Raw genomic sequence first — 115,343 nt, 5'->3', positions numbered from 1 at the left:
CCGCGGCGATGAGCGCGATGAGGTACGGCCAGGCGCGACGGATGGCGTCGCTCGTGACGGTCCACGAGATGAGGGCGTATCCAGCGGCCGCGGGCAACAGCATGTCCGGAACCGTCGGCGGGTCGATCGCGGCGGCGCAGCTCGCCGCTATCGCAACGAGGCAGGACCCGATCGGCGCAATGCGACGAATTCCGACGGCCACGATCGTCCCTGCGTAGAGAGTCACGACACCGATGCCCAGGTCGATGTCGGCTGCAAAGAGGACGATCCCGCCTAAGACGACGGCCGCGGCGAGTGCCAGCAGCAGATCACCGCGCGGGCGTCGCGTAGCCACCGGCCGATCCTCGACGGGCTCGTCTGACCGCACGGGCGCCGGTTCGCGCAGCAGACCCAGGAACGCACCAAGCTTGGTTACTGCCTCGACGCCGGACGAGTGAACGTTGCGAACGTCAGCGGGCCCGAGATCACCGATCGCGGCATGTGCCGCAGTTCGCATGTCGACGATGGACGCGCGGATAGCGAAGATGGCCTTATCCGCGAGTTGCGACCGTTCCGCTGCCGCGAGTCGCCTGCTTACGACGTCGGGATCTTGCTGTGCGAGTTCAGCCGCCTGCACGCGCGCCCGATGCGCACCGATCGCCCGCCGCCGGACAACGACCCCGAATATCCAGAGCGTGGCGTAGACGGTCGTGATGACCGCGAACTTGCCGACGGTGAGGCCGTCGCGCATTGCCGACGCTAGCGCTCCGAGCAGTACGCCAGTCGCTCCGAGCCACCATTCGCGGTCCAGGCGTCCCAGTGCGAACAGCGCAAGCGCCATAGGAAGGACGAGTTCTACGTTGCCCCACTGCATGCCTGCGATGAGGGTCATGAACCCAGCTGACACCATGAGCGCAGCGCTCCACCGGACATGATCCGGTAGCAGCGCTGCGCCCACGACGACTAACGGTGTCGCGATCAGTGCGGCGTGCGGTTCAGACCAGCCGAAGCCGACGAACCAGATGCCACACACAACAGCGACGACCACGCGGGTGATGGCGCCAAATCGCATAGTCCCGAGCGTAGCGACACCCGGATTGCGAGTTGCCATGACGCCCTCTCCGCGTCGCTGTTGTGGTTACCGCACCTTCTTGGTGAATGCGGTGTAGGCGCTGCCGTTGACGAAGCCCTTACGCTTGGCGATCACCTTGACGCGGATCGCTTTGCCCTTGTCCGCCCGCGTCACCTTGTAGGTGGCTTTCGTTGCGCCCTTGATCTTCTTCTTGCCGCGGTACCACTGATAGGAGTACGTCTTTGGCTTGCCGGCCCACTTGCCCTTGCCGACTTTGAGCTTCTTGCCGACCTTGGCGGACGCTGACTTCAGCTTCGGCTTCTTGGTCGCATAGGCCGCGGCGCCCACGGCGCTCGAGGTCTTCGAGGCCTTCTTATAGCCTGACCGGCTCGCGGTCACCGTTACCGTGATCTTCTTGCCGGCGTCGGCTTTCTTCAGTTTGTATGCCGCCTTGGTCGCGCCCTTGATCGCCTTCCCGTTGCGCTTCCACTGATAGGTGACCTTAGTGGCGGCCGGTAGCCAAGTGCCCTTGCCTGCCTTGAGCGTCTTGCCGACCTTGGCGGTTCCCGAAATCGAGGGCGCCTTGGTCGATTTAAGTGCGCTGCCCGGCGCGGGTGCCGCGGTCGGCGCCTTGTAAGGCGCCTTGGACCAGCGTGGCTCAGATGCTCCGGGGATCACCAGCCGCACATCGTCAGTTCCGCAGTCGTTCAGGTCGTCCTTGACGTAGATGCCTTCGGACATCTGCCAGGCTAGCGCCTTGCTGTTCGGTGCGATCGTGGGGCGATCGAACTCATCGGCACCGTCACCGTCCGCATAGAAACTGCACTTCTCGGTCGGAACGGCCGGGATCGACGTGTGCGCGTTCCCCGTCACCGTGTAGATGACCATCTGCGGGTAATTGGTGGGACCACGCATCGTCACGAGCCGCGAGCCGTCAGCGGAGAGTTCTGGCGCCCACTGCTCCTCGGGAAAGTCGAATAGACCACCACTGCCCGGGTACACCTGCTCATCGTTGAACCACTCCACTGCGCTTTCCTGTCCCACCGTGTGCAGGTAGATGGTGCTATACGACCGGATCAGCACGCGAGTATTGCTGATCCATCTCGGATCACTACGGAAGAGCAGTTGCGGGCCACCGTTCGTATAGCGATCGGAGGCGGAGAATCGGGAGCCGACGTTGACGGAATAGCCCATGCCCTTCCAAGAGGACTGGCTGTACGCCACCTTGGATCCGTCGGGCGAGGCATCCGCGTGAAGCGTAAATTGCATTCCTCCATCGGCGACCGGCAGTAGAGTTCCGGTATCCCACGAGCTCAGGACGGTGCCGTCCGTTTTCAGACGAACGATGTTGCGACCACGCAGCGCAGTGATCACCCCGTTGTCCGACATCGACGGCGAGGCGTAACGAGTAATCGAACCGTTGGTCGTTACCCGGACCTGACCGGTCCCATCCCCCTTTGCCATCCACACGTCGTGATTCTTGATGTACACGATGGTGCCCGGCGCGGTTGCCGCGGTGGCAGCGGGTGCCCCCACCGCTATGGCGCCGCCGAGTGCGAGTGCCGCACTGGCAAGCCCGGCGATCATCCGGTTAGCGAATTTGTTCACAATTTCCCCCTGGACGTTTGACAAAACAAGCCACCCTGTCAGGGTTCCGTTCAATCGCGTGCCTGGGTATCCGCCGGAAGGTGACTCCTATGTCAACTTTGGGATGATTTCCCGATCGGGACTCTCGATGCGATTGCACCGCACTCAGCACGGCACGCTCTCCCACGCTTAGGTGATTTTACCCAAGCCTGCACCCCAGATTGTTATCTCTGGGGTCGATCTTTGTCAGGACTCAGGGTCCGTGCATCATAGGATCTGAGGCGTGTCGCCTGCGTTTCAAGCGGTAGCCAATAGGAGGATTCACATGAAACATCGAAAGTCTCTTGGTCGTTTGAGAAGGAGAATCGCGGCGCTGTCCGCCTTCAGCCTTGTGGTCGGCCTAGTCGCCGCGGCACCCACATCGGCAATTGCCGACGAGGCCGCCAGCACGATCGCCGGCAGCGTCGTCCTGCCATCCGGCGTCGATTTCGACATCGATGACCTTTCCGTGTCGGCGGCTCACCTCGTGACCGAAGACGAAGGTTCCTGGTGGGAGGAGGCATCGTGGACAGGCGTCGCGTCGGACGGCTCGTTCGCGTTTGAGGATCTCGACTCCGGCACTGAGTACCTTTTGCGATTCTGGGACGGGAGCGGCCTCCTGGCGACTGGGTACTACCAGGCCCCCGCAGTACCCGGTGTGGGAAGCCTCGTCCGGGACGACGCAAGCGCGACCCGTGTTACCAGCCCCGCGAGCGGAATCGTCTTCGCGACCGAGAAGTCCACCGCGCTGGCCGGGCCGCTCGACCTGCGGGGCGTCGCCGCCCCGGCGGACCTGGACATCAAGATCACCGCGTACCAGCGGGTGGAATACGAGGACTGGTCTGACTGGGAGAGCATCAGTTCGACATCGGTGACAGATGACGACACCTGGCGTGTTGGGCAACTCACCGCGGGTGACGAGTATGCCCTGTACATCTACGACTACAGCGGGCAACTCGGCGAGGGCGGATACTACGTTGCGCCTTCAACTCCTGGTGCCGTGGGCAGCCTGACGTACGACGCGGAGGATGCGACGCTCTTTACGGCGCCTGGCGAGAACATCACCCTGAGCCTGCAGGGCGTGACCGCCGCGTCTGCAAGCGGAGTCATTCGAGGCGCGAACTCGGCGCCCATCGAAAACGCCTCGGCCTCGGCTCTGAAATGGGATCCCTGGGACGAGGTCTGGGAGAACGTCAACCGCACCGCTGTCACCGAGGCCGACGGCACGTACGTCATCCAGGCGCTGAGCGAGGGCATCTACACCGTCCGCGGAATCGCACCCGGATTCACCGCGGGATATCTCGGCAACGCGGGCCTTCCTGCGGCGCCGACAGCGACGAACTCCTTCGAGGTCACGAGCGCGGACGACGTCATTGCGCTGAGCCCGATTACGCTGCAGCCCCGCGCTTCCGCCCTCGGCACCCGGGCCGGTATTCAGCCGGTGTACGGCGGGGGCGGCGTGCACACGCTGCCGGCGACGGACGATGGCAGTAGCGAAGAAGTTCAGCTGCCGTTCCCCGTCACCTTCTTCGGTCAGAACTACACGTCCCTGTACGTGAACAACAACGGAAACGTGACGTTTGGCGACAGCCAGAGCCAGTACACGCCCGACGATCTGCAGGGACGAGCCGGAAACCCGATCATCGCGCCGTTCTTCGCGGACGTCGACACGCGCGGAGAAGAGTCGGGTTCCGTCACCTACGGAGCATCCGCCGACGGCAAGAAGTTCTACGTGACCTGGGACGGCGTCGGCTTCTACAGCCGGCACGATGAACTGCTCAACACATTCCAGTTGGTGCTCACCTCCGCGGCTGATCAGACGGGACGGTCGCCGGGCGACTTCGACATCACGTTCAACTACGACCGCGTCGAGTGGGAAACGGGTGACGCCTCCGATGGGGAGAACGGGTTCGGCGGCACCTCTGCCGCTGCCGGCTACTCCGCTGGCCTCGAAGGCGTCCCGGGAACCTTTGTTCAGTTGCCGGGTTCCTTCACTAATGGCGCCCTCGTCGATGGCGGCTCGCACGCGCTGACCGGGTCAAGCCAGAACAGCACGCAGGCCGGCCGCTACCAATTCGAGATCCGCAACGCCGACGTCGATATCCGTTACGGGGATGTCACCGGCACGGTCACGAAGCCTGCCGGAAGCGGCACGGCGCCCGCCGTGGGCACCACCGTCCGCCTATCCGGGCCCGGCGGCGCACTGTTCGTCACCACGGACGAGAACGGCGAGTTCAACTTCTCCGCCGTTCGCACCGGCGCCTACCGCCTTTCCGTGATCCCGACGGAGGCGAACCTCGTTGGATCCAGCCAGAGCGTGACCGTCAGGGAAGGTAGCAACGATCCGGTTTCGCTGGCCCTGCGCGGCCCGCACGCGCTGCCATCGGCAGTCTCGCTCGTCTCCGGAGGATCGCCGGTTTCGACGAATTCGGACGGGGTGCCCGTGGTCTACTACGGCGACCCGATCAACTTCGGCGTCAACGGCACCGCTGGCGCGACGAGCGCGACCTACCAGGTCACCCTCAACGGAAACGTCATTCGTAGCGGTGCATTGACCGAGAATCCTGCGGGACGCTACTCGGCCGTGATCCCCGCGCTCTACCCGAACACCGGCGACGGTGAGATCAGCTACACGCTGACGTACCCGGGCGGATCCGTCGTGACTAACAGCTTCGACATCTACATCGATCCGAGCGGCGTTGTGGTCGACCAGTACGGCAACCCCGTAGCGGGCGCCACCGTCACCGTTCTGCGCGCCGAGGCGGCTGATGGCGACTTCGAGGTCATCCCCGATGGCTCCACTCTGCTGGCGCCCGTCAACCGCAATAACCCGTCCGTGACGGGAGCGGATGGCAGGTTCCACTGGGACGTGGTCGCAGGCTGGTACAAGCTCCGCGTGGAGCGGGCGGGATCGGCGACGATCACGACCCCGGCCTGGCAGGTCGCGCCAGAACGCGTCGACCTCGTGCTGGAGCTGAACGTGCCCGCGGCCGTCAAGCCGGTCCCGAGCATCTCCGGTATCGGAGCGCCCGTCGTCGGAGCGACGCTCGACGCCACGCGGGCGAGCTGGCCGAGCGGAATCGGAACGGTCAAGCAAAAGAGCGTGACCTGGTTCGTTGGTGGCGTTCAGGCCGCGACCGGCAACAAGTTCGTGGTGCCGGTCAGTGCGGTGGGCAAGGCCGTCTCAGTCCAGATCGGCGCCGACCGCGTGATCGTGGGCAACGCCGACGGCACACCGGCCACCTCCAAGGACTTCGCGTTCGACGTGTCAACCGGCCAGCTAGCCATCGGAACGGCGTTGAAGGCGGCGGCTCCGCGCAACACCGGTCTGCCGCAGATCTCCGGCGCCGCATCCTTCGGCTCGACGCTGCGGGCCTCGAGCGGAAAGTGGACTGGCGCGGCGATCGCCTACACCTACCAGTGGCAACGCGCTGGCAAGCCAATCGCGGGAGCGGTCGGCATCGCCTACAAGGTCGCGCAGGCGGACATCGGCAAGGCCATCACCGTCAAGGTGACGGCTACGAGCCCTGGTTCCCTATCGGGCACCGCCACCTCCAAGTCGATCACTGCGACGAAGGGGAAGGCGAAGATCACCGTCAAGGCTCCTAAGAAGGTGAAGGCGAAGAAGGGCACCACCGTCGCGGTAAAGATCGCCGTACCGGGGATTGCCAAGCCGACCGGAAGCCTTGTCGTGAAGTGGGGCAACCGCACGATCAAGGCCAAGGTAGCGGCCGGGGCGAAGGGGAGCGTGAAGGTGAAGCTACCCGCGCTCAAGCGCGGCACCGCGAAACTCACCGTGAAGTTCGCCCCCTCCGGCGCGACCAAGGCAGTCGCCGCCGGCGGTAACGCCAAGGCGAAGAAGGTGAAGGTCGGCTAGCGGGCTGACGCTTCACCCTGCATCGACGGGGGGTCTGGACTCGGTTGAACCGGGTCCAGACCCCCCAGTTTTCGTCCTCAGCACGGCATTTCCAGACCGCTGATTCGCGGCTCCGTGGGGGCGTCGCATCGGCGCGAGCCGCACGAGATGCGCCGCGGTGTCCGGTGTGCGAGCAGGGATCACGGTTTCCCACCGGCTACGGGATAGTTCGGCGCTCAGCGGCACGCAGGCTCCATCGGGCGGGACCTAGCGCTACCAGCCCGGTGTCCCCAGAGCCTTGTGTATTCTCTTCTCGCTGACCGGCCCGTCCGTGCCGAGCTGTTGCGCGAACAGCGACACTCTTAGTTCCTCGATCATCCAGCGCACGTGGGCCAGATCTTCCGGGAGTGGCGCGTCATCGCGTAGCCCGTTCTCGAGTCGCCACTTCGCGGCCCGCTCGCGATAGGCGGATTCAACGGCGTGGACGCGCGCCATGGCGTGCTGATCCTTGGCCGCGTCGGTCTCCGCTCGTTCCAGTCGATGCCCCGCCGCCCTGAGGTAGCGCGGCAGGTGCCGAAGTTGCTCGGGCGGCGTGAGGACGAGGAATCCCGGTCGCATCAGAGTCGCAACCTGATGCCGCAGGTCCTGCACGGTGAGCAGCAAGGCAAGACTCGTGGCGCGGCCCAGTGCCGTCTCAACCTGCCGGGCAGCGGTGAGCGTCGCCACCGTGTCGCTGGCCGTGCGGTAGACCTCGTCCTCGAAGACGGGACGCAATCGCGCCAACACGCCGGCGTACGTTCCGGAAGTCAACTCATGTACATCATCGCCCGCGAGGCGGAGGACGGTCGTGCGCTGTAGGTCTCGGACGAGTTCCTCGGTTGATCCGTAACCGCTTTGCGCGAGCGTGAGTGCCTGCTTGGTAGACCACCGAGTGGTGATCCGCTTCGTCGACAACCCCAGATCCACGACCAGATCGTCTACGATCGTTGCCTTCGAGCGATCCTCGCTGCGCGACCGCTGATCCGGAGCCGACTCATCTTCGAGGGAGGTCGCACTGCCCAGGTCCGAGCCAGCGCGACCGACACCGGACCTCATAGTGGCCGCCTCCTGGCCCGATGGCGCGCGCTCGGAATCTCTCCTGCGCCGGTTGGGGGTATCGCGCGCCTCCGCCAACGCGGCAGCCAGCGCCCCGCGCACCGAACCGCGTGCCGCCTGCTGCGAGCTCCGACCGTGCTTCTTCTGCAATTGCTCGAGCGAGGCGGACTCATCCACGACTATGACCGAGCCGGACCGCTGATCCGTGACGCGGTAGGTCATCCTGAGATGCGCGGGCAGGCGCGAACCGTCGATAGATCCTGGTGGGAGGTCGACCCCCTTCACCGCCCGCACGGCGCGAGCGAAGTCGGTCTGGAACGGAGCGGCCATCTCGCCGGCGCGAGCCATGTCCTCCCACGCCGGAGTGTTGGCGCGTAGCCAGTTCGCGACGTCCGCCCCGACGTCGGGTGCTGGCACGAGCTGAACCCGCAGCGCCTTGGGCAACGCCCTGATGCTCGCGACGACCAACTCGTCCAGCAGCCCCGGAACCATCCAGTCAAAACCGTATGGCTCGACGTCCTCGAGTCGAGCGAGGGGTATGTGTACAGTTACCCCATCCGCATCTGTACCAGGGGAGAACTGATAGGTGAGGGCGTACCGCCACTCACCCTGCGGCCACGAGTCCGGGTACTGAGCGGGGTCGAGATCCGCCAGGTCAGGGGCCAGTTGCTCGGCGGAGAAGTTCAGCAGGTCCGATCGCTCGTTTCGCTCCCGCCGCCACCACTTGTCGAAGTCTGCGGCCGAAGTCACGGACTGCGGCACGCGCGCATCGAAGAACGCGAACACCGCATCATCGTCCAGCCAACTCGCCCGCTGCCGCGACCGCGCCTCGACCTGCTCGATCTCGCCACGCACCTCGGCGTTGTGGGCGATGAAGCGGTGGTGCGCCTCCCAATCCCCGTCTACCAGGGCGTGCCTGATGAACATCTCGCGCGCGGCAGGTGCATCGACCCGGCCGTAGGGGATCTTCCGATCGACCACGATGGGAACCCCGTACAGGGTGACTTTCTCGCGCACCAGCGCTGTGCCGCGCCTGCGCGACCAGGCAGGATCCGAATAACTGGACTTCGCGAGCGATCCCGCGAGCTCCTCGGCCCATTCGGGTTCGACCCGCGCAACCTCACGGGCCCAAAGGCGCGACGTCTCCACCAATTCGCCGGCCATGACGAACGACGGCGGCTTCTTGGCGAGCGGCGACCCCGGGAAAATCGCGAAGCGCGCACCACGCGCACCGAGGTACTCGTTCCGGGCCTGCTTCTTCGCCCGTTTCAGCGCCCGCTCGCGCGCTGCGCCACGCAGGTGGGCGACCGCCGAGGCCTTCACCTCGCCCGAATCCTGCATACCCAACTGGGATAGCAGTCCGGCCAGGAGTGATCGGTGGATCAGATCGTCCGGCCACGACCGGCGCAGGTCTATGCCCGGCGCCTCGTCGTGGGCGGTGGCCTGTCCATCGACCCGAGGCGCGGCGTCGCGCGCATACGGCTCCGTGCCGGGATCGACCGGTTCCGGCGTCGTAGCCTGCTTTCCGGCGGCGTCGCCCGCCCGGCGCGAGACGAGCAGGCGACCGTAGGCGGACTCGTCCTTGCCACCCCCGGCGGACGGTGCGCCCGAGCGCACGTTCACGCGCATGTCCAGCCCGCGCGCCAGTTCGCGCAACTGCGAGACGACATCCTGCCACTCGCGGACGCGCAGGTAGTTGATGTACTCGCGCCGGCACATGCGGCGGAAAGCGTTGCCCGAAAGGTCGCGCTGAGCGCCGCGGAGGTACTCCCACAGATTGAGGTAGGTGAGGAAATCGGAGGTGCGATCGGCGAAGCGCGCGTGCAACTGGTCGGCCTGCGCCCGCTCCTCCGAGGGGCGCTCGCGAGGATCCTGGACGGACATCGCGGCGGCGATGATCATCACCTCGCGCACGACGCCGTGACGCGCCGATTCGAGGATCATGCGGCCGAGCCGCGGGTCCATGGGCAGCAGCGCCAGGCGGCGGCCGACGTCGGTGAGTCCGTGACCGCCAGGTGACAGGGCGCCGAGCTCGGTCAACAGCAGTACCCCATCGCGCACCGCGCGCGTGTCCGGCGGTTCGACGAAGGGGAATTCGGCCATGTCGGCGGCGGATTCGACCACGCCGACGGCCATCATTTGCAGCAGAACCGACGCCAGCGACGTGCGCAGGATCTCAGGTTCGGTGAACTCGTCGCGCGACAGGAAGTCGTCCTCGGAGTACAGGCGGATGGCGATGCCGTCGGCGACGCGCCCGCAACGACCCGCGCGCTGATTGGCGCTCGCCTGGCTGATCGGCTCGATGGGCAGCCGCTGCACCTTCGTGGTGCGCGAGTATCGGGAGATGCGGGCAGTCCCCGGGTCGATCACGTAGCGGATGCCCGGAACGGTCAGTGAGGTCTCGGCGACGTTGGTCGCGAGCACGATCCGCCGTCCGGGATGAGGCTGGAAGACGCGGTGCTGCTCGGCCGCAGACAGCCGCGCGTACAGCGGCAGGATCTCGACGTAGTCGGGGCGCCGCGCGTCTTGGGTGCGCGGGCCGAGATGACCCTGCAACGCGTCGGCCGCATCGAGGATCTCGCGCTCACCGGAGAAGAACGCGAGGATGTCGCCCGCGCCCTGCGCGCACAATTCATCCACGGCCTCGATCAGGCCGGTCAGCGGATCCTTATCGCCCTTCCCCGCCTTGCCGGGACCCGCGTTCAGGTCGACGAGAGGCCGGTAGCGGATTTCGACCGGAAAGGTGCGCCCCGATACTTCCACTACGGGGGCGGGTTCGCCGCCGCTCGCACCGTCCCCATCGGCGCGGTCCCCACCGGCACCGTCCCCATCGGCGCGGTCCCCACCGGCGGCAAAGTGCTCCGCGAAGCGCTGGGAGTCGATGGTGGCCGACGTGATGACGAGTTTCAGTTCGGGGCGCCGCGGGAGGAGTCGCGCCAGGTAGCCGAGGATGAAGTCGATGTTGAGGCTGCGCTCGTGTGCCTCGTCGATGATGAGGGTGTCGTAGGCGAGCAGGTCGGGATCTCGCTGGATCTGCGCGAGCAGGATGCCATCGGTCATTACCTTGACGAGCGTGTCGTCGCTGGCCTGGTCCGTGAATCGGACCTGGTAGCCGACTGCCCCGCCGAGGGGCACCCCCAGTTCCTCTGCGATGCGTTCGGCGACGGTTCGCGCGGCGATGCGTCGCGGCTGGGTGTGCCCGATCTGCCCGGCCCGTCCCCGTCCCAGTTCGAGGAGCATCTTGGGGAGTTGCGTGGTCTTGCCCGACCCGGTCTCGCCGGCGACGATCACCACCTGGTGCTTCGCGATGGCATCCATGATCTCGCGCCGGTGAGCGCTGACGGGCAGTTGTTCGGGGTAGGTGATGGCCGGCAGGGAGACGGCTGAGCGCCGCTTGGCCGCGCGCTCCAGTTGCTCTTTGAGGACGAGGGCTCCGTCGCCGGCCGGTCGGCGTCCCGATTTGCCGCGACGGCCTCTCGGCGCCCTGCCCTGTGGCGACTGGGTTCGACGCGCCTGCGCCGGGTCCGGCAGTGAGTGTGTCGCTCTCGGATCTGACTGAGTCTCGCGCGGACGGCCCCCGCCCTGGGCGTTGCGCCGCCGCGGGCTACGGCCGCGGGGAGCGGCGGAGGACTCGTCATTACTCACGGGCAACCATTCTCCCAGGCCCGCCCTGGCGCGTCACCCGGATTTCGCTAACAGCGCGCGAACTGGCGCGCGCTTACGATTTCAGGTCGCGGCGCTTGCGTTTCCGGATGCGAGGCCCTCGCACGCCTCGTCCTGGCAACGCACCAGCCAGGAGCCCTGGCGCTCACCTCCCCACGCATCGTTCGACTCCCACAGGACGAGACCGGTACGCAGAGAGATGGCCTGGAGCGTCATGGTCGAAGACTCGTTCACGATGACGCGGACGCCGTCGGTACCCAGCAGGCGTGCGTCACGATGCCAGAGTTTGAGCCCGTCTTCGAGGTTGTACGCGGTGACCTCGTGTTCCTGAGCAGCATCGATGTCCTCGATCACGCTGCCGACGATGAGGTTCGGGCCGACGATGAAGCCGTCGCTGTAGCCCTGCGTGCCCGTCGGCAGTGCGGCGGTCCATGACGGCTCGCTGAAGTGTCCGGGGGAGTACACCGAAATGGCGTCGTCGTGGAAGAAGGCGAGGTGGTCACCGCTCACCGACACGAGTTCACCCAGCTGCGAGAACCCGGTCTTCGCGACGTCGATGTCACCCAGGGTGGTGCCATCGGGGGCGAGGATCGAGCCATGCAGTGCGTACGACGACGAATACGCCTCGAAGTCGGTGTCGATCCGCTCCTGCGTGACCACGGTGGCCGCCGGGTCCTGTACCAGCAGATTTTCGCCGATCTTCACGATGGGCATCTTGGTGCCCGAGTACACGACTTCACCAGTGGCCGCAGCGATCCCCACGTAGTACGCGTCCGTATCGTCCAGGCAGGCGGGATCATCCGCCGAGCGGTCCTTGTCGATCTCCGTCTCCCCGTAGCATGCCCCTTCCTTGCGGAACTGGACGGCGTAGAGTCCGGAACCGGCGACGGGCTCGCTGATCATGACGGGAGAGACAAAGTCGCCGGTACCGAAGTCGGGACGCGTCAGGAGGCGGGCCTGATCCGCGGGGACGTCAATTTCCGTCTCCCACAGCAATTGGTTCAGCCGTTCCCCGACGACGGTCACGCTTCTGGTACTTCCCTCCGCCCCGGAGTCGGCGGTGCCATTCGCGGTGAAGCGCACGATCGTGTCGCCGACCTGGCGCGACCAGTCGCCGGAGAACACGGTCGGGAAGCCGTTCTCGTTGTCAATGACGGCGATCTTGGTATCGCTCGCGTTGCGGCACCAGACGAACGACGGGACAGGTGTGCAACTCAGATAGTCCTCCCCCGGGGTCACGACGGAGGGGTTGATCGCCCACAGTAACTCGCCGGACGCGAGGTGGATACCGAGATCGACCTCGACCCAAGATCCATCGGGATCATCCGAGTCGCCCGACGTCACCGCGTTCGATGACACCGCGAGCAAGCCTCGATCGCCACTACCGGAGATTCCGAGATTCGCCGTCGCCTGGTCGAGACTCGGCTGTACGGTCCGGGCCAAATCCATGGCCTGTGCCCTATCGACGCGCCATGCCACTTCCGGGGCGGTCGGATAGGGACGTAGCCACCATTTCTGCTCGAGCAGGGGGTCTATTGTGACCGCATCCGGCTGGTTCGCGGATGGAGCGGCGATAGGACCGGGAGGCGTGACGGAATCGCGTGAGTTCCGGTCCCCCAGCCACCACGCGGTGCCAGCGGTGAGGATCAGCACCGCCGCGAGCCCGCCGACCAACGCGCGCGTGTGGCGCCGGCTGCGGCGACCACCGCTGCGCTTACGACCCGCCGAGGCGGCGGTGTCAGCCGACACTCCTGAGGCGTCCCGGGTCGTGCCGTCGTGGGTCGTGACCTCGCGGGGGACGGGCGCTTCCTTGCCATTGCCAGCGAACACCTGGCCACCGGGACGCAACGGGCGACGCCAACCATCGGCCGGCGCCTGGCGCCAAACGAGCACAGAATCGACAGCCCGGTCATCCAGTGCGGTGAGTTCGTGCAGGATCTGGTCGGTCAGGCGGGGGTGGCTGGCGATGGTGAACCCGAGCTGTGGGTGGTTGCTCAGGAGCGCCAGGAGAGTGTCGGGATCGGTCGCCGGGTTCGAGGCGATGTCGTAACTGTCGTCGGTCACGGCGATTTCAGCCCCGAGCAGTTCTTCTGCCAATCGCATTGGATGATCCACTTGCCGGCTCGCGTGATTGTTCCATCCGCCTCGTAGGACCAGGCTTCGAGACCGGTATCGGGGGAGACTGCCTTGATTCCGCGGTCGAGATCGCTCAGCAGGATGACGAGGTTGTCGTCGATTCCCAGCAATCGCGCGTCCTCCCGCCAGCGCTCGGCACCGTTACGGACGTCGTAGCCGACGACGCTGTAAACGTTGTTTCCCGAGTCGTCGTACTTGGTGGTGAAGACGATGACCGTGTCCTGCAATACGGCGCCCGTGTTCTGTCCATACTCGCCCGCGATCGATGAGATGGTCCACGATGGTTGGCCCCACTTGCCGGCCTCGTACAAGGAAACGCTGTCCGTGTCGAACACAGCGACATCGCTACCGTTAACGGCGAACGACCCGCCGATCCAGCCTCCACCGACGCTGTGAACGTTGATGCTACCGGTCTGCTCGCCGTTGGCGTTCAGGACCAGTGCCGTCGACAGCGACATTTCCGGTTCCCCATCGCTCACGGTCGTCTGAGTCTTCGACTCATCTTGTACGATCAGCTCGTTTCCGACATCGAGCAGGGGCAGATACTGGCCCGAGTACCGCACCTTTCCGGTCTTGAGGCTGACCCCGATGTAGTACTGGCCGTCTGATGCCGCGCAGACGGAATCCGCCGTCACGGTATCCCCGGAATAGTCCGTTTGGCAGGTTCCCTCCTTCGCCAGCGCCACCGTCACCAGATCGGAAGATTCGTCATCCGTGGAAGACGTCGAAACGGCACGGGTGAAGTTGGCGAATTCCTCCGGCTTGTGGGTCAGGAGTCGCGAATTCTCGACCGGTACCGACAGTGACAGGTCCCACAATCGCTTGCCGCTCTCCTCCGCCGTGAGTTTGACCTGGCCATCGGAGACGTACTCGGTCTTCAGCACCACTCCCCGTACGACCTCGACCCAGTCCCCATCGAACTGGGTCGGGGTGCCCGTCTTCTGGTCGATCCAGGCGGCCTTCGTCTGATTCGCATCGGTGCAGGTGATGACACCGACCCCGAAGAATCCGCAGTAGACGTCCTTCGAGCCGGGGAGGACCTGGGTGGGGTTCAACGTCCAGATGACCTTCCCCGAAGTCAGGTCCACGGCGATGGTGGCCGAGTCGGCGGACTCATCGTCGCCACTCCAGGAAGTCACGGAGACCAGCGCGAGGTCGCCGTACGCGTCCCAGGAAAGATTGGCGGCCGTAGGATCGACATCCGGATTGACGCTCTGCGCTGCGGCGACGGCGTCCTCGAACTTCAGCGTCCAGGTGGCCTTGGGCTGGGATGGATACGGCTGCAACTCGAGCGTCGTATTCGTCCCGCCCTTGCTGGTCCCGTCCTTGGTGAAATTGTGGACGAGCCATCCGCCAGCCCCCGCGAGCGCGACACAGGCGGCGGTGATGCCCGCAACAAGCGCGGCCTTGCGGCCGCGCCCGGCCTTCTTCGATTCCACCTGGCCGGCGCCTGCGGCATCTCCGCGAACTTCGGGATCTGCGAATACGGCGGAGTTGGAAAGGTCAGGGCGCCCCTCGTATCCGCCGCTTGCGGCCCGCGGCTGTTGCTGCGGCGCGGGCACCGAGGAGGGCGGCTCGGTGACGCGAGGTGAAGGCGTCGTGGCGGGTTCTGGCGATGTTGCTCGCGGCATCGCGTGCACCCCGAGCGCTTCGGGGACGAGGTCTCGGCCCCAGCCGCCGGGCGGCGGCTGCCGCCAAGCGAGGACGGTATCGACTGCTCGATCGTCGAGGGCGACAAGGGCCTGCGCGAGGGGGCCGTCCAGTCGCGGATGCTGGGCTATCACCGGCGCGAGGTCGGGCCGAGCGACGACAATGCGCCGCAGGATTTCCGGGTCGGTGGTCGGATCGGCGCTTAGCCTGGCGGCCTCATCTGTCGTCATTGACATGCCCGTCGTCGAAGAACTGATTCGCTAGGAGTCTAGTCCTAACCTTGGCTGGTCATCTAGACAGGAGAAGAGATCAGCCCCACGTCTTTAGCGATCTTTTGCGAGGCTGGTGGGCTGGCGCCAGGGGATGTCGATGGTGAATAGGTAGCCGACAATCGTCCAGGTCACGCCCGCAGCCATTCCAGACAGGGTGATCGCGTTCGCGCTGATCGCATGTCCCAGAAGCACGACGGCAACACCTCCCAGTGCAGCCGCCGATGCGAGCACTCCGCCGAGAATCGCATGCTCCGTCAGAATCAACCCCGCCAGTGTCCGCCCCGAGGTGCCGGATAGGCGGTAGGCGGCGAATTCGCTGAGCCGCACTCGGTCGATCACGGCCGCCGCGAACCCGCCCAGGAGGCCGATGAGGAACGGCAGAAAGCGCGATACGCGGGACAGGTAGGTGGTGATGGGGTTGATGTTCTCTTGGTATGCCGTGTTCGTTGCGACCGGTGCGGAGCCTTCTACGCGCAGGGACGCCAGGGCACGATCAGCAGCCTCTTTGGTGTCACTATGCGGGTTAAAGATAACGCGGCAGCTGTCCCCGGTCGTGTCGCGGATGTCGAGGGGGACGACGACGGAGGAGTTCGTATCGATGCCCTTGGGCTGTTCCGGCATTGTGATGGCTACGGACACGAAACCATCGGGCAACTGCAGGTTGAAGTCTGGACCTGGGTCGCGTAGCGCAGAGCCGACCAGCGCCCCGGCGTTTCCTAGGTCGGGGAAGAGTGTGGACGAGGCCCGCGAGACCATGACCCCGGTCCCGAGCCCAGGGACGTCGAAGAATCCAGAATTGATGACGAGCCCGGCCCGTTCGACACCTTCCTGCAACGCGAGTGCCTCGCATGATTCGCGGTCGATATGGACCGGAATCTCGGGGTTCTGCGACGTGTAGTTATAAACCAGGCGACCATCTAATTGAAGGTCGGCAAGTTGGGCTTGTAGTCCAGATGCTTCGATGGCGCTGATGGTCGCTAGCCCTGACCCGGCAAGTACGGCGAGCACGAGTGCGGGGAACAACTTCGCGCGGACATCGAACACGTTGCGCACGGCCTCGCGGACGAACGGTCCGAATCTCCATCGATCACGCTGCATAGCGCACATCCTGTCGCAAGTTCACCTCGTGTTCCGCGGCCTCTACGAGCAATGGATCGTGAGTTGCGACGATGATGGTTGCGCGTGAGCGCAGGTCAAAGAGGAGTTCGGCTACCCGCCGGGTGTTCACAGCATCGAGAGACGCGGAGGGCTCGTCCGCAAACACCAGGGGCTTGTGGGTGGTCAGCGCGCGGGCGAAGTTCACCCGCTGCAACTCCCCACCCGATAGCGATCGAGCAACCTTATGGGTCAGGTCACCAAGTCCGACCTGATCGAGCGCCCGCAATGCGTCCCGTTTCGCCTGAGTCCAACTCGCTCCGTCGGCGAGGGACCCGATCATGACGTTCTCAAGCGCGGTCCTGCCGCCCAGCGCGTTCGAGCCTTGTGGCACCCAGGCGACCATCGACGCGTCCAGGGGCACGGAACCGCGTTCATCGTGCCCGGTGATGTTACCGGCCTTGAGGTTGATGTATCCGGCCATCGCGGCGAGCAGCGACGATTTACCCGACCCAGATGGGCCCACCAGGGCGGTCACCTTGCCGTCCGGAAAGTCGGCATCCAGGCCCTCGAAGACAATGCGTTTACCGAAACCCAGGCTTGCGCCTCTCACCTCTACCCGCATGTGGCCAGCACCTGCTCGGTCAGTGCGCTCGGGTCCCGCACCACCTGTTTGCCGATCAGATCCTGCGGCACGCCGATGCTTCCCAGTTCGCCGCGGATCAGGGAGACCGAATCCAATGGGATTGGATCATACGACTCGCCGCCATTCGATGTGAAGACGCACGTCGTTCCATTGAGGCTCGCGTAGATGGCAGTCGCCGGAACTGCACCCGTTTCGACCACCTTTTCAGCACCAATCGAAGCGCCATTGAAATATTCCTGCGACGTCACCTCGCCCGTAGCGCCGCCGCTGCCATCGTCTGCGGGTTGATGGGTGGACATGAGCCCGTCGGTCACTGCCGTCGTCAGGAAGTCATACATCGGAGAAATCTGATCGTCGGGAATCGAAGCACTTGCAACCGCGACACTCTGATCCCCCACCCGCAAGAGGTAACTCTGCGTCTCATCAAGGACCACAGCCTGACCAGTATCTGGTGCCACTAGAGAAATTGCCTCAGGGGGGCCACTGACCGTTGCCACCTCCGCGCCAGGCGCTATCTCTTGGCCAATCACGACAGCCACGGACTTCACGATCGACACGTCTTTGGGGACGAACGCAACGTATTCGAGGGAAAATGCACCCGTGTCCTTGACCCCGAGGATATCCTTTTGGAGTTTCTTCACTCCCGCTTCGATTTGCGTGGTGTACTCCTCAGATACAGCCGAATCCTCCAGCATGCCGCATGCCACCAAATACTTTGCGAGCGCCGACACGTCTGCACCTTTGTCTTTCAGTGCCAAATCACGAAACAGTGGCGAATTCGCGCGATAGGACAGGACAGGGCGCGCGTTGACCTGAAAGAGGGACCTGCACTGTTTGACCTTGTCACCCACCGCCACTTCAACGGAAGTGACCACACCGCTCGCTCGTGTCGTAACCGTGGCAGCACGCCCGTAACTCACCAGGACAGCTACGTCAGAACGCAAGTCATTGGAACGCGAACCGACCGGCACCAGTTCGGGTTGAGAGGCGGCAACACTCCGCTCCTCCGCTTTACCAACAGCAGGGTTAACAAAATAGAGAACGACAAGGGGCACCAACCATGCCACGATCAGCGGCAGCACAAACCACACCGAACGCCACCAACCACGACCCTGCTTCACCGACGATTCATGCTCACTCATCAAGACACCTCCTAGTTCTCGAGGGCGATGCGAACGTCCACATTGACGTCCTGCGACCCCTGCCGTCCACGTTAATACACCCAGAGCAGGCCAACTATTAAACTCGCAATCTCATCGCCCACTTAGAGTGGCGACGCGAAGGGGGTGACCCACGTACGCGCGAGCCACCCCCTTCGACCGAATCAGTAAGTACTGACGGTGTACGTCCCACCGTTCTTCGGGACGCGGTGTTGGGCTTGGTTGATTGTGTAGTTGCTTTGGCTGGTCTGTGAGACAGATAGTGCCGTGAGCGAGCCCGTTTTCCAACTCATCCAGTACAGGGATCCAGCATTGTTCTCGTACCTGATCCTCACCTCGTAGGGCGTACACGTCGGTCCTGTGGTGTGTTGCGTACCGGCCTTGTGTGTGGAGTTGTTGTTCCACGCCTGGAACTGACCGTAGATGCCGGCCGTGCCGCAAAAACTCGTTGATGGTTTGGGTTGCCTGCGCGGGTGCCCCACCCAATGCCGCACCCATCATGACCAGCGCTGCCAGTAGTGTGGCAAGCCTCGTGCGTCGTTGCATCGATTTTCTCCTGATCCTGATCAACACCATCAGGTGTTGAGGTCTACAATCTGTAGAACCGTTTCCACGGTAGCATGGTTCACGGGATTCACTACTCAAGATGAATGGAGTAAATGCCATGGCTCAATCTGTTGCCTACCCTCGCCCCTGCCCATGCCCAGGCAAGTGGCTTGCCGCTGTAGTGCTCTTCCTCGTTGGCCCTTTGATGCTCAGCGCTTGCTCCGCTGGAGGGGGTGCAGGGACCACCTATGCGACGGCCATGCCGACTGCAGCGTCCTCAACAGCCATGACTAAGGGCGGCCTGTACGATCCGATTGAGGTTGCTCACAATTCCCACATCGAGTTATCTGAGCAGCAACTCAACGCATTGGCGGATGGCGAGATTACTTACGACGAATACCAAGAAGCCGCGCAGCGCATGAAGGCATGCGCCGATGCCGCAGGAATCTACTTCGAATTCATGGGCGAAGAAAATCAAATCATCGAGTACAGGACACGCTCAGACAGCGACGCTCTCGACGCAAAATTCAACAACTGCTACGACACCGAATTCAGAGCTCTTGATGTCATGTGGCAAGACTACAGAGCAAACTGGGGTCCCGAAGCAGGCGCCCTCGCAGAATGCCTCCGTGACATGGGTGAGGAGCCGCGATTGCTCTATAGCGAGAAAATAGACCAACTCACGAACCTCGGTATCGACCCGGACGACGAGTGCATAAATCCAAAATTGAACCAAGGACCGAATGCCACCGCTGACCCCTGAGCACGGGCTCCCTTTTCTTCGACATGACGCGGTCCTTTCAACTCAAAAGGAAACGGCATCAAACATGGGACGGTTCAGGATTCACTACTCGCGATGTATGGAGTAAATGCCATGGTCCACTCAGTTACCCACCCCCCCCTCCCAAGCACGCTCAGGCAAGTGGCTTGCCGTCGTATCGCTCTTTCTCGTTGGCCCGTCGATGCTCAGCGCTTGTTCCGCTGGAGGGGGTGCCGAGGCCACCTATGCCACGGCCATGCCGACTGCGGCTGGCACTGTCATTGAGGGCAAGGACAACACCTACGACCCAGTAGCCGCGGCCGAAAATATGGGCGTCCAACTATCCGAACAGCAACTCGAAGCCCTAGCGGATGGCGAAGTCACCTACGACGAATACCAAAAGGCCGCCCAACGCCTGAAGGCCTGTGCCGACGCGGCGGGGGTGAAGTTCGAGTTCACTGGCGAAGAGAACCAAGTCATCCAGTACCGGACCGAGTCTGACGGTGGGCCGCTGGATGCCAAATTTGACGCATGTTATGAAAGTGAATTTGGCGCGCTGAGTATTGTGTGGCAAGGGTATAGAGAGGAATTTGGCCCCCAGGCGGCCGCTCTGGCGGAGTGTATCCGCGAGAAGGGCGAGGAACCGCGGCTCTTGATCTTGGAGAAGATCGATCAGTTGGAGCAACTCGGCGTGGACCCGCAGACCGAATGCATCGACCCCAGACTCAACCAAGGACCGAATGCCACCGCCGATCCCGTCCCCCCACCGACTTCAAACCAATGAGCAACACTGCGAACCAAGCGGAGCAACCGATTCATTCGGCAAGCAGCGAGGAAGTCAACTCCAGGTGCATCATCAGGATGCACCACCCACGCGCATCTCGACGTCCACGGACCTTCAAGAGAGCGCTAGCCTTACTCACCGTCGCAACAGCCGTGGCACTAAGCGCATGCTCATCGAACACAGAACCTGGCCCAACATATGCCACAGCCATGCCGACTGGGGCTGGCACTGTCATTGAGGGCAAGGACAACACCTACGATCCGGTAGCCGTGGCCGACAGCATGGGCGTTCAACTATCCGAACAGCAACTCGAAGCCCTCGCGGATGGCGAGGTCACGTACGACGAATACCAAGAAGCCGCCCAACGTTTGAAGGCCTGCACCGACGCCGCGGAAGTGAAATTCGAGTTCATGGGCGAAGAAAACCAAGTCATCCAATACTGGGTTGAGGCCGGCGACGAAGCCTTCGATAAGAAATTCAACGACTGCTACGACACACAATTCGCGGCACTCGACGACCTGTGGCAGGACTATCGGATGAACTGGGGACCAGAAGCCGCGGCGCTCTCCGAGTGCATCCGCGAAAAGGGCGCGGAACCCCGCCTACTTATCAGCGAGAAATACGAACAGTTGGAACAGCTCGGCATGGACCCACAGAACGAATGCATCGACCCTAGACTCAACCAAGGACCGAACGCCACCGCTGATCCCGTCGCGCCCTAGTTCCGCCCGGGCACCCCCGCGGCTACAGAGTCTCGAGCACTCCCAGCAGGTCGGACAGTTGCTGATCCATCGCGGCCAGCGCGTCAGCGGCGGAGGACTCGTCCACGAACCCGGCTACGTGCCGCACGTGCGCGCGGGCGGCCAGCAAACCGATCTCCGCCTCGCCCACCTCGGTGAGCGCCTGCCAGGTAGGAACGTCGTCGGCCTCCACGGCGGCCAGGACGTTGCACGCCCGGCTGATGGCCGCGTCTGCGTCTGCAGCGGCGGCCTCGTACGCGGTCCTGTGGGCCTCATCGAGCTGGTCGAGGTCGCCCGAGGTGATCCGCGCCTCGGCGATCGTCACACCGCTCGACTGCGCGCGCGGCTGGTCGAAGCGGTAGAGCGGAACTGCTTCCGCGGTCGTCGCCAGAGGCAGGGTGAGGGCGAGTACCCCGGCTGCCGCCAACTTCGTTGTCCGCGTGTTCATGACATCTATGCTGGCACGCATTGCTGAATGCGTTCTGTGACCTGCTGGCGGATACCTGTGAAGTCTCTCGGGTGGAGACCATCGACGATCTTCACAAACATTGCACACTATGTCCCGTCACTCACCTCTCCGAATCGGCGGATTCGCCATAGGCTTCTATGAGCATCGGATTTACGGTGCGCGACCCAGAAGAGCCGCGTGCAGAAGCCTCGCGCATCAAGGAGGAGCAATGAAGATCCCCCGTATCCGCCAGATCGCACTGGTTGCCGCCATGTCGGTAGCATCGCTCGCAGCGGCCGTATCGGTGGCGGTTCCCGCCCACGCTGCTAATGCCGTCGTGACGTTCACCGGAACTGTGTCCATAGAGGGAGTGGGACTTGCGGTGGGCAATTCGGCGGGAGTGGTTGTCCGCGGAACAAGCCAATCGGGCGGAAGCGCATGGGTCAATCCAGGTGCAACTGGATCCTATTCGGCGAGCGTCGCCGTACCAGCGGGCACCAAAATCTTCGTCGATGCTTCACTCAGCCGCGACGACCTGGCATTGACCCACCAATCTCAGTTACACGCGCGTCCAGGGCAAGCGAGCGCACCACTTGAAGCCATGGGCCTGCCTTACGTCTTTGCGGCGGGTGCGCATACGGTAAACCTGGACTTCGCTTTCGGAAAACTCGGCGCGATCGCGGTCACCATCCCCGCATTCGCGACCAACATTGAGCTCCTTACCCGAGGAAACACGCCCGTTCCCGCGAGCGCGACCAGCCAATCCGGCCAAACGAAGACGTTCCGAGGGCTCGTCCCCGGCAACTACCGCGTTGCGGCCACGGGAACTGGTGTCTACGCAGGCGCGCGCATCACCACCGATGTGCTGGTGACCGGCGGGGGCACAACGGTTGCCGCCCTGCCGACACCCGCAAAGGCCTCCGCCGGCTTGGTGCAGGGCACTGTCACCAGCGGCGGCAAGGTCCGCAAGAACGTCACCGTCAACATACTCAAGGCGAATGGCAAGTCCGTGGCCACCACTGTGACGGACAAGAACGGCAAGTACTCAGCGGCCGTCCCCAAGAGCGGCACCTACCGAGTTCGCTTCGATGCCTACACCGCGAAGGGCCTGGCCCGGATCAAGAAGGGCGTGAAAGTTACCGTGGGCAAGGCCACCAGGGTTAACGCAGCCCTGAAAGCGGGGAAGGCTTCGCTCAAGGTCACCTTCCGCGACAAGCCCAAGTACAAGGACCGGTCCTACCTCGTTAAACTGCTGGATTCTAGCGGCACGTTGGTGAAGGAGAAGCAGATCGAGCGAGCGGGCAAGCCGAAAACAGCCAAGACGCTGACGGCCTCGTTCAAGAGCTTGAAAGCCGGCAAGTACAAGGCGATCGTGATCTTCAACCAAAAGAACGACAGCGACCCCACCCGAGCCGATAAGTCACGCGCGGTCTCAGTTAAGCTCCGCAAGAACGCAACGACCAAAATCGGCGTGATCAAGAAGTTCCCCCACACGCAAAAACCTGTCGTATTCGTACTGCCGTGGAAAGTAAGCACCGTCGGATTCCACTGGGATCGCCTGGAGACCCCCGCGAACGAGGCCGTCGCGACCGAGGACCCCGCCTCTGGACGCAAGGTCTGGTACTACTACCCGCCGCAGGCCGGACTCAAACAGCGCCTGACCCTCGAAGTGAACTACGGCAGCAAGGTTTATCGCGCCACCGTGAAACTCACCGAGAAGTCGGCCGGCAAGCGGATCGCGCTGAAAAACACAAAGTTCGCCGTGGTCGGGCAGTCGGTTGCGGCGACCGTGGTGAAGCCCGATGGCACTGCACTCGAACGGCCAGCCATCCACACCGGCTCTCCCGACCTCCAGGTGTCCTGGAACGAGAAGACGTATGGCAAGGGCATCGTGCGATTCAGCGGAACCCTCGGAAGGCCAGTCACTTTGGCCGTGGAGCTTCCGGACAACTACTACACGCCCACGCCGTACTACTATCCGGTTGTTTCACCAGCCAGCGTTTCGCGATTCTCTGACTTGAAGACGATCAAGCTCGGAGCACCGACGGACGCGGCAGCCGGTTAGCATCCGGCCGAGGTGGTGCGCCGCCCGGCGATAGTCTGTGTTCATGAGCGAAGAACGCGTGCGGGCAGCCCTCGACGCTGCGGGCATCGACTACACGATCTCGCGTCACGGTCCGGTGAAGTCTTTGGCGGAGGCGGCTGCGGTTCGCGGCGTCGAGCCCCGGCAGATCGTCAAGACCATCGTGGTGCGCAGGGGTGACGGTGACTATCTCTTCGCCCTCGTCCCGGGCGATCGCACCATCTCGTGGGCGAAGTTGCGCGCGCTGCTCGGCGTCGGCCGCCTCTCGATGCCCGACGCCGACGTCGCATTCGAGGCGACCGGCTACGAGCGAGGCACCATAACGCCCTTCGGATCACTCACTCCTTGGCCGGTTTTCGTGGACGAGTCCATCGCCGGTCAGGAAATCTCGCTCGGGGGCGGAGCCCACGACGTCGCAGTTACCCTGCTGGCCAATGACGCGATTAAAGCCCTCGGCGCGACGGTCGCCGACATTACCTGATGCCCCGCGAACGTCCACTGACGCTGTGGTATTGCGCCGCCCGTGTGGACGGGGACACCTCATCGCGGGCTTCCAATCACGCACCCGTTGAGGGCCGATACTAGCGCCGCTCGCTCCGAGGTGGACACGCTTAAGGCGTAGCGATATTTCACGGTGATCTGCTTGATCGCATACACGCACGCGTAGCCCTTGTTCGGGGGTAACCATTCGTCTGCAGTCGCGGCGCCCTTTGCCTGATTGGCGTATCCGGCCACCGCCAGCAGATTCTCTGGATCATTCGCGAACTGAACTCGCCGCACGGGCTCCCACCGCCAGGCACCGGCACGCCACGCGTCCGCGAGCGCCACGACGTGATCGATCTGCACCTTCGAGCTACCGGCACCACGCTCGAAGGCCATTCGCTCGTCGGTATACGGATCCACGAGTACACCTCTCGTGACCACGCACGAATCGGGACCATCGCGGGCAGCAGGTCGCAGATCGCGCATCAAAATGTCGTTTCGCGTGTCGCAGCCAATGAGGTCTGTGTCCTGCCAGGCAGCGCCGAAGTCGTCCCGGCTGTATTCGGGCACCCCTCCGCGCTCATCGGGAGCGGCGACTAGCGCGGACAACGCCCCCCGCGCGGTGCGCAGCGCCACCTTCGTCACGGGGTACCGGGCCGCCGCACGATGTGTCTGACCAGCCGGCAGTCCCACGCCCGCGATCAGGCATACGAGCAGCGCCGCCACGGCAACCAGCAGCGCGATGACCCCCGCCTCGGGTCGGGGATCCCGTCGCACCCGCACCGCGTGTCGTCGCATGCCTCGATGTTGCGCCTCCCGGATCTCCGGCGTCGCCTGAAAGAGCGCCTGTGGAAAACTTCTGCGACGATGGCGCGATGGGCTTCTTCAACTCCTCCCCCGAATCCGCGCTTGACCACCGAGTTGCCGAACTGGAGCGCCGCGTGCGCGAACTTGAAGTGGTGGTGGCGCAGCTCGGGCGCGCGACGGAGAACTCGTCCATATCCCCTGTGACCAGCCAATACTCGCCCGCTCAGCCGACCTCCCCAGCGGACATCCCGGGGCAGGTCCGCGTGAGCGAGGAGGTCCGGGCGCTCGCGGCGTCAGGCAAGAAGATCAACGCGATCAAGGTGCTGCGCGAACAGAGCGGACTGGGGCTCAAGGAGGCCAAAGAGGTCGTCGATCGCCTGTGATGCTCGCGGTGTCCACAGAGGTGGCTATCGTGTTCAGTACCGACCTCAGGAGGCACGATGCGATTCCTAGCGACCGCCGATTGGCAGTTGGGCATGGCCGCGCGCTACCTCGGCGATGACGCGCGCCCGCGTTACATCCAGGCCCGATTCGACGCGATCTCCCGCATCGCCGAGGTCGCTCGGGAACGCCATGCGCAGTTCGTGGTCGTCGGCGGTGACGTGTTCGAGTCCAATCAACTGGATCGCAGCATCATCGCGCGCGCATTCGAGGCGCTGCGGGCCTTCGATATTCCCGTGGTGCTGGTGCCCGGCAATCACGATCCGCTCGATGCCTCCACCATCTACGATTCCGCGCTGTTCGCCGCACGCAAACCCGAGCACGTGGTCGTGGTCCGCGGCAGCAGCCCGTTCGAGGTCGTGCCAGGCGTCGAGATCGTCGGCGCGCCGTGGTTCTCCAAGCGTCCCGCGGGAGACCTTGTCGCCCGGGCAATCGCCGACCTGGAGGTGCCCGCCTCCGGGGCGGTCCGGATCGTAGTCGGTCACGGTGCGGTCAGCACGCTAGATCCCGACAGGGACTCGGTCGCCACCATCGATGTCCAGGCTCTCCGCCCGGCCCTGGCGCGCGGCCTCGCCCACTTCGTGATCCTGGGCGACCGGCACGGCACATACGAGGTCACCCCGCAGATTTGGTATCCCGGCACACCCGAGGTCACAGACCGCCGCGAGATCGATCCCGGCAACGTGCTCGTGGTCGACATGGACGAGGATTCGGGCGCGTGGTCGGTGGACAAGGTACACGTCGGCTCGTGGCGCTTCCTCACCTTGCGGCGGGAACTCAACTCGCGGGCAGAGGTGACGGCCTTCGGCCGGGAATTGGACGAGTTCTCCGCCAAAGATCGCACGGCGATCTGGCTTGCGCTGTCCGGCACTCTCTCCACCGCAGCGAAGGCCGAATTGGACGAGGTCATCGCGGGGGCGCAGGACGTCTTCGCACGAATCGACCATTGGGAGCGCCACACGGACCTGGCCGTCATCCCCGACGATCACGACTTCGCGGACATGTCCCTCAGCGGATTCGCTCAGCGGGCATTGGACGAGTTGGTCGAGCGCGCCGCCGCAGGGATCGTCACCGACGAACACGCTGGACGCGACAGTGATCCGGCGATTGATCCGGCGGACGATGGCCACCCGATGACGCCGGAACCGGCAACGTCGGATGCGCAATCCGCGCAGGACGCCCTCTCGCTGCTGTATCGCCTGGCGGGGGCGCATCGATGAGACTTCGCAGGATCGAATTGAGGGAGTTTCGAGGAGTAAGGCACTCCGTCGTGGACTTCTCCGAGGGCATCACGATCGTCGAAGGCGAAAACGAGGTCGGCAAATCATCGATCGTCGAAGCGCTGCGCCTGATCCGCACGGCTAAGGCGAGTTCAAGGACATCGGCGATCAGGGCCCTGCAGCCCGCCGGCCGCGATGTGGGCCCGGAGGTCACGCTGACGATCGAGGCAGGCGGTCGTGAACTGACCTACCGAAAGCGCTGGTTGAAGTCCCCGGAGACCTCGCTCACCGTCGAGGGAGAACGGCACGAACAGTTCACGTCGGACACGGCGCATGAACGCTTCCTCGCGATATTGCGCGACACCGTCGACCTGGACCTGCTCGCCGAACTCGATACGCAGCAGGGAGCCTCCCTCGAACAGCCACAACTCGCGCAAATAGCCGCACTGCACCAGGCGCTCGACGAAACGGGCGAGGCCGCAGGTGAACACGACGACCTGCTGGCGCGTGTCGAGGACGAGTACGGACGCTATTACACCGGTACCGGGAAGCCCAACAAGGACTTCGCGAACGCACGGTCCGCGGTCACAGAGGCGCAGGGCCGCGTCACCGAAGCACGAGAACGCATCGTGGACGTTGATCGACTCACGAGCAGCCATCGGCAGCATGCCGAGAAGGCAGCAGAACTCGAGCAGGAACTCGCAAGGTCCAAGAAGAACCTCGCGAGCCTCGATGCGCGGGACAGCGAACTGACTGCGTTGCGGACGGCCCTCACCAACGCCGAGGAGGCGCTGAAGTCCGCTGAACGCCAGCTCGATTCCATGGCCGATGCTCGCAGAACCCGGCAGCAATCGATCGCCGAGGTCGCCGAGCGCAAAGAGCGCGTTGCGGAGTTGTCCCACGCCGAACAGACGACCAGAGAAAGGCTCAAGGACCTCCAGGATCGAACAGAGGCGGCCGCCGACGCGGAGCGGGCCCAAGCGACGGCGGCCCGCCAAGCGCATCGCGTTGCCGCGACCGCAGCCGTCCGTCTTGATCGTCACCGCACCGCAGTTCTGCTCTCGGACCTGGAAGCAAAGTTTGCCCGTGCCACGGCGGCCGATGAGGAACTTCGACGCGCCGAACAAACCGCGGCCGCTAGCACGATCGACGACAAGGTCATCGCGACGCTCATAGAACGCGAAACGCAGGTGCGAGTCGCGCGCGCCGCGCGCGACTCGGCCGCCCCCACTGTTCGCGTCACCCGGCTAGGTGAAACGCCGGTGAGGATCGGGGACGAGCAGCTTGCCGCCGCTGGCGCGCGGGAGATGCCGGTGCTCGATACCGTCGAGATCGAGGCGCCGGGCGTTGTTCGCATCGAGATGGCGCCCGGGCTGGCGCCCGAAGAACTGGACGCCGAGTTGCTTGCAGCCGAACAGTCCCTCATGCAGACCTTGATGAATGCCGGAGTCGAAAGCGTCTCGCAAGCGCGGACGCTGGCGGAACAGCACCGTCTCGCCACCGCGGAGCGGGACGCGGCCAGGGCGGGACTCGCAGGGCTACTGGACGGCACGACCCTTCCAGCCCTCGGCAATGAAGTGGCGGCGTTGCGCGCCAAATTGATCGCTCGCGAAGACGACGGACGCGGTGGTGACGGCGGCGACGGCAGTAGCGACGACGGTGACGGCGGCGACGACGGTGACGGCAGTCGCGGCGACGGCGGTGACGGCAGTCGCGACGACGGCAGTCGCGGCGACGGCAGCAGTCGCGGCGACGGCGGTGACGGCAGTCGCAACCAAGACGCCGGTGACCCTCACGCCGGTGACCATGTGATCGACACGGAAGCCTTGGCCACGACGGCACGAGAAGCCGCGGAGGCCGACGAGGCCGCGCGGAATGCGGCCGAGGAAGCGAGAATCGCGACGACGTCCCTGCGTACTGCCCTCGACACGACCCGGACCGAGCACGTTCGCGCCGAGGCGGGCTTGGAAACCGCTCGGGCGGAACTGAGTATCGCGAAAGAGCGCCTGGCCACCGCCCGCGCGACCCGCCCCGACGATGACCTCGATTCGGCGGTTGCGACCGCGGTCCTCGAGGTCGCGCGAACGCGGGAAGCGCTAGCCGGGGCCAAGGAGGAACTTGCATCGCAGGATGCCGACCTGCTGGCGCTCGAACTCGACAACGCGAGGCGGCTCGTTGACCGGCACGCCAAACACCTCGAACAACAGAGTAAGGAAGTCACCCGGCTGCAGGCCGTCCTCGACGACCGCGCCGAGCAGGGACTCTTCGACGCACTGAGCGAAGCGGAGGCGGACCTGGAACACGCCACAGCGCGCCATGCGCGAATGGCGCGCGCGGCGACGGCCGTCCAGACGCTACGAGATGCGCTGCTTCGGCACCGAGCGGCGGCGCAGCGCCGATACGTCGCGCCCTTCAAGGAACGCATCGAGGCATTGGGGCGCCCCATCTTCGGGCGCGATTTCAGGGTCGACGTGACCACCGACCTACGCATCGCCTCGCGTACCCTGGGCGGAGTTACGGTGCCGTTCGAGTCACTGTCGGCCGGGGCTCGCGAGCAGGTAGCGCTGCTCGGACGGCTCGCCTGCGCGGAACTGGTCGATCCAGGCCGCGGCGGACCGCTGCTACTGGACGACACCTTCGGATTCGCCGACCCCAAACGGCTCCAAGCGATCAACGTGGTCCTCAACGCAACCGGGCGAAACGCCCAGATCGTTCTGCTGACCTGCCAGCCCGACCGCTTCAAGGACCTCGGCGGAGTCGATATCGTCACCCTCTTCGCCGACTAGCGCCCTAGGCTCGCTGCGCGGAACTGCGAGGAACTCCGCCTGCCTCGCCTGCCTCGCCTGCTTCGCCTGCCTCGACACCGGATAGGGTTGCCGGACACCGGATATACCCGGTGCTCCACGACCCCAACCGGTGTCCGGCACATACCCCGCCGCACCCGCGCCCGTGCCTGCCGCAAGTACCTGCTCAAAGGCACCTCGGTGTCGGGCACACGTACCCCGCCGCACCCGCGCCCGTAAGCGCCAGTAAGCGCCCGTACGCACGACCAGCATCCACCGCCACGCGCAAGGCGGCGACCAGGGCAATCGCCCCAGCCGCCGCCTCATACCAGTCCGCGATACCAGCGGCGAGCTACTTCACCCTCAGAGACGTCTTGTACGTCTTCTTCAGGTAGGTGGCGTTACCGGCGTACTTGACCGTGATCTTGCCCTTCTTGGTCAGGCGCTTGGTCTTGACCGTCACGACCGCCTTGCCGCCCTTGGTCTTGACCTTCGCTGAGCCGACGACCTTCTTGCCGACCAGGATCATCACCTTGCCCGTCGCCTTGGCCTTGGCGACCAGGGTGACGGTGACCTTGACGGAAGCCTTCGACCCGCGACTCAGCTTGCCCTTGATCCGCTTGGCTTTGACCTTCGCAGTGACCTTCGCGACCTTGAGGTTCGTCACCTCGAACGAGGGCCGCACCTTGACGTTCGCGGCTGGCGAGTAGGACAGCAGCACCTGGTGCGTGCCGACCGCGAGCGTCTTGGACGTCTTGATCGTCGCTTTGCCGTTCTTGAGCGTCGCCGAACCAATGATTCGGCCCTTGACGAGCGCCGACACAGTACCGGCCGGCACGACCCCAGGAGCACTCACAGTTACCGCCAGCGAACCCGCCTTGCCGAACTTCGTCTTGGCCGCCTTCACCGCAACCGTCGAGTCAACGTAGCCCGCGCCCGAACCATCGCCGGGATCCGTCCCCGGACCGGGATCGTCCTTCGCCAGGACGGAAAGCGGCAGGCTCACCGTCGCCTGGGTGTCGCGCGGATCTGTGACCGTCACCACCGCCTCGCCGCTCACGGGAGCAGCGTAGACGTGCTGAGCAACCACTTGATAGCCGCCGTCGCTCGTCACGATCGAGGCATCCGTCACATCGCCGTCGCCCCACGCGACCGTCGCCGAATAATCGGCGACCTCAGCGCCAGCGCCCCCGGTGAACTTCACCAGCGGACCACCCAGGGTATCCCCAACACGACCGCTGAGCGTCGTTGCATCGCTGAAGATCAGGTCCGGGATCTCGTGGTAGATGGCGAGGTCGTCGATCCAGCCACGCGCGTAGCCGTCACCACTGCCGATGCTTCCGGCACCAGTCCCGAACCGGAACACGACCCGTTGGATGGTCTTGCCGTAGGTGGACTCGGGGAAAGCGACGGCGATGTCGTTCCACTCGTCCTGCGTCAGCACCCCTGCCTGGGCGACGGGGGTGAGAACGGCCCCGTTGGACGCCTCAGGCGCCAACTCGCTGAGGAATGTGCCGTCCGAGAACTGCACATCAACGATCACGTTCCGGCTCGCTGTGTTGGTGCGCGAGAAGTACGACATATAACTCTGCGGATACACCGAGTACGACAGGACGGTACCCGCGCTGATCGGCTCATTGAAGCTCGAGAGCCCCGAAACGAGTTCGTTCGTCGCCACGGCATTCGGCCCGGTTGCCTTCACGGCGTACACCACCGATTGAGTGCCGGTGCGCTCCTCACCGTCCCCAGCGACCTTCGTCTCGAGCGGGTTCGTGGAGCAGCAGTACGTGTCGACCGCGTTCTGCGTCCCCACCGCCAGGCTCTCCGGAACCTGCGTCTGGCCGACCTCGAAACTCGTATCGAGCTTCGCGGAACCGCGTTGCGGACCGCTCAGCACCGTCACGGTGATGGGAATCTCGCGCAGGTTGCGGTTGCCGACCTTAGCCTTCACCACGCCCTTATACGTCCCCGCTGGGGTGCCCCACTTGGGCCGCACCACGAGCGGCGACGTCACCGTGGAGTTGCCGGACACCGCGAGGGTGCCGGCAGTGGTGTCGACGGAGATCTCGTCCTCAAACGACACTGTGAATGTGATCGTCTGCGATGAAGTCACCCACGGCAGGTTGCGGGCGCTGAGCGTGATCGACGCGGGTGAGCCCGGGTACGCCGTGGCGGAGCCGTTGCTGACCCGGAGTTCGGGCAGGTTCTCACCCGTGCGCTCGGACGGCGGCGCGTCCGAGGGGGCGGTACCACGCGAGGTGTTCGCCGTGGTGCTCAGCGCGAAGTCGACCGTGCCGCCACCCGTAACGAGGTCGGCGGGCAGGTAGTTCAGGGTGGAGGCCTGACCGTTGATCGACACCGACTGGATGTACTTATTCGCGACGGAAGCGCCGGGCGCGTTGATCGCCAGTGTCTGCCCGCCGACCGGGCTGACGCGAATCGTCTCGAACAGCGGGGCCGCGATGGCCAGTTCGGCGCGCGCCGGATTCTGCGGGTAGCCGCCGAGCGCGGCGAAGACGAGCCACGAGCTCATCTCACCGAGGTCGTCGTTACCCGGGATGCCCTTGGAACCGCCCGCGTTGTCCGCCGGATCGAGCCACAGTTGCTTGACCGTCTCACGAACCGTTTCCTGCGTCTTCCATGGCTTGCCCAGGTAGTTGTATAGCCACGGCACCGCCACGGACGGTTCGTTGTCCATATTGGCGTGGATGTGGTTGTTCCAGCTACCGGTCAGCACCCAGTTGCCGTTGTCGTCCTTGAAGTAGCCATCCAGGCGCTCGTCTGCGACCTCGTTGCCGCCCATGACCTCGAAGAGGCCGGCGGGATTGTGCTGAACCATCCACACGTACGTGGCGCCGGTGGCCTCGACGAATCCGTCGTCCTTCGACGGATCGAATCCACTGACCCAGGATCCGTCGGCGTTGCGCCGCTGGACGTATCCGGCGGTCGCGGTGGCGTTCGGGTTGTACTGGCTCTGCCAGGACTGCGAGCGCTGGGCGAACGTCTTGTAGTCATCCTCGTGGCCGAGCGATTGCGCGAGCGCCGCGAGGCTGTAGTCGGCGATCGCCATCTCGAGGGTCTCGTTGGGGCAACCCCAGGCGTTGCAGCCCTCCGGGTAGTAGCCGTACTGGAGGAACTTGTCGAGGCTCGGTCGCTGCCCGACGACGCCAATGCTCCGCCCCTGACGCGACAGGTCCTTGTCCGTTGGTACGGTCGCGGCCCGCTTGAGCGACTGATAGGCGCCCTCGACATCGAAGTCGCGTGCGCCGAAGGCGTACATTCCGGCGACGGATACCGCGGACGGGTCACCGACCATGACGTGCGTTGCGCCGGTCACGTGGGTCCAGCGGTCCCATACGCCATCGAACTGCTTCGCCTGGTTGAACAGCGACTGCGCGAGGTCGGATCCCCTCTTGGGGTTGAGCCAGGCCACGAGCTGCATCTGCGAACGGTAGACGTCCCATCCGGAGAACGTCGTGTACTGATGGTCCTGGCTCGCGGGGAGATGCTCGACGGCGACGCTACCATCCGTACCCAGGCCCTCGAAGCGCGGATAGCGCCCGTCAACGTCCTCGATGATGTTCGGGTGCAGCAGCGAGTGGTAGAGCGCCGTGTAGAAGGTGCGCTGCTGGCTCTCGGTGCCGCCGCCGATCTCGATGGTGCGCAGTTCTTCGTTCCAGGCGGCCTTGGTTTCGGCCTTGACCTGCTCGAGTGTCTTTGATGACGAGTTCTCCGCCGCCAGGTTGGCAGCCGCACCCGCGGCGTCGACGTACGAGATGCCGACGCGCACGTTTACCGTGGCGCCCTGGGCGAAGCGGACGAAGCCACCGGAACCGTTCCCGGCCGTCGGGTAGCGGTTCGTGTAGCCGGTGCCCCCGGTGGCCTGCGTGGAGCCGTTGCTGACGGTGCCGTTGGTCCACGTGCCGACCGAGGCGAACGGCTGGTCGAACTCGGCCTGGAAGTAGAGGCGGTAGTAGGAGCGTTGCAGCGATCCGTCGCCGACGAACGAGCCGCAGAAGTTACCCGACTCGACCCAGCCGGACACAGCGCGGCCCGCCTGGTCGATCGAGATCGAGGCGTTGTTCGAGCCGAGCATCGAGTCGGAGGTGCGAATGAGCATCGCCGGGTCGCCGCTGGCCGGGAACGTGAAGCGCCCCGATCCGGTGCGGGTCGTGGCGGCGAGTTCGACGCCTACGCCATTGTTCAGGGTGACCTTGTAGGTGCCGGGGGATGCCGATTCGTTCGCGTGCGCGTAGTCGGCCTTGTAGGTGGTCGCGTTCGTCGTGTCCGCCGCGCTGGGGGACGTGGAGATGGCTCCGACGTACGGGAAGAACGGGATGTCGCCGGACAGGCCGGCGCAGCCAGCACCTGAGACGTGCGTGAGCGAGAAGCCTCGCGTGCGATTGCTGTCGTAGCTGTAGCCGGACGGCGTGGCGGTCCGCATGGTGCCGTTGGAGGTGTTCACGTTGTCCGGGCTCCACGCGAGCATTCCGAACGGAGCCACGGCGCCGGGGTAGGTGTTTCCGGCGTTGGAGGTTCCCACGAACGGATTCACGACGGCCGCGGGATCAGCGACGACTGCGGCCGCGCTGGCTGGCGTGGCCGCAATGGGGACGAGGCCCGCCGCGAGCGAGAGCGTCGCGAGGAAGGCTAAGGGTTTGCGCGTGCGCGCTGGGATATTCATTTGGGTTGTCACCGACCTGCTTCTTCGAAGGTATGTGAAGTTAGCCCCTCGTCTGACTCGCAACCGACAGCGTTGTCAGCCGGGAGTGAGTTAGGGGCGGTCACTCATTTGAGTGATCGCCCCTAACTTACCGCAGTCGCTGCGCGAATGTCTCGACGAGCAGCGTCGTGCGTCTGGGCTACCTGCGCACGCGGACCTTCGCCGTGGCGCTGGCGGCTGGTTTGGCGACCGAGGTGACCCGAATCGAGATCGTGGCCTTCTTCTTGGCTAGCGCGGATTTCCTAACCCGCTTGAGTTTGAGTGACACCGTGATCCTGGTCGAGGAACCCGGCTTCAGGATTGCCGTCCGATACTTTCCTGCGGTGACCTGCTTGGTGATGTTCTTGCCCGCCGCCGAGCGATACACGAACGTGTACCCCCGGGGTGCCTTGGAGGCCTTGATCCGGACGCGACTCGCCGCATTGCCGGCGTTCCTCACCGTGACGATAACCTTCTTCGGCCGCTTAGTCGCCCTCGCCGTCCTCTTACTCGCCTTGACGCTGACCCTGTAGGTTTTCGCGGCCACAGGCGCGGCGGGCTTCACCGGTGGCTGAATCGCCGCGTTCGCCGTGAAGGTTCCGGAAAGCGTGACGAGGTCGTTTGCGCTGCCGGGCATGGTCGCGGAATAGCTCGAAACCAGGATCGAGTAGGTTGTGCCAGCCTGCAGCGCCACGGAACTGAGCGACGAGTACGTGACCGTGGCGACGGCATCATCGTTGCAGGCCACCGTCGAAAGGCTGCCTTCTGTGCCGGTGTAGACGGACAGCAGGGTGTCGGCGAATCGTTCTGTGCTGCCGATCGTGCTCAAATTGAGTTTCCCGTTCGCGGTCGGCGTGTAGCGCCACCACAGTGTGCCGCCGCCCACGCGCGGTCCGAGTCTGGCGCACTGGTGAGCCGGGTCGGAGGAGGCGACGGTCGCGAATCCGGCCGCTATCACGGAGGAGTGGAATCCCGCCCCCGTCAGCACCGTGGCTCCCGCGAAGGTGTCGTTATCGACCGTGCCCACGGGGAGCCACTGGATCGCCAGTTTCTGCACGCTGGCCGAATCACCCGCCACGTCCGCCCAATTCCCGAGCATCACGAAGTAGGTTTGGCCGGCAGTGACGTTCACGGTGACATCGGAATCGAGCGAAGTGCCCGCATCGTCCGAGCACGCGACCTCGTTCGAGGCCCCTGGTGATCCCTCGTACACAGCGAGGACGGGATCGACCTCCGTGCTCGGCTCGCCCGCCGATGTCGTGCGGATGTTGACCCGTCCTTGCGCCGAGGCAGTGAAGGTGTACCACTGAGTGTTCGCCGCGAAGCCCTGGGTGCAGCTGACCACGGGATCGGTCAGGGATGAGGTCGCCCACATCGCGTCCGGTTCCGTGATCTGCTGGGCGGCCTGTCCCGGCGGCGTCTGCGTCAGGACGGTGGCGGCCGCGACCTCATCATTGGCCGGTGCGCAGATGCCGCGCCGCACCACGTCGCTCGCGACCGAGCGATCAGCATTGGCGTCCTGCGCGAAGACCCGGTACTCGACGAGTCCGCATGAGGACACGGCATCGACGTGGCTGACGGCGCTGGTCGGCAGTGTCTGCACGTCCCCCCACTGACCGTGCAGCGAACGACGCTGAAGGACAATGGCGCCGGAGGGCTCGTCCGGAACCGACCAGGAAATCGTGTGACTCTGGTCATCGATGGCCGTGAGCGTCACGTCCTCCACGGCCGCCGGGCAGTTTCGGACGGTCAGGACGAACGGGTCCGACGGCAGCGACGGGATCCCACCGGACGACACGGCCCGCACGGTGATTGCGTGGGGGCCGCAGCCGAGCGGCACAGTCGTCGTGAGACCGCCTACGGTGATCGTCTCGGTATCGCCGGTGATCTCGGAGGTGACATTCACCTGGTAACCGGTCGCGCCCGCTATCGACCCCCAGGACACGGTAGCGGATGTCGTGCCGACGCCGCTGGCCGTAGTGGCAGGCACCTCGAGCTCGAGTGACTGCTTGATGCCCGGCGGGGACACGCGCGGGAACTTGGGAGCAGTCGGCGGATAGCGCGGGTCGGCCACCTGCACGCCGGTCGATTCGAGCAGATCCTCGAGAAGAGCCGGGGTCAGGGTCCGGCCGTTATGCGCCGCGATCTCGGCGGCCAGCGCGCCGACCCCTGCGGCGTAGGGAGTGGCCATTGATGTGCCGCACATGGTCGTATTCGAATTGCCGTTCAGTCCCAGGGAAACGATCTCGCAACCCGGCGCGACAACGTCCACCAGTTCGTCCTTCCCCTGGACGGGCGTCGCGTTGGAGAAACACGAGACCTGACCGATGGGGCTGTGGGTCGCCCCCCAGCAATAGGGGTCGCTCGCCGGATCGGTCGTATCGACCGATCCGACACCGATCGCTCCGTCGACGCAGGCGGGAGCCGCGACCGCGTCGGTGTACTCCTCGTTGCCGGTCGCGACGAACGTGCTCACGCCCTGACCGTTCAGCGTCGCGAATGCCTGCAGGTACGCGGGATTCGCGGCGTTGCAGGATTCCGCCGTTTCGAATGCGCCTCCGCCGAGGCTCATGTTGACCTCGTCGATTGTGCCGGGATGAGCGATGTTGAGTCCGACGACGTGATCCAGCGCCGCCAGAATATCGCCGTCAGTGGTCGGGCACTCGGTGGTCGGACACTCGGCGGTCGGACCATCAGCGAACACTTTGATCGGATACACCTTGGCAGACGGGGCAACTCCATTGGGACCCGTGATGATGCCCGCGACATGGGTTCCGTGGCCGTCTATATCCTTGGCGTCGGTCGCTGAAGCGCAGCCACCGTTTTCGTGGAAGCACGCCTCGCCCACGACGTCGCCCGCGAGACCCGGATGGATTTCGCCATTCGTCTTGTCGACGCCGGTGTCGATGATCGCGACCGTGGTCCCCGTCCCCGTGACGTCTTCGTTCTCGATGACTTGGGTCGCGCCGGTGAGGTTGTTCGCCGTCACCATGGAGAGTTTGACGACCGTGTTGCGCTGGACGGTCAGCACGTCCTCGTGGGCCGCCAAAGCCGCCAGCCCCGTCGCGTCAACATCGAGCGAGATCGCCGGAAGATTGCTGTAGGTCGTGTTGGCGACCGCATGCTTCGAGGGCAAGTCGCCGAGGACGGACGATCGCGCCGCGGCGATACTCCGCTTCGAGGCGGGTCTGCCGTTCGCGGCCGGGACGTCGAGCACGGCGATGACGCCGATCTTCCTGCCCTTGTCCTTACCGTCCAGGTCAGCCGCCTGATCGGCGAGGTCCGCCGTGAGCGTGTCATCGTTGGCGACCGTGCTGACCACGGGCGAAATCGGAGCCGGCGTGAGATCAGCGGCAGCGGCGGGGACCGTGGTCAACGTGGCCGATCCGAGCGCGAACAGGATGGCGGTCAGCGCGGCGACGTGGGCGCGGGTGGGTCTCACGACGAGGTCCCCTCCTCTGTGTGTCAGGAGCGGCATCGAACGGGCCCCTACTGATGAAACTCTACCCGAGCCCACCCACCCTAGGATGATGGGATGACTGCGAAAAGCCGCCCGGCCATCCACCGCGCCCACGCGGGGGCGACGCTGGTCTGGTGCGCTGGTCTATTCGCGTACATCGCGGCTGTCGCGCACCGGGCCTCGTTCGGTGTCGCGTCACTCGACGCCCTGGATCGCTTCCACATCGATGCCACCACGGTCTCTCTGTTCTCAGTCGTTCAGCTCGGTGTATATGCGGCCGCCCAGCTTCCCGTCGGGATGGCGCTTGACCGGTTCGGGCCTCGCCGCGTGATACTCGTCGGCGCTGCCCTGATGACGCTCGGCCAACTCGGCATGGCGCTCGTCCCCGGCGTCGGGCTCGCGATCGGCATGCGCGTCCTGATCGGTCTGGGAGATGCGACCACGTTCGTGGGAGTGGTCCGACTGCTCCCCAACTGGTTTCCGCCACGGCGGGTGCCTCTCCTGACGCAGTTGACGGGCATCGTCGGCCAGTTCGGGCAGGTGGTGGCCGCTTTCCCGTTCGTCGCCTTCCTGCACTCTCGCGGCTGGTCCTTCTCGTTCGTCGCGCTCGCCGTCCTCGGCGGCGTCGCCGCGTGCGCGGTGGCGGTATTCGTACACGATCGCCCCCGTTCCGCGCCCAGGCCGACCGCGCTCGGCGAGGACGAGTTCTCCTTCGCGCCCTCCCCGTTGAGTCCCGTCCCGCGGCCACCGAACACCGCGACCCTCAGGGCAGTGGTCCGTCATCCCGGCACGTGGCTCGGCTTCTGGTCGCACCTGGTGACGGGCTTCTCGCTCAACGCATTCGCCCTCATGTGGGGCTATCCGTTCCTCGTTACGGCGCAGGGGACGACCAGCACTCAGGCGAGCTGGCTGCTCACCTGGTGCGTGCTGATGAGCATCGTCTCCGGCCCGATCATCGGCGAATTCACGGCCCGCCATCCCCTGCGGCGATCGTGGGCGGTACTCGCGATCGCGGTCGGCGTCGCCGTGGGCTGGCTGCTCGTCATCGTTCCGGCCACGCCCCGTCCGATGTGGGTGCTGTTCGTCTTCGTCACCCTGATCTCCGTCGGCGGACCGGGATCGTTGATTGGGTTCGACTACGCACGCACCTTCACCGACCCCGCCCGACTCGGCAGCGCTACCGGACTGGTCAATGTTGGCGGATTCGTGGGCGCGATGATGACGGTGCTCGGCATCGGAGTCGTGCTCGATCTAGCGAAGCGGGGTGCCGGCTACACACTCTCCGACTTCCGGCTCGCGTTCCTGGTCGTGCTTGCCGTGTGGGCGGTAGGCGTGGTCGGCGTCCTCGTCTGCCGCGCCCGCACCCGCTCCACGATGGCCGAGAGCGGCATCATCGTCCCGCCGCTCTCGGAGGCCTGGGCCCGCTGGCGCGGACGCTAGACCGCGCGCAGCACCCGCACCACCTTGGCTTTGGAGGTCTTGGGCTTCACCTTCGCCGATCCTCGGAATCTCACCGTGATCTTCTGCTTCCCGGCCTTCTTCAGTTTGACCTTGACGTTGCGCTTGCCCTTCTTCAACTTGACGACCTTCACGGTCTTCTTGCCGACGCGGATCGCAACCTTGCCGCTGGCGGCCTTGCCGCCGGCGGTGACCTTGACGCGCACCTTCACGGTCGCGCCGGCGCGCACAGACTTCTTCGACACCTTGAGGGTGATCTTCGCGCCCTTCTTGGCGGCTTTTTTCGTCCCGGGCTTGGTGCTGGTCTTGGGCGGTGTGGACGAGCCTCCCGCCGTCACAGTCAGCACGGTCGAGGCGGAGGTGAGCGTCACCGTCGTGGCACCGGCCTGGACGGTGTAGGTGGCGACAACCGAGTGCCTGCCTGCGGCAGCCGTCGCGCTGATCGGTACCTCGACAGACAGATACCCGCTGGCCGCCGAGGTGGCAATCCCGATGTCATCGGCCGCGAGCGCCTTCTGCCCCAGCACCGTCTCGCCGCTGCGGATCTTCACGACCGCGCCGACCACGACAACCGCTCGAGGTACCCGCACTGTCGCGATCACTCCGCCCTTGCCGTAGGCCTGGGTGGCAGCCGACAGCGAGATTCCCAGCCCGGCGGTGGACTCGTCCTCGCCTCCTTGCCCGGCGCCCGCCGACCCGCTGAGCGGAACCACGGTGACCGCGGCGGAGGTCGCCTGCCCCGTTCGGCCGCCCGCTGTCGCGCTGACGCGGACGGAGAGGTCGGCGCGTTCGTCCTGCGCGGCGACCGGGTAGGTCGGGCCGGTCGCGCCGCCGATCGCCTGCCCGCCCCGCAGCCACTGGTAGGCGAACGTCGCCCCGTCGGCGTCGAGCCAGGTGCCGGGCGTGGCCGCTAGCGTCGCCCCAGCGACAGGGAGGCCCGAGATCGCGGGAGGGACGGTGGCGACTGGCGAGCCGTCGTGCACGGTGACGCTCGCCGAGGTTGCGGTACCTGATTTGGTGCCGCGCGTGGCGGTGACGCGCACAGAGAAGGCCTTGCCCTCGTCCCCGGCCGCGACCGTATAGGACGAACCGGTCGCTCCGCCGATCGCCTGCCCGCCCCGCAGCCACTGGTAGGCGAAGCCGAAGGTGGCCGCACCTGTCCACTGGCCCGGCGTGGCGGTCAGCGTCTGGCCGACGCGCGGCAGTCCGGTGATCACCGGCGGGCTCGACGAGGTCACCGTGTCCGGCGGAACATCCAGCACCTGCGTGCGCGTCCCACTCACGTTGTGCATATGGACGAGCAGCACCTTGGCATTGGTGTCCTGGCTCTTGCGGTGGATGACCAGGTTGGTGCCGGCGACGGACCTCACGAAGTGGGAGTTCCACGACGCGGGTCGCTCGAACCAGAGGTCGGGGTTGTAGACGTCGTAGGTGATCGTCCCGGTGTCGTCGTTCAGGCTGTCCGCGATCAGGCGCGCCTTGTATTCGATCTCGGTGCTGCCGGTGTGCCCGGCGGCGAATCCGATGTTCTTGAGATTGACGGTGAGGATCCAGACGTTGCTGTCGAACGCGTTGGTGTCTAGTCCCGCGTCGTAGCCGTTGACGCTCTGCGTCTCCACGACGGCGTTGTCGCTCAGTCGGATGGTGCGCACCACGTAGCGATCGTCCTTCTTGGACGACCCCTGGTTCTTCGGCTGGACGAGCTCGAGCCGGTACTTGGCGTTGTTGAACTTAGTGGTGAGCTCGATGGTCGCCGAGACCGAGTCCATGCCAGTCACAGGGCGCGCGCGATTGCCTCGCCCGGCGATCGCGAAGTAGAGGGTTCCGTTTGATTTCTCCGCGAGTTCGGGGGCGTTTGTGGCGGCACCGACGACATCGGTGTCGGCCGATCGGCGGGTATAGTCCCGCTCATCCACATTGTTGTTGTCGTCCGTGATGCCCCACTGGAAGCCCATGCTGAGCGGCTGGGCGGCTTCGGCGAAGCTGGTGGCGCCGAAGTCGAGGCCCGTACCGCCGAACGTGAGGGTGCCCTTGAGCGGATCCGAACCGGCGAAGACGGGCGCCTGACCCACGATCTTGGTGGCGGGCTTGGGGGCCGCGAAGACTCCGAGGCGCAACCAGGGCACGTTTGCCGGATCGGTTGACTGGAGATCGAGGATGCCCGAGGCCTCGGTGACGTATTGGCGTGCCTTACCGTCCGAGGTGGTGGACGACATGGTCGGGTCGATGGTGCGCCGTAGCGCGAGCGGGTCGGGAATCGACAGCGTTACCGTCACCTTCGCCGCGGCGCCCGCCGCGATCGATATCTGGGCGGGAGAGGCGGTGAAGTTGACGCCGGGCACGGCGGTGAACGGCACGTAGCCGGTGTTGAAGGTGACCTGCGACGCGCCATCGTTGTGCACCGTCACGGTGCGCGTCAGCGTGGTTGGTCCCGACGCCTCGACGACCCCGAAGGACGCGGTCACGAGGTGATCGTTCTGGTCGGAGGCGAGCCACACCTTGGACTTCGCGGCATCGGCGGTATTGACCAGGCCCGTGCCCGTTCGCGTGAGCGAGTACTTCCTTCCCGCGGCGTCCGCCACGCCGGACGAGGCCGTGTTCATCATCAGCGCCTTGAATCGCAAGGCGGCGTTGTCGTTGTTGGCCTTCCACCCCGGGTGGGCACCGATCGCGACGGCCGCCGCTCCCGCGGTCATGGGCGAGGACATGGAGGTGCCCGACGCCGGGGTGCTGTTCGACCCAGTGCCGCTGTAGGCTGATACCACGCTGCCGCCGATGGCGGTGAGGTCGGGCTTCACGCGGCCATCGTACGAACCGTGCGCCCCGCGGGAACTGAAGCTGGAGATTGGCACGGAGCCGTTCGTCACGGTATTGTCGGCCGACGCAACCGTGAGTGCCCGCTCCTGAACCCCGGGCGATCCGCCGATGTCGACGTAGTCGCCACCGTTGCCCTCGGAGATCACTGCGATGATGCCGTACTGGTTCAGGACCTGGAGCGCGTTCTCCTTGTAGGTGTTGTTGACCTGCCCCCAGTCCGATCCGATGGACTGGTTGATTACATCGATCTTGTTCCCCTGCCCGGCCTGCTGTGCCACGTACTCGAGGGACGCGACGCCGAGCGACGTGCCCCCGCTGCTGCCGTCGGCGAAGATCTTGATGGGCCACAGTTTGGCATTGGGTGCCATCCCGGGTCCGATCTTGAGTGCCTTGACCTGCGCGGCGCTCACGGACGAGTAGCTCGACGGCGCGAAGCGGGTTCCGTTGGTGTTGACGCCCCACCCCGCGACGATGCCGGCTACGTGAGTACCGTGGTCGAAACCGCTGACGGTCGGAATCGGGTTGCCATCGGGGTTCTGCCCAGTGCCCGTCGCCCCGGCCAGGTCGATCATGCCCTTGACCTTCGTGGAATCGAACCAGCCCGACTGGGGCGTGGCCGCCGGGTTTGACTTGGCCGTGTTGTAGGCGGCGGTCGTACCGGGACCGCCGAAGTCGGAATGCGTGTAGTCGAAGCCGGAATCGGCCACGGCAACCACGACGTCCTGCCCCGTGTGACCGGCCTGCCAGGCGGCAATCGCCCTAATGAGGTCTGCCCCGTCGGCGGTCTGGGTGGAAATCGAGCCGCCCGTGGCCGTCTCCAGCGCGGGGCGCTCGTAGTACGGCAGTTCCACGATGGTGACGACGTTGTCGAAGTTGAGGGCCTTGCGCAGGGCCACCGCTGAGGCCTCCATCGCCACTCCGGGGACCGTGTACTGCGAGCCGTACATCTCGAAGGCGGCGGGGTCGAGTTGCTTGACGGCGTCCACAATGACGTTCGTCTTGGCGATGGTCGCGTCGGCGATGGTGCGCGCGCTGCGCCGAGCTGCCGCGGCGCTGATGCCCTTCTTCTCGGCCTTTGACAGCGCCATCAACGCGGATGTACCTCGCGTCTGGATGAACACCCGTTTGCGCCCGGTCGCATCCGCCAGCCAGTCAGCGGAACCCACCGATTCGCTGCCATCGACGTAGTTGTCGTTCTGCGCAGCGGCGATGGCCGCGTTGTCGGTGGCGACGGCGCTCGGCGGTCCCCCCGTACCGTCCTCGTTCTGGGCTGCGGCTGGGACGGATGCGCAGGTAACCGCAAGGGCGAGCGCCGTCAGACCTGCGGACAGGCGGTATGTGGTGAGCGTTGACCGCACTGGGATCTCCCGGAATTGCGTACTGAACTGGATTATGCGGCGCTCCTGCGCACCGCGGGCCAGGCACGACGTCGTGTTCGGCTTCCGTTTGCTCACGCTACTACCGACCGACAGCGTTGTCACTCCCGGCGCCGGCTTGTATCCTCGCTGAGCACTGCAGAGACCGCCTAGCGACCGGATGGGCGCATATTGCGAAGTCCTGGAAGTCCGTTATCAGAGCGGATGGCACGCTCGCAGCCGACGCGTCCACGAGTCTTCTGTGAGATGGAAGACCGCGCGATGCGAATCGCGTCGAGGACGATCGCCGGAATTACATCTGGCCTCATATACCCCTGGGGGTATATACTTGTGGCATGGCAACCATTGAAATCACCGCCGGCAACGCGCGTGACGTTATCCTCGGCAACCGCATTGTCATCCTCGACTTCTGGGCTGACTGGTGTGCCCCCTGCCGCCAGTTCGCACCCACATTCGAGGACGCCAGCGAACAGCACCCGGCCATCGTCTTCGGAAAAGTCGACACGGAAGCCGAACGTGCCCTGGCCGCCGACTTCGGTATCACCGGCATTCCGACCCTCATTGCGTTCCGAGACGGCATAGGCGTCTACCACGAGGCAGGAGCACTGCCCGCTAGCGCACTGGAATCCCTGCTCGATCGGGTCGAGACTCTCGACATGGACGAGGTACGTGCTCGCCTCGCAGAAGACACGCCATCTCAGACCGGTTCGGCCCCCACCGGGAGCGACCAGTGAGACTTGTCATCGTCGGCGGCGTCGCTGGTGGAATGAGCGCCGCAGCCCGCGCTCGTCGGCTCGACGAATCCGCCGAGATCATCGTGCTCGAAAAAGGCCCCTGGGTCTCCTTCGCGAACTGCGGGCTACCCTACTTCGTATCGGGTGAAATCGAGGATCGTAACGCGCTCATCGTCCAAACGCCCGGCCAGCTCCGCGCTTCGCTCAACCTCGACGTGCGCACCAACCACGAGGTAGTCGGCCTTGATGCGAGCACCCGCACCGTGCACGTCCGCACCGCCGAGGGGACCCGGGAAATCGGCTACGACGCACTCGTCCTCGCGCCGGGTGCCGAAGCCCGCCGTCCGGACATCCCCGGCCTTGACTCATCGCGCGTTCGCACACTGCGGACCGTGGACGACGCCGTGGCACTTCGGGACGAGGCGAATCGGGCCACCACCGCCGTGGTTCTTGGCGCGGGCTTCATCGGGCTCGAGGCCGCCGAGGCGCTGGTCCGCCGCGGTCTCGACGTGACCGTCGTCGAACTTGCACCGCAGATACTCCCACCGCTCGACGCGCCCATGGCGAACCTGGCTCTTGCCGCGCTCAGCCGACTCGGCATCACAGTTCGCACCGGCGTGTCCGCTACTGCCATCCGGCCGGGGACGGACGAGGACTCCGTCGCCCTCAGCGACGGCAACGAACTCCGCGCAGGCTTGATCGTGCTCTCGGCGGGCGTTCAGCCCGCAACGGCCGTCTTCGAACGCGACGGCGTGTACTGCGAACACGGCGCGATCCTCGTCGATGGTCGCGGTCGCACGAACCTGCCAGGCGTGTGGGCCGTCGGCGACGCCACCGCCGCCAGCGATCCCCTCACCGGCGCACGCCGACCAGTCGCCCTCGCGGGTCCGGCGAACAGGGCAGGACGACTCGTCGCCGACGACATCTTCGGGCTGCCAGCGGCACGACCGCAACCCGCTCCGCTGGGCACGGCCATCGTCCGGCTGGGTGACACGACCGCCGCCATGACAGGCGCGAACAAGCGCACCCTCATGGAGGCGGCTATCGACCACCACACCATCGACCTCCACCCCACGCAGTACGCCGGATACTTCCCCGGTGCCGTGCCCTTCGCGTTGCGCGTCCACTTCGCGGCCAACGACGGACGACTGCTCGGCGCCCAGGCCGTCGGCACGGATGGCGTCGACAAGAGGATCGACGTGCTCGCCACCGCCGTGCGCGCTGGGCTCACCATAGGCGACCTGATCGACGTCGATCTCGCCTACTCGCCGCCCTATGGCAACGCCAAAGACCCGGTCAATCTCGCCGGAATGCTGGGGCAGAACGTGCTTGACGGGATAACGCGACTCTGGCACGCAGAGAATCTTGAAGCCGAAACCGAGCGCGCGCTCATCCTCGACACCCGAAACGCCGACGAGTTCGCCTCCGGCCACGTTCCCGGTTCACTCAACGTGCCGCACACGGAACTGCGCGCACGCCTCGATGAGGTTCACCGCGCCGCCGCCGGGCGACCGGTACGCGTGCTGTGCGCCTCCGGCATGCGGTCCTACCTGGCGCACCGGGTTCTAGTGGCCGGCGGATTCGACTCGGCGACCTTGTCCGGCGGGATGCGCTCACTGCGCGCGACGCTCGGCGAGCAGGCCAGCGCGTACCTCGTCCACCTGCCGCCTGACGGCGCGCGCATTCCTCCCGCCAGCACCACAACCGAACGCCAGACCGTAAGGAGTGAACCATGACCGCGGACCAGTCCACCGCCGAGGCTCAGAAGAAGGTACTCAACCGACTGCGGCGCGCCCGTGGCCAACTGGATGCCGTGATCCGCACTGTCGAAGTCGGCGGACCATGCAAGGACGTGATCACCCAATTATCGGCGGTAACGTCCGCGCTCGACCGGGCAGGCTTCACCATCGTGTCGACCGCGATGCGAGACTGCATCGCGCAAGACACCGGCCCGAACGGCGACGAACAACGCGGCGACAACGGGCATGACGAGGACGGCTCCAGCGCCGGGGGGCCGAAGAGCGCCGACCAATTAGCACCCACGGTGAATGGTCCCTCGATCGAGGAATTGGAACGGCTTTTCCTCATGCTCGCCTAGGACGTACGAACCTGGCCGGGCGCGAATGCCTGCACTAACCCTGATTCGACCACTCAACCTCAGGAGGAACCCGTGTGTCACCCCGCTACCTGCCGCACCTGCGGCAAAACAACCTGGAGCGGTTGCGGCCAACACGTCGATTCGGTCATGCGCGACGTACCCAAGGACCAACGTTGCTCCGGGCACGACACCCCCACCCGGAGCCGCTTTTTCGCCCGCATCCTCGGGGCGAGGTAGCGGCGACTCGACCGGAGCTCCCATGACGAGTGGGCTCGACGCACCCAAGCTCACTCGATAGTGAACTGTTAAGCGATCGGCAGGCGCTCGCCCGAACCGCGCGGGATCAGGCGCGTCTTGATGACCAGTTCTTGCGAAATCGCCTCCTGGCGGACCGCGGAACGCTCTAGTACCTGCAGTGCGGCGCGCCGGCCCATGTCGGTCGGGTCGTGGCTGACGGTCGTCACGCCGAGCAGTTCAGCCAAGGCGAAATCGTCGAACCCCACCAGGGCGGTATTCGGAGCCACGTTCGCGATGGCCTGCAGGGCACCAATGGTGATCTGGTTGTTTCCGGCGAAGATCGCCGTTGGAGGCTCGTCGTCCAGCAGCATCTCCTCGGCCACGAGGCGCGCCGATTCCACGTCGTGGGCGCTATCGCGCACCCAGCGGGTCGTGTCCTCGATCCCCGCCTGCTTGAGCGCGTCGGCGTAGCCGTCGTACCGGAGTTTGCGGGTTTGAAGTCGCGGGTAGTCGCCCAGGTAGCCGATTCGGCGGTGACCGTGTTCGATCAGGTGCGTCGTCCCGGAGTACGCGCCCGCGTAGTTGTCGAGCACCAGAGAGTCGGCATCCAGACCCACCGCGGGGCGGTCGAGGAAGACGAGTGGGACGCCACGGGCCTGGTATTCGGCGTACTCGGAATGGTCGTCGAGGGTGGAGACGATCAGCAGGCCGCGAACCCGCTGGTTCACGAACTCCTCTACGAGTGCCCGCTCGGCGGCGGGGTTCTCGTCCGAACTGGCGATCGTCAACTGCATCCCGTGGCTACGGATCTGCTGCTCGACGCCCTTGGCGACCATTGAGTAGAACGGGTTCGACAGGTCGCCCGTGATGAGGGAGACAACCGGCGTTGTCACGCCCCGCTTGAGGAGGCTTGCCATCGCGTTGATGCGGAAGCCCACCTCATCGGCCGCTTTCAGCACCCTCTCCCTGGTCGCCTCGGCCACGTGCTTCTCGCCGTTGATGGCGCGCGAGGCCGTCTTGAGGCTCACTCCTGCCATCTTCGCGACTAGCGCCAGCGTCGGTGTGCGCCCCTCCTGCAGGTATCCGGGCTCGACCGCCGTGTCGGCTTCAGGGGAAAGCACGGTACTGTTTGTCATCGCTCTCAATCGCCTTCCGGCCCGGCTTGTTTACCGGGAATTCTACTCATATTTCCGTGCGAACCTGTCGATTAACGTCAACTTTTGCACGCTTTTGGCAGCTTTTTGTACGAGAACGCCGACGCTCCCACCCCTACCGCATTTAGGCGGTCGGTGAGCGGAAGCGCCGGCGTTCCGTATCAGCTCGTCAGTCAGCTAGCGGAGCTTGACCTTGAGCGTCTTCGAGGACTTCGAAGCGGTGGTCTTCGAAGACTTGGGCACGAACTTCGCCTTCGCCTTGATCGCGGACCTGTACGCCTTCTTCAGCGTCACTGTGACCTTGCCCTTGCGCTTGGCAGTGAGCTTTGCCGTGCCGACAACCTTGCCCTTGACACGGATCTGCACCTTGCCCGTCGCGTAGCGGCCGTTCGACAACTTGGCCACCTTCACCGTCACCTTCGGCTTGGCGCCCGCCTTGAACTTCTTCGCGGACAACTTAACCGTCTTCGCCTTGGCCTTGACGACCTTGAAGGCCGCCGTCTTGGCCGAACTTGCCGACTTGGCACCCGAGGTCACCGTCGCGGTCACGTTCTTGTACGTGCCCACTGGCGTCTTCGCTGCCACCTTGCCGGTTGCGACCAGGGTCGCGCCCTGCTTTGCGACCTTGGCGGTGGCCAGGGTCTTCGACCCGCTGCGGAAGACGACCTGGTCGCCGACCTTCGCGCCCGTCACGACAGCCGATACCGTGACCCGCTTCTTGGCGACCGGGTTGTAGGGCTGGCTCTTCTTCGCGAAGGCGGGAGCACTGACGGCGAGGCTGCCAGCGCTCGTGTCGACGTTGACCGTGACAGTCACGACGTTCGACACGCCCGCCGCATAGCGGCTGTCACCGGCGTATTGCGCCGTCAGTTCATGTGCTCCGACGGGCAGGGTCACCGATGCGGTGGCCACGCCATTGGCGATGGCTCCCGTTCCAACCTGGTTCGCACCCTCGTGGAAGGTCACCGTCCCGGTGGCATCTGCTGGTACCGCTGCGGACAGTGATACTGCCGAACCCTCGATGACCGACGTGCTGGAAGTCGCGAGCGTCACCGTGGGCACTAGCTTGCCGACCGACACCGTCACCGGTGCGGACGTCGAGCTCGCGTAGGTGCCGTCGCCGCTGAACTCGGCAGTGACCGTCAGATCGCCTGCTGCCAGATCCGTGAGTTCGATCTGAGCCGTCCCTGCGGTGACCGCCTGGCTACCGAGCACCGTGGCCCCGGACTTGAACGTAACCGTTCCCGTCGCGGCCGGCGGCGCAACCGTTGCCGTCAGCGTGACCGAGCCACCCACGTTGACCCCCGTGGCGGAGGCCGCGACGCTGACGGTGGAAGCGGCCTTGGAGACGGTGACCGAAACCGAGTCAACGTCGCCGCTGCGATACTTCGCGTCACCGCTGTAGGTTGCCTTGAACTCGTACGAGCCGGCTTCTTGCGCCGGGATCGTCAGGCTCGCTACACCGCTCGAGACCTGGCTGGTTCCGAGGACAGTCGACCCGCTGGTGAACGTGACCTCGCCGTTGGCGTCGCTCGGAAGCGTCGCGTCGAGGGTGATCTCGTCCAGTGTGGTCGGGTCCTCCGGGCTCGCCGTGAGGCTGACCGTGGCCGCGTCGTTCCCCGGCACCACGAGCGTGCGAGTCAGTGCCGATGTCGACACGCCGTCATCGACCACCACGGTCACGTTGTAGACGCCCGGCTGCGTGAACGTGTGCGTGCCGGAGATCTTCCCGCTCGCGATGTTCGCGTTCGCGACGGCACTGCCGTCACCCCAGTTGATCGTGGCCGACTCGCCACCGAAGCCACCCGCGATATCCGCGAGCACTGCTGTGAAAGCATTGCCAGCGGTTGCCGTGGGCAACGCCTCATCCGGAACCTCGAGAGCGAGCGGAGCCTTCCGCGTTGACGTTGTGCCGTCATCCGCGACTGCGAAGTAGTGCTGCTTGCCCGAGCCGAGCGCCCCGACCTTGTTCGGAAGGTCGAACCACACCGGCGTCTTACCTGCCGGAATGTCGATCGCAGCCGTGGAGTACAGTGCGGTCGTCTTGTTGGTCGACTCCTTGCCGAGGCCGGAGAGCCGCGTCTGGATCAGACCGACCACGATGTTGCCGGCCGTGGGGTTCGTTGCCTTGCCCACCCAGTCTCCGAACGTGATGGTCACCGTGTCGGTCGTGTTGTCCGAGTAGTGCACGGTGCCTGTTCCGGTCTGGTCATTCTCGTTCGCAGTACCGATGAACGAGTACTTCGTCGCGTCCGCCGAGAGGTTCAGGCGGATGCGCTGACCCTCGCCGAGAGCATTGTCGAACTTGCCGTTCTCGATCTCGGGCAGCGTGAACTTCAGCGACGTGCCAGTGACCGTCTTCTCGGTGCCCTGTACGAGGGCACCATTGGCCGGAAGCGCGAGCTGAGCTTTGTCGTAGGCATATCCGAGGCTGTCGCAGTTCGCGCCGACGCCCTCGATGGAGAGGCAGGCGTTGTTGAACTGAGCCTCGAGCGTGCCCCGACGATCCACCAGGACGGTCGAGCGGATCGACTTGGTGTCCCCGTTGTTGGTCACCGACACGGTCACGTTGCGCAGGCCGGTAGCCGTGAACGTATTCGTGGCGCGGACCGACAGCCCGAAGTCAGTCTGCACGACCGTTGCCGCCTGAGGCCCGCTGCCGAAGTCGGCGGTGGCGGTGTAGTCGGCCGGGTTGAGCGAGGAACCGCCCACGATCTCCGCGACCGTGTTCGTGGCGGACGAGTCCACCGTCGCACTTCCCTGAGTGGCCTTCAGTGCGAGTTCAGCCGGGAGATCGGGTCCGGCGAGCAGCTCCACTTCTGCAATCGTGGCGCCGGCACCCGTAGTCGAACCGAGGATCTTTAGCCGGTACTTGGTGTATGACTGGCTCGCGGTCACGTGGAAGGGCTTCGTCTGCGTGTTCCACGCGAACTCGACGTCCTCCTGCGCATCCAGCTCCGTCCAGGTCTCATCGTCGTTGCTGGCCTCGAGTACCCAGTCGGAGGGTGCCGCGGTACCTGCGGGTCCGTTGGTGATCGTGTACGACTTCACTACCGAGCCAGGCGCATTCACGTTGTAGGTGATCGTCGCCTCCTCGTTCGGCAATGTCGAAACGGTTGCCGAGTTGTCGTCGCGAAGGCCGGAGATTCCAGCGCCGCCCGCCTCGCTCGCGGTGCCGAACTTGGCACCGGAGATGTCCTGCAGCGGCACACGCGGTGCCTCGTTCGAGGTACGCGACCCCCACGTCTGCGGCGTGCCGGCCATCGTGAAGTTGAGCTCGCTAGCGTCCCGCAGGTCTTCCTGGTTCAGCTGAGTCGACGTGAGCGGAGTTCCATCGAGGTTGGCGTTCGCGATGTATACGTTGTCACGCGAGTTGTTCGCCGCGTTGATGGTGAGGTCACCACCGTGAGCAGCGCCACGCTTGACCGTGACGGTGTCGAACAGCGGCGAACCGATCGTGTATTCGCCGGAGCCGAGCGCGAGCGGGTAGAAACCGAGTGCCGAGAACAGATGCCACGACGAGAATTCGCCGTTGTCCTCGTCACCGGGGAAGCCCTGACCGATTTCGGAACCGACGAACAGGCGCTGCATGACCTCGCGGATGATCTCCTGCGTGGTCGTCGGGTCTCCCGCCGCAGAGGCGATGTAGCCGATGTGGTGCCCGACCTGGTTCGACATGCCCCAGGTACCGATGCGCACGTCACGCTGCTCATAGGCCTCGTGGATGCTTGAGGTCATGGACGGTTCGGGGGTCGTGAAGAACTCGTGCAGTTTGTCCTTCAGGCCATTTGAACCGCCGTACAGCGCAGCGAGCCCATCGACATCGAACGGCACGTGGAAGGCGAAGTTCCAGCCGTTCGTCTCGGTGTAGGAGTGGTTGCCCCAGTTCATCGGGTCGTACGTGCCCGGTGCAAGTTCCCACGTGCCGTTCGCGTTGCGGCCCTGGAAGAACCCGACGTTCGGGTCGAACGCGTGCACGTAGTTGCTCGCGCGCTCGGTCAGGTACTCGGCCTCGTCGGCATAGCGCGCGCGCTTGTCGGCAGAGATCGACGTGTCCTCGGACAGCTTCTTGGCCATCTGGCCCAGCCCGTAGTCGTTGATGTAACCCTCGAGAGCCCACGACGTCGACTGGTTCTGGCTGGCCGGGATGTAGCCGAGGAAGATGGACTGGTTGAGCCCCTTGCGACCGATCTGGTTCGAGGAGGATCCAGCGGGCGTGTTGGACGCCGGCAGAGCCGTCGCGTTCTTCAGTCCTGCCGCGTATGCTTCCTCGGCCAGTTCGGTCGAGATCGCGCCAGAGGTGTATGCCTCGGCGAATGCGACGTCGGAACTCGTTCCCGTCATCAGGTCGGCGTAGCCCGGCGAGCTCCACCGCGAGATCCAGCCCGCGTCGCGGTACTGCTGGACGAAGCCGCTCACCAATTCCTCGGCGATATCCGGGTACAGGAACGAGTACAGGGGCCAGGCCGTGCGGTACGTGTCCCAGAATCCGTTGTTGACGTAGATCTTGCCGTCCTTGATGGCCGCGTTCGTCTGGGTCGTCGTTGCCGAACCGGTCTGCGCCGAAACGGGGGAGGCGTACTTGTAGACGGGAGTGGTCGAACCCAGCTCGCTCGTGTCCTCGAACTGCGAGTTCGGGTACAGGTTGAGGCGGTACAGGTCCGAGTAGATCTGCAGCTTCTGCGCATCCGTAGCGGTGCTCGAAGCCGACAGGTCGATCACGCTCAGGCGGTCGAGCCAGGCGTTGGCTGCGGCGGTGCGAACGTCCTCGAACGTCTCGCCTGCGACCTCACGAGCCAGGTTCTTATCCGCCTGGTCCTGTGAGATGAACGACGTTGCCCAGCGCAGTTCGACGGTCTTGTCGCCCGAGGTGATCGGGAACGAACCGTAGGAGCTTCCGGTGCGGTTGGTTCCGGCGCCGATCGCCGTCGGCGTCTTGGAGAAGGTACCTGACACGAACATGCGGCTGCGGCCGACCGAGAGACCCGAGCCCTGATCGATCCAGCCGGTCAGCTTTCCGGTGGCGTCGATCGAGAGTGCTCCGTCCCCGGTCACCTTGTCCGCGAGGACGCGCAGCGAGGTCTCGCCGCTACGGTTGTTCGTGAAGCGGAAGACACCACCGTGGTCCGAGGCAGTTGCCTCGACGACAGTGCTGTTGTCGAGTTCGACCTTGTAGTAGTCCGGCTTCGCAACCTCTTGGTCGTGCGTGAACGTCTGCGCACGCGTGCTCGGAGTTGCGTTCGGCGCCGCCGTCGATGAGCCGTCGATCGGCATCAGCGTGAACTGGTTGCGGTCACCCATCCACGGGCTGGTGACGTGCGAGATCCCGATGCCCTGGAGCGTGAGCTTGTTCGCGGAGTTGTTGTCCCGGTGGTAGGAGTACGGCTGCGACTGCGAGGTTGCGTTGGTGTAGGGAACAACGAAGTTGAAGCCGTTCGGCACGGCGGTGAGCGGCTGCGTCAGACCGCGCGAGAACGACGTGGTGCCGTTCGAGCCGCGGCGGGTGTCGACGTAGTTCAGCAGGTTCGAGCCGTCGATGGGCTGGGCGGCCGCGATCTTGAGATCGTCGATCCAGCCGGTGAACATCGTGCCCTTCTTACCCGTCGGGTTGTCGTAGGTGAGGAGGATCTTGGTGATCGTCTTCCCCTCGAGCCCGCTCAGGTCGACCTGCACATTGTTCCACTGGCTACCGTAGAACGCCTTCTGGTCGCCGTATGCCTGGGCGCCGAAGTCGAAGCCGTAGCTGTCGACCAGGTTCTCCTCGGAGGCGAGCGAAGTCGTCGAACCATCCGATAGTTCGAGATCGATCGCTGCGTAAGTGGCCGGGTAAGTCAGATCCGTGTCGATCAATTGCGGGAAGATCTTGTAGGACAGCTCTGTGTCGTCGCCGATGGCGAGATTCAGGCCGTCGTAGACGACGTTGGTCGCCTTGGCGTCGCCGTTCTCCAGGTGCTGGCCGCGGTAGCGCAGTGCCTTAACGCCGGTCCAGCCGGCGTTCAGTTTGGCGGTGCGTCCGCTTCCGGGACCCGTGGTGGCCTCAACGGACATCGGCTGCTCGGGAACCGGCATACTGGTGTCACTGAAGAGCTCCCAGTCGGCCAGCTGGATGAGGCTGTTGCCGTTGTTGGCGGTGATGTTGAGTCGGTAGAACTTGTAGGGGGTCGTGTTGGATGCCAGACCGGTGTATTCGACGCGGGTGAACGGGGCCGTCGTCGTGGGCAACTGGTTCGTCTGGGATTCCAGGTCGGTCCAAGTGCTGCCGTCGCTCGATCCTTGGACCGTCCAGTTCTTCGGATTGCGGTCGGACGAGTCGTTGGCCGTCACCATCACGTATTTCTTGAGGACGACAGGGTTCTGCATCTCGAACCGGAGCCAGGCGGTTGTCGCGTTGGCGAGCCACTTGGTGGTCGGGTCTCCATCGGCCGCCTTCGGGGCGTTCTCGTTCGTGCCGTTCTCGGCCGAAGCAGTCGCCGCGATGACGTCGGGAAGGAGCGTACCGGGCACGTACGAGTATCCCGTGACGTTGTCCGGAGCCTCATAGTTCGTGTTCGCGAGCGGGGCCGCCTCTCCCGTCTCGAACGAGTTGCCCCACGTGTCTCCCGGAGCCGCGGAAGCGACTGGGGTCGTGATGCCCATCATGGACACCCCGAGGATGAAAGTTGAGATAGCGGCGATACTCCGCTTACCTCTGCGCGATATGCGCATTCGACTCTGGCGAGATTGTTGCATTATTCGCTCCCGGATCACCTTTGACTGACAGCAATGACTGACTGGCGGGGTCCCCCTGCGTGTATCCGATCTACGTCGAACGGACTGAGTACGACAGCGTTGTCACCCACGTCTGATCCTACGCGTTCGAGCGCGCGTATCCAAGCCAAGTGTCTAGTAATTGGGCCGATCCGAGGCGATTTCTATGAAAATTCCATGTGGGTTCGCCGTCTCAGATTGGCAATCCTCAATCCACCCGCGACAAGTCGTAGCGAGGACTCAAGTTCCGAAACGCTTCAGTTCGATTGCCGCCCCGCGGGCGTCCTTCGTGTGCGTGCTTTTCGTGCGGATGCGCGTCTTCTACCCGCGCACGCGAATCAAACTCGCGCAAGCGATGGCGGCCTCGTTGCGATAAAGGCGAGGGCGGACGATCCGCGGTGATGTTTGGCGGAGCGACGAACCGTCCTTAATGACGGTGGGGTGGTCACGCTACATGCGTGACCACCCCACCAGGTGTTGGCCGCGAACTCAGTCTGACTGTATGCCGGACGCAGCACCGCAGCTGTTAGCGGCGGCAATCGGTCCGGTCAAGCGCGTCAGCCAGCCCCGTCAGCGGATCTTGACCTTGACGGTCTTGGAGGACTTACCCGCAACAGTCTTGGTCGACTGGGGCACGAACTTCGCCTTCACCTTGATCGCCTTGGCGTAGCGCTTCTTCAAGGTGATCTTGACCTTGCCCTTCGCCTTGACAGACAGTTTCGCTTTGCCGACGACCTTCTTGCCGACAAGAACTCGGACGGTACCGCTTGCCCACTGTCCGCTGGACAGCTTCGCGACCTTGACCGACACCTTAGGCTTGCTGCCCTTCTTGAACTTCTTGCCCTTCAGCGTCACCTTAGACGTGGTGGCCTTGACCACCTTGAACACCTGGACGGACTTGGCAGAAACGGTGGTCTCACCACCCGCGACGAGCGTGGCCGTGACTCCGGCATACGAGCCCACGGCAAGTGCGGCAGGCAGGGTCAACGTCGCCACGTAAGCCGATCCGGACTTCGCCAACGGGGCAGTGCCCAGCGACTTGGCACCGGCCTTGAAAGTCACCGTTCCGGCAGTCGCCCCCGAGACGACAACCGAGACCCGCGCGCGCTTAGCCGTCACGGAACCGTAGGCCTGGCTCGTCTTGCTGAACCGCGGCGCCGAAACTGACGCAACGACAGGGGGAACCTGCTTCTGGGCCACTGTCACAGTCACTTCACCCGAAACGGATGGAGCATGGCCTGCATCGCCCAGGTACCTCGCGGTGAACGTGTAGACCCCAGGAACCAGCCCGGAGACCGACTTGGTGGCGACACCATCAGTAACCTGCGCCGAACCGATTGATGCGTCGGAGGAGAAGAACTCCACCGACCCAGTCCCACCGGCACTGACCTGCGCACTCAGAGCCACGCTGCCACCCTCAACCAGGGTCGCGACATCGCTCGTGAGCGTCGTCGACGTCACCGCACGCGCCGCCACGCTGATCTGTCGGGTCACGTTCTTACTGGTCACGCCATCGTCAACCGTGATGGTGATCGTGTAGTTGCCCGCCTCCGTGTAGGGGAGCGGGGACGAGATCGTTCCGTCACCGGCCACGGTGACCGTGGTCGCTGGCGATCCGTCGCCCCAGTTGATGACCGCCGACTTGCCCGCGAAGGACTCACCGCCGGAGGTAGTGGCCAGCTGAACCGGCACGGTTGAACCCTCGGTTACCGACAGGGTGCTTCCGCCAGTGACCGCGATCGGTGCGGTCGCCGCCTGGTTTCCGTCGGTGGCCACGGCGAAGAGGTGAATCTGCGCCTTGCCCGAGCCGGCAGCGGGAATTTCGAGCCAGACGACCTCGCCGTGACCCGTCTGCAGGTCGGTGGGGGGCGTGGCCCAGATTTTCGGGCGCAGGCTGGAGTCGACTAGCGACCCGGAACCGTTGATGCGACCGATGCTGGATCCGACGGGGATGTTACCGAAGCCGGTTGCCGCGTCCCAGTTGTTGTAGCTGATGCCGATGTTCTGCGTAGCGCCATCGGCGTATGTCAGCGTCACCTGCTTGGACAGGTCACTCTCGTTCGCGCTACCGATGAAGGAGACCTTCGTAGCGTTCGCGCCGAGGTTGACCCGGACCTTGCGGACGCCCTTGCCAGTGAGGTTGTCCTTCTGACCGTTCGCGATGATCGGCAGGGTGAACTTCAGCGACGTGTTGCCCGGAACCGTGTGCTCGGTGCCCTGAATCAGCGCCGGGTAGGTTTCGTGGGCCGTGGCCAGGCTCGTCTTGTCATAGGCGTAGCCGTTTCCGTCGCAGTTGGCGGGAACACCGGCGACCGTGAGGCAAGCGGTGTCGAAGTTGCTGGCGAAGCGCAGGTCCCGAGCGAACGTGATGGTGGTCTCGCCCGTCTTGGTCTCACTGCCCTTGGTCACCGTGATCTTCACCGGATACGTCCCGGAGTTCGCGTAGGTGTGCGCGGCCGAGACGGTCGCGCCGCCGAGCCCGCCCACGGCAACCGTTCCGGTCACCGGAGCCGAGCCGTCGCCGAAGTCGACCGTGGCCGTAGCACCGGCCACGTCTCCGCTGAGCACCGCCACGGTGCCATTGAACGCGCCCGAGCTGCTTGCCTGCAGGTTGGCCGAGCCATTGACCGCGAGCTCGCTCGAACCACTTCCCTGCGGGTCGACCAGGAGCTCAACCTCTGCAACGGACGTTCCGTTGTTGAACGTCAGGCGGTATTCGCCGTACGAGCCGCGCGTTGCAACCTGGTAGGGCTGCGTCTGCTTGTCGAAGGCGAACACCTGGCCCGTGCGCTCATCGAGCGTCGTCCATGCTCCGCCACCCGTGCGGCCTTCCAGCTTCCAGGACGAGGGCGCGGCGGCCTTCGCCGCGCTCGTGATCGTATAGGTCTTCACCTCGACCGGTCCCACGGTGGAGGTCGTCGTCACCGTCGAGCCCGAGGTGATGGTCGCCGAGGTATCCGACGTGTCGTCGCTCAGGTTACCGGCGTTCGTGACTCCGGTGCCCACGCTCGATGAGTACGAGGCCTTCGTGAGGTCCGCCAGCGGGGACGGCGCCTTGACCTGGCGGTTCAGGTCCTTGCCCCAGTTGGAAGGCGCACCCGACATCGTGAAGTTCAGCGTGTTCGCCGCTCGCAGATCGGAGAGTTCGATCTTGGGCTGCGTCAGCGTCTTGGAGCCGACCGTGACGCCGGAGACATAGACGTTGTCGCGCGAGTTGTTCGCGGCGTTGATCGTCAGATCTCCGCCCTGCGACGCGGCGCGGTGGACCACGACCTTGTCGAACAGCGGCGAACCCACGGTGTACTCACCAGAGGCGAGCGCGAGCGGGTAGAATCCGAGCGCCGAGAAGAGGTACCAGGACGACATTTCGCCGTTGTCCTCGTCACCGAGGTAGCCCTGACCGATGTCGGCTCCGACGAACAGTCGCTGCAGTGATTCGCGCACGACCTCCTGCGTCCGGGTCGGGTCGCCGGTGGCGGCCGAGATGTACGGAATGTGGTGCGAGACCTGGTTGGACATACCCAGTTGGCCGAGTCGGACGGCCGAGGCCTCCAACTCCTCGTGAATCGTGCCCGAACTCTTCTCGGGAGTCGCGTAGAACTCGTCCAGCTTGGCCTTGATGCCAGCGGTGGTCTCACCGTAGAGGCCGGCGAGGCCGTCCGGGTCGAACGGCGCGTGGAAGGCGAAGTTCCAGCCGTTGGTCTCGGTGTAGGGACCCCACCACGTCTTCGGGTTGAAGTTCGAGGGGTTCGGCGAGAACGTGCCGTCCGCATTGCGCGTGGTGAAGAAGTTCACGCTCGAGTTGAACATGTTGACGTAGTTCTTAGCGCGATCGGCGTAGTACTCGGCCTGCTCGGCGTACCGAGCGCGCTTGGCCGCGGACAGCGACGTCTCCTGGGACAGCTTCTCCGCCATCTTGGCGATCCCGTCGTCGTTGATGAAGCCTTCCAAGCCCCACGAAACCGTCTCGTGCGTGGGATCGGTCGTGTAGCCAAGGAAGATCGACTGGAACAGGCCCTTGCGGCCAGTGGATTCACTCGGCGAAACGACGGTGGCGTTCTTCGCGGCCGCCTCGAAGGCGCGCTCGGCCTGGGCCAGGACGGTTGTGGACGAGTCCTTAACCGTGGTCGCGCCCGGAAGTCCGGAAGAGATGTAGACGTCCGCGAAGGAGACGTCAGAACTCGTTCCCGTCATGATGTTCGAGTAGCCCGGCGAAGTCCAGCGCGAGACCCATCCGCCGTCGTCGTATTGCTTCAGGAAGCCCTCTTCCAGCTCAGCTGCGAACTCCGGGTACAGGAAGGTGTACAGGGGCCACGCGGTCCGGTAGGTGTCCCAGAAGCCATTGTTCACATAGTTCTTGCCGGACTTGACCGGGACGTTCTGATCCGTGTTCTCGGCGGAGGTGCCCCCCACCGCGGACGCGTACTTGTACACCGGGCTGCCCGCGGTACCGGTGTTCTCCCACCGGGCGTTGGGGTACATGTTCAGGCGGTACAGGTTCGAGTAGACGTTGACTCGGTCCGTGTCGTTCGCCAGCGTCGACTGGCTGAGGTCGATGACCGACAGCCGGTCCTGCCACAGGCTGGCCGCGGCGTCGCGAACCGTCTCGAGCGACGCCCCGTCGATCTCAAGCTGGAGGTTCTTCTGTGCCTGCGCGGCCGAGATGAACGAGGTGGCGACGCGCAAAGTCACCGTCTTGTTGGTGGAGGTGTCGAAGCGGGCGTAGCGGGCGCCGTTGCCGTTCGTTGCCGCCCCCTGCGCGGTGGAGGTGCGGTCGAACTCGCCATAGACGTACATGCGGGTCGATCCGGCACCGGAGCCGCCTCGCTTGGTTCCCTGGACGTAGCCCTCCAGCTTGTTGCCCGTGACCGTGAGGCCGACGCTGTTGGAGACACCGCCGTCGATGAACACGGTGCCCGTGGTCTGCGACGCGGGGTAGGTAAAGCGGACCACGCCAGCGTGGCTGCTGGGCGCCATCTCGATCTTCAGTCCGCTCTTGATCCCCTGGTTGGCGGGGTCGCGGAACTCGACCGAGTAGTAGTCGGGCCGCCCGATCTCGTCGTCGTGGCTGAACGGAACCGCCCGCGTGCCGAATGCCGCGTCAGTTGCCGACGCGGAAGTCGAGGGCATGAACACGAGCTGGTTGGAGTCGCCCATCCAGATCGAGGTTTCGTGGGAGATTCCCACACCCTGCAGGCTCGGGAGGTTCTCCGAGTTGTTGGCCCGGTGGTATTCATACAGCGTGTTCGAATCGGCGTTGGTGAACGGTGTCCAGAAGTTGAAGCCGTTCGGGACCGTGGTCGCCGGGATGTTGGTGCCGCGCGAGAACGCGCCGTTCGACTGGGTTCCGCGGCGGGTTTCGACATAGTTGACGAGCTTGGCGCCGTTGATCGGCGCTACGTCCTTGATCGAGACGTCATCGACATACCCGCGGATGACGGTGTCCGCGACGCCCGCCGGGTTGTCGTAGGTGAGCGCGATCTGCGTGATGGTCTTGCCCGCGTAGGACCCGAGGGGCACCTTGACGGAGTTCCACTGGTTGGCGAACAGTGCCTTTTCCGCTCCCTGATCGCGGGCCGTCATGCGGAAGCCGTTCTGGTCGCGGACGGAGTTGTTCGCGGAAAGCCAGGTGCCATCGGAGAACTTCAGGTCGAGAGCGACGTAGGTGGCCGAGTACTCCCAATCGGCGTTGAGTACCGGGTACACCTTGTAGGAGAACTCCGTGTTGGTGTCCACGGCGATGTTCAGACCCGAGTTGACCGCGACGGTCGTCTTCACCGCCCCAGCCGCGAGGTGCTTGCCCCAGTAGTAGGCGGAACGCTTGCCGGTGAAGCCAGCGCCCTGCTTCTGGCTCCAGCCGCCCGTCGGCCCGGACGACGTCACGAGCGAGATCGGTCCAGGGGCCGGGGTGCCCGTGGAGATCTGCGGAGTCCAATCGGCCAGCTGAGTGCCGCTCGCGCCATTGTTTGCCGTGATGCGAAGCCGGTAGTAGCGGTAGGAGCCCGTCGTCGTGAGGTTGTAGGTCTGGGACTTGAACCGGGTGTCGAAGCTCTGGCCCGTGACCGTTTCCAGGGTGGTCCAGGTCGAGCCGTCGTTCGAGCCGGCGACCGTCCAGTCCTTCGGGTCTCGACCCGACTCGTCGTTCGCGGAGGTCACCGTGTAAGTCGAGAAGGTCCGCGCGGTGCCGTAGTCGTAGATGGCGGCGAGCGGCGATCCCGTCGAAGGCGACACTCCGGCGAACCACTTCGTCGCAGAGTTGCCGTCGGCGATCATCTCGACCGACTCGCCACCAGGGTTCGCCTGGGAGGATGGCTCCGCCGAAATGGCGAGCACGCCCGTATTGGTGCCCGTGAAGGTGGCCGGCGTCGCGCCGAGGTTCGCGCCATCGATATTCGGGTCACTAGTCTCGAACGACGAGGACCACGTGCCTCCTGCGGCTAGCGCGGCGGGTGCCGCAGCAAGGCCGGCGGCGGCGAGGCTCGCAGCCGTCGCGAAGGCGATGATCGCGGAACGGCGACCGCGCCGAGTGTGCGCTGGCATGTGTGAACTGGGCGATTTCACGGCAACTCCTGTGTCAGACGGATATCCGTTTGACCGTTCCTGCTCCGCCGCTTCTATGCAGCGCAACTGACAACGTTGTCAAACTCGTCCAATGGTAGTCCCACTTTCGGACGATTCGCAACGGACTGCACAGGATCTCCGCAAACGCCTCGCGGCCGGGTAGTTCCGGGCGGCGTCCCATGGGCTTGAGAGCGCGCAACCACGTGCGGATGTATCAAGGGAGTGCGGCGATGAGGCGACTTCGATATTCGATCAATGTCACGTTGGACGGCTGCTGTCACCACGAGGCCGGGCTTCCCCCGAACGACGAATCGATGCGCTACTGGACCGCCGAGATGCTGCGCGCCGATGCCCTGCTACTGGGCCGGGTGACCTACGAAATGATGGAATCGGCGTGGCGTCGTCCGGCCGCGGGCGAATGGCCGGGCTGGATGGAAGAGTGGGAGATTCCGTTTGCGAGGCCATCGACGGGGCGCAGAAGTACGTGGTGTCGAGCACGCTTAGCCAGGTTGATTGGAACGCCGAACTCGTGCGCGGCGACGTCGCGAAGGCGGTATTGCGCCTCAAGCAGCAACCGGGAGAGACCCTGTGGGTGGGGGGAGTCACGCTGCCGGCGTCGCTGGCGGGCTGGAACTGATCGACGAGTACGAGTTCCTAGTACAGCCCGTCCTCGCCGGACATGGGCCGACGCTACTCGCTGGCCTGCGCGAGCGCATCCAACCCGAACTCATGGCTCGCCAGGAGTTCCGCTCCGGGGCGATCGCGATGCGCTACCGGCCCAAGCACACCGCGGCTTGATTCGATACGGCCTAGCCGGGCGGCCCGCAGCGCGGCGAACTGGGATCAACGCACCTTGACCCTGATGGCCTTCGATGTCTTCGCGGCGACGGTCTTAACCGATTTCGGCACGAACTTCGCCTTTACCTTGACCGCCGTGGAATAACGCTTCTTCAGGGTGACCGTCACTTTGCCCTTGGCCCCAGCCGTCAGCTTTGCCTTACCCGCCACCTTCTTGCCCACGAGGATCCGCACCGTGCCCGTTGGCCACTGGCCGTTGGACAGTTTGGCCACCTTAACCTTGATCTTGGGCTTCGTGCCCTTCTTGAACTTCTTGCCCGTCACCTTCACCGCCGAAGGGCCAGCCTTCGTCACCGTGAAGACCGATGTGGAGACGGGTGAGGTTACGCTCACGGAGCCGGCGACCAGCGAAGCCGTTACGCCACGGTACGTTCCGACCGGAAGCCCCGCGGGCAGCGCTGCCGAGGCCCCATAGACGGAGCCGGACTTGACGACCTTGGCGGAACCCAGGGTGCGGCTACCGGCCTTGAACGTGACCACACCTGAGGTCGAGCCAACCACGGCGACCGAAATGCGCGCCCGCTTGGACGCGATCGAACCGTATGCCTGGGACGGCTTGGAATAGGTGGGAACGCCGACCCGCGTGGCGATCGGCACCACGGGCGGGTTATCGCCACCACCCGGGTTGTCCCCGCCACCGGGGTTGTCGCCACCGCCCGGGTTGTCCCCGCCGCCCGGGTTGTCCCCGCCGCCAGGGTTGTCCCCGCCACCGCTGGGAGCAGTGACCGTGACGACGGTTGTCCCCGTCGCGGAGCGGAAGCCGTCCTCGACCACGGTCGTCACCAGATAGGTGCCGCTTGCCGCGTAGGTATGCGCGGCGGCGATCACCCCAGTTTGGTTGGACACGCTGCTCACGGCGGAGCCATCGCCCCAGTTCACGGTCGCTGAATAGCGGGCGGCCGAACCCGCGGCACCGGATGCTTGGCCAAGCGCGATCGTGCTCGCCTGCGTCGCCACCGCTGTCGCCGAGTTCACGGCGGAGTAGGCCAGAGAGCTCTGCGATGCGGTCGAGCCGTTGGACGCGATTCCGAATATGTGCAACTGGCCAGCCGCGACTCCCGTGGAGATGTTCGGCAGCGTCAGCGCTATCGGCGTCTTACCCGACTGCAGGGTATGGACGGCGGTCGCGAAAATCCCGGCCGTGTTGTTGTCTCCGGTCCCCGTTCCCAGCAGGCGACGGTTGGAGCGCGCCACGACCGTGCCACCGTACGGCGGACTGGCCACACCGCCCACCCAGTCCCCGAAGCCGATCGCGATTGCCTGGCTGGTGCCGTCGGAATAGTGCAACGTCCCGTTGGCCGTGCGCGCCGTCTCGTTCGCCGTGCCCAGCACGGATATCTTGGTTGCGCCGGCGCCGAGATTGAGCGCGATGGTCTGGCCAAGAGCCACGAGGTTGTCGGGCTGACCCGGGGCCGTGGTGGGAACCACGAACTTGACCGAGGAATCGGACGGGTGGCTCACGGTCTTGCCATTGCCGTATCCGTCGGTGTTCAGGCGGTCCTTGTCGAACGCGTACCCGAGACCGTCGCAGTCCGCGGCCGTGCCGACGGTCGTGAGGCAGGAGCTGTTGTAGTAAGTCGAGATCGAGGCGTCACGCGTCACAGTCAGCTGCGTCCGCTTGGTCACGGTGCGGCCGCCCTGGGTCGCTGTGATGGCGACGTCGTACAGACCAGGAGCCGAGTAGGTGTGGTTCGCCCGGAGCGCTATCTCGCCCAGCGCGTTCGACTCGACCGCGAGCGCGCGCGACGGCGTGCCGTCCCCGTAGTTGACCTGCGCGCTCAGGCCGGACGAGGAACCCAGGCCCGACACGGTCGCCAGCACACCGGTGAAGGGCAGGCCGGACTCGAGGGCGCCGGGATTGCGCGGCTGAATGCCGAAGGCTCCCCCGACCGATATCGGGGTGGTGAGGAACTGCACCTCGGACAGGGCGATGTTCCCGCTGTTCGTCTCCGTGATCAGCAGCCGATAGCGCGAGTATTCGCCGGGATCGCTGACCGTGAAGGCGCGAGTCTGCCGGTGCCACTTGAACGATTCCCCCGTGCGGCTATCGAGCGTGTGCCACCCTGTGTCGAAGTCGAATCCCTGGAATACCCACGACTTGGGTGAACCGGAGTTCATATCGGTGGGACTCGACAGCGTGTAGCCGTAGACGGAGGCCGTACCCGAGTTCGCCGTCCACGTGATCGTGCCCGCGGAACTCGCGAACGTGGCGTCGGTCAGTCCCGAGTTATCCGTGAGATTCGCGGTATTCGTCGTGTTCGGCGCGGACGTCGCGCCGAGCGCGGATCCCAGCAGGTCCCGCTGCACCCGTGGCGCGTCGGCCTCGATCTCCACGGCGCCCCAGGTAGAGGGTGTCGCCGACATCGTGAAGGTCAGTTCGGACGAGTTCCTCAGCGCAGACTGGGACAGTGACGCCGTGGTGAGCGGCGTCGTCGTGGAACCCGACTTGAGCGACACCCCAGAGACGTACTTCTTGGACCAGTCGTTACCCGGCGCGCTGATCAGGAGGTTGCCGCCGTGCGCTGCGCCTCGCTTGATCACCACGCGGTCGAGCAGCGGCGTGCCGATGGTGTACTCACCGGACCCGAGCGCGAGCGGGTAGAAGCCCAACGCGGAGAACACGTACCACGAGGACATCTCGCCGTTGTCCTCGTCGCCCGGGTAGCCCTGCCCGATGTCGGAGCCGACGAACAGGCGCTGCATGACCTCGGAGACGACCTCCTGCGTCGTCGTGGGGTCGCCTGCGGCGGCGGAGATGTAGGGGATGTGGTGAGAGACCTGGTTGGACATGCCGAACTGGCCGATGCGCACGTCCCGCGCCTCGAACACCTCGTGAATGCTGCGACTCCACGCACGTTCGGGCGTGGTGTAGAACGCGCGGAGCTTGTTGACCAGCCCAGCCTTGCCGCCGTACAGCCCGGCGAGCCCGTCGACGTCGAACGGCGCGTGGAAGGCGAAGTTCCAGCCGTCGGTTTCGGTGTACACGTGCTTGTCGCCCGAGATGTATCCCTTGCCCAGGTCCCAGTCCTCGGGGTTGTAGATGCCCTGACTGCGGGCGGTGGAGTCGGTGTAGGTTCCGGGCTTGAACACCCAGTCGCCGGCTACTGTCTTGCCCTGGAAAAATCCCTTGGAACTGGTGCCGATCGAGGGATCGAACATGTTCGCATAGTCCTGAGCGCGCGTCTCGAAGTAGCGTGCCTCGTCCTTGTAGCGCCTGCGTTCGGCCTCGGTAACCCCGCTGGTCGCCTGCGACAGTTTGTCGGCCATCTTCGCCAGGCCGAAGTCGTTGATGTACCCCTCGAGTCCCCAGGAGACCGATTCGCCCTGGATCTCGGGGGTGTATCCGAGGAACTGGGAGTTGTCGATCGACTTGCGCCCCACTTGATTGGTGCCGGTTCCCGATGGGGTGTTGCTCTGCGGCGTGGTGGTGGCGTTCTTGACGCCGGCCTCGTATGCCTCCTTGGCGACGGCGGTGCTGATCGCACCCGAGGTGTAGGCCTCGGCGAAGGCCACGTCGGAACTCGTCCCCGTCATGAGGTCGGCGTAACCCGGCGAGCTCCACCGCGAAATCCAGCCGGAGTCGCGGTACTGCTGGACGAACCCGTCGACCAGCTCGTTCGTGAGGTCCGGGTAGAGGAACGAGTACAGCGGCCAGGCGGTGCGGTATGTGTCCCAGAAGCCATTGTTGACGTAGAGCTTGCCGGACTTGATAACCGCGTTCGTCGCCGTCGCTGACGCGCTGCCCTGCTTCGCGGCGAACGGCGAAGCGTACTGCCACGTGGGGTTCGATGAACCGAGCGCCGATGTGTCCTCGAAGTGCTTGTTGGGGTAGAGGTTGAGGCGGTACAGATCGGAGTAGAGATTGCGCTTCTCGACGTCCGTCGCATTGGACCCGGTCAGGTCGATCACGCCCAGGCGGTCGTTCCACGCGGACTTCGCCGCGTCGCGAACCTGCTGGAACGACTTGCCGGTCACCTCGCGCGCCAGGTTCTTGCCCGCCTGGTCCTGGGAGATGAACGATGTCGCCCAGCGAAGCTCCAGCACCTTGTCGCTGGCGCTGATGGGGAATGATCCGTAGGCGCTTCCGCCGCGTTCTGACGCCGCCCCCGTGATCGTCGGGGACTTGGACAACGTGCCGGCGAGGAACATCCGGCTGTTGCCGGTGGAGAGGCCGCTCCCGCCGTCCACCCAACCGGTCACGGACGTGCCGCTGATGTTCAGCTGACCATCGCCGGTGACCTTGTCCAGCAGCAGGCGCATGGACGATTCGTTCGCGTTGTCGGTGAACCTGAAGATTCCGCCGTGGTCGGTGGGCGTCGCTTCGATGGTCAGGCCGCCACTGATGTCGACCTTGTAGTAATCCGGCCGGGCGATCTCGTCGTCGTGGCTGAATGCCTTGGCCCGTGCCTCGAGCCCACCAGTAGGAACGCCTCCGCCGTTGTCGGGCATGACGGACAGCGATGCGCGGTCGCCCATCCACGGGCTGGTCTCATGGGAGATCCCGAGTCCCTGGAGGGTGGGCAGGTTGGACGAGTTGTTCTGGTGCTGGTACGCATAGAGCCACGTGCGCGAACCGGCATCGGTCATCGGCGTGATGAAGTTGAAGCCGTTGGGGGTGGCGGTGGCGGGGATGTTGTTGCCGCGCGAGAAGCTCCCAGTCGAGTTGGTGCCGCGACGGGTGTCGACGTAGTTGGTCAGCGAGGACGAGTCGATCACTGCCGCGTCCTGGATTCGAATGTCGTCGATCCAGCCCGTGAATGCGGCGCTCTGCTCGCCATTCGGGTTGTCGTAGTTCAGGAGGATCTTGGAGATCGTCTTGCCCGCGGCCGCCTTCAGGCTAACCGCGACGTGATTCCACTGGTTGGCGTACAGGACCTTGCCGAGTCCCTGGCCGCGACCGGTGGCGGGGTACCCGTATTGGTCGGTCGTCGCGAGGGACGAGGCCCGTGTTCCGTCGCTGAACTCCACGTCGAGGGCGACGTACGTGGCGGGATACTTCTTGCTGGCGTCATCGGTGACGGGATAGTTGCTGTCGGCGCCACGCAGATTGGGCATGACCATGTAGCTGAGTTCGGTGGACGAGCCGACCGCGACGTTCACGCCCTGATAGAGCACCGAGGTTGCGGCGGCCCGGGCCGTCGACGCGATCGTTCCGGCGTATTTGAGGGCACGGGTTCCACTCCAGCCCGCCCCGCTCTTGATCGTGGTACCGCCCGTGATGCCGCTGGCTGCCGACAGCGATAGACCGCCGCCCACCGACGTTGAGGATCCGTCGGACAGATCCCACTCGGCGAGCTGGGTCGCCGTTTGGCCGTTGTTCTCCGTGATGGATAGGCGGTAGCGCGTGTAGGACGTCGAGTTGGAGATCGAGAAGTCCCGGACCTGCCCACGAGACGAGAACGTCTGACCGGTCTTCGTGTCCAGCGTGGTCCACGAGCTGCCGTCGTTGCTGCCCTGCAGAGTCCAGGCCTTCGGATCGCGCTCGGGGACGTCGTTCGCCGAGACCATGCGGTAACTCTTGACGACCTTGCCCGAATTCAAGGTGTAGGTCAAGGTCAGCGGGCTCCCCGCCGAGGGTTGCGCGAAGGCGAGCCACTTGGTGGCGGCGCTGCCGTCCCGCAGTTGCGCGATGCCCTCGCCCCCGGCCGTGTTCTCCGAGCTGGCCGTCGCGCTCGATATGGACTGGGTGATGCTACCTGGCAGATACGTCGAGCCGAGATTCGTTGACTCGACAACCGTGTCGGTCTGGGGAGCCGGCTGGCCTGACTCGAATGACGTCGACCACTGGGTGGCAGCGAGCGCCGGCGGTGCACCGACCAGGCCGACCAGGACGAGCGCTCCGGCGGATCCGAGGGCCAGTAGCGCGCGGGCCCGCGCGTGCGCCGCATTCCTCTTGCGACGGTCAGTCGATCCAGGCTCCGACGAGCGCTTCCGATTCGCGAACTCGGCCATGGCCACGTACTCCTCAGTTCTGCGCGCTACGGCTGCGCGCCAGGCAAGATTCCGCCCAGCCCGGATTCTTCCGGAGAACGCGAGCAAGGAGGAACGACGACAACGTTGTCAGCAAAGTGCACGTTATCGGACTCGAGGTATCGCGTCAACCGGAAGCGACCCGCGCACCGGCGGGAAGTAACGTTTCGGCGGGGATTGCGATTGGTTGACACTCATGGAGGGCAAACGTAGGGTGGATGCAAACATGACAGCGTTGTCACAAAGGTCTTTGAGTACTGTTTGACCTCGACACGGAAAAGGCCACGGCGCATTCATCCCGAGTAAACCGGATCGACACTCCCTGCGAGATCTTTCGTGAGAACGTCTGTTGGGCTACTCGTCCAAAAACCGAGCAGCCCGAACAGCGCGCCGACCCATCCGGCGCGCAAACCGGAAAGGAAAGTGCATGTCAACAAAGCCCCGCAAGCGCGGGCTCCGCGCATCCTGCGCGAGCGTCGCCGCGGCCGGACTGATGCTCACCGGGGCGCTGGTCGCCCCGGCGGCAGCGAACGCAGCCGACGTGAGCGCGTTCGATTCCGTAAATCCCTGGATCGGTACCGCGAAGGACAACGCCCAGAACAAGGCGAACGACGCGTTCGGCAACACGTGGCCGGGCGCCGCGCTGCCGTTCGGCATGGTCCAGTTCTCGCCGACCACGACCGCTTCCAGCAACACCACCTGGAAGAACGAATACGGAGTCGACGGCGCATACATGACGTCGCCCACGGACATCTACATCCGCGGATTCGGCATGACGCGACTCTCCGGAACGGGCTGCAACGACCGCTTCTCCGGCTTCGACTTGCCGTTCCTGCCCTACACGGGCAACGTGAGCGGCACGGGCACGCTGGACCCGGCCAAGGGCACGCCGGGGACGAGTGACGGAAACTTCCGCGATTACTTCGCGAGCCGCTTCCTCCACTCCGATGAGGAGGGCGAGCCCGGCTACTACAAGGTCAAGCTCGACACCGACGGCGGCGATTCGGCCACGGACAACAGCGGCGCCAAAGACACGACGGTGGAGATGACCGCGACCACCCGCACCGGCATCGCGAAGATCGCCTTCCCGGCTGGCAAGAACGCAGCGGTCCTGTTCAACGCCTCGGGCTCGAACAACAATAACGGCCTATCGCAGGTGACGATCAACCCGGCGACGAACACCATCTCGGGCTTCACCACCGCCAAGACCGTGTGCAACGAGGGCTCTTACCGGATCTTCTTCTCCACCACGTTCGACCAGCCCTTCACGGCGGTCGGCAAGTGGCAGGGCGGCACCTCGTCGGCCGCCGGGACGGGCACGCAGACCATTAGTTCCGCGGTCACCACCACGACCACGGACTCCAAGAACGGCCGCAACGCATTCGGCGTCGTGCTGAAGTTCGCCGATGGCGCAAACGTCGAGATGCGGACCGGAATCAGTTACGTATCCGACACGAACGCCGAGCTGAACCGCACCCAGGAGGCGCCGGCTGCCACGAGCTTCGCTACCCTGCGCGCGGCCGCCAAGACCACGTGGGAGAACGCCCTCGGCACCCTCAACGTCACGGGTGGCAGCGACAAGGAGCGCACCAAGTTCTACACCGCGCTGTACCACTCGCTGCTGCACCCGAATATCTACGAGGATGTCAACGGCCAGTACCGCGGGTACTACAAGGACGCCAAGGCCAAGAACGACTGGCCCACATCCGGCACGGAGATCAAAACCCTCGCCGCCGGGCAGCAGCACGAGTACGTGACTTACTCCTCGTGGGACTCGCTGCGCGGCCAGATGCAGTTGATCGCCATGCTCTTCCCGAAGGTCGGCTCCGACATGGCCGCCTCCATCTACAATATGAGCGACCAGGTCGGCACCTGGTACAACTGGCCCCACCTCGGTTCGGCGCAGAAAAAGATGGAAGGCGACGGCATGCAGTCCATCGTCGCGTCACTGTACGCATTCGGCTCGACCGACTTTGACGCATCGGCCGCGGTCGATTCGATGGTGAGCGCCACCTCGCTCGGCAAGAGCAGCTACTTCCGTGCCAACTTCGTGCAGTACGCGGGGACGAGTTTCATCGAGGACCGCTGGACCACTGCCGCATCGACCACGATGGACTACGCCATGGCGGACTTCGGCGTGGCGCAACTCGCCGAGCGCGTCGGCAAGACCGGCGTCCACGACGACTACATGGTCCGGGCCCAGTCCTGGCGCAGCCTGGTGAGCCAGGACGCCGCCTACCCGAACCGGATCGTGCCACGCGACCGCAAGGGGTTCTGGGCATCGTTCGAACTGAACAACCGCTCCAATTCCTCGGGGGCGCCGGACTCGGGCGCTCAGAACCGCGACCTGTTCGACCAGTCGACCGGTCTGCAGTACCAGTGGTACATGACGCAGAACATTGCCGGCGTCATCGATGCGCTCGGTGGGAAGGCAGCCGCCGAGACGAAGCTCGACGGCATGTTCAACTACCCGACCCTCGACCGGCTGGACGTCTCCGGCTCCTCGAGCAACGGCGCATACATGTCCAACCAGCCGTCCATGCACAGCCCCTGGGTCTACAGCTGGCTGGGAAAGCCGGTCAAGACGACGCAGGTGCTCGACAAGGCACGTAGCACCATGTACTTCGCCGACGCCATCGACACCTCCGTCCCGGCTCCCGCCAACCCCGGCTTCGCCGGCTCCGTCGCCGTCGGCCTGCCCGGCAACGACGACCTCGGTTCGTTGTCCTCCTGGTACGTCTGGTCGAGCATCGGGCTCTACCCGGCCATCTTCGGCCGCGCCGAGTTGCTCGTATCCTCCCCGGCATTCGACGCGGTGACCATCACGTCGCATCAACTCGACGGCACGAACACTCCGGTAGCGAACGGCGGGCGCACGATCTCGATCAGCGCCCCGGGCCAGGCGGCCAACCGCTACATCTCGGCGATCAGCGTCAACGGGCAGAACTCCACCAAGTCGTACCTCCCCGAGACTTTCACCCGCTCGGGCGGAACGCTGAACCTGACGATGACCAGCGCGACGAACTCGTCCTGGGGCACCGGAACCGGTGACGTCCCGCCATCGTTCAACGACCAGCGCAACGCGTACAACGCGGTGGGCACGGGCCAGATCGGCACGGCGAACGCTGGCTCGCTCGACGTCGGGGGCGTGACGCTGCCGCGATCGACCCTCGCCTCCGCGGGAGCAACGCCTGGGGCTGCCCTCCAGTACGGTGGCGTGACCTACCCATGGCCAAACTCAGCCCCACTCAAGCCGGATCACTGGGTGCCCAACGGCCAGGCCGTGACCATCAACGCCCGGGCGACGAAGGTCGGCTTCCTCGGGGTTGCCACCAACGGCCCATCCTCCGGCACCGCGAAGATCGTCTTCACGGACGGCACTTCGCAGAACGCCGCGATCACCTTCCCTGACTGGACAAGCGGCGTCACCGAGGGTGCAGTCATCACGGGAACCGGGCGCCTGAGTTCCGGCGGAACGCTGGACTCCTCGACCTGGCGTCTGTACACGGCGGGCGTCGTGTCCGTGCCGGCGGACAAGCGAATCTCCCAGATCGTGCTTCCGTCGGACGTCACGAGCGGGCTGATGCACATCTTCGCGGTGGGCACCAACGCCTCCGAGACCCCGCAGGAGTCGATTGAGCTCGGCAACACCGAAGTCGGTGGCGGAGAGCCTGTCGCCGTCACGGGCGCCGGACTGGAACAGGGTGACGTCGTGACCATCTCGGTGAGCACGACGCCGGCCACCACGAAGTCCGTGACGGTTGGCGCGAACGGCGAGTTTTCGCTCGCGGTGACCCTCGGCGCCGTTCCGGCGGGGACCTACCAGGTGGTCGCCACCGTGCAACGGACCGGACAGACACCTAGTGTCTTCCCGCTGGGCTCGGTCCACGTGACCTACGCCCCGGCACTCACCAGCGTGACCCGCGCGGTTGCCGGATCACCGGTCGCCTTCTCGGGAACGGGCTACGCGCCCGGCGAGGTCGTCACGGTCTCGCTCGGCTCCGCCCAAGCGCAGGTGACCGCCGGCATCACCGGTTCAATCTCTGGTTCCATCACGGCTCCGTTGACCATCGGCATCGCGACGCTCACGGCGACCGGTGCGGTCTCGCAGGCTCCCGTAACGCATTCGCTGGCGGTCGTTTACCCCGCTCCCGGTGACGACCCGATCGGGCCGGGCGGCGGGAATGGTGCCGTGGCGACGAACGTCACGCTCACCTCGAGCGCTGCGTCCGTCGTATACGGCAAAGCGGTCACGTTGACCGCCAGCGTCTCCGACGGGGCCGCGGGTTCGGTCGTGTTCCTCGCAAACGGGATCTTCCTCGGCGAAGCGACGATCTCGGGCGGTAAGGCAACCACTTCCGTGAAGCTGCCCGCGGGCACCTACCGGCCGATCGCGACTTACCTCGGCTCGCCGACCCACCTCGCAGCCACCGGCACCGCCGGGGCGATCCAGGTGGCGAAGGCGAAGACCTCGTCCATCTCTGTCAGCGCGAAGAAGTACAAGCGCAAGAAGGCGGCGAAGGTCACGGTCTCCGTGGGCAAGCTCAGCAACGGCTCCTACCCGGCTGGCACCGTCTCGGTGCTCGTGGGCAAGAAGACGGTTGCCGCCAAGACGCTTTCCGTGTCCAAGAAGGGCAAGGTCACCGTCAAGATCCCCGCGAAGTACACCAAGAAGAAGTCGCTGAAGGTCAAGGCGAAGTTCGCGCCGTCCGACTCGGCGAACATCACCGGCAAGACGTCGAAGGTTCGCACCGTCAAGGCGAAGTGACGACTAAGTAGCAAGTGGGGGTGGCCGCGTATTCGCGCGGCCACCCCCACTTCCGTCTCAGCGGACGTGCGAATGATCGTCGACTTTCAGTTCGCGTGGCGGCGAACCGCTTCGTCCCATTGGTGTTCGTAGCACGGCCTGCTAGCGTATTATGACAACGCTGTCAGGCGCGCATCGGGGCGGGCCTGAGGAACAGTCCGCCACTCTCAATGGAGAAGATGTGAATTCGCCCAAGGTTTCTAGGCGCACGCGACAAGGGTCGTTACTGCGCAAGACGCTTGTTCTCGCCTCCGCCGGCGCAGTTGCGCTCGGACTCGGCGCGGTGGCCACAGCGCCGGCGCAAGCCGCCACGGCACCGCCCGTAACGGCAAACTGGCTCGACTACTACTTCAACAACAAGGGAATCGGCGGCGACGCCGCCGGTGACGCCCCACACTTCGAAGGCGGTAAGGGCTTCCACCGCAGCAATCTCGTGACGGGAGGCCTCGGCTTCGGCTCCGAGCAAAGCCACCCAAGCGATTCGACGCTGAAATACTGGATGGGCGGCGAGAACGTCGGGCCGTTCCTCGACAACATCGAGTCGGCCGGCCAAACCATCGACACCTCAGCGGCCCTCGGTTCCGGTGCCGTCATCTCGGCAACCAAGATTGCCTTCGTCTGGAGCGCCCACAATGCGAGCGACATCGGCGGACCCGTTTCGTTCACGCTCAAGTACGCGAACAATACCCAGCAGACTGTTCAGCGCACGGCCCCGGACTGGTGCTCCGATGGCAACGCCGACAACGTCCAGGTTGCTTCCCGCCAGCCGCGATACGGCGACAACGTAAACTGCACCATTTTCGCCACAACCCCGATTGCACTGACTGGCACGCTGGACTCGATCGTGCTGCCCTCAAGCGATCGGGTTCACGTCTTCGCGATCGCCTCGAACGCCGATACCTCCAACGCGAAGTTCACGATCGACTCGTCCCTGACACTCCCGGCGTCGGTGCACTATGGAGACACCATCCAACCGACCATCGATTGGGGGGCCGAAATCCCTCCATCAATCTCCGGCGCGTGGTACCTGAACGGCGCGGTATTGAGCGAATCCCGCGCGCAATTGGTCGTGCCGAGCAGCTGGGTCGGCAAGACAGTCAGTTACGCCGTGACCATCAAGAAACCCGGTCTCCGCTCTCGTGCCTTCATCTCCAACGAGGTATTGGTCGAACCGGGTGCTCTGAGCACCACTGTGGCGCCCACGCTCACGGGCCTGCCCCGTGTGGGCGACACCCTGGTGGTCGATGCGGGACAGTACGCCGCTCCGTCTCAGGATCCCGCGGTCGTCGGCATCGCAATTCAGTGGCTCGCAGATTCAGTGCCTATCCCCGGCGCTACGTCGGCGCAATACATTCCCGTTGCTGCGGACACCGGTAAGAAGATCTCTGCGCGAATCACCGCCAGCAAGCTCGGATTCAACGACGTCGTAACGACTACGGCGCAGACCACGGCTGTGATAGCCGCCAACGTGAACCCGTTCCCGACTGAACCCGGGCAGCCAACCGAGCCCACGCCGCAACCCGCGCTCATAGCGATCCGTACGCCCGCCTCAACTGGCGGAACGGTTCGTGTTGGTGCCACCGTGAAAGCCTCTGCGGGTACGTACGAACCTGCAGGCGCCGCCATCTCCTACCGCTGGCTCCGTGGCGCAAGCGTCATCCCCGGCGCCGCCAAGGCAACCTACACGATTCAGCCCGCCGACCTCGGAAAGGTGATCTCAGTCGAGATCCACGCGACGGCCAGCGGACGACAGCCGATCACCCAGGTCAAGACCCTGGGCGTTACCGCGTCGGGCGTCATCTCGGCGAGCAAGTCGAAGGTAGTGATCGGCAAGAAGACCGTGAAGAGTGCCACGAAGCCGCGCGTGGGCCAGAAGATGACAGTCAGGATCGCAAAGGCCCAGACACCCGGCGCCAAGGCAACCACCTCGATCCAGTGGTACGCGAACGGAAAGAAGGTCTCCGGCAAAGCAGGCAAGAAGGCGACGCTCAAGGTCAGCAAGAAGCTCCGCGGCAAGCGTCTGCAGGCGCGCGTCACCTACAAGGCGACCGGCTACACCGCCAAGACGGTCAAGACCGTCGTGTCGGGGAAGGTCCGCTGATCATGTCCCTGAAACTCCGCACATTCGCCCAGTCCTCGTCCCCTAGGGGTAATTCCGTGAATCGTTCTCGCCGTTCCTGGCTCTCGCGAGCGCTCCCCGTGGCCGCGGCCACTGGCGCGCTCGTGGCAGGGCTCGTCCCCGCCCCCGCTGCGAACGCCGCGGGCTTCGTCAGCGACCCCGCCAGCTACGTCAACACGCTCGCCGGCACCGGGTCCGGTGGCGCGGTCGTAGGGTCCATCAACAACTTCCCCGGGCCTGCGGCACCATTCGGAATGATGCAGTTCTCGCCCGACAATAACAACGGCGCGGGCTACTACTACACCAACAAAGACCTGCGAGGGTTCAGCCTGAATCACGCTTCTCAGGGCTGCGGCGCGTTTGGTGATTTCCCGATTCTGCCAACAACGATCGACACGACCACGGGGAAGCCGTGGGAGAAGCAGAACACCATGACGCATGCGGGTGAAATCGGCGACGTGGGCTATTACAAGCTCTACAGCACCGACGCGAACGGCAGCACTATCGCGAGCGAATTGACCGCAACAGACCGATCGGGCATGGCCGTTTTCACCTTCCCGGCGGGAACCACCCCCAGCGTGCAGATTCGTGCGGGAATCTCAAACGGCAGCACCAAGCAGGGTGCGATCACCGTGAACCCCAACAATGGCACGATCACGGGTTGGACGATCAACAGCGGCTTCTGTGGCCAGAAAAACCAGTACAAGGTCTACTTCACCGCCAAGTTCGAACAGGCATTCACCCAGTACGGTACGTGGAATGAAAGCACGTCGAGCATCACGACCAAGACCGTCGGCGTAGACACCTCTGATGCCGTCGCTGACTACATCGCCAAGCCGGGTGGGTTCGTCCGCTTCGCGAACGGCACCACCAAGGTCCGCATGAAGATCTCGATGTCGTACGTCCGCAACGGTGACCTCGCTCTCGGACAGGCCAACCCAACCGGCCCACTGCAGGGCGGCTCGGCCTTTAACTTGGCGAGCGAGATCCCCACACCGGACTACGCTGTCGCGGGCGCGGATAGTTACGCCACCTATGCCGAGGCATTCGATGCCGTTCGCCAAGACACGTACAGCCGCTGGAACGACCTTCTCGGGAAGGTAAAGGTTTCCGACACGGCCTCGCAGCGCGACTTGAAGACGTTCTACCACTCCCTGTACCGCACGTTCTTGCACCCGAACGTCTTCGAGGACACGAACGGTGACTATGTGGGGTTCGAGGCGTTCAACTTCACAGCCGTCAATTCCAGCAAACCTGCCGTGAACCCCACCGTTCACAACATCAGCACGTCGAACGCAACGTACGGATTGCAGCAAGAGCACGTCTATGCGAACTTCTCCGACTGGGACACCTACCGGTCGTGGGCCCCATTCGCGGCCCTGCTCGAACCCAAGATCCTCAGCGATATCGCTCAGACCTATGTCAACGCCGCGGACCAGTCCGGCCAGTTGTCACGCTGGGCGCTAGCGAATGCCTCGACCGACCAGATGTCCGGCGACAACGCGTCGGCGCTCATCTCTCAGCTTTACGCCTACGGCGCGCGTGACTTCGCAGTGGGCAAGGCCTTGCATTACATGTACGAGAGCGCACTCGGGGAGACCGCGGGTGAATACACGGGCGGACAGAACCCGGACCAGATCAATCGACCTGGTGCCAAGCAATACGAAGAAGTGGGCTACGCCGCACAGATTCGGGAACACCAGACCGATCATGCCGTTACCGGCGCCTCGGTCGCGCAGGAATGGGCGATCGACGACTTCGCCATCGCGAAGTTCGCGGAAGGAATCGGCGCAGCGCAGTACCCCTCGACGGTCCCCGCGAACGTCGCCGAGCTCTTCCTGAAGCGAAGCAACAACTGGGAGAACCACATCAACCCGCTGACGGGCTGCCTGTCGGCGCGCGACTATGCCGGTCGTTACCCCGTAGGTACCGACTGCAACGTCACGCCGGGCGATTTCGGCTACCGCGGTCACATCACTGGCTATGGCCAGGTCGGTTTCGACGAGGCCGTCTCGGAGCAGTACCTCTGGATGGCGCCGCAGAACATGGCGGGCTTGTCCGCAGTTCTTGGCGGGAACGACATCGCGGCCGAACGCCTTGACTCGTTCATGACCGGCGGGTACAACGTCGGCGCGAACATCCCGAAGATGTGGGCCGGGAACGAGCCCAACTTCGCAACTCCGTGGGCGTACAACTACCTGGGCCGCCCGTGGCGCACCCAGGAGGTCGTCGACGACATCCGCAACCAGCTGTTCGGCTACAACCCCGACGGCGCGGAGCCCGGCAACGACGACCTCGGGGCCATGTCTGCCTGGTATGTCTGGGCAGCCCTGGGTGTCTATCCCGCGACGCCGGGAACTGACATTCTCACTGTGAATTCGCCCAACTTCGACAAGACAGTGATCACGCTCGGCAACGGCAAGACCTTGACCATCAACGCGCCCGGAGCCACGAGCAAGCGATACATCGGCGGCCTGAGCGTCAACGGGGTAGCGCAGACGAGCCTTGAAGTTCCTGGCGATTGGCAGAGCGAGAACACGACGCTCGATTTCACGATGTCGGCCACAGCGACGACCTGGGGAACGGGAGCGGACGATGCCCCGCAGTCGTTTGCCGACGGGTCCAACTCAGTCATCGCCTACGGTGATCCGATCACGGTGGCGCCGGGTGACGCGGGCACATTCGATCTCGCGATCCAGCGCGCGGCAACGTCCGCATCCACCTACCGGCTGGATCTGACTGGGGTTCCCGCTGGCTTCAGCGTCACCGCTACGAGCAGCCAGAGCTTCGACAGCACCGGTCATTCGGTTCAGGCGCTCAAGGTGGTCGTCGGGGCCGGAGTTGCAGACGGGGATTACACGCTGCCCGTCACCGTGCTGACCGGTGAGTCGGGCAAGTACACCGCCGATCTGACTGTCCGAGTGGCGCGGTCCGGGGGATTCCTGGCCGCAACCAACCTGCAGGCCCGTTCACTTAGCGACGCGGACGCCGGTCACTTCGATGGCAAGAACAGCTACCAGAGTGACACCATGGCGGCAAAGGGACTCGTCCCCGGGCAGGTCCTCGATCTCCAGACTGTCTCGGGTAGCAGCACCCTGTCGGACCTGAAGGTGAAGTTCCCGATCCTGTCCGAGGGCCTGAACGATACGGTCGTGCCGAACGGGCAGACCATCACCTTGAGCGGATCGCCCACGAAGGTCTCCTTCCTCGGGGCGGCCAAGGCTGCCAATACCGCGGGGACAGCCACGGTCACGCTCGACGACAACTCCACCCAGACGGCAAACCTCGATTTCGGCGACTGGGTTAAGCCGTCGAACACGGGGACAGCGTCGAATGGAACGCTCACTCCGTACTCCACCAATGTCAAGGTGATCTGGGTTCCAACCCGCAACCTGGATGGCGGAACCAGTGGCGATCCGGGCTCGTACGTGTACGCCACGGCTCCGTACACCGCACCAGTCGGCCGAACGATCAAGTCCGTCACTCTCACCGGATCCAGCGGCGACAACCGGCGCATCTTCGCGATCGCTCAGAACTCACTGACCGGTACCAGCGTGGTTCCGACGCAGTCGGTCGGATCAAGCACCGCCACGGCGGGTGGCACCATCACGCTGTCGGGTTCCGGATTCGCACCGGGCGAGTCGGTGAGCGTAACGCTGGGCGATTCCGCTATCGCGTCGGGTACGGCAGATGCCTCCGGTGCCGTGACGATCACTGCGACCGTGCCGCCTCTGACGTCCGCTGGGACTCAGCGTATCCGCCTCAACGGCGCAACGTCGGGTGGTGCGGCAGCGGCGGAGATCACGGTCGTGGCGGCCACCTGGTCGCCGACGGTCAGCGTTCCGGCTTCCGCCAAGGTGGGTAGCCAGGTCATTGTGACCGGGACCGGCTTCGCCCCTAGCGAGGCCATCACGGTGACGCTCGGAGCCGAATCGATCCACGCCTATGCAAGTCGCACCGGCGGGCTGACCGTCTCGATCGCGGGACCGGCAACAACCGGAACATTCCCGCTGACCGCAACGGGTGCGCTGAGCGGTGCAACCGCAACCAAGCAGATCCAGTTCACCGAACTCGGTGGTGGCTCTTCGGACCCGGCCCCCGAGGTGTCGCTGTCAGCGAGCCCGGCGCGACTCAACTTCGGTGAATCGACAACGGTCGTCGCGCTGGTGTCCGCAGGCGTCACCGGGCAGGTCGAGTTCTTCGAGGGAAGCAAGTCGCTCGGCAAGTCGGCCATCACGGCGGGTAGGGCATCCCTGAAACTCGGTCGCCTGGACAGCGGATCGCACGGAGTCAGTGCGCAGTTGGTGGGCACCGCCTCGAAGTCTCCAACGGTATTCATCACGGTCGTTCGGGCCAGCAGTGGCAGGGTCTTGGTCAGCGCGAAGAAGTACAAACGCAAGGCGGCCGCCACGGTCACGGTCAAAGTCGGCAAGCTGTCGAACGGCCAGTACCCGGCCGGCCGCGTGACGGTGTACGTCGGCAAGAAGGCCGCGAAGAAGGTCACGCTCAAGGCTTCGGCCAAGGGCAAGATCAAGGTCAAGATCGCCAAGAAGTTCACCAAGAAGAAGTCGATCAAGGTGCGGGCGGTGTTCGTGCCGTCCGATGCCAAGAACATCATTGGCGGCCAGTCGGCCCTCAAGAAGGTGACGTCCAAGAAGTAGCCATCAAGAAAGTGGGGGCGCGCGAATCGTCCGGTTCGCGCGCCCCCACTTTCTTGCAGCTTTCCTCAGCGAACGCGAAGGCCACGCCGATAGACTTGTTGGGTGGCCGCCGAGGTTTCTGTTCCGGGACTCCCCTCGGGCGCGCCGCTCTGGACAGCCCTGGTGGCTTTGTTCGTCATCGTGATGCTGCGCAGCCACGGCACGTACTGGATCGCCCGGCTCGCCGTGAGAGGAGCCGAAGCCGGGGTACACCACGACTCCGGGCGTGCGGCGCAACGCGTCGCACGCTGGCTTGACGCCCCCACCACCGACAGTGCCCTGCGGATATTGCGCAGGTGGGGCACCCCCGCAGTCACGGTTGCGTACGTCGCAGTCGGCCTGCAGACCGCCATCCTCATCGCGGCTGGCCTCATCAAGATGCCGTACTTCCGCTTCACGATCGCGTCCATACCGGGCGCGGCGGCGTGGGCGGTCGTGTGGGGAACGATCGGGTTTTCCGTGTTCTGGAGTGCGGTCCGCGCATGGGCCGCGGGTCCCGTCGGCATCGCGGCTACCGCAGGCGTGATCCTCGTGGGAGCCTTGACCATTGTTTGTGTGCATCGCAGGCGGCCGGATAGTGGGAGCTTGGACGAGCCCTCCGCCAATCTGGCCGCTCGGACCGACAGACCCCGAGAGCCGGGAATCTAGCGTCCGGCGATCTGCTACAACGAGGGGCCTCTGCCCCAGGAAGACACTGCCTGGCGCATACCGACGATGTCTTCGCGAGATCCTGCTCTAACTCGCCACCATCATTGAGTTACCCGTGGAGTCAGGCTCCTTGCCCAGCGCCGACGGATTGCGCTACTCTCGGATGACAACGCTGTCAGGAGGCATGTGCCGCGTCCGAAGCGATTCGCAGACAGTCGTCAACATCAACGCCGATGGAGATAGTTTCGTGTCACACAATCAGACTCAGAGCAGGTCTATCCTTCGCCTGCGCCGAAGTATTCCGACCCTGTCCGCCATCGCGGCACTCATCGTGACCCTTGCAACCAGCACGCCCGCAGCGAATGCTGATCCCGGCTTTGTCACCAATCCGGCCAGTTACGTGAACACACTCGCGGGGACGGGAACCGGCGGTCAAGTCGTTGGCGACATCAACAACTTCCCCGGACCGGCAACGCCCTTCGGCATGGTCCAGTTCTCGCCATCCAATGGAAGCAACGGTGCTGGCTACCGCTGGGGAGACAACGGCGGGAACAACCGGCTTCAGGGATTCGCCGTCAATTTCGCATCGCAGGGCTGCGGCGCCTTCGGCAATTTCCCCATGCTTCCCACCACCATCAACCCGACCAGCGGCCAGCCCTGGAATCGTCAGCACTACCTGAAGCGGGACACCCAGTTGGGTGAACCGGGCTACTACAAGGTCACGACGACCGATGCCGACGGCCGCGACATCGTCGCCGAACTGACTGCGACCGATCGTTCCGGCATCGCCACGTTCACCTTCCCCGCAGGGCAGACGCCGTCACTGATGTTCCGAGCCGGGCGGATGAACGGCAAGGACGCGATCAAGAGTTCGCTCAACGTCAACCCGAACAACAAGACGGTCACCGGCTGGGCTGTGAACAAGGGCTTCTGCAGCGCGACCCCGGACAACCAGTACCGGATCTTCTACACCGCGAAATTCGACACCGATTTCACCCAATACGGAGCGTGGAAGGAAGACGACGCCACCATCACGAACAAGACGCGCACCGGCAGCGGCGACACCGACGCTGAGTTCGCAGGCGTCAGCCGCGCCGGCGGGTACGTGCGCTTCCCCGCTGCCTCGTCCGGCACCACCACGGTGCGAGTCAAGTTCTCCGTCTCCTACGTCAAGACCGGCGACCTGGCGCTCGGTCAGGCCACACCCACGAGCGATCATCGGGGCGGCTCGTCCCTGAACCTGGCGACGGAAATCCCGACCCCCGACTACACGGACGTCAGCGGCGCTGAAACCTATGCCAACTACGGGGCCGCGTTCAACGCCGTCCGGGCCAAGACCTACGGCCGCTGGAACGACCTGCTCAACAAGGTCAAGATCGCCAATTCCGCATCCACCCGGGACATCAAGACTTTCTACCACTCGCTCTACCGCTCGTTCCTGCACCCGAACGTCATCTCCGACGTCGATGGCCACTATCCCGGCTTCGAGAAATTCAACTTCCGCGCAGCCGGTGTGACCACCGGTAGCCCCGAAATCATGCCGACGATCAAGAGCATCGCCGAGACCAATGCCACGCACGGCACGAACATCAAGGCTGTCTACGCCAACTACTCCGACTGGGACACCTACCGCTCCTGGGCACCACTCGCCGCGATGATCGCGCCCGACACGATGAGCGATGTCACGCAGACCTACGTGCTGCAGGCAGAGGCTTCCGGTCAACTGCCACGCTGGTCCATGGCAAACGCCTCAACCGGGCAGATGTCCGGTGACAACGCTTCCGCCCAGATCGCACAGTCATACGTGTTCGGTGCCAAAGACTTCGACGTCAAGCGCGCCCTCCATTACATGTACGACGGGGCTCTCGGCGATAACGCGGGCGAGAATACGGGCGGGCAGAATCCGCACAGCATCACTCGTCCGGGAGCGAAACTCCGCAACGAGCTCGGCTTCGCTCCGCAGACCCCGGAATTCTCCACCGACCACGCGGTCACCGGCGCGTCGATCGCCCAAGAGTGGTCCATCGACGACCTGGCGATCAGTGAGTTCGCGCGGGCTATCGGCTCGAGCAACTGGCCATCGACAGTGCCGTCGGACGTGGACGAGGTCTTCCGGAACCGTGCCAACGCATGGCAGCAACACATCAACCCGCTGAACGGATGCCTGGCCCCCCGCGACGCATCGGGTCACTTCCCGGACGTCACCGACTGCCAGACCACCCCCAAGGGCTTCGGCTACTGGGCGTCCAACACGGGCGGTTTCCAGACGGGTGGCGTGACCGGCTACGGACAGGTCGGCTTCGATGAGGCGACGTCCGAGCAGTACCTCTGGATGGTGCCACAGAACCTCAAGGGACTCGCGGCTGCACTCGGCGGTCGTACGACCGCCGTGAACCGTCTCGACTCCTTCATGGAAGGCGGCTACAACGTCGGGGCCAACGTGCCGAAGATGTGGGCCGGAAACGAGCCCAACTTCGCGACTCCGTGGGCATTCAACTACCTCGGCAAGCCGTGGCGCACGCAGGAGGTCGTGGACGGGATCCGTAACAACCTGTTCGGGTTCAACCCCGACTACGCCGAGCCCGGTAACGACGACCTGGGCGCCATGTCCGCCTGGTACGTCTGGGCAGCCCTGGGCATCTACCCGGCAACGCCGGGCACGACGATCATGACCGTCAACACGCCGAACTTCGAGAAGGCGGCGGTCGAACTCGGAAACGGCAAGACCCTGACGATCAACGCGCCGGGTGCAACCTCGCAGCGCTACATCGCCGGCCTGTCCGTGAACGGCACGCCCCAGACCAAGACATACCTGCCTGACAGCTGGATCGACGCCAACACGACGCTGGACTTCACGCTGTCGTCGAATGCGACCACGTGGGGCAACGCCGAGTCAGATGCGCCACCGTCGTTTGACAATGGTTCGCAGCCAGTCATCGCCTATGCCAACCCTGTGAAGGTCGCTCCCGGAGCGAATGCCTCGGGCAACCTCGGCGTGCAACGCGTCACCTCGACGGCCAGTGGGTTCACTCTTGACGCGAGCGAGGTACCCGCCGGTTTTGCCGCCTCTCTGACGACACCCGGAACGTTCAACGCACAAGGTAAGGGCATTGCCACCCTGCGCGTCGTTGCCGGGCCCGGAATGGTGGACGGCGACTACACGCTGCCGCTGACCGTGGTGACGAACGATGGCGAGCGCCAGGCTCTCAACGTCTCCGTCCGTGTCGCCCGTGCGGGAGGATTCTTGGCGACGACAACGATCCAGTCGCACTCTGCCAATAACGTCCGCGACACCGACTTCGAGCCGGTGACCAACAAGTCCAACGGCTACATACGCGAGCAGTTGGGCTCGGCCGGCCTCGCCGTCGGGCAGGTACACAACCTGCAAACAGTATCCGGTTCGGCAACGCTGGCGGGCCTGAGCGCATACATCCCGGCGACCGCCGAGGGCATGTCCGACACGATTGTCCCTTCAGGTCAGACAATCGCAGTCCCAGGCAACCCCACCAAGATCTCGTTCCTGGGCTCGGCTCGTAACGGAAACACCAATGGGACCGCCCAGGTCACTCTTGACAACGGCAGCACCGCGACGACCGACCTGAGTTTCGGTGACTGGGTACTCCCGTCCGGTACGGGTGACAAGAACAACGGCACCCTGCAGCCGTATGGCACGAACGTCAAGGTCGCCTGGACCGCGGTCCGCGTTCAGCAGAACGCCGACCCAGGCGCATACGTTTTCTCGACTCAGCCGTACACCGCTCCATCGGGCCGAACCATCGTGTCGGTGACGCTGCCAGGCGCAGGCCAGGCAGACGAGAAGCGTCGCGTGTTCGCCATCGCGCAAGATACGCCTATCGCCACCGAGAGCTCGGTCGCTCCGGCACCGTCCGTTCCGTCAGGATCAGTCGATGTGGGCGCATCGATTCCCGTCACCGGAAGCGGTTTCGTTCCTGGTGAAATGGTCACGGCATACCTGGACGACGTCGTGGTCGGGACCGGTACCGCGGACGGGGCCGGCAACGTGACGATGACCGTGCTCGTGCCTTCCGGTTCAGAGTCGGGCAATCACGCCCTACGTCTGATTGGAGCCGTCTCTGGTGCCTCTGAGACCAGATCGGTCACCGTCGTGGGCGTAACCTACACACCAATGATCTCGGCTGCGGCGAGCCTCCCGGTTGGAAGCCAGGTTTCCGTGACGGGCGCGGGCTTCAAGCCAAACGAGCCCGTAACGGTGACGCTCGGTTTCTCGTCGCCGATTCAGACGACCGCAACAGCGACCGGCACAATTTCCGTGTCGCTCCCCGGTGAGACAACAGCCGGTTCGGTCACCATCACAGCGACAGGCCAGCAGAGCGGCGCCACGGCAAGCCGGACAATCGTGTTCACCGCCCTGCCCGGCGAACCGGGTGGGCCTCAGATCAGCGTCGCGCTCTCCGCGAGCCCGGCACGCGTCGTTTACGGTAAGCCCGTGACGCTCCGCGCGCAGGTCTCGGCCGGCGTGGCGGGTCAGGTGGAATTCCTGCTCGGATCCCGTTCGCTCGGCAAGTCGAATATCTCAAAGGAACAGGCAAGTCTCGTCCTGCGCAACCTGGCCAGTGGCGCGCACGGAGTCACGGCCCGTGTCGTGGGAACCACGGCCGTTTCCGCCAGGGTAACCGTCACGGTCGTCAAGGCTCAAGCCAAGAAGGTGTCCTTCTCGGCTAAGAAGTACAAGCGCAAGAAGGCCGCCACGGTCACGGTCAAGGTCGCACAACTGTCGAATGGGCTGTACCCCGCTGGTCGCGTGACGGTCTACGTCGGCAAGAAGGCCGCGAAGAAGGTCACCCTCAAGGCATCGGCCAAGGGCAAGATCAAGGTGAAGATCGCTAAGAAGTACACCAAGAAGAAATCGATCAAGGTGCGCGCGGTATTCACGCCATCCGATACCAAGAACATCACCGGCGCGAAGTCCAAGACCAAGACGGTCAAGGCCAAGAAGTAGCCTGGCAAAAAAAGGGGGGGCGCGCGATCCATGTGGATCGCGCGCCCCCCCTTTTTTGTCGTCCCGCGAGAATGCCGCGGGCTTGCTGTCCGGTATCCCCACCGCCGCTGGCGATGCGCCGTGCGAGCAGTGCCAGCACCCTAGTGTTTTGTGCATCATGCCTATAGGATCAAGGTCCTATCGCGTGTGTACATGGCAGGCTTGCTGTCCGGGTCGTTGCCGCGCCCCGACACCATCGAGAGTGACCTCCATGACTGACCTTGCCCGAGACGCGAAGCGTCGCCTGTCCCTACTGTTGGCGCTGACGATGCTCGCCACGGGAGCCATAACTGCGGTGGCGTTGACTGGTGCACCATCCGCGCTGGCTGTCGCCCCATCTCAGGGGACGTGGACCAACATAAGCGCCACGTCTCTGCCTTCCACTCGCATTGGGGCGTCGATGGCGTACCACCCCGCCAGCGGGAAGACTGTGCTCTTCGGGGGGAACAGCACCAGTACGGGATACAACGTGACGCAGACCTGGACGTGGGACGGCACCGACTGGACGCAGCTCTTCCCGGCGCACAACCCGCCGGCCGCCCAGTACGCAAGCCTCGTTCTCGACCCAAGCAACGGAAACCTGCTCCTGTTCGGCGGAGTCACGGAATATGGCTACAGCTCCGACACGTGGACATGGGACGGCACCGACTGGACCCAACTCTTCCCGCAACACATCCCCGCGGGACGGTACCTTCACGGTGCCGCAACCGACTTGGCAAGGCACGAGGTCGTCATGTTCGGCGGTTTCAGCCAAAGTGGGGCCGTAAACGACACGTGGACATGGGATGGCACCGACTGGACTCAGCGGTTCAGCCCCAGCGCGCCTTCGGCTCGCGGCTACACGCAGCTCAGTTACGACCAGAATTCCAGCAGGGTCATACTCTTCGGTGGATACGATGGGTACTTCTACGGCGATACCTGGACCTGGAACGGCACCCAGTGGCATCAAGAATCGCCGAGTCACCACCCGACCCCCCGCGTCACCGGCGCCGTTACGGGTGACCCCAACTCCGGCTCCACGATACTGTTCGGCGGTTACAACTACGACGAGGGATACCTGTCCGACACCTGGGCCTGGGACGATGACGACTGGTCGCCGGTCACAACACCAACCGCTCCCCCTGGACGCTATGGCGCGAACGCGATCTACGATCCGCAAGCGGGCGGCTTACTGCTGACAAGTGGTTTTTCGACCAACCCCTCGTCGGACCTGTGGCTACTTCGGCTTGGACCGTCGGCGCCCACGTCGGTTTCGGCCACTGGTCACGCCGCCTCTGTGAGCCTGTCCTGGTCCCCGCCCATATCTATCGGCGATGCGACCCTCACTGGCTACCAGGTCTATCGCGGCACCAGTTCCACTGCTATCGACACGACGCCCATCGCCACGGTCAATGCCGCGACGACGACCTGGACGGACACCGGTGTCGTCACCGGAACCGAGTACTTCTACCAGGTTCGGGCGACGAGCACATGGGGACCATCCACCGCCTCCGCCGCCGTCTCCGCAGTCCCGGGCACCGCCCCGGCGTTCAGCAGCGCGAATACCAGCGCCTTCACCTACGGCACGGGATCGAGCTTCACCGTGACCGCCTCGGGAGACCCGGCACCGGCCATCACGCTGACGTCAGGGATTCTGCCCGCTGGACTGACGCTGAGCGGCAGCACACCCGGTTCAGTCACTATCACCGGAACACCGTCCGCGGGCCAGGTCGGAACGCATTCTGTGACCTTCTCGTCGGCCAACGGAGTTTCCCCGAGCGCCTCGCAGGTTCACACCATCGTCATCTCGGCGGCCGCGCAGTCACTCAGCTGGACCACTACGCCCAACACCGGTGCGGTAGCGGGCGACACGTACGCCGTTGGCGCGTCGAGCGACGCCGGATTGCCAGTGAATGTCGCCGTTGACGCGGCGACCTCCGGCTACGGCACCACCACGCAGGCATGCAGCATTTCCTCCTCGGTGGTGTCCTTCGATCACACCGGCTCCTGCGTGCTGACCGCAACCCAGGCGGGAAACGCCGACTACCTAGCGGCCGCTCCGATTCAGCAGTCCATCGCCGTCGGCACCGTGGCGTCAATCGTGACTGTCGAACCGCTCGCGAATCAGGTCTACGGCCAAGCGCCGCAAACCACTACCGCCACGGTCGCACTGGCCAGCGGCGATCTGCCCACCGGTAGCGTGCAGTTCCGCGTTGCTGGTGCCGATCTGGGTGCGCCCGTTCAACTCACGGACGCGAGCGCGGTGGCCACCGCCACCTCGATCACGGTGACCGGCCCGCCCATCACCACCCCGACCGGTGACCCCTTGCCCGCAGGAAGCCACCAGGTGAGCGCGGTGTTCACCCCCAGTGCGCCCACTCAGGTCGGCGTCGGAATGTCGTCCCCCGTCACGCTCGAGATCGAACTGGCCGCTACGACCACCAACGTCGTCGTCGGCCAGACCGATCTCACCGCCACGGTGGCCACGACGGCTCCCGGCACGGGCGCACCAACGGGGTCCGTCGTCTTCACCGTCGACGGCACGCCAGTGGGAACGGCTGCTCTGGTGCCGTCGTCGAACGAATCGACTGCCACGCTGAGCTACCCCGTCCCGGCGGGGAAGTCGCGCCAAGTCGGTGCGGTTTACGCCACGAACGGGAATTTCGCCGGGTCGGCCGGCTCGACCGCGCGCACTGATCCGAACCTCGTCGCCAAGGTGACTTCAACCGTCAAGCCCAAGAACGGCTGGTACTCCGGTCCGGTGACGGTCGCGTTCACCTGCACTCCTGGCAGCGCACCGCTCAGCGGACCCTGCCCGGCATCGGTGACACTCACCGGTGACACCAAGACGACAACCGTTACGCGCACCATCACCGGGACCGACGGCGGGATCGCCACCGCATCGGCAACCGTTCGGATCGACCGGACCAAGCCGGCCGTGCGGCTGAGCGGAGTCGTCAAGAACAAGACGTACAAGAAGCGCCCCACGCCTCGCTGCAAGGCGAGCGACTCGGGTTCTGGCGTGGCTAAGTGCTCGATCAAGGTGACGAGCAAGAAGCTGGGCAAGACCACCCGCGTCACCTTCAAGGCGACGGCGACGGACAAGGCCGGCAACTCGCGCACCACGACCACCCAGGTCAAGGTCAAGAAGCCTGCAGCGGCTAAGGTTTCAGTCGTGCTCAAGGGCGCGAAGAAGACGGGCAAGAACAAGTACCAAGTCCGCTCGGGACGCTCGTACAGCCTGACCGTGGTCTCCCCGACCCAGCCGCGCTACCTCAACGCGTCTAAGGCCCCGAACCCGCCGACGCGCTATGGACCGCACGCCTTCAAGAGGGTCGGTAAGACCAAGGCCGGCACGCCGATCTGGAAACTGACGGTGCCGTTCACCGAGATCATGACCCACACCTCGCGCTGGAACATCGGAGCGAGGATCGGCAAGACGACGTACGTCATCAAGGTCACGCTGAACTGACCAGGCTGAGCCGACACGCAGTCGGCACTGGCTCTCGGGAGGTACTCCGCATGGGGTGCCTCCCGAGGGCGTATCCCGCTAGGGCGATTCGTGTTGCGAGACGGATTCCTGCTGAGCGCGGGGCACCACATCGACGCGGGCGATCCGGCGCCGCTCCACCTCCGTGACGACGATGTCCGCGTTTCCGAGTCGAACCCTATCCCCGACCTGCGCGAGGGCGCCGAGTTCCTGCAGCACGTACCCGGCGATCGTCTCGTATGGCCCTTCGGGGACCTCGATTCCCGTCCGCTGCGCGAACTCCTCGATGGTGAGCCGCGCATCGATTCCGGTCAGGACGTGCTCACCCGCGGGTGTCTCGCTCGCCAGGACTGGGGCGTCGAACTCGTCCCAGATGTCTCCCACCAGTTCCTCGACCAGGTCCTCAAGCGTCACTATGCCGTCCGTGCCGCCGTACTCGTCCACCACTATCGCCAGGTGCCGACGCTCGCGCCGCATGAGGGATAGGGTCGGCAGGACCGAGTTCGTGCCAGGCAGTTCGAGCACGGGACGGGCCAGGGCGGCAATCGTCGTCGGCTGATGGTCGGCGTTCAGCGCCGCGTCGAGCAGGTCGCGGATGTGCAGGAATCCCAGGATTTCATCGAACGTATCCCCCGTGACCGGGTAGCGCGAGTAGGGCAGGTCGCGCACGGCATCGATCGCCTGAGGGAGTGTGAACGTGCCCTTGATGAACGCGACCTCGCCGCGCGGGCGCATCACCTCCGTGACCGTGCGGGTACCGGAATCGAGCACGTCTTCGAGGATTGCGCGCTCGTCCTTGCCGAATCCCTGGTGCTGCGAAACCAGATCGCGCAGCTCCTCATCGGACACACCCTCGGCAGCCGCCTTCGGATCGCCGCCCAGCAATCGGACGACCGCGTTGGTGGAGACCGACAGCACCCAGATAACCGGGCGCATGAGGCGCGCGAACCGATCGAGCGGCGGTCCGACGGCGAGCGCGATCGAGGTCTGACGTTGCAGCGCGAAGCGCTTGGGCACGAGTTCTCCGAGGACCAGCGAAAGGTAGGCGATCAACAGCGTCAGCACTATCAGGGACGTCGTGGCCGCGGTGCTTTCGGATAGCCCCCACTTCTCCAGAACAGGGCTCAAGTACGGGGCTATGGCGGACGCACCATATGCCGCCGAAAGGAAGCCGGTCACCGTGACGCCGATCTGGACGGCCGCGAGGAACCGGTTCGGATCCTGCGCGATGCCGGCGGCCCGCTGCCCGCGCTTGCCCTTACGCTCCAACTGCGTGAGCTGGCTGCCGCGCAGGGAGACCAGCGCGGTCTCCGTGCCTGCGAACACGCCGCCGATCAAGACGAAGATGATGACAAGGCCGATGCTCACCCATAAGTTGGAGTCCATGACAGTCAAGTCTGCCAAACGTACCTGGGGCGGGCGCCAGCGAACCAATCGCACTGGCGCCCTCTCGGGCAGGACGGTCAGCGGCGAATCCTCTTCGCCTTCGACGTCACGGTCTTGGTGACGTATCCGGCCTTGCTTCCGGTGACCTTCACGGTGATCTTCTTACCGCGGTGGGCCTTCTTGACCTTGAGCGTCTTCTTGGTTGCGCCCTTGATCCTCTTGGCCCCCGCATACCAGCGGTACGTGAGTTTGACCGGAGCTGGTCCCCAGGCAGCGAGCTTCGCGCGCAGTTTCTTGCCCGCCTTGGTCTTGCCCGTGATTTTCACCTTCTTGTGGACGAGTTTCCCCTTGCTCGTGGCTGCCGTGCTCGCTGAGGTGGCGGTCACCTGCGTCGCTCGGGGATAGGTACCGGTGACGCGCACCGAGATCCGCTTGCCTACGACAGATGCGGGGACGCTCAGCGTGGTGGAGGTAGCCCCCTCGACCGCGGCCCCGTTGGCAAGCCATTGATAGGTCAGCCTTGTGGCGGATGGGCTCCACGTGCCGGGGTTCACCACGAGCAGCTTCCCTACCGTTGCCGATCCGGTGATGGTCAGCTTACCCGCTGTGATCACTGGGGTCGCGGGAGGCTCTGGATCGACCTTGGCCGCCAGCACCGTGGCCGTTGGATCCGAGATGAGGGTCGCTGGTTCGTAGCCCGGCTTCGTGCCGGTGACCGCTACCGTGATCCGCTTGCCCACTTCGTTGGCGGTCGGCGTGAAGGTGGCCGCAGTGGCTCCCGCCACAGTTGCACCGTCTGCGAACCACTCGTACGTCAACTCTGTGCCATCCGTCCACGTTCCGGGCTGAACGGAAAGCACCTGCCCGGCTCTCGCCTCGCCCGAGATCACGGGCGTCTGCCCCGTCACTGATCTGGGGAAGGCGTTGAGGATACCGATGAGCCACCAGGAGCTCTGCTCCTGGTTTCCGACATCGGACGGTCCTTGCTTGTAATAGAACTCGCCGAGCACATCGCCCGGGGTCTGCGTCTCCAAGAAGTGGTTCATGGTGGCGAGGCGGTCGGCCCGGCCCAGTTTGGCGGCGAGCGTGTACTCCCAGCCCAGACCCTTGCCGATCACGGCGTGACGGCGCCAGATCTGCGGTTCGATCTCATTGCGCGGCTGCCAGGTGTCCTCGATCGAGTCCATCTTGAGCATGAGGTCTTTTTGGCTGTCGACGGTGTTCTCCCATTCGACCGACCCGTATTCCAGGTAGGCGTCGTAGGTGTTCTCCATGATCTCCCAGTCGGTCGCGTACCAGTTCGCCGCGACCGGAGCGAGGTTCACCCACGAGTAGCCCACCTTGAAATCTCGGGCATCGTTCAGGCCAGGACGAGTGGACGGGTTGCTGTCCTGCGGGCCGAGCCAGTACAACTCGGCGTAGATCTTCTTGCCGTCGACGATGGCGGTCAGGTTCTCGTTGATACCCTCCGTCAGCCAGGTGGAACGCTCACCCCAGTTGTGAGCCGCGCTCGCCTCGCCCGGAATATCCTCAGCTATGGCGGAAAGCTGGTGCAGGGCCTGAGACGCGAAGACATTGGTGATCAGGTCGTACGTGGGGATGTGCCAACTGCGCAGGGAGTGCTCGAACTCGGGGTCGTAGATCAGTTTGAGGCTGGTGTTGACGTACTTGGACGTGTCCCAGTAGTTGTCGGCCCAGCGCTTGATCGTCGGGTAGGTGTCGGCGATGAACTGTTGATCGCCCGGGTTGGCCTCCACGTAGGTGCTCCAGGCGGAGATCAGCATGTAGTTTCCGTCCGGCTGATCTGTCATCTGCTCACCGGAGTACACCAGAGACAGCGGCTGGAGCGCGAGAGTGCCGGAGAGGGCCGTAGAGGACGAGCCCTCGATCCGGCTGGCCGAGATTCCCGGGCTGACCGTGGATCCAGGCACACCATAGACGTCCACTGAACCCGCCGCTGAATCCGGTGCGGCCAACGTGACCCGGTAGGTCCCGTCGCCGGTCGCCGCGTTCGTGGGCAGGCCCAGGGTGCTGAAGCGAAGCCTGTGCCATCCGCCTTCAGCTGTGAGCTCCGACGCCTCGATCACCGCCTGCGAGGTGCGGTTCGTCGAGTCAGCAATGGTGACCTGGACATCCCCGTCGACCGCCGTAGTCCCGAGGAACACATCGAGCCCGGTGAGGGTTTGATCCGCGGTGAAAGTCTGGGTGACCCTCTGGTCACCACCGATCGTGGTCACTTTCGTCGCCGGACTGGTGGTGTAGCGAGGACCGACGCTGGCAGGGGCGGTGGGACTGTTAACGGCGAAGGCCAGGCTCTTGTCCTCGGCATGCCAGCCGCCGTAGGCAACCGAATCGTAGTTCCAGCCTGCACCGACGGCCGCGATAGTGCTGCCTGCCCCGTGCCAGACGACCTGCTTGGCAGGATCGGCTACGTCCGCACCGACGACCAGCGAATAGGTGGTTCCGGGCGATACCGTCGCGCCGCTGTCGAGGGTCAGCGGAACTTTGATCCACTGCTTGGAAGTGCCGACGCCGCTCAGATCGGCGGTTCCCTGCGCCACCTGAGTGCCTGCCTGGGTGCGGTCGGTACGAACCGACACCCGCAACGTCCCAGAATCACTCTGTGAGCTGACCGGGATCCAGACCGATGTGAGCGTCTGGTCGGCGAGCGTGAAGGACTGGGCGGCCTGGTGCGCCGGTCCTTGAACCTGGAACAGCCCTCGAGAGGCATCCGCCTGGTCTTGTCCGCCGACCGCACCCTGCGCGGTGAAGAGCTGGTAGGCGCCTCGACCGGGAATCGGGTTCGACGCCCAGTTGCCGCTGTCGAAGTTGTACGTTCGGGTACTGCCGCTGCCACCGCCCTGGTTGCCCCACCACTGCACGATGGAACCACTCGGTTCCGCTGTCGATTGCATGGTGATGTAGTACGTCTGCCCGGAGGTGAGCGATGCTCCGGCGCCAAAGTCGAAGGTGACCCATGAAGGCACGTCGGCGGAGGAATAGAAGGTCGCATTGCTGACCGTTGCCGATGCCAGCGCGGTCGCTCCCCAGTCGCGCGCCGCTCGTATCGTTACGGTCGTGGTACCGGATGTTCCCTTGGCCAGCAATCCGAGTTTTACCTTGGTCACGGCCGAGGTTGGAGCTGTGAAACTCAGCGCCGCACCGTTGCTGGGACCGTTGATCTTCAGCAAGGCCGAATCCGTGAGCCCCATGAAGGAACTGACGGGCAGATCGGGGTTGCCCGAAAGCGCCGGAACAGCAGCGGCGGCCACGTATTCCTCTGCCGGAAGATGCCGCGGAGCGCGTTCCAGGTTCTTCGCAGTGCCATAGTCGATCAGGTACTTCAGGATCGATCGCGAGGCGTCCGTTTGTCCGGCTTTCAGCATCGCCAGGGATTGGATGGACGCATCACGCGCATACATACCCTCGTACTCGCCCGTGAGCGAGGTCGCCGCGTAGCCCGATGGCTGCAACCTTCCGGCCACGCTCTCATAGGTACCGGCGACGATATCGGACAGGCGCGCGCCCAGCCCGCGGTCATCGGCAAGATGCTCACCGCTCGGTGAGGCGGCTGCGGGAACGATCGTCCCCAACAGCAAGGCACCTGTTCCGAACCCGGCGAGCAATCTCCGCGCGGTGGCAGTTCGAGAAAACATCGCAGACATGGGTTCTCCTCGTCGATTCAGTGGTCGCCAGTGGCCACAGCGGGGCACTACTTGCGGATCTTCTTGGCCGTCGACTTCGCGGTCGCGGTCGTGTAACCGGGCTTCTTGCCCGTCACCCGCACCGTCACCTTCTTGCCCCGCCACTTCTTCTTGACCACGAGGGTCTTCTTCGTCGCGCCCTTGATCCGCTTTCCGTTCGCATACCAGCGGTAGGACAGCGTCACCTTGCCGGGACCCCACGCCTTGACCGTGGCCTTGAGCTTCTTGCCGACCTTGGCCTTGCCCGTCACCTTGGGCTTCTTGCCGACGAGTTTGCCTTTCGCAACCGGTGACGTGGCGGCGGAGGTGACGGATACCGTGGTCGCACCGGCGAGCGTACCCGTCACCCGCACGGAGAGTCGCTTGCCCACGACACCAGTCGGAACAGTCAACGACGAACTCGTCGCACCCGCGACCACAGAACCGTTCGCGAGCCACTGATACGACAGGCTGACACCGGCAGGACGCCACAGCCCGGCATCGACGCTCACCCGATCACCGACGCGCGCGGATCCTTGGACCTTCGCCGTACCCGCGGTGATGATCGGAGTGGGCCTTCCAGGATCTGCAGCCCGAACTGCCTGCGTGGGGGACGATTCCCGGATGACCGTGGCGTAACCGCTCTTGGTTCCGGTCACGGTCACCGTGATCACTCGTCCAAGAAGGTCTTGACCCAGCGCAAGGGTCACCCCGTCCTGCCCAGCGATGGCCGCCCCGTCCGCGAACCACTGATACGACAGGGTCGCCCCCTCACCCCATGTCCCGGGGTTCACGGAGAGCGCGGCACCGACCTTCGCATCGCCCGCAATCGTGGGCACCGAGGACGCGACGGCCTGACTGCTGACCGGTTCAGTGGCGGCGGATTCCTTGGTGGCGTGGTCGTATCCGGCGAGCGCCCCAACGACCCGCACGGAGAGTCGCTTGCCCACCAGGGAGGCGGGGATCGTGAAGGTCGGGCTCGTCGCGCCGTAGATCGCGGCACCCTCTGCGAACCACTGGTACGACAATTGCGCGTTCTGCGGTGACCAGGCTCCAGCGTCTGCGGTGAGCGCCTGCGCTACCGCCGTCACGCCGGAGATGGTGGGCGTACTGCCCGCGATGGCCGCACGCGGATACGCCTGCAGCGCTCCCCAGATCCACCAGGACGTCTGCTCCTGGTTCCCAGCGTCCTTGGGACGGCCGTCCGGGTAGAACGACTCCTGCAGCAGCAGGCCGGGCGTCTTGGCGATCACGAAGTCGGTGAGCACCGGCAGCCGATCAGCGAGAACCTGCCCGCCGACACGCTTGACCAGCGCGAACTCCCAGCCGAGTCCCTTACCGATGACCTCCGCAACATCGTTGCAGGTGCCGCCGGCATCCGGCCCGGCGCTCGAGCAGGCGTTGAGCATCTTCCAGTATCCGCCGCCCGGCTTGGGCCAGTCGTAGGAGCCGGTCTCGAGGTAGGCCTCGTAGGTGTTCGCCATGATGTTCAGGTCGATGTCGGACCAGTCCGCGGCGATGGGCGCGAGGTTGACCCAGGTGAACCCGTCGTAGGCCGACAGGGCACCGGACTTCGCGGGGCTAGCGCCGCCGGCCACCGCGTACAACTCGCGGTAGATCTTCTTCACCTGGCCGTTGACGGTCCGTTCGACCACCAGGTTGTCGTTGATGCCTTGGGTGATCTTCTCGGACCACTCCTGCCAGTCCTGGGCAGCGACTTCCTGCCCGGGCACGAGCCGGGCCACCTCCGCCAGCTCATGCAGCGCCTGCGATGCGAACACGTTGGTGATCAGGTCGTAGGCCGGGAAGTGCTGCTGGCTGCGCGAGTGTTCGAGCAGCGGGTTGAACAGCAGGTTCATCTGCTTGCCGGTCTTGGGGTTTGTCGAATCGTTCCAGTATTCGTCGGTGAGGTAGTAGTCCGCCCAGGCCGACACGATGGGGTAGGTCTCGTCGATGAACGAGGTGTCACCCGGGAAGGCGTTGATGTAGCGTGCCCAAGCGAGCAGGTACATGTAGTGGCCGTCGGTCTGGTTCTCCATGCTCTCCCCCGAGTAGGACAGGGAGAGGGCGCGCAGGGCGATGGCCGCGTCGAGCGCTGTCGCCTCGGCGGTGCCCGCGGCCTGATTCAACGAGTCCGCCACGCCGCCGGTGGCGTCCGGGACACCATAGACGGCGATCGAGTCCGTCGCGGACTGCGGTGCTGCGAGAGTGAGCCGGTAGTGGTTGTCGCCGGTCACGCCCACGGTCGGGAACTCGATGCGCTGCCAGCTTCCGGTGGCGGGCAGGGCGGAGGTCGCGATGGTGGCCGTTCGAGTCCAGCCCGCATCGTCGGAGATCGTGGCGACCACCTCGCCACTCGTCCCCGAGCCCGCACCCAGGAACAGTTCGAACCCGGTCAGCGGGGAACCGACGGTGAGCTGCTGCGTGATCTGCGTGTCACCGCCAACGCGTGCGACGACCTGCGTCGGGTCGGCCGCCGCGCCGGGGGCGCCGGACGAGTTCACCGCGAAGGCGAGCGTCCGGTCGCTTTGGGACCACGATGAGTTCTCGTAGTTCCACATCGCTCCGGGCGGGCTGGCAACCGTGTGCGAGCCGTCGACGGCGATGCGCTCGGTCGAGTTCGTCGATTCGATCTGCAGTACGTAGTTCTGACCGGTGGTCACTGCGGACGGCTGGTCGACCGTCAGCGGAACCGAGATCCACTGCGCGGCGCTCTGGATGGGAAGCGTGGCACCGTCGATGACGCCGTGGGCGATCTCCGACCCATCGCGCGATGCGCGCACTGTCACCCTGGCCGTGCCGGTCTCCCCGGCATCCGCCCAGGCGCGCACGGCCACGGAGGCGAGCGTCGAGTCCTGCAGTTTGAAGGGCTGCGCGACCTTGTTTCCTGCGCTCACGCGGAAGGCCGATCCGTCCGCATCGCCTTGCGACTGCTCCGGTCCGACCTGTCCGCCCACGGGCGCGTAGAGCCTGAAGGCGCCCCGGTCGGGGCCGGTACGCCAATACCCGTCGTAGTTGTAGGCGCGCGTGTCGTTACCCGCTCCGCCGACGGTCCCCCAGTACTGAACGTCCCCGGCGGCCGTCGTCGCCTGGATCACCAGATAGTAGGTGCGGCCGATGACGAGTTCGGGCTGGTCGCCGAAGTCGAAGGACACCCACGTGGGGGTGGTACCTGAGGTGGGTACGCTCGCCTGGATCCGAGCGATGGACGAGTTCTCCTTCGCGTAATCGCTGCGCAGGTCCACGGTGACCGTCGCTGTCGTGGCACCCTTGTTCAGCAACGCGAACTCGGCTCTGGTGATCGTGTCGTCGCTGGCGACGAACGACTGCGCAGCGGCATTGCCTGGGGCATTGACCTTGAACAGGGCGTCCGATGTCGTCGTGTATTGCAAGATGGGCGTTTGGGGGTTGCCCTGCGCGTACGGGATGGTGGCACGGGTTTCGTACTTCTCATCGGGCAGGTAGCGAGGAGCACGTTCGAGACCGCGCACGCCGCCGTATGAGGCGATGTACTGCAGCACGGCTCGGCTTTTGTCCTCCTCACCCGCGGACTGCATGGCCATCGCCTGGATGGCGGAATCGCGGACGAACATTCCGCCGTAGCCGCCGTTGACGGAGGTCGGTGCGTAACCACTGGGGCGGACCCGGTCGGACAGCGAGCCGTATGTCGCATCGATGACCTGCGCGAGCTGGCCGATTCCCGTTCGGCCCGCCGACAGGTCGCCGCCGGGGATGCCGGTCCAGCCGGATGCGGGTGCCGCGAGCGCGAGGCCTGCGCCCAGCGGTAGGACCAGCGAGATCGCTAGCGCCACAACACGTTTGCTCAACACCTTCATTGGTCCTTGTCTCGCGTTTCGATCAGAACTGATGAGAGACGACCGCTGGATGCCGTCCTCTGCTCCCCGAATTGCAGGGAAGAGCCCGCCGGCATGTCATCAGTGACCGTGGCGTGCGATGTGCGTCCAAGCGCCGAACCTAATCAGACAACGTTGTCATATCTGTACGTCGAGCCTAACCCGTCGGATTTGCGCGCGTCCACAAGCGAATCGTTTCGTCTGGGAAACTAGTCCGTACATCTCAAGATAAGGACCACCGTCCTACAAGGAACTCACCGTTCGACGGCGTTGAATGAACGCCCATGCCACCGCCAGGATCGCGAACCAGATCGGCGTCACCAGCAACGCAACCCGGGTGTCATCGAACAGGGCGAGCACCACGAGCATCGCCGCGAAGAAGGCGAGCACGACCCAGCACATGAAGACGCCGCCGGGCATCTTGAACTTCGATGCGAGGTGATCCGAGGGGCGGCGCCGCCGGTAGACGATGTAGGACACCAGGATGATGGACCACACGAACATGAACAGCAGCGCCGACACGGTCGTCACCAGCGTGAACGCCTCGATGATCGAGTTCGAGCCGTAGAGCAGGGCGGCGCCGGGGATCAGGCAGGCGCACGAGAAGACGAGCGCATTGGCCGGCACGCTGCGCCCGGACAGCCGGGTGAACCTGCGCGGGGCATCGCGCTCGTGTCCCAGGCCGTAGAGCATTCGCGACGTGGAGAAGATCCCGCTGTTCGCGGACGAGGCGGCCGATGTCAGGACCACGAAGTTGATGATCGCCGCGGCCGCGGGCAACCCCGCGAGCGCGAACATCGCGACGAATGGGCTCTTGCCCGGCTCGATCTCCCGCCACGGCGTGATCGCCATGATGATTGCGAGCGCACCCACGTAGAACAGCACGACGCGCAACGGGATCGAGTTGATGGCCTTGGGCAGGTTGCGCTCCGGGTCCTTGGTCTCGGCCGCTGCGGTGCCGACGAGTTCGATCCCGACGAACGCGAACAGCGCGATCTGGAAGCCGCCCAGGAACCCCATGAACCCGTGCGGGAAGACACCGCCGTCGTTGTAAAGGTTGGCGAGCGTGGCCCGATGCCCGTCCGGCGACTGGAAGGCGATGGCGAGCATGACGACACCGGTCACGATGAGCGCGACGATGGCGACGATCTTGACGAGCGCGAACCAGAACTCGAGTTCGCCGAACAGCTTGACCGTGACGAGGTTGAGCGCGAGCAGCAGCAGGATCATCGAGACCGCCGGGATCCACCTGGGCAGGTCGGGGAACCAGAACGCGACATAGCCGGCGACAGCCACGATGTCCGCGATGCCCGTGACGATCCAGCAGAACCAGTACGTCCAGCCGGTGAAGAAGCCGGCCCACGGGCCGAGGATGTCGCTGGCGATGTCGCGGAATGACCGATAGCCCAGATTGGAGAGCAGCAGCTCGCCCATCGCCCGCATCACGAAGAACAGCATGAAGCCGATCACGCCGTAGACGAGTAGCACGGACGGACCCGCGAGCGAGATCGTCTTGCCCGAGCCCATAAACAGACCCGTTCCTATCGCCCCGCCGATGGCGATGAGCTGGAGGTGCCGGTTGCTCAGGGCTCGCTGTAGTTCGCGATCGCCGTCGACGCTTGTCATCCCATCATTATTCGGTGCGGTTTGGCGGCCGGGTTAGGACGAGTTTCCCGGTGCCGCTCTCGGCCGCCGTGTTCCTCGCGGCGATGCCTGACGGGCCCAGCCTCCACCACCTTGATCTGCCTCTCGGGTACTTAGTAGTGGCCCCCACACGACTCCAACGACCCCAAACCGCCACCAACCGTTACCGCCGCCCGCGAGGGCGCGAGCGGAGAGGCCCGTGCAATCTAGGCGAGGGCGTGGCGAACCATGCGTTCGAGGATCGTGAGGCCGTCGATCGAGAGGATCGACTCGGCATGCCCCTGCAGGGTTGCGAGCCCCCGCCCGCGCAAGGCGAACACGTCGCCGGTGGCGGGGTCGACAGCCGCCTCAGCGTCACCCGTCACTGGCAGGATCGGCTTCGAACCGGGCGCAACGCGCGCGGTGAAGGTGTTGTAGAAGCCGATTCGCGCGGGTGTGCCGAAGTAGTCGATCTCGAGTTGAACGCCTTGGCGCGGCTCGTCGAGTCGAGCCAAGGGAATACCAAGCTCGGTCGCGACGGCCTGATGACTCAGGCACACCGCGACGAGCGGCGCGCGATCGCGCATCCGGCGCTGAGCGAGTGCGCGCAGCCGACGGATACGCGTTTCAGATAGGTCGGTCGGGTCTCCGGGGCCAGGGCCGGAGACGATCAGGTCCAGGAAATCGACGTCGTCGGGCAGTTTCAGCTCGCCATCCTCGGCGACGTCGCTCCACGGTACGACGCGCACGTTCATCCCGAGGTGACGCAGCTGGTGGGCGAGCATCGTCGTGAACCTGTCCTCGGCGTCCACAACGACCACGTTGCGACCGGCCAGATCGGGCGTCCTGCTCGGCGCCTGCTCTGCGAGCCAGAACGGCGCGAGCATTTTGTTGCGCGCCTGCAGCGCGCCGTGGATCACCGGGTCATCGGCCAGGATCACGTCCGCACTAGCGGCAGCCGCCGCATCGGGCACCGTCCGACTGGCGGACGAGGAATACTCGTCCACGGCCTCAGGTGGCACGGGGACAGCCGGCACGCCTGCGCCGAACCCGGCCAGGTACGCGGCCTCGAGGCCGAGTGCCCCGAGCAGCCCCGCAGCCTTGCCTGCGGTCTCGGCTACCTCGCCCTCGGGCGACGAGTGGCGCACCAGCGTGGCGCCCGCGCTCACGCGAACCTCACCGGCGGAAGAGATCTGCGCGGTGCGGATCAGGATCGGGGCGTCGAGTTCGAAGCCGTCGCCCTCCGGCGTGATGAGCGCGGCCACGCCCGAATAGTAGCCTCGTCCGCGGCGCTCGTGGCGGGCGATCACCGCGCACGCGTTCTGCATCGGCGAGCCGGTGACGGTCGGCGCGAACATCGTCTCGCGCAGCACGTCCCGCACGTCCAGGCTCGTGTGACCGCGCAGGATGTACTCGGTGTGCGTCACGCGGGACATCTGCTTCAGGTAGGGGCCCTCGACCACGCCACCGTCGGCGCAGACCTCGGACATCATCTTGAGTTCCTCGTCCACGACCATGAACAGTTCCTCGACCTCCTTGGTGTCGAGGAGGAACTGGCTGAACACCGCCGGGTCGACGCCGCCCTTCGGGTGACGATACGTGCCCGAGATCGGGTTCATGGCGGCAACGCCATCCTTGACCGAGACATGACGCTCGGGGGAGGCGCCCGCCAGGATGACGCCGTCGGTCACGACCGCGAACGTCCAGTAGGCCCCGCGCTCGCGTTCGAGCAGGCGGCGCAGGGTGGCTAGCGCCAAGGCGGAGGGCGACCCCTCCGCCTGCGCCACGAAGTCACGCCGGATCACGAAGTTGGCGCCCTCGCCCTGCCCGATCTCGTCCTTGAGCACCGTGCGAACGGTGCCGGTGTAGTCCTCATCGCTCACGTCGAAGCCATGGGGCGTCAGGGTGGGGAGGTCCGCGGGTAGGAGTGCAGTGGCGGCCGGCAGGTCGATCTCCTCGCGTTCGCGCACGATCAGGCAACGCAGCGGAGCGCCGTCGTCGATTGCCGCGTAGCCTCGCTCGCGCACCTGACGGAACGGTACGAGCGTCAGCACCTGCTGCGCCGCGCCATTCGGGCCGTGCAGCGGAATCTCGGCGAGGGTGTCGACGTCCGCGACATCGCCGACGAGCACTTCCAGCGTGCCCCTTTCCTGCCGTGCGAGCAGCGCATACGCGGCGGGCGGGTTCTCCGAGAGAATCCGGGTGAGCAGTGAATCAGTCACGGCTGATGTGTCCCTTCGGTCCGGACTCGTCCCCGGCAAGATGCGCGAAAGCGACCGCCAGCGGGGGCGGTCGCTTTCATCTTCACACTGATCAACGCAAGGCCGCCTAGGAGGCGGGCCACCATGCTCCGGCTCGGAGATGCGCTGTTGTCATGTGACACATGCTAGCGCGGGCGGGCATCGCTTGGCGACACGCTTCGTGCGCAAGGGTGCTGTCGTGGTCGCCCTACCCGATCCGGTAGGGCGATCTCCCCGGTGAAGTCGCCTACGCAGCGAGTTCGAGCGCGGGGGCGGGCTCGTCCTCGGATATCTTGCGGCGCCCGAGCGGCTCAGGCGGCGTGAGGTCGTCGTCAGCCGAGACCGCATTCTCGATCGCGGCCTCTCGCCCGCTCAGTGCCGTGGCTACGGCGGCCACGACAACCGCGCCGATCGCGATCACGGCCGTGACGGGCAGGACCTGGCCGAGTAGCACGAGCCCGATCGACGCCGCGATGACCGGCTCGCGGGCGGCGAGCACGCTGAAGACGCGCGACGGCATGTGACGCGTGGCCATGAGCTCCATCGCGTAGGGCAGGAGGGCACCGAGCAGGGCGGTCGCGGCCGCCCAGCCGACCAGTGACGGGCTGCCGAGGGAGGCCACGATCCCCCCGGCGCCGAACGGCAGCAGCACAAGCGCACCGGCTCCCATGGCGATGCCGAGCGGACCTACGCCCGGGTCGACGCGGCCGACGCGTGCGAGCAGCGGGATGTATAGGGCCCAGCAGGCTCCCGACGCCGCGGCGAACGCGAGGCCGATCGGATCGAGCGATCCGGCCACGCCATCGGCGAGGCCGAGGGTAATCACGCCGCCCATCGCGAGTCCGGTCCAGACGAAATGGGACGCCTTCCGGCTGAGCAACGTGGCGAGCAGCAACGGACCGAGCAGTTCCGTGGCGACGGCGATCCCGAGGGGGATGCGATCGATGGCGGCGTAGAAGCTGGCGTTCATGCCAGCCATCGCCATGCCGAGGCCGGTCACGGAGATCCAGGTGGACTTGGTCCAGGCGCTGATGGCGGGCCTCGTGATCGCGATGATGATCACGGCGGCGATGGCCAGGCGCACCGCGGCCGTTCCGAGGACTCCGAGGTCGTCAAAGAGACGCGTAGCGGTCACCGCGCCGAGTTGGGTGGTGATCGTCGCGCCGAAGAGCATGGCAAGGGCTAGGTAGTACTTTCGCGTCACCAGATAAGGATGATCCGCCGCCTACAGTAAGTCCAGCGAATGTTTCTTCACGATATTCATTAGGATTGCTACATGCTTAGCGTCCCCCGCATGCGCATCCTCCTGGAACTCCGTCGCCACGGCACGCTGGCGGAGGTCGCGTACATCCTCAACTACACGCCGTCCGCGATATCTCAGCAGCTATCGGCACTCGAGGCCGAGACGCACGTCGCGTTGACCGAGCGCGTTGGCCGGGGCCTGCGGCTGACCAGGCAGGGCGAGATCCTCGCGAATCATGCCGAAATCGTCATCGCCCAACTCGAGCAGGCCGAGGCCGAACTCGCAGCCTCGTTGGGTGAGGTCGGCGGGCGCATGCGCATCGCTTGCTTCCAGTCGGTCCTGCTCACGCTGGTCCCCGAGACCCTGACGCTGCTCGCGCAGCGCTTCCCGGAACTGCAGATAGAGGTCACCCAATACGACGAGCCTGACGCCGTAGGCGGCCTGCTCAGCCACGAATACGACCTGATCCTCGGGGAGGAATACCCGGGACAGCCCATCCGCGGATCCGCAGGCATCGAGTGGGATCTGCTGACCCTGGATCCGTTGCGCGCCGCCCTGCCGATGTCGGGTCCGTGGTCGGATCCCCGCGCGGTTCTCGCCGGCCTGGCCAGCGCGCCCTGGGTGCTAGAGAACGAGTCCTCCGCCTTCGGCCGATGGGCGATCGCCCTGATGCAGGAACAGGGATTCACGCCGCATGTGCCCTTCGTGTCGACGGACATCCTGCTGCATCTCCACCTCGTCGAGACTGGTCACGCGGTGGCACTCGTCCCCGATTTGCTCTGGCTGAGCCAGACTCCCAGGGTGCGATTGGTGCCGCTCCCCGGCAACCCGCAGCGGCGGCTACTGACCGGTGTCCGGGACGGCAGCGGTGGCCATCCTGCGATCGTCGCGCTGCGCCAGGCGCTGCGCGACGTCACGGACGAACTCCACCACCGCGCGAACAGCCCCGCGGCCCCACCGGTCTAGTAGCGGCCATCCCGATTCGCACCACGTTAGCGCCGTCGAGCGACCTGTATTTCACACCCCGTACGGCACAGTTATGGCCCCGACCGAGCCGGCAGCGGCGGTGCGGACGCTGAGGTGGTTCCGGCATTCGCCGGCCAGGACGCGGCTAAGCCTCAGCTGCGCGGACCGCCGCTGAGGCCTCAGGCAGTTCCGGCATCAGTCCGCGCGGACCGAGACGCAACGGCCCTCGCGGGAGCTGATGCGCGCCGCGTCGAGCACCTCGGCGGTGCGCACCGCATCGGCAGGGTGCACCGGAATGGGGCCGCGCGCGGTCAGCCACGCCACGACCGCGTGATAGAAATCGACGTGCCCGCCGGGGGCGCGCGTCACCAGGCGACGCTCGTCGCCCGTGACGAGCCATCCCTCGGTATCGGCGGTGGCGGCCTCGTCCAAGACCGTGAAGGGCGACGCCTCGCCCTCAAAAGACGTCACCAGGTACGCACCCTTGGATCCGAGCACGCGCGTGCGCGGACCCGGCGCACCGACCAGAGCGCCGCCCCACAGGCGCGAGATCACGCCGGGCTTGTCGCCCTGGGGAGCGTGGTGCAGGGTGAGAAAGACATCGTCCTCGACGGGCGTGGTCAGGCAGCGCAGGTCGGCGTAGACCGACTGCACGCGGCCGAACAGTTGCGTGGCCGAATCCACCAGGTGCGTGCCGAGATCGAGTAGCAGCCCGCCGGCGACCGGATCGAGTTCCTTCCACCGCTGCTGCGGCACCGGGCGCCAGCGCTCCCAGTGGCGCTCGAAGGTGTGGACGTCACCCAGGTCGCCCGCGTCGATCAGCGACTTCAGTGTCAGCTGCTCCGGATCCCACCGCCGGTTCTGGAAGACGGTAAACGGCACCCGCTTCTCGCGCGCGTGCGCGAGAACGAGAGCGGACTCATCGGCCGTCGGGGCCAGCGGCTTGTCGATGACGAAGGGAATGCGGGCGTTGATCAACTGCGTTGCGTGATCGACGTGGTTCCCCGAGGGCGACGCGACGACAACCGCGTCGAAGCCGCCGCCCGAGGAAATCAGGTTCTCGATCGACGAGTACACCTGCGCGTCCGGCCAGTCCGCGAGAGCCTGCGCCCTCCGTTCGGGACTGCGCACGACGACGGCCGTAACCCGCGAGCCCGCTTCGCGAATGAGCCGGGCGTGAATACCCCGTCCGGAGCCGCCATAACCGATAACTGCAAATCTGACGCCTTGGGACATGCTTCCCATTGTCCCCGCTAACGCCCGGATAGTCACGCCTCTTGCAAATCCTGGAATGCTCTCAGGAAAAGCTCGGCCGGCTGCGCGCCGGACGCTGAGTACTTTCCGTCCAGGACGAAGAACGGCACGCCCGTGATGCCCAGCTCGGTGGCCTGCGCCAGATCGCGCTGGACTGCATCCGCTGCCTCGTCAGAATCGAGCGCACGGCGCGCCTCGTCCTCGCCGATTCCTATGTCTGCGGCGGCCGCGATCAGCACTTCGACGTCGGCCACATCCTGACCTTCGCTGAAGTGGGCGCGGTATAGCGCCTCGGCGAGCTCCGCCTGGCGATCGGCCGCCGCGCTGGCCGCGTATGCCAGCATTTGCAGGGCGGGTCGCGTGGTGGTGGGGACGAGGGCGTCGAAGTCGAACGTCAGCCCCTCCTGGGCCGCGACCTGTGTGACCTGGGAGAGCGCCTTGATGGCGGCCCCGCGATCACCGAACTTCAATGCCAGGACATCCGCCTCGGTGCGGCCATCGGCGGGCTTCGCGTACGGATCGAGCAGGAACGCGTGATAGCGGACGAGGAACTGCGCGGCGGGGTTCTCGGCTCGGACCTGATCCATAGCGGTCTGCAGCCGGCGCTTGCCGATGTAGCACCAGGGGCACGCGATGTCCGCCCAGATGTCGATTTCGATGGCGCGGGCTGGAGAGTCTGTCGTAGTCACGTCACTTTTCAACCACTACGACGGCCGGTTGATTCCGCTTGACGGATTCCGGGCCTGACCGATTCCGCGCCCGGCTGTCCCGCGATGCGGGCACGTCGCACGGACTTTCGGCAGGGCCAACCGAGGACTCGTCGATCACCCACCACCGCGTACCGGCGGCGGCTACCCGCCGAAGGATGCGTCGCGCGCCATGTTCTTGAAGCGCGAGTAACGGCCCTGGAAGGCCACCGCGATGGTCGCGGTAGGGCCGTTACGGTGTTTCGCGACGATCAGGTCCGCCTCGCCCGCTCTAGGGGATTCCGGCTCGTAGGCGTCCTCGCGGTGCAGCAGGATCACCATGTCGGCGTCCTGCTCGATGGAGCCCGACTCACGCAGATCGCTCATCTGCGGCCTCTTATCGGTTCGCTGCTCGGGGCCACGGTTGAGCTGCGAGATCGCGATCACCGGCACCTCGAGCTCCTTGGCGAGGAGCTTGAGGGCCCGGGAGAACTCTGACACCTCCTGCTGGCGGGACTCGACGCGCTTGCCGGAAGTCATCAGCTGGAGGTAGTCGATCACCACGAGCTTCAGGTCGTGGCGCTGCTTGAGCCGGCGGCACTTGGCGCGGATCTCCATGAGGGACATGTTGGGCGAGTCATCGATGTAAAGGGGGGCGTCGGCGATCCTCTTCTGCGTGTTCGCGAGACGGCTCCAGTCGTTCGCGTCGACTCGCCCAGTGCGCAGTTTCTGCAGGGAGAGTTCGGATTCGGCCGACAGCAGGCGCATGGCGATCTCGGTGCGCGACATCTCGAGGGAGAACACGACGGCCGTCTGATTGTGCTTGATCGCGGCGGACCGAACGATATCGATGCCCAGCGTGGACTTGCCGATCGCGGGCCGGGCGGCGATGACGATCATCTGGCCGGCGTGCAGGCCGTTGGTGAGCGAGTCCAGGTCGTCGAAGCCCGTTGGCACGCCCGCCATTCCCTCGCCGCTCTGGGCGATGCGCTCGATCTCGTCGAAGGTCTGATCAACGACCGGCCCAAGGACGACGTAGTCCTCGGTCGCGCGGGTCTCGGTGACCGCGTAGACCTCGGCCTGGGCATTGTTCACGAGTTCGTCGACGTCCCCGCCGTCGGCGGCATAGCCGATCTGCACGATGCGGGTTCCGGCCTCTACGAGGCGCCGCAGGATGGCCCGCTCCCGGACGATTCGCGCGTAGTATCCGGCGTTCGCCGCGGTGGGAACCATCGCGATCAGGTCGTGGATGTAGGTTGCGCCGCCGATGCGACCGAGTTCGCCGCGTTTCGTCAGTTCGTCGACGACCGTAATCGCGTCAGCGGGTTCGCCGCGGCCGTACAGGTTGGTGATCGCGCTGTAGATGATCTCGTGTGACGGCCGGTAGAAGTCGCTGTCGCGTACCGCCTCGATGACGTCGGCGATCGCGTCCTTCGAGATCAGCATCGATCCGAGCACGCTCTGTTCTGCGGCGACGTCCTGTGGAGGAGTGCGGCCCGGACCTTCGTTCGAGGGCTCGTCAAACGGCTCGCCATACTCAGAATTACTCATGAGAGCCTCCGTCATCCACCTAATACCCACAGGCTGCGGTGTATTTATTCGATATGCATCACGGCCCGGGGTTCGATTCGCATTTCCGGGCCGTTCACCGAGCACCCTCTTCGCGAAGTCAGCGGGAAAATGCCCCCTGACCTGCATAAATGTCTCTGCGCGACCCACTGTACCGGTCGCATACGACACTTTTCGAGTGGTTGCCCTGCGCTACCTTAGGCACGGCTCCGTCCTCCAGCCAAATGGACGATCCACAGAGTTTTCCACAACCGTGGGGATACCCGCCCATTCATCCGCGTGTCGTTCCTCGCCGCCTGTGGACAGCGGTGGGGAAAACATGGCCGGGTTGTTGACTGAGAGAGCAATTTCGAGGCGACTCGCCGGGAATTCAGCCGAAGCCGCGTGTGGATGGACAATTGATTGTGCAGAATCTCGATCCGTGGAGCGCGCGGCGCCGCGACGTCGATCGATCCATCGCCCGTCTCGCGGTTCCAGCCCTCGGCGCGCTGCTCGCCGAGCCCCTCTTCGTCCTCGCCGACACCGCGATCGTCGGCCGGCTCGGAACCAGTGCGCTCGGAGCGCTGTCGATCGCTTCGACGGTACTCCTGACCGTCGTCGGCCTGTGCGTCTTCCTCGCCTACGCGACCACCTCGTCCGTCGCCCGGTACCTCGGTGCGGGACGCAGACGCGATGCCGTACAAGTGGGCATCGACGGCCTGTGGCTCGCGCTCGGCACGGGCGTACTGATCGCTGGCCTGCTCGCGATGTTTGCGGAGCCCATTCTGCGGGCGCTCGGTGCCGAGGGCCAGGTGCTCACGGACGCGACAGTGTACCTGCGCTGGTCTGCCGTCGGCCTGCCCGGCATGCTACTCATGCTCGCCGCGACCGGAGTGCTACGCGGACTTCAGGACACCCGCACGCCGCTCGTCCTGACGATCGCCGGAGCGGGAGCGAATGCGCTGGCCAACTGGCTGCTCGTCCTGGGATTGGGGTTCGGAATCGCGGGCTCGGGCATCGGCACCGCAGTCTGCCAACTGGGCATGGGCGGAGCAGCGGGCTTGGTCGTCTCCCGGCTGGCGAGCACGTACGAGGTCTCCCGCAGCCCGCACCTTGCAGGCATAACGCGCTCCATCGGAACCGGGATGCCGCTGTTCATCCGCACGCTGTCATTGCGCGCGGCCATCCTCGTCACCGTATTCGTCGCGACCAAGCTCGGCGCGACGGCACTCGCCGGGCACCAGATCGTCACGTCCATCTGGAACCTGATCGCCTACGGACTCGATGCGCTGGCAATCGCCGCCCAGGCGCTGATCGGCGTGCGGCTCGGAGAGGGAAACGAGGACGGCGCACGCGCAGTTCTGCGCCGGACGATCCACTGGGGCATCGTCGTGGGGGCGATCTGCGGAGCGCTGCTTGCCGCGTCCGCCTGGCTGCTGGTGGGAGTGTTCAGTGCCGACCCCGAGGTGCGCGCCGCCGCCTGGCCTGCCCTGCTGGCCTGTGCGGCATTCTTGCCCCTAGCGGGCTACGTGTTCGTGCTCGACGGCGTACTGATCGGTGCAGGCGATGGACGTTACCTCGCCTGGGCGGGCATGTGGACGCTGCTGGGGTATCTGCCAGCAGTGCTTGCCGTGCACTACCTCGCCGATAGCGCCACCGCGGGACTCGTCTGGCTGTGGATCGCGTTCGGCGGCTGGTTCATGGGTCTGCGCGCCCTAGCCACCGGCCTGCGTGCCCGAGGCACCGAATGGCTCGTCCTCGGCGCCTCGCGCGCCTGACGCGCCAACCCGGACCCGCACGGCGCGGTCCGGGCAAAGGCAGTTCCCCGCGCCTCGCCGATCGGGAGCGGGACCCGCCCCAGTTCGTTGCCATGGGGCCAATGCGACAGAGGACTCGTCCAGCGTGAGAAAACAAAAAGCGCTGGCCCGCGTCCATCCCCAAGAGGATGAACGCGGGCCAGCGCGAAACCGCCTAAGCGGCCTGGATCAGCTCGCCGCCACGACCTTGACGGTCACGTTCGCGGCGACCTCGGGGTGCAGGCGAACCGAAACCGAGTAGTCACCCAGGTTGCGGATCGGCTGACCGACCTCGATCTTGCGGCGGTCGACCTTGGGTCCGTTCTCGGCGATCGCGTCGGCGATCTCCGCGGTGGTGACAGCACCGAACAGGCGGCCAGCCGGCCCGGCCTTGACCGTCACGGTGAACGGCTTCGCCTGGAGTGAGTCGCGCACTGCGCGAGCGTCCTCGAGGCTGGCGATCTCGCGGGATTTGCGAGCCTTGCGGATCGCGTTGACCTGCGACTCCGCGCCCTTGGTCCAAGGGGTGGCCAGCTTGCGCGGGATCAGGAAGTTACGCGCGTAACCGTCCTTGACCTCGACAACATCGCCGGGCTCTCCGAGGCCGGTAACTTCGTGCGTGAGAATCAGCTTTGCCATGATGTCTCTTCCGTTTCTATCAGCGAGCGGACGACGAGTACGGCAGCAGGGCCATCTCGCGCGCGTTCTTCACGGCGCGAGCGATCTGGCGCTGCTCCTGCACGGAGACACCGGTCACGCGGCGTGCGCGGATCTTGCCACGGTCAGAGATGAACTTACGCAGCAGGACGGTGTCCTTGTAGTCGACGACGTCGATCTTCGCTGCCTTCAGCGGGTTCGACTTCTTCTTAGGCTTACGAACGACGGGCTTTGCCATCGTGATGCTCCTTCATGTGTGTGCGCCGCGCGGCCGGGGCCGCGCAGCAAATACTTATGTCTCGGCGCGCATCAGCGCGACACGAGGAGATGATTCGACCGAATCGATGGGTGTGATCGCCCGTTAGAAGGGCGGCTCATCGTCGATGCCGCCACCGGCCGAGGCCGGAGCGGACGAGCCCCACGGGTCTTCGCTAGCGGCCGCGCCGCCACCGAAGTTGCCACCACCGCCGCCGAAGTTGCCACCGCCAGAGCCACCGCTGTAGCCGCCACCACGCTGAGCGCGCGTGACCTTGGCGGTCGCCGACCTGAGCGACGGGCCGATCTCATCGACCTGAAGCTCGACGACGGTGCGCTTCTCGCCCTCGCGGGTCTCGAAGCTGCGCTGAGTCAGGCGGCCCTGTGCGATAACGCGCGAGCCCTTGGTCAGCGACTCCGCCGCGTTCTCCGCAGCCTCACGCCACAGCGAACAGCGCAGGAACAGCGTGTCGCCATCGCGCCACTCGTTCGCCTGCCGGTCGAAGATGCGCGGCGTCGACGCGATCGTGAAGTTCGCGACGGCGGCCCCGGACGGCGTGAAACGCAGTTCGGGGTCGGCGGTCAGGTTCCCGACGACCGTGATAACGGTGTCACCGGCCATGGGTCCTCCTTGGGGTTTCGGCGATGCACTGCGGCATCACCCACTGGACTTGAGTCGAGATCAGACTTCGCGACGCAGGATCTTGGTGCGCAGCACCGACTCGTTCAGGCCGAGCTGACGGTCGAGTTCCTTCGCGGTTGCGGGAGTCGAGGTGAAGTCGACGACGGCGTAGAAGCCCTCTGCCTTCTTCTTGATGTCGTAGGCAAGGCGACGGCGGCCCCAGATATCGACCTTGTCGACGGTGCCACCCTCCTTGGAAATGACGGACAGGTACTTGTCGAGCGAAGGAGCAACCGTACGCTCTTCAACACCTGGGTCGAGGATGACCATGATTTCGTACTGACGCAGGCTCACTAACCCACCTCCTATGGACTCATGTGGTCACGGTATTTCCGTGACAGGAGGGTACTGATGCGTCGTCAATGACGAGTTGCGGCCCAGGATGGCGCGCAATCGACACATGACAGTCGGCCAGTCTACCGCAGGATTCACTCTGATTTCCAGGGCGGGACGATTATCCCGTGGCGCCGGACTCCCCGGTGCCCGAGCCGCCCGGATTCGAGCTATCGCCACCCGGATCGCCCTCGTCCCCGCCCGAGCCCGAGCCGCCCGTGCTCCCGGATCCGCCCCCGGTCGTCGGCGGCGGGGTCGTAGACCCGCCATTGCCAGGCTTCGTGGGCTCCGGAGTGTCCTCCGGTTCGGGTTCCTTGGGCTTGGGGCCGAGCGAGACGACCAGTCGCACGGTGTCGCCCCGCTCGAGCTTGCTACCCGATTTGGCGGAGGCGGAGATGACGACGCCCGCCTTCACGCTGTCGGAGTACTCCTCGATGATCGCGGCCTTCAGCCCGGCCTTCTCCAGCGCGGACTGCGCCTTGTCCGCCGAGGTTCCGACGAGTCCTCCCGGGACTGCGACCTGCGTGTCTTCCTCACTGTCCCCATCGCCCAGTCCGCCGCCCTCAGTCTCGGTCGGGGCCGACTTCTGCTCGGCGGGCATCTCGGGCAGATCCACCACCGGAAGGTCCGCGAGCGCCTCGGTCATGTAGGAGGTCCACATGTCCACGGGGACGGTACCGCCGGTGATCTCGGAATAGCCCCCGAACGGCTCGATAGACACCTCGGAGCCGTCATCGCCGACCTGATAGAGGCCGACCACGGTCACCAGGTTCGGAGTGAAGCCGGCGAACCACGCCGACTTGTTGTCGCTCGAGGTTCCGGTCTTTCCCGCGGCCGGACGGCCGATGGCGGTCGCCGTCTTGCCGCTTCCCCACTCGACGACACCGGCCATGGCGTTGGTGACGGTCGCGGTGACATCCTCGTCGAATGCCTTCTTGTCCTTGGATTTGCCCTTGTAGACCACGTCGCCCGAGAGGACCTCGGAGGCCTCGTCCACAATGAACGCCCTGCGGTAGGTTCCGCCCGAGGCGATGGTGGCGTAGGCATTGGCCAGGTCCAGGGGGTGGACCGATGCCGTGCCGAGCACGTTGCTGGGCAGGGCATTCAGGCCGCTCGTGCTCTCGGGGATGCCGGCGCTGATCGCGGCTTCCATGGTTCGCTCGGGTCCGATGTCGACGTTGAGTTGGGCGTATGCCGTGTTGATCGACAGTGCGGTGGCGCGCATGAGGTTGACGTTCCCGTAGCTGGCGTTGCCGAAGTTCACGACCGGCCGTTCGAAGCCGTCGATTGTGCGCGAGTTATTGCCGTTGAAGTATTCGTTCTGCACCGAGATGCCATCCTCGACGGCGGCGAGCAGCGCGAACGGCTTGAAGGTCGACCCGGCCTGCGCGGCACCCTGGGTGACGTTGTTGTACTGCTGCTTCAGGTAGTTCTTGCCGCCATATAGCGCCTTGATCGCGCCGGAGTCGGGGTCGAGCGAGACCAGCGCCGGCCGCAGGTTCTTGGGCGTGTCCTCCGGCATGGCCTTAACGGTGTCGACCATGTCGGACTGCATGGCCTTGTCGATCGTGGTGACGACGCGCAGGCCGCGCGTGTCGATCTCCTCGTCCGTGAGGCCCCCGCGGTTGATCAACTCGGAGCGGACCATTTCCAGGAGGTAGCCGCGCGTACCGCGGTAGGTGTCGGAGCGCTGGTATTCAATGGTTTCGGGGAATTCGGCTGCGTCCCGCTGCGCCTGCGTGATCCAGCCGAGGGTCACCATGCCGTCCAGGACGTAGTTCCAGCGGCTCTCCGCCTTCTCCGGGTTGACGCGTGGGTCCCAGTTCGTGGGGTTTGGGACGATTCCCGCGATCAGTGCCGCCTGCTCCAGGGTGAGATCGGACGCGCTGATTCCGAAGTACCGCTTCGCCGCGCTCTCGATCCCGTACGTGCCCCGGCCGAGGTAGATCGTGTTCATGTAGTTGCTGAGGATCTCGTCCTTGTCCTGGTGCTGCGCGAGCTTCACCGCCAGGATGGCCTCTTTGAATTTCCCGCTGTAGGTCTTGGTCTCGCCCAGGTAGTAGCGCTCGGCGTACTGCTGCGTGATCGTGGATCCACCCTGGCGCGCACCGCCGGTGACGTTGTTAATCAGGGCGCGGGCCATGCCGGGCGGGGAGATCCCCTGGTTCTGATAGAAAGTGCGGTCCTCGGCGGCCACGAAGGTCTGGCCGACGTATTCGGGGAGGGTGGCGCCATCGACGATGACCCGGTCCTGCGAAGCGAATTCGCCCATGACGGACTTGCCGTCGGCGTAGTAGACGGTGGTCTTCTGCGCGGTGGCGAACTGCTCGGGGTTCGGGATCTCGACGCTCTGATAGGCCCAGACGAGCCCGCCGATGCCGAGCAGGAGGACGAAGATGCCCGTGCCGAGCAGTACTCGCCAACTGGGCAGCCAGCGACGGAATCCGCTGATGTGGCCGCGCGGATAGTTGAAGAAGCCGTGCTCCTTGCGGATGGCCTTGCGCTTGGCGCGGCCCTTGAGATCCTTGATGTCACGAGGGCGGCTGGACTTGGCGCGGCCGAGGCGCGCGTCGTCGCGCACGGTGGTGCGTTTCGCCTGCCCGCCGGGGGACGGCTTCGCCTGGCCTGGATTCGCCTGGCCTGGATTCGCAGAGTTCTGCCGGGCCGCACCTCGCGTGGGCTGCCACCCACTCTGATTCGTTCCGGTCCCGGTCCGCCGGGTTGAGACCCGCTTCGGTCCTTGGGAGGGGGAATCTGCCACGTTCTGCCTTTCATCATGGACGAGCCCTCCGTCGCGATTGGAATCGTCCCGGTTTGCTCGCACTGCACCACGCAAAACCCTACGCTGTGACATCCCGCTTGTGTGAGTTTCCATTGACCCGGCGCTATAGATTTGCGAGCTCGACGCGGATGCTTCGCAAGATCTTCACGTGCGCGAGCACTGGTCGGCACTACGCGACGCGCTTTCGATGCAATGCGACGATGTATCGAGTCGATACATCGTGATGGTGTATCGTCTTATGCGTCTGATAACAGTCCTGCATCGAAAGGGGGGTGAAGTGCGTAGTCGTTCGGCCACGCTCGAAACCGCCATCCTTGGGCTGCTCGCAGACTCTCCGCTTCATGGATACGAGTTGCGCAAGCGACTCAACCTGCTGCTTGGCTCGTTCCGCGCTCTCAGCTACGGATCGTTGTATCCGTGCCTGAAGACGCTCGCGAGTCGCGGCCTGATCGAGGGCCAGGAGTCCAACGAACTGCCGCCCCACGCGCTGACCGCGAAGCGGTCCCGGGTGGTGTATCAGCTCACTGCGGATGGCAAGGAGTACCTTCACGAGGTGCTCGCCTCTTCCGGCCCCGCGGCCTGGGAGGACGAGAACTTCGACGTCCGGTTCGCGCTATTCAGCCTCACCGACGTTGAGACTCGGATCAGGATTCTGGAGGGTCGACGTGCTCGGCTCACCGAACGGCTCGAAGTAGCACGTAGTTCCAGTTCCGAGCATGCGAACCGGTTGGACGAGTTCGCGTCCGAGCTGCGCCGGCACAGTCTGGAGCAGGTGGAGCGCGAGGTCCGTTGGCTCGACAGCCTTATCAACACTGAGCGCGACCGTCGTCACGCTCGTATCAACAACGCCGAGGGCAAAAATCCCGGCACTGAAGTCAAGGAGCAAGGATGAGTTCCATCCGCGTCGCCATCGTTGGCGTCGGTAACTGCGCATCGTCGCTTATTCAGGGTGTTCAGTACTACAAGGACGCAGACCCCAACACCACCGTTCCGGGCCTGATGCACGTTCAGTTCGGCGAGTACCACGTGTCCGACGTGGAGTTCGTGGCGGCGTTCGACGTTGACGCGAAGAAGGTCGGCTTCGACCTGTCCGAGGCGATCTCGGCCTCGGAGAACAACACCATCAAGTTCGCCGACGTCCCGCCCCTGAACGTTCCCGTTCAGCGCGGCGTGACCCTCGACGGCCTCGGTGACTACTACTCGGCGACCATCGACGAGTCCGACGCCGAGCCCGTAGACGTCGTGCAGACGCTGCGCGATGCGAAGGTTGACGTTCTCGTCTCTTACCTGCCCGTCGGTTCGGAGCAGGCGGACAAGTTCTACGCGCAGGCCGCCATCGACGCCGGTGTCGCGTTCGTCAACGCACTTCCCGTCTTCATCGCTTCCGACCCCGAGTGGGCGCAGAAGTTCAAGGACGCTGGCGTACCCATCGTCGGCGACGACATCAAGAGCCAGGTCGGCGCGACCATCACGCACCGCGTGCTCGCCCGCCTCTTCGAGGACCGCGGCGTCATCCTGGACCGCACCTACCAGTTGAATGTCGGCGGCAACATGGACTTCAAGAACATGCTGCAGCGCGACCGCCTCGAGTCCAAGAAGGTCTCGAAGACGCAGGCCGTCACCTCCAACCTCTCCGGTCCGCTCGGCGGCAAGAAAGAGGACCGCAACGTGCACATCGGGCCGTCGGACTACGTCGCCTGGCTCGATGACCGCAAGTGGGCGTACGTCCGCCTCGAAGGTCGCGCGTTCGGTGAGGTCCCCTTGAACCTTGAGTACAAGCTCGAGGTCTGGGACTCGCCCAACTCGGCAGGCATCATCATCGACGCCATCCGCGCAGCGAAGATCGCCAAAGACCGCGGCATCGGCGGCCCGATCATCTCCGCGTCGAGCTACCTGATGAAGTCCCCGCCCGTCCAGATCGAGGACACCGAGGGCCGCGCGCGCGTCGAGGCCTTCATCAAGGGCGAGCGCAACGACTGATTGCACTGAGACGGCCGACGTACCGCGAACAGTTGATCGATCGCGACAAGGCCGCTGCAGTTGAAGTCCGGGTGGGGGCCGACGCATATGCGGTC

54 protein-coding genes and 1 pseudogene (1 of these 55 running past the window's edge) are annotated in these 115,343 nt (G+C 65.0%); 24 read left to right on the top strand and 31 right to left on the bottom strand.

The window, feature by feature from the left end; translation table 11 throughout:
- A protein-coding gene (locus FB461_RS11395) for a sensor histidine kinase (protein WP_170222748.1) crosses the window boundary here: on the bottom strand, positions 1–1,051 show its 5' portion. The gene continues 809 nt to the left of window position 1, outside the view; the window shows 1,051 of its 1,860 coding nt (coding positions 1–1,051); its start codon is at positions 1,049–1,051; the stop codon falls past the left edge of the window.
- 66 nt (positions 1,052–1,117) lie between these two features.
- On the bottom strand, positions 1,118–2,659 hold the full coding sequence (locus FB461_RS11390; protein WP_142122212.1) for a hypothetical protein: 1,542 nt from the start codon (positions 2,657–2,659) through the stop codon (positions 1,118–1,120).
- 304 nt (positions 2,660–2,963) lie between these two features.
- Between FB461_RS11390 and FB461_RS11385 the strand changes: the two genes are divergently transcribed.
- Complete coding sequence (locus tag FB461_RS11385; protein ID WP_142122210.1) at positions 2,964–6,554, top strand: nidogen-like domain-containing protein; 3,591 nt, start codon at positions 2,964–2,966, stop codon at positions 6,552–6,554.
- A 252-nt stretch (positions 6,555–6,806) separates the two neighbouring features.
- Here FB461_RS11385 and hrpA read toward each other — a convergent pair whose 3' ends face one another.
- From hrpA to FB461_RS11355, 6 genes are all read right to left on the bottom strand, one after another.
- Positions 6,807–11,273: an ATP-dependent RNA helicase HrpA gene (hrpA, locus tag FB461_RS11380; RefSeq protein WP_142122208.1), complete on the bottom strand. Its 4,467-nt coding sequence runs from the start codon at positions 11,271–11,273 to the stop codon at positions 6,807–6,809.
- An 81-nt stretch (positions 11,274–11,354) separates the two neighbouring features.
- Entirely contained in the window at positions 11,355–13,394 is a 2,040-nt protein-coding gene (locus FB461_RS11375; RefSeq protein WP_142122206.1) for a variant leucine-rich repeat-containing protein, read from the bottom strand.
- Complete coding sequence (locus FB461_RS11370) at positions 13,352–15,307, bottom strand: variant leucine-rich repeat-containing protein (protein ID WP_142122204.1); 1,956 nt, start codon at positions 15,305–15,307, stop codon at positions 13,352–13,354. Before FB461_RS11370 ends, FB461_RS11375 begins: the two co-directional genes overlap by 43 nt.
- 93 nt (positions 15,308–15,400) lie before the next feature.
- Positions 15,401–16,447 carry an ABC transporter permease family protein gene (locus tag FB461_RS11365; protein ID WP_142122202.1) on the bottom strand — a complete coding sequence of 349 codons (1,047 nt, stop codon included), beginning with the start codon at positions 16,445–16,447 and terminating at the stop codon, positions 15,401–15,403.
- On the bottom strand, positions 16,437–17,057 hold the full coding sequence (locus FB461_RS11360; RefSeq protein ID WP_170222747.1) for an ATP-binding cassette domain-containing protein: 621 nt from the start codon (positions 17,055–17,057) through the stop codon (positions 16,437–16,439). The genes FB461_RS11365 and FB461_RS11360 overlap by 11 nt, the downstream gene beginning before the upstream one ends.
- Before the next feature lie 2 nt (positions 17,058–17,059).
- Positions 17,060–18,232: an efflux RND transporter periplasmic adaptor subunit gene (locus FB461_RS11355; RefSeq protein WP_142122198.1), complete on the bottom strand. Its 1,173-nt coding sequence runs from the start codon at positions 18,230–18,232 to the stop codon at positions 17,060–17,062.
- Positions 18,233–19,055: 823 nt separating this feature from the next.
- On the opposite strand from FB461_RS11355, the gene FB461_RS11350 reads away from it, so the two are divergent.
- From FB461_RS11350 to FB461_RS11340, 3 genes are all read left to right on the top strand, one after another.
- Positions 19,056–19,559 (top strand): hypothetical protein, encoded by a 504-nt coding sequence (locus tag FB461_RS11350; protein ID WP_142122196.1) that lies wholly within the window; start codon positions 19,056–19,058, stop codon positions 19,557–19,559.
- A 253-nt stretch (positions 19,560–19,812) separates the two neighbouring features.
- On the top strand, positions 19,813–20,340 hold the full coding sequence (locus tag FB461_RS11345) for a hypothetical protein (RefSeq protein WP_142122194.1): 528 nt from the start codon (positions 19,813–19,815) through the stop codon (positions 20,338–20,340).
- 209 nt (positions 20,341–20,549) lie between these two features.
- Positions 20,550–21,062 (top strand): hypothetical protein, encoded by a 513-nt coding sequence (locus FB461_RS11340; protein WP_142122192.1) that lies wholly within the window; start codon positions 20,550–20,552, stop codon positions 21,060–21,062.
- Positions 21,063–21,084: 22 nt separating this feature from the next.
- On the opposite strand, the gene FB461_RS11335 is transcribed toward FB461_RS11340, so the two are convergent.
- Positions 21,085–21,528, bottom strand: a complete 444-nt coding sequence (locus FB461_RS11335; protein ID WP_142122190.1) for a hypothetical protein — start codon at positions 21,526–21,528, stop codon at positions 21,085–21,087.
- A gap of 229 nt (positions 21,529–21,757) precedes the next feature.
- Between FB461_RS11335 and FB461_RS11330 the strand changes: the two genes are divergently transcribed.
- A complete protein-coding gene (locus tag FB461_RS11330) occupies positions 21,758–23,593 on the top strand; it encodes a carboxypeptidase-like regulatory domain-containing protein (RefSeq protein ID WP_170222746.1) in 1,836 nt (611 codons plus the stop codon).
- Between the two features lie 43 nt (positions 23,594–23,636).
- Positions 23,637–24,092, top strand: a complete 456-nt coding sequence (locus tag FB461_RS11325; RefSeq protein ID WP_142122186.1) for an aminoacyl-tRNA deacylase — start codon at positions 23,637–23,639, stop codon at positions 24,090–24,092.
- 59 nt (positions 24,093–24,151) lie between these two features.
- Here the strand turns inward: FB461_RS11325 and FB461_RS11320 are convergent, their stop codons facing one another.
- A complete protein-coding gene (locus tag FB461_RS11320) occupies positions 24,152–24,892 on the bottom strand; it encodes an HNH endonuclease family protein (RefSeq protein ID WP_142122184.1) in 741 nt (246 codons plus the stop codon).
- A 50-nt stretch (positions 24,893–24,942) separates the two neighbouring features.
- Here FB461_RS11320 and FB461_RS11315 point away from each other — a divergent pair, with 50 nt between their 5' ends.
- From FB461_RS11315 to FB461_RS11305, 3 genes are read left to right on the top strand one after another with little or no spacing between them, the layout of a single operon-like run.
- Positions 24,943–25,284: a ribosomal protein L7/L12 gene (locus FB461_RS11315; RefSeq protein WP_211349916.1), complete on the top strand. Its 342-nt coding sequence runs from the start codon at positions 24,943–24,945 to the stop codon at positions 25,282–25,284.
- 57 nt (positions 25,285–25,341) lie between these two features.
- Positions 25,342–26,562, top strand: a complete 1,221-nt coding sequence (locus FB461_RS11310; protein ID WP_142122182.1) for a metallophosphoesterase family protein — start codon at positions 25,342–25,344, stop codon at positions 26,560–26,562.
- Complete coding sequence (locus FB461_RS11305) at positions 26,559–29,348, top strand: AAA family ATPase (RefSeq protein WP_142122180.1); 2,790 nt, start codon at positions 26,559–26,561, stop codon at positions 29,346–29,348. Before FB461_RS11310 ends, FB461_RS11305 begins: the two co-directional genes overlap by 4 nt.
- A gap of 349 nt (positions 29,349–29,697) precedes the next feature.
- Here the strand turns inward: FB461_RS11305 and FB461_RS11300 are convergent, their stop codons facing one another.
- The gene (locus FB461_RS11300; protein ID WP_170222744.1) at positions 29,698–34,041 is read right to left on the bottom strand and encodes a GH92 family glycosyl hydrolase; all 4,344 of its coding nucleotides are present in this window, start codon (positions 34,039–34,041) and stop codon (positions 29,698–29,700) included.
- Between the two features lie 166 nt (positions 34,042–34,207).
- A complete protein-coding gene (locus FB461_RS11295; protein WP_170222743.1) occupies positions 34,208–37,489 on the bottom strand; it encodes a S8 family serine peptidase in 3,282 nt (1,093 codons plus the stop codon).
- 93 nt (positions 37,490–37,582) lie between these two features.
- Here FB461_RS11295 and FB461_RS11290 point away from each other — a divergent pair, with 93 nt between their 5' ends.
- Positions 37,583–38,947, top strand: coding sequence for an MFS transporter (locus FB461_RS11290; protein WP_142122174.1), 1,365 nt, complete (start codon positions 37,583–37,585; stop codon positions 38,945–38,947).
- Here FB461_RS11290 and FB461_RS11285 read toward each other — a convergent pair.
- Positions 38,944–43,236: a S8 family serine peptidase gene (locus FB461_RS11285; RefSeq protein WP_142122172.1), complete on the bottom strand. Its 4,293-nt coding sequence runs from the start codon at positions 43,234–43,236 to the stop codon at positions 38,944–38,946. The genes FB461_RS11290 and FB461_RS11285 overlap by 4 nt on opposite strands.
- Positions 43,237–43,493: 257 nt before the next feature.
- On the opposite strand from FB461_RS11285, the gene FB461_RS11280 reads away from it, so the two are divergent.
- From FB461_RS11280 to FB461_RS11270, 3 genes are read left to right on the top strand one after another with little or no spacing between them, the layout of a single operon-like run.
- Positions 43,494–43,892, top strand: a complete 399-nt coding sequence (locus FB461_RS11280; protein ID WP_142122170.1) for a thioredoxin family protein — start codon at positions 43,494–43,496, stop codon at positions 43,890–43,892.
- A complete protein-coding gene (locus FB461_RS11275; protein ID WP_142122168.1) occupies positions 43,889–45,628 on the top strand; it encodes an FAD-dependent oxidoreductase in 1,740 nt (579 codons plus the stop codon). Before FB461_RS11280 ends, FB461_RS11275 begins: the two co-directional genes overlap by 4 nt.
- Positions 45,625–45,990: a metal-sensitive transcriptional regulator gene (locus tag FB461_RS11270; RefSeq protein WP_142122166.1), complete on the top strand. Its 366-nt coding sequence runs from the start codon at positions 45,625–45,627 to the stop codon at positions 45,988–45,990. The genes FB461_RS11275 and FB461_RS11270 overlap by 4 nt, the downstream gene beginning before the upstream one ends.
- Before the next feature lie 305 nt (positions 45,991–46,295).
- Here FB461_RS11270 and FB461_RS11265 read toward each other — a convergent pair whose 3' ends face one another.
- The 3 genes from FB461_RS11265 to FB461_RS11255 form a co-directional block, all read right to left on the bottom strand.
- On the bottom strand, positions 46,296–47,363 hold the full coding sequence (locus FB461_RS11265) for a LacI family DNA-binding transcriptional regulator (protein WP_142122164.1): 1,068 nt from the start codon (positions 47,361–47,363) through the stop codon (positions 46,296–46,298).
- A 195-nt stretch (positions 47,364–47,558) separates the two neighbouring features.
- A complete protein-coding gene (locus FB461_RS11260; RefSeq protein WP_211349915.1) occupies positions 47,559–54,086 on the bottom strand; it encodes a GH92 family glycosyl hydrolase in 6,528 nt (2,175 codons plus the stop codon).
- Between the two features lie 612 nt (positions 54,087–54,698).
- A complete protein-coding gene (locus tag FB461_RS11255) occupies positions 54,699–60,668 on the bottom strand; it encodes a GH92 family glycosyl hydrolase (protein ID WP_142122160.1) in 5,970 nt (1,989 codons plus the stop codon).
- A gap of 251 nt (positions 60,669–60,919) precedes the next feature.
- Between FB461_RS11255 and FB461_RS11250 the strand changes: the two are divergent.
- Positions 60,920–61,487 (top strand): annotated as a pseudogene (locus FB461_RS11250) (dihydrofolate reductase family protein).
- Positions 61,488–61,532: 45 nt separating this feature from the next.
- Here FB461_RS11250 and FB461_RS11245 read toward each other — a convergent pair.
- The gene (locus FB461_RS11245; protein WP_142122158.1) at positions 61,533–67,499 is read right to left on the bottom strand and encodes a GH92 family glycosyl hydrolase; all 5,967 of its coding nucleotides are present in this window, start codon (positions 67,497–67,499) and stop codon (positions 61,533–61,535) included.
- 445 nt (positions 67,500–67,944) lie between these two features.
- On the opposite strand from FB461_RS11245, the gene FB461_RS11240 reads away from it, so the two are divergent.
- From FB461_RS11240 to FB461_RS11215, 6 genes are all read left to right on the top strand, one after another.
- Positions 67,945–72,285, top strand: a complete 4,341-nt coding sequence (locus FB461_RS11240) for a GH92 family glycosyl hydrolase (protein ID WP_142122156.1) — start codon at positions 67,945–67,947, stop codon at positions 72,283–72,285.
- 220 nt (positions 72,286–72,505) lie between these two features.
- Positions 72,506–74,425 (top strand): hypothetical protein, encoded by a 1,920-nt coding sequence (locus tag FB461_RS11235; RefSeq protein WP_142122154.1) that lies wholly within the window; start codon positions 72,506–72,508, stop codon positions 74,423–74,425.
- 56 nt (positions 74,426–74,481) lie between these two features.
- The gene (locus FB461_RS11230) at positions 74,482–79,104 is read left to right on the top strand and encodes a GH92 family glycosyl hydrolase (protein WP_170222741.1); all 4,623 of its coding nucleotides are present in this window, start codon (positions 74,482–74,484) and stop codon (positions 79,102–79,104) included.
- A gap of 102 nt (positions 79,105–79,206) precedes the next feature.
- A complete protein-coding gene (locus FB461_RS11225) occupies positions 79,207–79,791 on the top strand; it encodes a DedA family protein (protein ID WP_246046231.1) in 585 nt (194 codons plus the stop codon).
- A 331-nt stretch (positions 79,792–80,122) separates the two neighbouring features.
- Entirely contained in the window at positions 80,123–84,772 is a 4,650-nt protein-coding gene (locus tag FB461_RS11220) for a glycoside hydrolase domain-containing protein (protein ID WP_170222740.1), read from the top strand.
- A 250-nt stretch (positions 84,773–85,022) separates the two neighbouring features.
- A complete protein-coding gene (locus tag FB461_RS11215) occupies positions 85,023–88,262 on the top strand; it encodes a Kelch repeat-containing protein (protein WP_170222739.1) in 3,240 nt (1,079 codons plus the stop codon).
- 78 nt (positions 88,263–88,340) lie between these two features.
- On the opposite strand, the gene FB461_RS11210 is transcribed toward FB461_RS11215, so the two are convergent.
- The 6 genes from FB461_RS11210 to FB461_RS11185 form a co-directional block, all read right to left on the bottom strand.
- Positions 88,341–89,666, bottom strand: coding sequence for a hemolysin family protein (locus FB461_RS11210; RefSeq protein WP_142122146.1), 1,326 nt, complete (start codon positions 89,664–89,666; stop codon positions 88,341–88,343).
- Positions 89,667–89,743: 77 nt separating this feature from the next.
- Entirely contained in the window at positions 89,744–93,331 is a 3,588-nt protein-coding gene (locus tag FB461_RS11205; protein ID WP_142122144.1) for a hypothetical protein, read from the bottom strand.
- 47 nt (positions 93,332–93,378) lie between these two features.
- Positions 93,379–97,185 carry an alpha-L-rhamnosidase-related protein gene (locus tag FB461_RS11200; protein WP_142122142.1) on the bottom strand — a complete coding sequence of 1,269 codons (3,807 nt, stop codon included), beginning with the start codon at positions 97,183–97,185 and terminating at the stop codon, positions 93,379–93,381.
- Positions 97,186–97,446: 261 nt separating this feature from the next.
- Entirely contained in the window at positions 97,447–98,829 is a 1,383-nt protein-coding gene (cycA, locus tag FB461_RS11195) for a D-serine/D-alanine/glycine transporter (protein ID WP_142122140.1), read from the bottom strand.
- A 224-nt stretch (positions 98,830–99,053) separates the two neighbouring features.
- On the bottom strand, positions 99,054–101,048 hold the full coding sequence (locus FB461_RS11190) for an anthranilate synthase family protein (protein WP_142122137.1): 1,995 nt from the start codon (positions 101,046–101,048) through the stop codon (positions 99,054–99,056).
- Positions 101,049–101,313: 265 nt separating this feature from the next.
- Positions 101,314–102,270, bottom strand: a complete 957-nt coding sequence (locus tag FB461_RS11185; protein WP_142122136.1) for an EamA family transporter — start codon at positions 102,268–102,270, stop codon at positions 101,314–101,316.
- A 72-nt stretch (positions 102,271–102,342) separates the two neighbouring features.
- Here FB461_RS11185 and FB461_RS11180 point away from each other — a divergent pair, with 72 nt between their 5' ends.
- Positions 102,343–103,275, top strand: a complete 933-nt coding sequence (locus tag FB461_RS11180) for a LysR family transcriptional regulator (RefSeq protein WP_142122134.1) — start codon at positions 102,343–102,345, stop codon at positions 103,273–103,275.
- A 195-nt stretch (positions 103,276–103,470) separates the two neighbouring features.
- On the opposite strand, the gene FB461_RS11175 is transcribed toward FB461_RS11180, so the two are convergent.
- The 3 genes from FB461_RS11175 to dnaB form a co-directional block, all read right to left on the bottom strand.
- On the bottom strand, positions 103,471–104,511 hold the full coding sequence (locus tag FB461_RS11175) for a Gfo/Idh/MocA family protein (RefSeq protein ID WP_342776132.1): 1,041 nt from the start codon (positions 104,509–104,511) through the stop codon (positions 103,471–103,473).
- A gap of 32 nt (positions 104,512–104,543) precedes the next feature.
- Entirely contained in the window at positions 104,544–105,218 is a 675-nt protein-coding gene (locus tag FB461_RS11170) for a DsbA family oxidoreductase (RefSeq protein WP_170222737.1), read from the bottom strand.
- A 162-nt stretch (positions 105,219–105,380) separates the two neighbouring features.
- Positions 105,381–106,766, bottom strand: coding sequence for a replicative DNA helicase (gene dnaB / locus FB461_RS11165; RefSeq protein WP_142122128.1), 1,386 nt, complete (start codon positions 106,764–106,766; stop codon positions 105,381–105,383).
- 422 nt (positions 106,767–107,188) lie between these two features.
- Between dnaB and FB461_RS11160 the strand changes: the two genes are divergently transcribed.
- Entirely contained in the window at positions 107,189–108,541 is a 1,353-nt protein-coding gene (locus FB461_RS11160) for an MATE family efflux transporter (RefSeq protein ID WP_142122126.1), read from the top strand.
- Between the two features lie 207 nt (positions 108,542–108,748).
- Here FB461_RS11160 and rplI read toward each other — a convergent pair whose 3' ends face one another.
- The 5 genes from rplI to FB461_RS11135 all read right to left on the bottom strand — a co-directional run bounded on the left by rplI (position 108,749) and on the right by FB461_RS11135 (position 113,247).
- Complete coding sequence (rplI, locus tag FB461_RS11155; protein WP_142122124.1) at positions 108,749–109,198, bottom strand: 50S ribosomal protein L9; 450 nt, start codon at positions 109,196–109,198, stop codon at positions 108,749–108,751.
- Positions 109,199–109,217: 19 nt separating this feature from the next.
- Entirely contained in the window at positions 109,218–109,454 is a 237-nt protein-coding gene (gene rpsR, locus FB461_RS11150) for a 30S ribosomal protein S18 (protein WP_142122122.1), read from the bottom strand.
- 123 nt (positions 109,455–109,577) lie between these two features.
- Positions 109,578–110,093, bottom strand: coding sequence for a single-stranded DNA-binding protein (locus FB461_RS11145; RefSeq protein ID WP_142122120.1), 516 nt, complete (start codon positions 110,091–110,093; stop codon positions 109,578–109,580).
- Positions 110,094–110,153: 60 nt separating this feature from the next.
- The gene (gene rpsF, locus FB461_RS11140) at positions 110,154–110,441 is read right to left on the bottom strand and encodes a 30S ribosomal protein S6 (protein ID WP_211349918.1); all 288 of its coding nucleotides are present in this window, start codon (positions 110,439–110,441) and stop codon (positions 110,154–110,156) included.
- Between the two features lie 166 nt (positions 110,442–110,607).
- Positions 110,608–113,247, bottom strand: a complete 2,640-nt coding sequence (locus tag FB461_RS11135) for a transglycosylase domain-containing protein (RefSeq protein ID WP_170222736.1) — start codon at positions 113,245–113,247, stop codon at positions 110,608–110,610.
- A gap of 298 nt (positions 113,248–113,545) precedes the next feature.
- Here FB461_RS11135 and FB461_RS11130 point away from each other — a divergent pair, with 298 nt between their 5' ends.
- Positions 113,546–114,160, top strand: a complete 615-nt coding sequence (locus FB461_RS11130) for a PadR family transcriptional regulator (RefSeq protein WP_142122115.1) — start codon at positions 113,546–113,548, stop codon at positions 114,158–114,160.
- Positions 114,157–115,248, top strand: coding sequence for an inositol-3-phosphate synthase (locus tag FB461_RS11125; protein ID WP_142122113.1), 1,092 nt, complete (start codon positions 114,157–114,159; stop codon positions 115,246–115,248). The genes FB461_RS11130 and FB461_RS11125 overlap by 4 nt, the downstream gene beginning before the upstream one ends.
- Positions 115,249–115,343 lie beyond the last annotated feature (95 nt).

It is taken from the genome of Rarobacter faecitabidus (genome assembly GCF_006716265.1).
GTDB classification, from domain to species: Bacteria; Actinomycetota; Actinomycetes; order Actinomycetales; family Cellulomonadaceae; genus Rarobacter; species Rarobacter faecitabidus.
Note: the sequence above shows the minus strand (reverse complement) of the source record. Positions and strands in the feature narration are given on the sequence as shown.

What these genes read in the sequence shown, in the direction of transcription:
- FB461_RS11385 (WP_142122210.1), top strand. Translation starts at nt 2,964, where the DNA reads ATGAAACATCGAAAGTCTCTTGGTCGTTTGAGAAGGAGAATCGCGGCG.
- FB461_RS11375 (WP_142122206.1), bottom strand. Translation starts at nt 13,394, where the DNA reads ATGCGATTGGCAGAAGAACTGCTCGGGGCTGAAATCGCCGTGACCGAC.
- FB461_RS11370 (WP_142122204.1), bottom strand. Translation starts at nt 15,307, where the DNA reads ATGACGACAGATGAGGCCGCCAGGCTAAGCGCCGATCCGACCACCGAC.
- FB461_RS11365 (WP_142122202.1), bottom strand. Translation starts at nt 16,447, where the DNA reads ATGCAGCGTGATCGATGGAGATTCGGACCGTTCGTCCGCGAGGCCGTG.
- FB461_RS11355 (WP_142122198.1), bottom strand. Translation starts at nt 18,232, where the DNA reads ATGAGTGAGCATGAATCGTCGGTGAAGCAGGGTCGTGGTTGGTGGCGT.
- FB461_RS11350 (WP_142122196.1), top strand. Translation starts at nt 19,056, where the DNA reads ATGCCGACTGCAGCGTCCTCAACAGCCATGACTAAGGGCGGCCTGTAC.
- FB461_RS11345 (WP_142122194.1), top strand. Translation starts at nt 19,813, where the DNA reads ATGCCGACTGCGGCTGGCACTGTCATTGAGGGCAAGGACAACACCTAC.
- FB461_RS11340 (WP_142122192.1), top strand. Translation starts at nt 20,550, where the DNA reads ATGCCGACTGGGGCTGGCACTGTCATTGAGGGCAAGGACAACACCTAC.
- FB461_RS11335 (WP_142122190.1), bottom strand. Translation starts at nt 21,528, where the DNA reads ATGAACACGCGGACAACGAAGTTGGCGGCAGCCGGGGTACTCGCCCTC.
- FB461_RS11330 (WP_170222746.1), top strand. Translation starts at nt 21,758, where the DNA reads ATGAAGATCCCCCGTATCCGCCAGATCGCACTGGTTGCCGCCATGTCG.
- FB461_RS11325 (WP_142122186.1), top strand. Translation starts at nt 23,637, where the DNA reads ATGAGCGAAGAACGCGTGCGGGCAGCCCTCGACGCTGCGGGCATCGAC.
- FB461_RS11320 (WP_142122184.1), bottom strand. Translation starts at nt 24,892, where the DNA reads ATGCGACGACACGCGGTGCGGGTGCGACGGGATCCCCGACCCGAGGCG.
- FB461_RS11310 (WP_142122182.1), top strand. Translation starts at nt 25,342, where the DNA reads ATGCGATTCCTAGCGACCGCCGATTGGCAGTTGGGCATGGCCGCGCGC.
- FB461_RS11305 (WP_142122180.1), top strand. Translation starts at nt 26,559, where the DNA reads ATGAGACTTCGCAGGATCGAATTGAGGGAGTTTCGAGGAGTAAGGCAC.
- FB461_RS11290 (WP_142122174.1), top strand. Translation starts at nt 37,583, where the DNA reads ATGACTGCGAAAAGCCGCCCGGCCATCCACCGCGCCCACGCGGGGGCG.
- FB461_RS11280 (WP_142122170.1), top strand. Translation starts at nt 43,494, where the DNA reads ATGGCAACCATTGAAATCACCGCCGGCAACGCGCGTGACGTTATCCTC.
- FB461_RS11270 (WP_142122166.1), top strand. Translation starts at nt 45,625, where the DNA reads ATGACCGCGGACCAGTCCACCGCCGAGGCTCAGAAGAAGGTACTCAAC.
- FB461_RS11265 (WP_142122164.1), bottom strand. Translation starts at nt 47,363, where the DNA reads ATGACAAACAGTACCGTGCTTTCCCCTGAAGCCGACACGGCGGTCGAG.
- FB461_RS11260 (WP_211349915.1), bottom strand. Translation starts at nt 54,086, where the DNA reads ATGCGCATATCGCGCAGAGGTAAGCGGAGTATCGCCGCTATCTCAACT.
- FB461_RS11255 (WP_142122160.1), bottom strand. Translation starts at nt 60,668, where the DNA reads ATGCCAGCGCACACTCGGCGCGGTCGCCGTTCCGCGATCATCGCCTTC.
- FB461_RS11245 (WP_142122158.1), bottom strand. Translation starts at nt 67,499, where the DNA reads ATGGCCGAGTTCGCGAATCGGAAGCGCTCGTCGGAGCCTGGATCGACT.
- FB461_RS11240 (WP_142122156.1), top strand. Translation starts at nt 67,945, where the DNA reads ATGTCAACAAAGCCCCGCAAGCGCGGGCTCCGCGCATCCTGCGCGAGC.
- FB461_RS11215 (WP_170222739.1), top strand. Translation starts at nt 85,023, where the DNA reads ATGACTGACCTTGCCCGAGACGCGAAGCGTCGCCTGTCCCTACTGTTG.
- FB461_RS11210 (WP_142122146.1), bottom strand. Translation starts at nt 89,666, where the DNA reads ATGGACTCCAACTTATGGGTGAGCATCGGCCTTGTCATCATCTTCGTC.
- FB461_RS11205 (WP_142122144.1), bottom strand. Translation starts at nt 93,331, where the DNA reads ATGTCTGCGATGTTTTCTCGAACTGCCACCGCGCGGAGATTGCTCGCC.
- FB461_RS11200 (WP_142122142.1), bottom strand. Translation starts at nt 97,185, where the DNA reads ATGAAGGTGTTGAGCAAACGTGTTGTGGCGCTAGCGATCTCGCTGGTC.
- cycA (WP_142122140.1), bottom strand. Translation starts at nt 98,829, where the DNA reads ATGACAAGCGTCGACGGCGATCGCGAACTACAGCGAGCCCTGAGCAAC.
- FB461_RS11180 (WP_142122134.1), top strand. Translation starts at nt 102,343, where the DNA reads ATGCTTAGCGTCCCCCGCATGCGCATCCTCCTGGAACTCCGTCGCCAC.
- FB461_RS11175 (WP_342776132.1), bottom strand. Translation starts at nt 104,511, where the DNA reads ATGTCCCAAGGCGTCAGATTTGCAGTTATCGGTTATGGCGGCTCCGGA.
- dnaB (WP_142122128.1), bottom strand. Translation starts at nt 106,766, where the DNA reads ATGAGTAATTCTGAGTATGGCGAGCCGTTTGACGAGCCCTCGAACGAA.
- rplI (WP_142122124.1), bottom strand. Translation starts at nt 109,198, where the DNA reads ATGGCAAAGCTGATTCTCACGCACGAAGTTACCGGCCTCGGAGAGCCC.
- rpsR (WP_142122122.1), bottom strand. Translation starts at nt 109,454, where the DNA reads ATGGCAAAGCCCGTCGTTCGTAAGCCTAAGAAGAAGTCGAACCCGCTG.
- FB461_RS11145 (WP_142122120.1), bottom strand. Translation starts at nt 110,093, where the DNA reads ATGGCCGGTGACACCGTTATCACGGTCGTCGGGAACCTGACCGCCGAC.
- FB461_RS11125 (WP_142122113.1), top strand. Translation starts at nt 114,157, where the DNA reads ATGAGTTCCATCCGCGTCGCCATCGTTGGCGTCGGTAACTGCGCATCG.